Origin of the sequence: Azospirillum humicireducens (assembly GCF_001639105.2) — a bacterium.
GTDB lineage: Bacteria > Pseudomonadota > Alphaproteobacteria > Azospirillales > Azospirillaceae > Azospirillum > Azospirillum humicireducens.
In genome coordinates this window covers 153065-268407 of record NZ_CP028902.1, presented here as the reverse complement: position 1 = coordinate 268407, position 115343 = coordinate 153065, and the positions used below count along the sequence as shown (strand labels likewise).

89 protein-coding genes and 4 pseudogenes (2 of these 93 running past the window's edge) are annotated in these 115343 nt (G+C 68.5%); 45 read left to right on the top strand and 48 right to left on the bottom strand.

From position 1 onward, the window contains the following. Together A6A40_RS15790 and A6A40_RS15785 are read right to left on the bottom strand one after the other, a co-directional pair. A protein-coding gene (locus tag A6A40_RS15790; protein ID WP_236783823.1) for a sensor histidine kinase crosses the window boundary here: on the bottom strand, positions 1-1043 show its 5' portion. Its footprint begins 547 nt before the window's first position; the window shows 1043 of its 1590 coding nt (coding positions 1-1043); its start codon is at positions 1041-1043; its stop codon lies off the left edge, out of view. 204 nt (positions 1044-1247) lie between these two features. Further along, a complete protein-coding gene (locus tag A6A40_RS15785) occupies positions 1248-2237 on the bottom strand; it encodes a BMP family ABC transporter substrate-binding protein (protein ID WP_108546880.1) in 990 nt (329 codons plus the stop codon). An 838-nt stretch (positions 2238-3075) separates the two neighbouring features. Here A6A40_RS15785 and A6A40_RS15775 point away from each other — a divergent pair. The 6 genes from A6A40_RS15775 (at position 3076) to A6A40_RS15750 (ending at position 10933) form a co-directional block, all read left to right on the top strand. Then, entirely contained in the window at positions 3076-3726 is a 651-nt protein-coding gene (locus A6A40_RS15775) for a DedA family protein (RefSeq protein WP_108546879.1), read from the top strand. Between the two features lie 157 nt (positions 3727-3883). Beyond that, on the top strand, positions 3884-6136 hold the full coding sequence (locus A6A40_RS15770) for a TonB-dependent siderophore receptor (protein ID WP_108546878.1): 2253 nt from the start codon (positions 3884-3886) through the stop codon (positions 6134-6136). Between the two features lie 19 nt (positions 6137-6155). After that, positions 6156-7079: an ABC transporter substrate-binding protein gene (locus tag A6A40_RS15765; RefSeq protein WP_108546877.1), complete on the top strand. Its 924-nt coding sequence runs from the start codon at positions 6156-6158 to the stop codon at positions 7077-7079. After that, positions 7072-9066, top strand: a complete 1995-nt coding sequence (gene fhuB / locus A6A40_RS15760; protein WP_108546876.1) for a Fe(3+)-hydroxamate ABC transporter permease FhuB — start codon at positions 7072-7074, stop codon at positions 9064-9066. Before A6A40_RS15765 ends, fhuB begins: the two co-directional genes overlap by 8 nt. Further along, complete coding sequence (locus A6A40_RS15755; RefSeq protein WP_108546875.1) at positions 9066-10148, top strand: siderophore-interacting protein; 1083 nt, start codon at positions 9066-9068, stop codon at positions 10146-10148. The genes fhuB and A6A40_RS15755 overlap by 1 nt, the downstream gene beginning before the upstream one ends. After that, positions 10145-10933: an ATP-binding cassette domain-containing protein gene (locus tag A6A40_RS15750; RefSeq protein ID WP_108546874.1), complete on the top strand. Its 789-nt coding sequence runs from the start codon at positions 10145-10147 to the stop codon at positions 10931-10933. Before A6A40_RS15755 ends, A6A40_RS15750 begins: the two co-directional genes overlap by 4 nt. A gap of 51 nt (positions 10934-10984) precedes the next feature. Here the strand turns inward: A6A40_RS15750 and A6A40_RS15745 are convergent, their stop codons facing one another. Continuing rightward, a complete protein-coding gene (locus A6A40_RS15745) occupies positions 10985-12640 on the bottom strand; it encodes a cyclic peptide export ABC transporter (protein ID WP_108546873.1) in 1656 nt (551 codons plus the stop codon). A 205-nt stretch (positions 12641-12845) separates the two neighbouring features. On the opposite strand from A6A40_RS15745, the gene A6A40_RS15740 reads away from it, so the two are divergent. Continuing rightward, the gene (locus tag A6A40_RS15740; RefSeq protein WP_108546872.1) at positions 12846-13859 is read left to right on the top strand and encodes a FecR family protein; all 1014 of its coding nucleotides are present in this window, start codon (positions 12846-12848) and stop codon (positions 13857-13859) included. Positions 13860-13882: 23 nt separating this feature from the next. Here A6A40_RS15740 and A6A40_RS15735 read toward each other — a convergent pair whose 3' ends face one another. Continuing rightward, positions 13883-16282 (bottom strand): TonB-dependent siderophore receptor, encoded by a 2400-nt coding sequence (locus A6A40_RS15735; protein WP_236783822.1) that lies wholly within the window; start codon positions 16280-16282, stop codon positions 13883-13885. 308 nt (positions 16283-16590) lie between these two features. On the opposite strand from A6A40_RS15735, the gene A6A40_RS15730 reads away from it, so the two are divergent. Further along, positions 16591-17124 (top strand): RNA polymerase factor sigma-70, encoded by a 534-nt coding sequence (locus A6A40_RS15730; RefSeq protein WP_108546870.1) that lies wholly within the window; start codon positions 16591-16593, stop codon positions 17122-17124. A gap of 141 nt (positions 17125-17265) precedes the next feature. On the opposite strand, the gene A6A40_RS15725 is transcribed toward A6A40_RS15730, so the two are convergent. After that, positions 17266-18270: a LysR family transcriptional regulator gene (locus tag A6A40_RS15725; RefSeq protein WP_108546869.1), complete on the bottom strand. Its 1005-nt coding sequence runs from the start codon at positions 18268-18270 to the stop codon at positions 17266-17268. Positions 18271-18395: 125 nt separating this feature from the next. Here A6A40_RS15725 and A6A40_RS31380 point away from each other — a divergent pair. The 5 genes and pseudogenes from A6A40_RS31380 to rhmD all read left to right on the top strand — a co-directional run. After that, positions 18396-18789 (top strand): annotated as a pseudogene (locus A6A40_RS31380) (fumarylacetoacetate hydrolase family protein); the annotation flags it as partial. 1 nt (position 18790) lies between these two features. Next, positions 18791-19175: fumarylacetoacetate hydrolase family protein (locus tag A6A40_RS31375; RefSeq protein ID WP_236783821.1), on the top strand; the 385-nt coding region annotated here is incomplete at its 5' end. Positions 19176-19212: 37 nt separating this feature from the next. Then, positions 19213-19965 (top strand): SDR family NAD(P)-dependent oxidoreductase, encoded by a 753-nt coding sequence (locus A6A40_RS15715; RefSeq protein ID WP_108546867.1) that lies wholly within the window; start codon positions 19213-19215, stop codon positions 19963-19965. A 61-nt stretch (positions 19966-20026) separates the two neighbouring features. Then, entirely contained in the window at positions 20027-21388 is a 1362-nt protein-coding gene (locus tag A6A40_RS15710) for an MFS transporter (RefSeq protein WP_108546866.1), read from the top strand. A 15-nt stretch (positions 21389-21403) separates the two neighbouring features. Continuing rightward, positions 21404-22594 (top strand): L-rhamnonate dehydratase, encoded by a 1191-nt coding sequence (gene rhmD, locus A6A40_RS15705; protein WP_108546865.1) that lies wholly within the window; start codon positions 21404-21406, stop codon positions 22592-22594. Between the two features lie 136 nt (positions 22595-22730). Here the strand turns inward: rhmD and A6A40_RS15700 are convergent, their stop codons facing one another. From A6A40_RS15700 to qhpG, 8 genes are all read right to left on the bottom strand, one after another. Beyond that, entirely contained in the window at positions 22731-24434 is a 1704-nt protein-coding gene (locus A6A40_RS15700) for an AMP-binding protein (RefSeq protein WP_108546864.1), read from the bottom strand. A 169-nt stretch (positions 24435-24603) separates the two neighbouring features. Further along, the gene (gene qhpE / locus A6A40_RS15695) at positions 24604-25254 is read right to left on the bottom strand and encodes a subtilisin-like serine protease QhpE (protein ID WP_108546863.1); all 651 of its coding nucleotides are present in this window, start codon (positions 25252-25254) and stop codon (positions 24604-24606) included. Beyond that, the gene (locus A6A40_RS15690) at positions 25239-26945 is read right to left on the bottom strand and encodes an ABC transporter ATP-binding protein (protein WP_108546862.1); all 1707 of its coding nucleotides are present in this window, start codon (positions 26943-26945) and stop codon (positions 25239-25241) included. Before A6A40_RS15690 ends, qhpE begins: the two co-directional genes overlap by 16 nt. Before the next feature lie 60 nt (positions 26946-27005). Continuing rightward, positions 27006-28115 carry a quinohemoprotein amine dehydrogenase subunit beta gene (gene peaD / locus A6A40_RS15685; RefSeq protein ID WP_108547254.1) on the bottom strand — a complete coding sequence of 370 codons (1110 nt, stop codon included), beginning with the start codon at positions 28113-28115 and terminating at the stop codon, positions 27006-27008. 35 nt (positions 28116-28150) lie between these two features. Next, entirely contained in the window at positions 28151-28471 is a 321-nt protein-coding gene (qhpC, locus tag A6A40_RS15680; RefSeq protein ID WP_108546861.1) for a quinohemoprotein amine dehydrogenase subunit gamma, read from the bottom strand. Further along, on the bottom strand, positions 28468-29901 hold the full coding sequence (peaB, locus tag A6A40_RS15675; RefSeq protein ID WP_108546860.1) for a quinohemoprotein amine dehydrogenase maturation protein: 1434 nt from the start codon (positions 29899-29901) through the stop codon (positions 28468-28470). The genes qhpC and peaB overlap by 4 nt, the downstream gene beginning before the upstream one ends. 11 nt (positions 29902-29912) lie before the next feature. Next, positions 29913-31502 carry a quinohemoprotein amine dehydrogenase subunit alpha gene (gene peaA / locus A6A40_RS15670; protein ID WP_158279294.1) on the bottom strand — a complete coding sequence of 530 codons (1590 nt, stop codon included), beginning with the start codon at positions 31500-31502 and terminating at the stop codon, positions 29913-29915. A gap of 74 nt (positions 31503-31576) precedes the next feature. Further along, the gene (gene qhpG, locus A6A40_RS15665; RefSeq protein ID WP_158279293.1) at positions 31577-32896 is read right to left on the bottom strand and encodes a flavin-dependent monooxygenase QhpG; all 1320 of its coding nucleotides are present in this window, start codon (positions 32894-32896) and stop codon (positions 31577-31579) included. A gap of 744 nt (positions 32897-33640) precedes the next feature. On the opposite strand from qhpG, the gene A6A40_RS15660 reads away from it, so the two are divergent. Then, positions 33641-34579 carry a helix-turn-helix domain-containing protein gene (locus A6A40_RS15660; RefSeq protein ID WP_108546857.1) on the top strand — a complete coding sequence of 313 codons (939 nt, stop codon included), beginning with the start codon at positions 33641-33643 and terminating at the stop codon, positions 34577-34579. Positions 34580-34782: 203 nt separating this feature from the next. Here the strand turns inward: A6A40_RS15660 and A6A40_RS15655 are convergent, their stop codons facing one another. The 8 genes from A6A40_RS15655 to A6A40_RS15620 all read right to left on the bottom strand — a co-directional run bounded on the left by A6A40_RS15655 (position 34783) and on the right by A6A40_RS15620 (position 45597). Continuing rightward, complete coding sequence (locus A6A40_RS15655) at positions 34783-35649, bottom strand: sugar phosphate isomerase/epimerase family protein (RefSeq protein ID WP_108546856.1); 867 nt, start codon at positions 35647-35649, stop codon at positions 34783-34785. Continuing rightward, complete coding sequence (locus A6A40_RS15650; RefSeq protein ID WP_236783820.1) at positions 35649-36968, bottom strand: DUF6005 family protein; 1320 nt, start codon at positions 36966-36968, stop codon at positions 35649-35651. Before A6A40_RS15650 ends, A6A40_RS15655 begins: the two co-directional genes overlap by 1 nt. Then, positions 36965-38212, bottom strand: coding sequence for an AMP-binding protein (locus tag A6A40_RS15645; protein ID WP_108546855.1), 1248 nt, complete (start codon positions 38210-38212; stop codon positions 36965-36967). Before A6A40_RS15645 ends, A6A40_RS15650 begins: the two co-directional genes overlap by 4 nt. After that, on the bottom strand, positions 38209-39954 hold the full coding sequence (locus A6A40_RS15640; protein ID WP_167562479.1) for an IucA/IucC family protein: 1746 nt from the start codon (positions 39952-39954) through the stop codon (positions 38209-38211). Before A6A40_RS15640 ends, A6A40_RS15645 begins: the two co-directional genes overlap by 4 nt. Next, positions 39938-41758, bottom strand: a complete 1821-nt coding sequence (locus tag A6A40_RS15635; RefSeq protein WP_108546854.1) for an IucA/IucC family protein — start codon at positions 41756-41758, stop codon at positions 39938-39940. Before A6A40_RS15635 ends, A6A40_RS15640 begins: the two co-directional genes overlap by 17 nt. A 50-nt stretch (positions 41759-41808) precedes the next feature. Further along, entirely contained in the window at positions 41809-42093 is a 285-nt protein-coding gene (locus tag A6A40_RS15630; protein WP_108546853.1) for a DUF2218 domain-containing protein, read from the bottom strand. 30 nt (positions 42094-42123) lie between these two features. Further along, the gene (locus tag A6A40_RS15625; protein WP_108546852.1) at positions 42124-44340 is read right to left on the bottom strand and encodes a TonB-dependent receptor; all 2217 of its coding nucleotides are present in this window, start codon (positions 44338-44340) and stop codon (positions 42124-42126) included. Between the two features lie 231 nt (positions 44341-44571). Next, positions 44572-45597 carry a FecR family protein gene (locus tag A6A40_RS15620; protein WP_108546851.1) on the bottom strand — a complete coding sequence of 342 codons (1026 nt, stop codon included), beginning with the start codon at positions 45595-45597 and terminating at the stop codon, positions 44572-44574. A 202-nt stretch (positions 45598-45799) separates the two neighbouring features. Between A6A40_RS15620 and A6A40_RS15615 the strand changes: the two genes are divergently transcribed. The 5 genes from A6A40_RS15615 to A6A40_RS15595 all read left to right on the top strand — a co-directional run bounded on the left by A6A40_RS15615 (position 45800) and on the right by A6A40_RS15595 (position 54164). Then, positions 45800-46315 (top strand): RNA polymerase sigma factor, encoded by a 516-nt coding sequence (locus A6A40_RS15615; RefSeq protein ID WP_108546850.1) that lies wholly within the window; start codon positions 45800-45802, stop codon positions 46313-46315. Between the two features lie 161 nt (positions 46316-46476). Further along, positions 46477-46851: a response regulator transcription factor gene (locus A6A40_RS15610; protein WP_162363820.1), complete on the top strand. Its 375-nt coding sequence runs from the start codon at positions 46477-46479 to the stop codon at positions 46849-46851. Between the two features lie 115 nt (positions 46852-46966). Further along, positions 46967-52015, top strand: coding sequence for an AAA family ATPase (locus tag A6A40_RS15605; protein WP_108546848.1), 5049 nt, complete (start codon positions 46967-46969; stop codon positions 52013-52015). Then, positions 52012-53523, top strand: coding sequence for an ATP-binding response regulator (locus A6A40_RS15600; protein ID WP_108546847.1), 1512 nt, complete (start codon positions 52012-52014; stop codon positions 53521-53523). The genes A6A40_RS15605 and A6A40_RS15600 overlap by 4 nt, the downstream gene beginning before the upstream one ends. Then, positions 53523-54164: a response regulator transcription factor gene (locus A6A40_RS15595; RefSeq protein WP_108546846.1), complete on the top strand. Its 642-nt coding sequence runs from the start codon at positions 53523-53525 to the stop codon at positions 54162-54164. Before A6A40_RS15600 ends, A6A40_RS15595 begins: the two co-directional genes overlap by 1 nt. A 21-nt stretch (positions 54165-54185) precedes the next feature. Here the strand turns inward: A6A40_RS15595 and A6A40_RS15590 are convergent, their stop codons facing one another. The 10 genes from A6A40_RS15590 to A6A40_RS15545 all read right to left on the bottom strand — a co-directional run bounded on the left by A6A40_RS15590 (position 54186) and on the right by A6A40_RS15545 (position 64943). Next, entirely contained in the window at positions 54186-54617 is a 432-nt protein-coding gene (locus A6A40_RS15590) for a DoxX family protein (RefSeq protein WP_108546845.1), read from the bottom strand. A 54-nt stretch (positions 54618-54671) separates the two neighbouring features. Next, on the bottom strand, positions 54672-56561 hold the full coding sequence (locus A6A40_RS15585; RefSeq protein ID WP_236783865.1) for an amidohydrolase: 1890 nt from the start codon (positions 56559-56561) through the stop codon (positions 54672-54674). A 116-nt stretch (positions 56562-56677) separates the two neighbouring features. Beyond that, a complete protein-coding gene (locus tag A6A40_RS15580) occupies positions 56678-56953 on the bottom strand; it encodes a XapX domain-containing protein (protein ID WP_108546844.1) in 276 nt (91 codons plus the stop codon). A 79-nt stretch (positions 56954-57032) separates the two neighbouring features. Continuing rightward, the gene (locus tag A6A40_RS15575) at positions 57033-57719 is read right to left on the bottom strand and encodes a hydrolase (RefSeq protein ID WP_108546843.1); all 687 of its coding nucleotides are present in this window, start codon (positions 57717-57719) and stop codon (positions 57033-57035) included. Positions 57720-57878: 159 nt separating this feature from the next. After that, positions 57879-58862, bottom strand: coding sequence for an alpha/beta fold hydrolase (locus A6A40_RS15570; RefSeq protein WP_108546842.1), 984 nt, complete (start codon positions 58860-58862; stop codon positions 57879-57881). Positions 58863-59076: 214 nt separating this feature from the next. Beyond that, positions 59077-60249, bottom strand: a complete 1173-nt coding sequence (locus tag A6A40_RS15565) for a Gfo/Idh/MocA family protein (protein ID WP_108546841.1) — start codon at positions 60247-60249, stop codon at positions 59077-59079. Continuing rightward, positions 60246-61313 (bottom strand): sugar phosphate isomerase/epimerase family protein, encoded by a 1068-nt coding sequence (locus A6A40_RS15560; RefSeq protein WP_108546840.1) that lies wholly within the window; start codon positions 61311-61313, stop codon positions 60246-60248. The genes A6A40_RS15565 and A6A40_RS15560 overlap by 4 nt, the downstream gene beginning before the upstream one ends. A 98-nt stretch (positions 61314-61411) precedes the next feature. Beyond that, the gene (locus A6A40_RS15555) at positions 61412-62350 is read right to left on the bottom strand and encodes a substrate-binding domain-containing protein (RefSeq protein WP_174718530.1); all 939 of its coding nucleotides are present in this window, start codon (positions 62348-62350) and stop codon (positions 61412-61414) included. Between the two features lie 78 nt (positions 62351-62428). Beyond that, the gene (locus A6A40_RS15550; protein WP_108546838.1) at positions 62429-63454 is read right to left on the bottom strand and encodes an ABC transporter permease; all 1026 of its coding nucleotides are present in this window, start codon (positions 63452-63454) and stop codon (positions 62429-62431) included. Next, positions 63420-64943: a sugar ABC transporter ATP-binding protein gene (locus tag A6A40_RS15545; RefSeq protein ID WP_108546837.1), complete on the bottom strand. Its 1524-nt coding sequence runs from the start codon at positions 64941-64943 to the stop codon at positions 63420-63422. Before A6A40_RS15545 ends, A6A40_RS15550 begins: the two co-directional genes overlap by 35 nt. Positions 64944-65196: 253 nt before the next feature. On the opposite strand from A6A40_RS15545, the gene A6A40_RS15540 reads away from it, so the two are divergent. Further along, positions 65197-66408, top strand: a complete 1212-nt coding sequence (locus tag A6A40_RS15540) for an ROK family protein (protein WP_108546836.1) — start codon at positions 65197-65199, stop codon at positions 66406-66408. 193 nt (positions 66409-66601) lie between these two features. Here A6A40_RS15540 and A6A40_RS31370 read toward each other — a convergent pair. From A6A40_RS31370 to A6A40_RS15525, 3 genes are all read right to left on the bottom strand, one after another. After that, on the bottom strand, positions 66602-67292 hold a 691-nt coding region (locus tag A6A40_RS31370; protein WP_261344797.1), incomplete at its 3' end, for a HAMP domain-containing protein. A gap of 1428 nt (positions 67293-68720) precedes the next feature. Continuing rightward, on the bottom strand, positions 68721-70124 hold the full coding sequence (locus tag A6A40_RS32200) for a DUF5666 domain-containing protein (protein ID WP_108546834.1): 1404 nt from the start codon (positions 70122-70124) through the stop codon (positions 68721-68723). After that, positions 70121-71035 carry a DUF6502 family protein gene (locus A6A40_RS15525; RefSeq protein ID WP_108546833.1) on the bottom strand — a complete coding sequence of 305 codons (915 nt, stop codon included), beginning with the start codon at positions 71033-71035 and terminating at the stop codon, positions 70121-70123. Before A6A40_RS15525 ends, A6A40_RS32200 begins: the two co-directional genes overlap by 4 nt. A 326-nt stretch (positions 71036-71361) precedes the next feature. Here A6A40_RS15525 and A6A40_RS15520 point away from each other — a divergent pair, with 326 nt between their 5' ends. Then, complete coding sequence (locus A6A40_RS15520; RefSeq protein WP_108546832.1) at positions 71362-72063, top strand: hypothetical protein; 702 nt, start codon at positions 71362-71364, stop codon at positions 72061-72063. Positions 72064-72166: 103 nt separating this feature from the next. On the opposite strand, the gene ptsP is transcribed toward A6A40_RS15520, so the two are convergent. After that, positions 72167-74749 (bottom strand): phosphoenolpyruvate--protein phosphotransferase, encoded by a 2583-nt coding sequence (gene ptsP, locus A6A40_RS15515; protein WP_108546831.1) that lies wholly within the window; start codon positions 74747-74749, stop codon positions 72167-72169. A 333-nt stretch (positions 74750-75082) separates the two neighbouring features. Here ptsP and ptsG point away from each other — a divergent pair, with 333 nt between their 5' ends. The 3 genes and pseudogenes from ptsG to nagA all read left to right on the top strand — a co-directional run. Further along, the gene (ptsG, locus tag A6A40_RS15510) at positions 75083-76873 is read left to right on the top strand and encodes a PTS glucose transporter subunit IIBC (RefSeq protein WP_108546830.1); all 1791 of its coding nucleotides are present in this window, start codon (positions 75083-75085) and stop codon (positions 76871-76873) included. Positions 76874-77051: 178 nt separating this feature from the next. Next, positions 77052-78098 carry an SIS domain-containing protein gene (locus tag A6A40_RS15505; protein ID WP_108546829.1) on the top strand — a complete coding sequence of 349 codons (1047 nt, stop codon included), beginning with the start codon at positions 77052-77054 and terminating at the stop codon, positions 78096-78098. Beyond that, positions 78098-79243 (top strand): annotated as a pseudogene (nagA, locus tag A6A40_RS15500) (N-acetylglucosamine-6-phosphate deacetylase); the annotation flags it as partial. The gene A6A40_RS15505 and the pseudogene nagA, both read left to right, overlap by 1 nt. A 55-nt stretch (positions 79244-79298) precedes the next feature. Here nagA and A6A40_RS15495 read toward each other — a convergent pair. Then, positions 79299-79967 (bottom strand): HAD family hydrolase, encoded by a 669-nt coding sequence (locus tag A6A40_RS15495; protein ID WP_108546828.1) that lies wholly within the window; start codon positions 79965-79967, stop codon positions 79299-79301. Positions 79968-80017: 50 nt separating this feature from the next. Beyond that, on the bottom strand, positions 80018-80773 hold the full coding sequence (locus A6A40_RS15490; RefSeq protein ID WP_108547249.1) for a GntR family transcriptional regulator: 756 nt from the start codon (positions 80771-80773) through the stop codon (positions 80018-80020). Positions 80774-81005: 232 nt separating this feature from the next. Between A6A40_RS15490 and A6A40_RS15485 the strand changes: the two genes are divergently transcribed. Both A6A40_RS15485 and nagE read left to right on the top strand, forming a co-directional pair. Further along, complete coding sequence (locus A6A40_RS15485; RefSeq protein ID WP_108546827.1) at positions 81006-81911, top strand: N-acetylmuramic acid 6-phosphate etherase; 906 nt, start codon at positions 81006-81008, stop codon at positions 81909-81911. A 65-nt stretch (positions 81912-81976) separates the two neighbouring features. Further along, positions 81977-83440, top strand: coding sequence for an N-acetylglucosamine-specific PTS transporter subunit IIBC (gene nagE / locus A6A40_RS15480; protein ID WP_108546826.1), 1464 nt, complete (start codon positions 81977-81979; stop codon positions 83438-83440). Between the two features lie 74 nt (positions 83441-83514). Here nagE and A6A40_RS15475 read toward each other — a convergent pair whose 3' ends face one another. Then, complete coding sequence (locus A6A40_RS15475; protein WP_108546825.1) at positions 83515-84267, bottom strand: GntR family transcriptional regulator; 753 nt, start codon at positions 84265-84267, stop codon at positions 83515-83517. 291 nt (positions 84268-84558) lie between these two features. Between A6A40_RS15475 and A6A40_RS15470 the strand changes: the two genes are divergently transcribed. The 5 genes and pseudogenes from A6A40_RS15470 to A6A40_RS15455 all read left to right on the top strand — a co-directional run bounded on the left by A6A40_RS15470 (position 84559) and on the right by A6A40_RS15455 (position 89452). Beyond that, entirely contained in the window at positions 84559-85578 is a 1020-nt protein-coding gene (locus A6A40_RS15470) for an ABC transporter ATP-binding protein (protein WP_108546824.1), read from the top strand. A 59-nt stretch (positions 85579-85637) separates the two neighbouring features. Then, positions 85638-86919, top strand: a pseudogene (locus A6A40_RS30915) (ABC transporter substrate-binding protein); the annotation flags it as partial. Between the two features lie 65 nt (positions 86920-86984). Continuing rightward, positions 86985-87902, top strand: a complete 918-nt coding sequence (locus A6A40_RS30910) for an ABC transporter permease (RefSeq protein WP_162363823.1) — start codon at positions 86985-86987, stop codon at positions 87900-87902. A gap of 3 nt (positions 87903-87905) precedes the next feature. Further along, complete coding sequence (locus A6A40_RS15460) at positions 87906-88733, top strand: ABC transporter permease (protein ID WP_108546822.1); 828 nt, start codon at positions 87906-87908, stop codon at positions 88731-88733. Positions 88734-88747: 14 nt separating this feature from the next. Continuing rightward, positions 88748-89452, top strand: coding sequence for an aspartate/glutamate racemase family protein (locus tag A6A40_RS15455; RefSeq protein WP_108546821.1), 705 nt, complete (start codon positions 88748-88750; stop codon positions 89450-89452). A 28-nt stretch (positions 89453-89480) separates the two neighbouring features. Here the strand turns inward: A6A40_RS15455 and A6A40_RS15450 are convergent, their stop codons facing one another. Continuing rightward, positions 89481-91019, bottom strand: a complete 1539-nt coding sequence (locus A6A40_RS15450; RefSeq protein ID WP_108546820.1) for an FAD/NAD(P)-binding protein — start codon at positions 91017-91019, stop codon at positions 89481-89483. Positions 91020-91418: 399 nt separating this feature from the next. Between A6A40_RS15450 and A6A40_RS15445 the strand changes: the two genes are divergently transcribed. Continuing rightward, complete coding sequence (locus A6A40_RS15445; RefSeq protein WP_236783817.1) at positions 91419-92732, top strand: amidase; 1314 nt, start codon at positions 91419-91421, stop codon at positions 92730-92732. Positions 92733-92759: 27 nt separating this feature from the next. Here the strand turns inward: A6A40_RS15445 and A6A40_RS15440 are convergent, their stop codons facing one another. Next, entirely contained in the window at positions 92760-93140 is a 381-nt protein-coding gene (locus A6A40_RS15440) for a hypothetical protein (protein WP_108546818.1), read from the bottom strand. Between the two features lie 260 nt (positions 93141-93400). Here A6A40_RS15440 and A6A40_RS15435 point away from each other — a divergent pair, with 260 nt between their 5' ends. Further along, positions 93401-93784, top strand: a complete 384-nt coding sequence (locus tag A6A40_RS15435) for a nuclear transport factor 2 family protein (protein WP_108546817.1) — start codon at positions 93401-93403, stop codon at positions 93782-93784. Positions 93785-93801: 17 nt separating this feature from the next. On the opposite strand, the gene A6A40_RS15430 is transcribed toward A6A40_RS15435, so the two are convergent. After that, positions 93802-94266 (bottom strand): Lrp/AsnC family transcriptional regulator, encoded by a 465-nt coding sequence (locus A6A40_RS15430; RefSeq protein ID WP_108546816.1) that lies wholly within the window; start codon positions 94264-94266, stop codon positions 93802-93804. Between the two features lie 157 nt (positions 94267-94423). On the opposite strand from A6A40_RS15430, the gene A6A40_RS15425 reads away from it, so the two are divergent. Together A6A40_RS15425 and otnI are read left to right on the top strand one after the other, a co-directional pair. Continuing rightward, positions 94424-95440, top strand: a complete 1017-nt coding sequence (locus A6A40_RS15425) for a 1-aminocyclopropane-1-carboxylate deaminase (protein ID WP_108546815.1) — start codon at positions 94424-94426, stop codon at positions 95438-95440. Between the two features lie 141 nt (positions 95441-95581). Next, positions 95582-96355: a 2-oxo-tetronate isomerase gene (gene otnI / locus A6A40_RS15420; RefSeq protein ID WP_108546814.1), complete on the top strand. Its 774-nt coding sequence runs from the start codon at positions 95582-95584 to the stop codon at positions 96353-96355. Positions 96356-96362: 7 nt separating this feature from the next. Here otnI and A6A40_RS15415 read toward each other — a convergent pair whose 3' ends face one another. Further along, entirely contained in the window at positions 96363-97721 is a 1359-nt protein-coding gene (locus tag A6A40_RS15415) for an Nramp family divalent metal transporter (RefSeq protein WP_108546813.1), read from the bottom strand. 252 nt (positions 97722-97973) lie between these two features. Here A6A40_RS15415 and mntR point away from each other — a divergent pair, with 252 nt between their 5' ends. Next, entirely contained in the window at positions 97974-98453 is a 480-nt protein-coding gene (mntR, locus tag A6A40_RS15410) for a manganese-binding transcriptional regulator MntR (RefSeq protein WP_108546812.1), read from the top strand. 27 nt (positions 98454-98480) lie between these two features. On the opposite strand, the gene A6A40_RS15405 is transcribed toward mntR, so the two are convergent. Genes A6A40_RS15405 through A6A40_RS15395 form a run of 3 tightly spaced genes read right to left on the bottom strand, consistent with a single transcriptional unit; the run spans position 98481 to position 101006 of the window. After that, the gene (locus A6A40_RS15405) at positions 98481-98702 is read right to left on the bottom strand and encodes a hypothetical protein (protein ID WP_108546811.1); all 222 of its coding nucleotides are present in this window, start codon (positions 98700-98702) and stop codon (positions 98481-98483) included. 3 nt (positions 98703-98705) lie between these two features. Continuing rightward, positions 98706-100616: a ferrous iron transporter B gene (gene feoB, locus A6A40_RS15400; protein WP_108546810.1), complete on the bottom strand. Its 1911-nt coding sequence runs from the start codon at positions 100614-100616 to the stop codon at positions 98706-98708. Positions 100617-100652: 36 nt separating this feature from the next. Continuing rightward, complete coding sequence (locus A6A40_RS15395) at positions 100653-101006, bottom strand: FeoA family protein (protein ID WP_174718524.1); 354 nt, start codon at positions 101004-101006, stop codon at positions 100653-100655. 771 nt (positions 101007-101777) lie between these two features. Between A6A40_RS15395 and A6A40_RS15390 the strand changes: the two genes are divergently transcribed. From A6A40_RS15390 to kduD, 8 genes and pseudogenes are all read left to right on the top strand, one after another. Beyond that, the gene (locus A6A40_RS15390) at positions 101778-103295 is read left to right on the top strand and encodes an MFS transporter (protein WP_108546809.1); all 1518 of its coding nucleotides are present in this window, start codon (positions 101778-101780) and stop codon (positions 103293-103295) included. 71 nt (positions 103296-103366) lie between these two features. After that, complete coding sequence (locus A6A40_RS15385; protein WP_108546808.1) at positions 103367-104524, top strand: alpha/beta fold hydrolase; 1158 nt, start codon at positions 103367-103369, stop codon at positions 104522-104524. Positions 104525-104535: 11 nt separating this feature from the next. Beyond that, the gene (locus A6A40_RS15380) at positions 104536-105138 is read left to right on the top strand and encodes a histidine phosphatase family protein (protein ID WP_108546807.1); all 603 of its coding nucleotides are present in this window, start codon (positions 104536-104538) and stop codon (positions 105136-105138) included. A 42-nt stretch (positions 105139-105180) separates the two neighbouring features. After that, positions 105181-106377 (top strand): annotated as a pseudogene (locus A6A40_RS32195) (cache domain-containing protein); the annotation flags it as partial. Between the two features lie 528 nt (positions 106378-106905). After that, entirely contained in the window at positions 106906-108033 is a 1128-nt protein-coding gene (locus A6A40_RS15370; RefSeq protein ID WP_236783816.1) for a malate/lactate/ureidoglycolate dehydrogenase, read from the top strand. A 301-nt stretch (positions 108034-108334) separates the two neighbouring features. After that, positions 108335-109351, top strand: a complete 1017-nt coding sequence (kdgT, locus tag A6A40_RS15365; protein ID WP_108546806.1) for a 2-keto-3-deoxygluconate transporter — start codon at positions 108335-108337, stop codon at positions 109349-109351. An 81-nt stretch (positions 109352-109432) separates the two neighbouring features. Next, the gene (gene kduI / locus A6A40_RS15360; RefSeq protein ID WP_108546805.1) at positions 109433-110269 is read left to right on the top strand and encodes a 5-dehydro-4-deoxy-D-glucuronate isomerase; all 837 of its coding nucleotides are present in this window, start codon (positions 109433-109435) and stop codon (positions 110267-110269) included. A gap of 14 nt (positions 110270-110283) precedes the next feature. Next, positions 110284-111042, top strand: a complete 759-nt coding sequence (gene kduD / locus A6A40_RS15355; RefSeq protein ID WP_108546804.1) for a 2-dehydro-3-deoxy-D-gluconate 5-dehydrogenase KduD — start codon at positions 110284-110286, stop codon at positions 111040-111042. Positions 111043-111091: 49 nt separating this feature from the next. Here the strand turns inward: kduD and A6A40_RS15350 are convergent, their stop codons facing one another. Next, positions 111092-112255, bottom strand: coding sequence for a hypothetical protein (locus A6A40_RS15350; RefSeq protein ID WP_108546803.1), 1164 nt, complete (start codon positions 112253-112255; stop codon positions 111092-111094). An 8-nt stretch (positions 112256-112263) separates the two neighbouring features. After that, positions 112264-113505: a polysaccharide pyruvyl transferase family protein gene (locus tag A6A40_RS15345; protein ID WP_108546802.1), complete on the bottom strand. Its 1242-nt coding sequence runs from the start codon at positions 113503-113505 to the stop codon at positions 112264-112266. A 739-nt stretch (positions 113506-114244) separates the two neighbouring features. On the opposite strand from A6A40_RS15345, the gene rpoH reads away from it, so the two are divergent. Beyond that, the gene (rpoH, locus tag A6A40_RS15340; RefSeq protein ID WP_257792289.1) at positions 114245-115189 is read left to right on the top strand and encodes an RNA polymerase sigma factor RpoH; all 945 of its coding nucleotides are present in this window, start codon (positions 114245-114247) and stop codon (positions 115187-115189) included. Positions 115190-115276: 87 nt separating this feature from the next. Here rpoH and hypA read toward each other — a convergent pair whose 3' ends face one another. Then, on the bottom strand, positions 115277-115343 hold the final stretch of the coding sequence (gene hypA / locus A6A40_RS15335; RefSeq protein ID WP_108546800.1) for a hydrogenase maturation nickel metallochaperone HypA. The gene runs 275 nt beyond the window's last position; the window shows 67 of its 342 coding nt (coding positions 276-342); its start codon lies beyond the right edge, outside the window; it ends in the stop codon at positions 115277-115279.

Here is a 115343-nt window from a genome sequence, read left to right as displayed (position 1 = left end):
CGCTTGAACCGGCCGATCAGCTCGGATGCGCGCAGCAGATTGCCGACCAGAAGCTGGCTGGCCGTGCCGAAGCTGCCGGAATAGGCCCGGATGACCGACCGACGCAGCTCCTTTCCCTCCAGAATTGCCTGGAACTCCGTGACCTTTTCGGAAAGCGTCGTCGCGACCGTCAGACCGCTTCCAATCGGCGTGTTGATCTCGTGCGCGATGGCGGCGACCATGCCGCCGAGCGCCGCCAGCTTCTCGGAGCGGATCAGTTCGTTCTGCGCACGCTTCAGGGTTTCCAGAGCAGCGCTCAGCTCCTCGGTGCGTTTGGCGACGATCTCTTCGATCACCTCCATATGGCGGGCCTGACGCTCGATGAACTCCAACCGCTCCGCCGCATGCTGCTTCAAGGTGCCGAGCGCCGCCGCCATCCGTCCGACCTCGTCCCGGCGGTCGATCCGCGGAATCTCCAGATCGACCCGTCCGGCCGCCAGCATCGCCATACAGTCGGTCATCCGATGGATGGGCAGGGTGACGCCACGGACGATGGCCGCCAGCAGGCAGCACACCGCAGCCAGCAGGCCCAATCCGCTCCAGGCGATCGCCCAGGCCCGGCTGTTGATGATCTGCTCCGCACGCGCGGTCGTCAGGTAGAGCTGCAACTGCCCGATCCGCTGCCCCGCGCCCGGCTCCCCTGCCTGTCCCGCTGCCTGTCCCCCCGCCGCGGGTCTGATCAGGGAAACCTGTTCCACGATCAGCCCATGGCGCGACGGGCCGGCATCCCCCAGCCTGAGGAAGACCGAACCGCCGCTTTCGACGATGATCGCGCCGACGAAATCAGGGTCATCGGACAGAGGACGCAGCATCGCCTGTGCCGCAAGCCGGTCGACGTTCCACAGCGCGTCACCGACCCCGCCCGCCAGAAGAGCGACCGTTTGCCGGGCCCTGGCCTCCAGCGCAGTCCGGGCGTCCCGACTGGAATAGCTGATCGCAACCACCACCGCCAGGCCGACCGCCAGCAGCAGGGGAAGGCAGATCATCCCGACGGTCCGCATCATCAGGCTTTCCGAGAATGCGGCGCCGATCCGCGCAAAAGCGCCGGAAACCGCCGAAGCGCCCCGAGCGGATGAACCCTGCATGGTCACAGCCAGGACTTTCGGTACTGGACTGCGAGATCATCCGCAGGCGATGGCATGGCTTACCTCGATGGTTGCTTGGAACCGGTTGCGGAAGGGATTGCCGGCAAACATGCGGCATTCGATTCAGCGGCAGGCCTCGACCAGTTCGGCCGGCTGCACGGCCAGCCTTCCGCCGGCGATTTCCGCCGCCGCCGTTTCGAGCCGGGGCGCCAGGCCAGCGACCAGGCTGGCGTTGGCCTCGTCTCTCGCCCAATCCACGCCTCGCTCCGCCAGCCCGAGATGCTGCACGCCGGCGGTCCATGTGCCCTCATGCGCATCCCGCAAGGCAAGATAGGCGGCGACGTCGACCCGCTTCAGCGCCGATGTCAGGACATGGCCGGGAAACAGGACATTCTGGTTCGTGTCCACGCCGATTCCCAAATGCCCGGCTGCCGCCATCCTCTCCAACACGGCGGTCCCGGCATAACCGGCGGCGGCGAAAGCGACATCGGCGCCCTCGGCGATCAGCTGATCCGTCATGCTGTGCGCGGCGTCCTTGTCGCGGAATGCGTTCGCATCGCTGCCGAGGAAGCGGCGTAGCAACCGGGCCGATGGACGGGTCGCCATCACGCCCTGGACGAAGCCGCATTCGAAGCGCTTGATCGGTGGAATCGGCACTGCGCCGATGAAGCCGACCGTACCGCTGCCGCTCGCCAATCCCGCCGCCATGCCGACCAGATAAGCGGCCTCGTCCTCGCGGAAGAGGATGGAGCGCACGTTCGGCAGATCGACCCGGCCGTCGATCAGGGTGAAATGCACGTCCGGAAACTCCTGCGCCACGGTCGAAACCGCGCCTTCATTGACGAAGCCGATCAGCAGGATGTTGCGGATTCCATAGTGCGCGAAATTCCGCATCGACCGGACGCTCTCTTCCTCGGTGCGGATGATGTTCTCGCGCGCATCGATGCCGGTTTCGGTCTTGAAGCGCTGCAGGCCGCGCAGGGCCAGTTCGTTGAATCCGCCGTCCGTCTTGGTGTTGTTGAAGATGATGGCGAACTGGCGGTCGGCAGGAGTTTCGGCCCGGCCGGGTGAAGCCATCGCCACGACAAACAGCATGATCAGCAGGAAGGGCATCGGGCTTCACCTCGTCAGGACCGACTTGGCTGCACTGTCGCAGAGCTGCTTTGCGACAGAATGACTATTGAATGACGGTTTGGTGGCCTCTGAAATGAAATTGATAGCTAACCTTCAATCGTCGCCGCATGCATGTGAAAAGAATATCAACGATGTTTTTCTCTGAAAATAATCAGTATGCTTATATTGGCAATGGGCAGTCAATCATGCGGCAATCGACATTGCCACAGCGCATTTCACGAAGTGTCTCTCCGCCTTTCTGTCCAGTGCCGGAGCCGGGATCTGGCCGCCCAAGACGTATTGTCGGCACCAGCCCCACCGGCCTTGCCCCGCCTGAAGCCGGGCGTGGTCGATGGCTATGTGAATGCCAAGCCGGTGGGCGACGCCATTGCGGCAAACAGTCTGAAGCCGGAAGCGGTTGTCGGGGATACCGCCAACTGAGCTGATGTGGTGGAAGGGCCGTCCACCACATCACCTCAACTCCGAAATTTTCGAACGCGCCCTGCTCTGGTTGTTGGGTACGAATGCCCGATACGAGCGTAAGCGAAGCGCTCAGCGGATGCCGACGCGATAAATTGCGCGCGGCGGACTTGAATGATCGTGGGGGCGCGTCCAGCTGTGGTTCGCCTGGACCTCGGCTATTCCGCCGACGCAGACGTGGCAGGGAAGCCGGTTCCCGCCATCTGCGCTCACGCTGAAGGGCGTGATCGGGCTTTGAGAAATTCGACGGCTTCACCGACCTGGAAAAGGACTTGACGCTTCCCATGACCGACCTGCATCGACCGCTCACCGTCAGTCAGCGTCCTGCAAGGCTCGAGACGACGCGGGCGCAAAAGCCGTGCTGACGGGACTGCCGGACTTCGCAGCCCAGGGGGCCGCTCTCGCCGCCTTCATCGAAGCGCATGCGGAGTGGGCGGAAGCCATCATCTTCCTGATGGCCTTTGCCGAGGGGCTGACACTCGTCGGGCTTCTCATTCCCGGTGTCGTCATGCTGATCGCGACCGGTGCGCTTGTGGGCGCGGGCGTTCTCGATTTCTGGTCGGTCTATCTGGCGATCGCCGGCGGCGCCATCCTGGGGGACGCCACCTCCTACTGGCTGGGCCGCCGTTATGGCGAGCGCCTGTTCCGGATATGGCCGTTGAGCCGGCAGCCCGACCTGCGCCGCCGTGGCGAAGCCTTCTTCCTGCGGCATGGAAGCAAGAGCGTGTTCCTGGCGCGCTTCATCGGGCCGCTGCGCGCGGTGGTTCCGACCACCGCCGGCATGTTGGCGATGCCCCATCGGAAATTTCAGGTCTTCAACGTCCTGTCGGCCGTGATCTGGGCTCCGCTGCTGCTGTCGCCGGGCCATCTTGCCTGGACCGGCTACGATATTAGCGGAATGGGTGGCCGCACCGCACCGGCGGCAGAGGGCAATGCGGGACAAGGCGCGGCAAAATCCTGTGCGCCCGCTCCGCCGGTTGCCGGGCTGCCGGAAAGACCGGGCTGCTGACCCCCCATTGGCAGCCTCGAGGGCGGCGTCGGGAGAAAAATCCGTGCGCATGAAGAATTCCCCTTAATATTTGCCTACCCCCTTCGTCTTAGAGCCGGGAGACGGGTTTCGCAGGCAGCGGAGCCCGCCCGATGGAGCTTCGACTGGGGGAATAGAGATGGAGATCGAGGTTGGGTCGGCCGCAACGGCCGTCCGTCCGGCGACGGGCAAGCGCGGGCGTCTGAAGCCCTTCCTGCTGGCGACAGCGATGGCCGGACTTGCGCTGCTGGCGAACCAGTCGGCCGGTCTGGCACAGCAGGCGACGGATGGCGGCCAAGCCGGCAACACCCAGGCGACCGGCGGCGGCATGGTGCTTGCGCCGATTTCCGTTCAGGGCGTCGTCGGCGGCACCGAGGGTTATGTCGCGACCCGCAGCGCCGTCGGCACCAAGGTCGAGACGCCGCTTGTCGAAATCCCACAGACCATCTCCGTCGTCACCCGCAAGGAGCTGGACCAGCGCGCGGTGCAGGATTTCGCCGGTGCGGTCGCCTATTCGCCCGGCATCGCGGTGGTCGATTACCCCGGCGGTCCCGGCGCCCCGGATTTCTCGATGCGCGGCTTCCGCGACTTCAACCTGTTCGGCATCTATCGTGACGGCCTGCGGGCCGGCTTCAACAACTACGACACCAATTTCGAGCCCTACGGGCTGGAGCGCGTCGATGTGGTGAAGGGGCCGTCGTCGGTCCTGTTCGGCCAGACCTCGCCCGGCGGCGTTGTGAACCTGACCACGAAGCGGCCGACCGACAAGCCGCTGCACGAGATCCAGCTGCAGACCGGCAGCTTCGACCGCCGTCAGGCCGCCTTCGATTTCGGCGGGCCGGTGGACGGCGACGGCAAGGTGCTGTACCGCCTGACCGGTCTCGGCCGCATGTCCGACAGCCAGGTCGACCATGCGCCGGACGACCGCGTCTACATCGCGCCGGCCGTGACCTTCAAGCCGACCGACAAGACCAAGATGACCCTGCTCGCCAGCTATCAGAAGCTGAAGATGAGCGGTTCGGAGCAGAGCATTCCGCGCAGCTCGATGGATCTGATCGGCACCGATCTCTATTTCGGTGTCCCCGGATATTCCGACTGGAAGGTGCAGAACACCACCATCGGTTACGAGCTGGAGCATGAGATCAGCCCGGACTGGACCTTCCACCAGAATGCCCGCTACATGCATTCGCGGGTCAACTTCGTCAGCGCCTTCAGCACCGCGTGGCCGGTCGAGCTGGTGAACGGGCGATTCTATCCGGTCGGGGTGCAGGACCGTCCGAAGACCACCGAGACCTATCTGCTCGACAGCAACGTCCAGGGCAAGGTATCGACCGGGCCGGTGTCGCACACCATTCTGGCCGGCGTCGACTATGCCTATTACATCGGGCGGGAGACGCGGCGCAATTCGCTGAACGCGCTGGTGATCGACGTTCTCAACCCGAGCTATCCGGGGACCGATTTCCTCTATGGCGATCCCTGGGTGGACGGCAAGAGCAACCTGACCCAGATCGGCGCCTACCTGCAGGACCAGCTGCGCTACGAGAACTGGATACTGACGCTCAGCGGCCGTCAGGACTGGGTGGTCGGCAAGGAGACGAACAACCTGTCCAGCAGCTTCCAGACCGCGCGCGACCATCACTTCACCGGACGCGTCGGCCTGGGCTATGTCTTCGACAACGGCATCGCGCCCTATGCCAGCTACGCGACCTCGTTCCAGCCGACCACCGGCACCTATGCACCGCAGCGTGGCGGCGGCACCTTCAAGCCGACCACCGGCACCCAGTACGAAGTGGGCGTGAAGTATCAGCCGAACGGCTGGAACAGCTTCATCTCCGCCTCGCTCTACCACATCACCCAGCAGAATGTCGTCACCAACGACCCGGTGTTCAGCGGCTTTTCGGTGCAGGACGGCGAGATCCGCAGCCGCGGCATCGAGCTGGAAGGCAAGATGGAGCTGACGGAGGAGTTCAGCCTGATCGCCTCCTACGCCTTCGTCGATGCCGAGATCACCAAGGACAACCCCGCCGTCGGTTCCACCGCCAGCTCGGTCGGGCTGCGTCCGAAGGGGATTCCGCGCCACATGGCGTCGGCCTGGGGCGACTACACCGTCAAGTCGGGTCCGCTGACCGGGCTTGGCCTCGGCGTCGGCGCGCGCTATGTCGGCTCGGCCAAGAACACGGCCAACACCGAGACCATCCCCGACTACACGCTGGTCGATGCCGCCGTCCGTTACGATCTGGGCGCGCTGCGGTCCGAACTGCAGGGCGCCAGCGTCGCGCTCAACGTCAGCAACCTGACCGACAAGAAGTATCATTCGGCGGGCTTCTACGACAACACCGTGCTGTACGGCAACCGCCGCCAGGTCCTGGCGACGCTGAAGTACAGCTGGTAAGGCGCGACGGTTGCGGCCGATGCCCGACATTGCCGGCGACCTCGACCGCCGCCGGTTCCTCCGCATGGCCTCCGCGCTGCCGTTCGGTCTCCTGGCCGGCGGCGTGAGGCCGGTGCGGGCCAAGGATGCAGGCGGGGTCTGTGCGCTCGACTGGACGAGCGCGCAGGCCCTGCTGTCGCTGGGCATCGTTCCGCGTGGTCTGCCGGAGATCGACCGCTACCGCCGTTCGGTGATCGAGCCGGCGGTGCCGGACGGCGTTCCGGACATCGGCGCGCGGGCGGAGCCGAATCTGGAACTGCTCGACCGGCTGGCTCCCGCCCGTTTCGTCAGCGACGGCATGCTGTCGGCGGTGCGCGGGCGGCTGGAGCGGATCGCTCCGCTGACCCTCTACCAGCCCTTCGACACCCGGTCTGCGGAAGGCGGCGGGTGGAGCGGCCAACTCGCCTTCGCCATCGCCTCCCTGCGCGGGCTGGCAGGCGATCTGGGCGTGCCGGAGGCGGCCGACCGCGCGGTCGGCCGGCTCGACCATGCGCTGGAGGAGGCGCGCGACCGCCTGTCCGGCACGGCGCGGCGACCGCTCTATGTCCTCAGCGTCCTCGACGGGCGCCGCGTCCTGATCCATGGGCGCAACAGCCTGTATCAGGAGATTCTCGACCGGCTGGGGATCGGGAATGCCTGGACCGGTCCCAGCGGACCCTATGGTCATGCCACCGTGACCATGGACCGGCTGACCGGGCGGCCCGATGCCGGGCTGGTCAACATCGGCAGCGAAGGCCAACGGGCGCTGGAGGCGCTGGCCGGCCTGCCGCTGTTCGCCGGGCTGCCCTTCCTGCGCGAAGGCCGCGTCACCATCCTGCCGCCCATCCTGTTCTATGGCGGCGTCCCGACGGCCGAGCGGTTCGTCCGCCTGCTCGGCGAAAGGCTTCCGCAGAGCCATGGCTGACACCGCGATGCCGCCCGCCGCCCGCCGCTTCGGCCCCGCATGGCCGGTGACCGGCCTCATCCTGCTGGCCGGGCTGGCCTCCCTTCTCGTGCTGGACCGCCAATTGCCGCCCGATCTGTGGTGGCGGGCGCTGGTCGATCCCGATCCGGCCAGCCTCGACCAGCTGGCCGCCCATTATGTGCTGTTCCCGCGCTTTGTGGTCGCCCTGCTGGTCGGGGCGGCGCTGGGGCTTGCCGGAGCGATCCTGCAGCAGGTGCTGCGCAACCCGCTGGCGGAGCCCGCCACCCTCGGCATTTCCGCCGGCGCGCATCTGTCGCTGGCGGTCGCCACCCTGTGGGTTCCCGACGCGCTGGCGCTGGGGCGGGAATGGGTGGCGCTGGCCGGGGCGGGGCTGTCGGCGGCGGCGCTGCTGGCGCTGTCCTGGCGCAAGGGGCTGTCGCCGGTGACCGTCGTCCTCGCCGGCCTCGTCCTCAGCCTTTATGCCGGCTCGGTCAGCGGCGTGATGGTGCTGTTCAACCACGATCTGCTGATCGGCCTGTTCCTGTGGGGCGCCGGCTTCCTCGACCAGCAGGATTGGGGCATGGCCGCCTTCCTGGCGCCGCGGCTGGCCGTGCTGGCGGCTGCCGCCCTGCTGGTGCTGCGCCCGCTGGTCCTGCTCGGTCTCGGGGAGGGTGGGGCGCGCAGCCTTGGCCTGTCGGTGGTGGGCGCCCGTCTGGCCGGGCTGCTGATCGCGGTGATGCTGGCCGCGCTGACCGTCGCCGCGGTCGGCGTGGTCAGCTTCGTCGGGTTGGCCGCCCCGACCATCGTCGGCATGGCCGGCGCCCGCCGGCTGGGTCAGCGGATGCTGTGGGCGCCCCTGTGCGGCGCCGCCCTGCTGTGGGCGACCGACGCCCTGGTGCTGTTGGCGCCGATCACCTACCGTGAACTGCCGACGGGCGCCGTCACCGCGGTTCTCGGCGTGCCGATGCTGCTGTGGCTGCTGCCGCGGCTGCGAACGTCCGCGCCGCCGGTCATGTCCGCCGCTCCCCAGCCGCCACGGGCGACCCGGCCTGTCCTGGTGCTCGCCGGCACCGCCCTGCTGCTGCCGCTGGCCCTGTGGGCGGCTGTCGCCTTCGGCACCGGACCGGACGGCTGGGAGTGGAGCGTCGGCGGCGAGCTTGCCGCGCTGGAGCCCTGGCGCCTGCCGCGGGCGCTGGCGGCGCTGTCGGGCGGGGCCATGCTGGCGATGGCGGGTGCGATGCTGCAGCGGATGACCGGCAACCCGCTGGCGGCGCCGGAGATCCTCGGCGTCTCCTCCGGCGCGATCCTCGGCGTGGTCGTGCTGATGTTCTCGGCCGACGCGCCTGGGCGTGGCGCGCAGATCGCGGCCGGCGGAGCGGGAGCGGTCGCCGTCCTTGCGGCAATGTTGGCACTCGGCCGCAAGGACGGCTTCTCGCCCGACCGGCTGCTGCTGGCCGGCATCGCCACCAGCTCCATCTCCGGGGTCGTCGTCGCCCTATTGATGGCCGGACAGGATCCGCGCCTGCAGACGCTCGTCACCTGGCTGTCGGGGTCCACCTACATGGTGGGATGGACCGACGGGCTGGTGGCACTGGCGCTGGCCCTGCTCGGCGTCGGCGCAATTCCTTTCGTCGCCCGCTGGCTCGACCTGCTGCCGCTCGGCGGCGGGGTGGCCGCCGCCCTTGGGGTCGGCCCGTCGCTCAGCCGTGCCGTGCTGTTCAGCCTGTCGGCCCTGCTGACCGCGGCGGCGACGCTGATCGTCGGGCCGTTGAGCTTCGTCGGGCTGATGGGGCCGCATCTGGCCCGGATGATCGGCCTGCAACGCGCAGCGGCCCATCTCGCCGGCTCCGCCATGCTCGGCGGTCTGGTCATGCTGTTGGCCGACTGGCTCGGGCGCAGTGTGATCTTTCCCTATCAGGTGCCGGCCGGGCTGCTCGCCTCGGTGATCGGCGGACCCTTTCTTCTCTGGCTGCTGGGACGGCGCTGATGCCCCGCTTCTCCTGCGACACGACGGTTCCCCACGACCATCCGTCCGCCGCCGCCGGCCGGCTGGTCGCCGCCGCCGAGCCTTATGGACTGTCCTTCACCCGTGAGGGCGACACGCTGGCGGCGGGAGGCGGGTTCGGCCGTCTTGTGCTGACCATCGGCACCGATGCCCTGCATCTGCGGGCCGAAGCGGATGACCGCGGCCTTTTGGAGCGGTTGCGCGCCTCCGTCGGCGAACAGCTGGTCGCCCTGCTCGGGGAGGATGCCGCCATCGCCTGGACCGGCGATGTGGAGACCGGACCGCTGTTCGCCGACTTCCGCGAGATCCGTGTCACCGCCGTCCGGGACCTGACGCCGCGCCTGCGCCGCATCACCTTCCGCGGCACCGACCTCGCCCGCTTCGCCACCCCGGACAACCTGCATGTCCGGCTCTACCTGCCGCCGCCGGGGGGCGAGGTGCCGTCCTGGCCGCGCCCCGGACCGGACGGGAGGCCGCTCTGGCCCGAACCGGACCGACGCCCCGCGGTCCGCTATTACACCCTTCGGCGCATCGACGCCGATGCGGGCGAACTGGACATCGATTTCCTCCTCCATGCCGACGGGGGGCCCGGCACCTCCTTCGCCATGGGGGCCCGGCCCGGCGACCTCTGCGGCATGTCCGGCCCCTGCGGGCTCGGCCTCCGTCCGGCCCCTTGGCATCTGCTGGCCGGCGACGAGACGGCGCTTCCCGCCATCGCCCGCATTCTGGAGGAACTGCCGCCTGCCGCCCGCGGCACCGCCCTGATCGAGGTGGAGGATGCGGCGGACGAACTGCCGCTCCGGGCTCCCGCCGGTTTCATCGTCCGCTGGCTGCACCGTGGAGAGGGCGGAACCACGGCGCCGCTGGTTGAGGCGGTGCGCACCCTGACGCTGCCGTCCGGCCCCGCCGACCTGTTCGCCTGGATCGCCTGCGAGTTCGACGACCTCGCCCGTCTGCGCGAGCATCTGCGCGGACGCGGCATCGACCGCGACCGCATTCTGGCGGTCGCCTACTGGCGGCGCAGCCCGCCTGTATCCTCATCGGACCGCAGGATTTCCCCATGACGTCTTCATCTGCGCCGCTGTTCCGGCTGGACGGGGTGAGCTTCGCCCTGCCGGACCGCCTCCTGCTCGACCTGCCGTCCTGCGACCTGTTTCCCCGCCGGGTGACGGCGCTGATCGGCCACAACGGCTCCGGCAAATCGACCCTGTTGAAGATCCTCGCCCGTCAGCAGCATCCCAGCGGCGGCCGGGTGCTGTTCGACGGCCAGCCGCTGGAGCGATGGAAACAGCGGGACCTGGCTCGCCGGATCGGCTATCTGCCGCAGCACATGCCGCCCGCCTCGGGTCTGCTGGTGCGGGAACTGGTGGCGCTCGGCCGGTATCCCTGGCATGGCGCGCTCGGCATCTTCCGGGCCGAGGATGCCCGCAAGGTCGAGGAGGCGCTGGCGCTGACCGACACCGCACGCTTCGCCCACCGCCTGGTGGACAGCCTGTCGGGCGGCGAGCGGCAGCGGGTGTGGCTGGCAATGCTGATCGCACAGGATGCCGGCTGCCTTCTTCTGGACGAGCCGATCTCGGCGCTCGATGTCGCTCATCAGGTGGAGGTGCTGGCCCTGGTCCGCCGCCTGTCGCGGGAGCGCGGCATCGGCGTGATCGCGGTGCTGCACGACGTGAACATGGCCGCCCGCTTCTGCGACGAGATCGTCGCCCTGCATGGCGGGCGGTTGATAGACCGCGGCACGCCGGCCGAGATCATGACGCCCGCCCGGCTCGGCGCCATCTACGGACTGCCGATGGCTGTGATCCCTCATCCGGTGTCCGGAGAGCCGGTCGGGCTGGTCCGCTGACGTCGCGCTCTCCTTCTTGCCGGCACCGGGCGTGTTCCAACCGAGGCTGCATCACAGCGCCGGCTGGCGATCCTCCACGACCTTGCCGCCGGTCAGCCGGAGCAGATGGTCCGCCGCATCGAAATAGCGGTCGTCGTGCGAGATGACGATGATGGTCTTGCCCAGCGCCTTCAGGCTCGGCAGCAGGTCGGTGTAGAAGATCCGGCGGAAGGTCGGATCCTGGTCGGCGGCCCATTCGTCGAACACCAGCACCGGCCGCTTCTCCGTCCAGGCCTGGAGCAGGGCCAGCCGCTTGCGCTGGCCGGTGGACAGGTCGGTGGTGCTGAACACCCCGTCCACCACGCTGACCTTGTGGGCGATCTCCAGCCGTTCAAGATAGGGCCGGGCGTCCTCCGGCACGCTGCCGCTCGCCGGGATCAGGTCGTCGAACAGGAAATAATCGGAGAAGATCGTGGTGAAGAGCTGACGGTAGTCGTCCCGCGTCTCCGGCGTCACCGGACGGCCATCGAGCAGGATTTCCCCCTCATGCGGGGGATAGAGACCGAGCAGCATCTTGATCAGCGTGGTCTTGCCGCAGCCGTTCTCTCCGACGATGAACAGGATCTCGCCGCGGCCGATCCTCAGCGAGACGGGACCGAGCACGAAGGGCTCCACCTCCGGGCCGGCCGGCGGGTAGACGTACCGGGCGTTCCGCAGTTCCAGCGAGCCGATCGTCGCAGGCGGACCGGCCCCATCCTCCATCAGCAGATGCGGTTCCGGCGAGGCGAACTCCGCCGACAGGTCCGAGATGCGCCGGAAGGCGACCTGGGCGCGGCTGACGATGGGCAGCGTGCCGATCAGATGCTCCAGCGGTCCCTTCATGTAGAGCAGGACCAGGACGAAGCCGCTCAGCGTCCCGCGGTCGGTGCTGGGCCACAGCATGTCGATGCCGAGCGCCACACCGATGACGATGAAGAACAGAGTCGATCCGAACCCCTTGGCGACGACGAAGAGGGTGATCGACCGGATCTGGATGTCGCAGATGCGGTCGATGGTCCTGCGCAGGGTGTCGCTTTGCAGCCGCAGCCGCCGAGGCCGGTTGATGCGCAGCTCCTTCGCTCCCTCCGCCAGCGAGCGGTAATGCTTCTGCAGGTCGTCCTCGTGGGTGCGGGCCTCCTGGAAGCCTTCGATGCCGCGGACTCGCGCCGCATATTGCACGGCGCTGCCGATCAGGATGGCCGCGGCCGTCGCCAGGAACATCGGCGAGGACAGCACCGCTAGGTAGCATAGGCTGCCCAGTGTGACGCTGAGGGATACCGCCAGCGGCGCGAGGGCGAAGGCGAAGTCGCTGATGGTGTCGACGTCATGGGTCAGCACCGGGATCAGGCGGTGGCTGCGATAGCGCTCCAGCTGGTCGATGGGTGCCGTCAGGATGCGGTCGCCCAGCTCCTTGCGCAGCCGCGCGATGACCGTCTGCCCGATCCGGTTGGTGCCGATGTCGGACAGGACCGAACCCGTGAGCGTCAGCGCGCACAGGCCGGCGAAGGCGAGCAGGAGTCCGGCGCCCGGACTCTCATCGGCATGCAGGATGCGGTTGATGGTGGCCAGCAGTCCGGTCACGCCGAGGCCGCCCAGCACGCCCAGCAGGGTGGCGGCGGTCAGCAGCGGCCAGAAGGGGCGGAGGAGCTGGAGCGGAGCGCTGAAGCTGGTAGGGGGGGGGGTCGGCATTGGGGAACCTGCGGGATGGGAGCGAAATCGGCCGTCCTGACTAGGACGAACCAGCGGGACGAAACTGAAGCCGTTTTCTTGTGGAAGCCGTCATGCCGGCCCATGTCTGCCCTGCCCATCCGCCGCGCAGGGTCACTTCACCTTGCGATCCGGCCCCCGCTTACCCTATAGCTGGCGGACGCCTTCCGGAGTCGAGCGCGCCCGTATGCCTCCGTCACATCCCTCCGACGACGACCGCGTGACCGAAGAGGCGGCGGACTGGTGCCTGCGTCTGCAATCGTCCGACGTCAGCGACGCCGACCGCGCCGCTTTCGAGCGCTGGTGCCTGGCGGATCCGCGCCACCTGGCGGAATTCGATGCGATGCGCGAGATCTGGGGCCTGTCCGCCGGCCTGCGCCCGCGCGTGACCGCAGTTCCCGCGACAGCTCCCATCGAAATCCCGGTGGCTGCTGCCGCAGCGGTGGCGCCGTCCGCCGCCGTCCGGGGGCCGGCGCGGCGGCGCTGGGCGATGGCGGCTTGCGTCGCGGCGGCGCTGGCCGTCTGCTGGACGGTGGGCTGGTCCTTCGGCGTGCTGCCGGGGCGGGTCGATGCCTTCCTCGGCGGCGGCCGGCACCGCGTGGTTCAGCTGCCCGACGGCTCGACGGTGGAGCTGAACCTGCACACCAACCTGTTCTATGCCCAGTTCCGCGACCGGCGCAGCGTCCTGATGGACCATGGCGAGGCCTATTTCGCCGTCACGCCGGATGCGGGGCGACCCTTCACCGTCTTCACCGCCGGCCACCAGGTCCGGGTGACGGGGACGAAGTTCAACGTCTGGGCCAATGACGGCGATCTTGCGGTGACGCTGACCGAAGGCTCGGTCACCGTGGCGTCGTCCGCCGCAGGCGGGGGAGAGCCTTTGCGGCTGACGCCCGGCATGCAGGGCCGCTTCGCCCGAGACAGCCGGTTCGGCAGCGCGGCGCGCGTCGATCCGCAGCGGGTGCTGTCCTGGCGCGAGGGCAAGCTGATGTTCGACGACATCACGCTTGCCGAGGCGATTCCGCTGCTCAATCCCTATCTGTCGCAGCCGCTGCGGCTGGCGGACCGCAAGGTCAGTGCGATGCGCATCGGCGGCGTGTACGACATCGCCGACCTCGACCGCGTGGCGGCCTCGCTTCCGCGGGTACTGCCGGTGACGCTCGTGCCGAAGGACGGCGAACTTCTCATTTCCGCCCGCTGACGGGACTTGCCGGCCGACGGCCGTCACCAGCTGTAGGACAGCGTCGCCAGCACCGCCCTTCGGTTGCCGAAAAAGACCGAGTTCTCGTAGAATCCCGGCGAGAAGTAGCGGCGGTCGAACAGGTTGGTCGCGGTCATGGTGAGACTGGCGCCGTCGAGCGCCGGGCCGAGCCGTCCCAGATCGTAGCCCAGGCTGACATCGGTCAGCAGGTAGGAGGGGACGCGTATGCTGTTCGTGGCATTGTAGGCCGCACCGACATAGCGCAGGCCGACGCCGGCGGTCAGACCGCTAGCCGCTCCCGTCTCGAACCGCTGCCGCAGCCAGACCGCGGCGGCATGGCGCGGCACCGAGGCCACCCGCTTCCCGGTCCTGTCGGTTCCGCCGGGGGTGGGGTTGTCGCGGGTGATCCGCGCGTCGGTGTAGCTGTAGGCCGCCGTCAGCTCAGCGGTGGGGCTGAGCGCCGCCTTTGCCTCCAGCTCGACGCCGCGCGACCGCATCTCCCCGGTTTGGACCGAATAGCCGGGATTGTCCGGGTCGGCGGTGGTGAGATTGCGCTGGACGGCCCGGAACAGCGACAAGGTGAAGAGGCCGTCGAACCCCTTGGGCCGGTAGCGCAGCCCGGCTTCCACCTGTGTCCCCCGGCTCGGCGAAAAGGGCCGGCCCTGCACGTCGCTGTCGCTGTTCGGCTGGAAGGAGGTCGACGTGCCGGCATAAGGCGTCAGACCGTTTTCGAACCTGTAGGCCAGCCCGATGCGTTTGGTGAAGGCGCGATCGAACTGCGCCGTTTCCACCGGAGGCCCCCCGGACAGGCGGCCTGTGCTGCCGCTGCGGCTCCAGTCCAGCCGTCCGCCGAGCGTCAGCCGCCAGTTGCCGGCGGCGATCTCGTCCTGGGCGTAGAGGCCGGTCTGGCGGAGGCGTTCGGTCAGGTCGCGGGCAAGCGTCGCGTCCCAGCCATAGGGGCCGCCATAGACCGGAGCGAAGACGTCGAGCCCATCGGCCACCGTGCCGTTCCGCCGCGTCTCGTGCGCCCGGTGGCGGCCATGGTCGATGCCGATCAGCAGGCCGTGGCGCAGCGGACCGGTGGCTGCCTCGCCTTGCAGGTTGGTGTCCACCAGCAGGGTCGAACTGGTCTTGGGCCGGTCCTGCAGCCCGAAACGGTAGATGCGGTCCGCATCCAGCAGGCCCGACGACGCCCAGCTCGACAGATAGCCGACGCGGCTGCTGCTGTAGCGCAGGGTCTGGTTCAGCGTCCAATTCCCGGCCAGGGCATGCCGGATGTCGTAGCCGGCCGACAAGGTGCGCGACCGGTATGAACTCAGCCCCGGATAGCCGAGGAACAGGTTCGACCCCAGACGGCCGTAAGGGTTGTCCAGCACCGTTCCCGATGCCGGAAAGCTCTGCTCCGCCCCCATCTTGCGGAAATCGAGATAGCTGGCGAGCAGTGTGATGTCGGTTCGATCGCCAGCGGACCAGGACAGGGCGGGCGCGACATAGAGGCGGTCGTCCGGCGTATGGTCGATCTGCGTGCCGCTTCGCCGCGACAGCATCGTCAGTCGGAAGCGAAGCGTCCCGTCGGCGTCTATCCTGTCGCCGAGGTCGGCCGTGACCTGCCGGCGGTCGTGGCTGCCGCCCTGCAGCTGGAGCCGGTGGAACGGGGCGGCGGTCGGGCGCTTGCTGGTCAGGGCGATGGCTCCGCCGGGCGGCATCGCCCCGTAGAGTGTGGAGGCCGGTCCCTTCAGCACCTCCACCCGCTCCACGCCGAAAGGCTCGTACTCCAGCCCATAGGGGTTGTAGCCGCTGCGCAGCCCGTCGATCATCACCGATTCCGAACTCTGGCGGAAGCCGCGGACGAAGACGTCGATGGCGCCCTGGCCGCCGGGATAGTCGATGGGGCGGACCCCGGCGCTGTAGGCGAGGGCGCCATTGATGTCCTGAACGTCGCGCTGGTCCAGGTCTTCCCGTGTGACGATGGACAGCCCTTGCGGCAGATCCTCCACCGGGGTGGCGCTTTTGCCGCCGCTGCGGCTATGGCTGGGGATCGGTGCCGTCCGGGTGGCCGAGGCCAGGCGTCCTTCCACCGTCAGGCCCGGAAGGAAGCCGGGATTTTCCTGCAGCCGGCCGATGGTCACCATCCCGCCCTTCATCTCGAAGGCGAGGTCGGTTCCGCTCAGCAGGATGGACAGGGCCGCAGCCGGGTCCATTCGTCCCGACAGGGCCCGCGACCGGCGGTCGGGCAGGATATCGGGCCGGTAGAGAATCTGCAGGCCGGTCCGGCGGCCGAAGCTGGTCAGCGCCTCGCCAAGGGGGAGGGCCGGGATCTCCAGCAGCATCTCCTGCAGGACCGGCGGTTCGATATCTGTCGGGGCGGCGGCGTTGGCGGCGGCGGCCGGATCGAAGGAGGCCGAAAGGGCAGGGGCCGGCAAGCCCAGCAACAGCGTCCAGCCGACCGCAATCCGCCAGAGCCCCAGTCTCCAAACCCTCGGCCGGCAAACCCTCGGCCAATCGGGCGCAGCCGCCCCGCGCCCGCCATCCTGGCGTCGTGTGGTCGGGCGGAACCCTGCGAGACGACCGGTCATCCAATGCCCCCACCAACGCACGCCGAAAGCCACGGAGGGAGCAGCTGGCCGCTTCCCCCTTTGCAAGTGATTGGCAGTTGCATTAGGTTGCGACAGCTTGTCAAGCCGTTGGGACCGCTCCCCGCCACGGCTTCACTCTGCACAAGGAGCTCTCCATGCGGCCGGTGGAATCCGTCGAAAGCCAGACTCTCTGCGACGTCTTCACCACGCATCGGCGCTCGTTGATCGGGGTCGCCGAGCGGATCACCGGTTGCCGTCACCATGCCGAAGATGTCGTCCAGGATGCCTTCCTGAAGCTGCTGGGGGCGGAATCCACCAGCACCATCCGGGCCAAGGCGGGCTACCTGATGATGGTCGTCCGCAATCTGGCCATCGATCATTACCGTCGGAAGGGCAAGGAATCGCGCCTGCTCGCAGCGGAGGAGGAAGGGCAGTCGGTGAGCACGCCGGACGCGGCGTCGCCGGAAAGCGTGAACGTAAACCGCCAGCTTCTGCAGACGCTCGAAGCCGCCTTGGCCGACCTGCCGGAGCGGACCCGCTATGCCTTCGAGATGCACCGCATCCATGGCCACAGCCAGAAGGACATCGCGGCGGTGCTCGGCGTGTCGCCGACGCTGGTCAACATGATGATCCGCGACGCGCTGATCCATTGCCGCAAGACGATGAAGCGGATCGACCCCACGTCCTGAACGTCCCTCATCCTGAACGCTCTTCATCCTGAATGGCCTGCTGAACCGTTTGGCTCCCGCATTTGCCGGACAAGTCGAAAAGGCACGGCTTGTTCAGAACCCGATGAGGCGGGGACCATGCGATGAGGCTGCGTTGGCCGCCTATACCGACGGGTGAAGCCCGTGGGCGATGTCACCGCGACGGTGCCCTCCTAGGCGCTCCGCCGAAGGCACCGTCCGGGCATAGAGGCGCAGCGCCTGCACGAAATCCCGCGCGGCGCCGCTCAAGCCCTCCCCCTTGCGCGTCAGAATGCCGAAGCCGGTCAGGTTCTTGCCGATCGTCATCGGCAGGCAGCACAGAAGGCCGGCGCGCAGATGGTCGCGCACCACCGATTCCGGAAGCATGGCCACCGCGTCGCTCGTCTGCAGCAACTGCAAGGTCGCGAAGATCGAACTTGCCTCCACCATGTCGGCAGGGGTCGGCATCAGGGCGCTGGCGAACTCCTGCTCCAGAAGCTGGCGGGCCGGGCTGGTCAGCGGCTGCATCACCCAGGGCGTAGCACCCAGGTCCGTCAGGGCCAGGTCGGATCGCTCCTGCAACGGATGGCCGGTCCGTGCCACCACGTAGAGCGTTTCGTTGGCCAAGGGTTCGAAGTCGAACTCGTTGTGCTGCAGCGGCCCGCTGAATCGGCCGACCGCGAGATCGAGTTTGCGGGCTGCCAGCAGGTCCAGGATTTCGTCGCTGGTTTCTCCCAGCAGCCGGACGACCAGCAGCGGCCGCGCCGCCTTCAGGTCGGCAACCGCCCGTGCCACGATGTCCGGTGCGGCCCCCATGATGGCGCCGACCACGAGCTGTCCGAAGCCGCCGCGGCGCTTGCCTTCCAAATCCTGGGCGAAGCGGTCGAAGTCGGCAAGCAGCCGCGTCGCGAAGCGCACCACCTCCTCCCCCAGTTCCGTCGGCTGCATGCCGCGCGGCAACCGTTCGAACAGCGGAAATCCGAAGACCAGTTCCACATCGTGCAGCATCTTGGTCGCCGTCGGCTGGGTCACATGGACCGCCTCGGCGGCGCGATGCAGGTTTCTTTGCTGCCCCAATGCCGCGACCAGCGCCAGTTGCTTCAGACGCAGGCGGTTCATCAGCAGGGGCAGCAACGGGGCGGGCGTCATGTCCAGTCCGATCGAGGTTGGTGCGATAGAAAAGTTCGATCGCAACCGTCCGTGTTTCGATTGGATCGCTATCGGGTGAGTTTCTACACTGCTGACAGTCAGTGTTGCAAACCAAAGGAAACGTTATGAAGCTGCTGCGCGTCGGCCGGCCCGGCCAGGAGAAGCCTGCGCTGTTGGACCGCGATGGAACACTGCGCGACCTGTCGGCCCATGTGGCGGACATCGCCGGTGCCACGCTGCTGCCGGACAGCCTGGACCGGCTGCGCCGCATCGACCCCGCCACTCTGCCGGAGCTGCCGGCGGCCTTGCGCGTCGGCGCCTGCGTCGGCGCCGTCGGCAAGATCATCTGCGTCGGGCTGAACTACTCCGACCATGCCGCCGAATCCGGGATGGCCGTGCCGACGGAGCCGGTGCTGTTCATGAAGCCGTCCAGTTCCATCTGCGGCCCCTTCGACGATGTCGAAATCCCGCGCGGCGCCGAGAAGACCGACTGGGAGGTCGAGTTGGGCGTCGTCATCGNCAACGACGTCTCCGAGCGCGCCTTCCAGCTGGAGCGCGGCGGCCAGTGGGACAAGGGCAAGGGCCACGACACCTTCGCACCGCTCGGCCCCTGGCTGGTCACCGCCGACGAGGTGGAGGACCCGCAGGCGCTCGACATGTGGCTGGAGGTGGACGGCCGCCGGTTCCAGGACGGCTCCACCCGCACGATGATCTTCGGCGTAGCCCATCTGGTCTCCTACATCAGCCGCTTCATGACGCTGCAGCCGGGCGACATCATTTCCACCGGCACCCCGCCCGGCGTCGGTCTGGGCCAGAAGCCGCCGCTCTACCTGCGCGCCGGCCAGACCATGCGGCTCGGCATCGCCGGGCTGGGCGAACAGCGCCAGCGCACCGTCGACGCCTGACCGTCCGTCACCGCCCACACACCAGGAGTACGCCACCATGAACCGTCTCGACCTCGACGGGCGCGTCGCCATCGTCACCGGCGGCGCCCGCGGCATCGGCTATGCCGCCGCGGAGCGCATGCTGCGCTCCGGCGCCGCCGTCTCGCTGTGGGACGTCGATGCCGCCGCCCTTGAGGACGCCGCCCGCCGTCTGGCCGCATTCGGCAACGTCGCCGCCGCGGCGGTGGAACTGACCGATGCCGACAGCGTGGCGGCCGCCACCGCCGCGACGCTGGAGCGCTTCGGCAGGATCGACATCCTGGTCAACAATGCCGGCATCACCGGCGGCAACGCCCCCACCTGGGAGCTGTCGCCCGATGTCTGGCGCCGGGTGCTCGACGTCAATCTGGTCGGCCCCTTCCTGACCTGCCGCGCAGTGGTCCCGCACATGATCGGGCGCGGCTATGGCCGCATCGTCAACGTGGCATCCATCGCCGGGAAGGAGGGCAACCCGACCGCCTCCCATTACAGCGCGTCGAAGGCCGGGCTGATCGCGCTCACCAAGTCGCTGGGCAAGGAACTGGCGACCAGGGGCGTGCTGGTCAACTGCCTGACGCCGGCCGCCGCGAAGACCGACATCTTCGCCCAGATGAAGCAGGAACACATCGACTACATGCTGTCGAAGATCCCGATGAACCGCTTCGTCGAGGTCGGCGAGGTGGCGGCGATGATCGCCTGGCTGGCGACGGAGGACTGTTCCTTCACCACCGGCGGGGTCTTCGACATCTCCGGCGGACGCGCGGTCTACTGACCCCATCCTTATCCGGGCAACCAATCGAACAAGAACAGCCCGCTCCTCTGAGGAAACGCTCATGGCCCAAACCGCTTCTTCCGCAGCGGCGCCGCCGGCGCTGCTCGACCGCACCGTCGCCAAGGTTCAGGCCCGGCTGCTGCCCTTCCTGCTGCTGATGTATGTGCTGGCCTTCCTCGACCGCGCCAACATCGGGTTCGCCAAGAAGGCGTTCCAGGCCGACACCGGCATCGGCGACGCCGCCTTCGCGCTCGGCGCCGGCATCTTCTTCATCGGCTATGCCCTGTTCGAGGTTCCGAGCAACCTGATCATGCACCGCGTCGGCGCGCGGGCCTGGATGTGCCGGATCATGGTGACCTGGGGCATCCTGTCGGCGGCGATGGCGTTCGCCCATGACGAGGCGACCTTCTACGTCCTGCGTTTCCTGCTGGGCGTCGCGGAGGCCGGCTTCTTCCCCGGCGTCATCCTGTATCTGACCTATTGGTTCCCGGCGAATGCGCGGGCGCGGGTCATGGGCATGTTCTATTTCGGCGCTCCCATCGCCTTCATCCTCGGCAGTCCGGCGTCAGGCCTGCTGCTCGACCTGCACGGCGCCGGCGGCCTGCTCGGCTGGCAGTGGATGTTCCTGGTGGAAGGGCTGGCGGCCTCGGCGGTTGGCGTCTGGGCCTACTGGTATCTCGACAACCGCCCCGGCGAGGCCCGCTGGCTGTCGGCGGAGGAGAAGACGGTCATCTCCGGCGCCGTCGCCGCGGAGGAGGCGCACAAGCACGCCCATGGTCCGCGTGGTGTTCTGGCCGCCCTGTCCAACCCGCGGCTGCTCTATCTCTGCGCCATCTATTTCCTGATCCAGATGAGCGTCTACGGCGTGGTCTTCTACCTGCCGACCCAGGTGGCCGGGCTGCTGGGCAAGAAGGTCGGCTTCGAGGTCGGTCTGGTCACCGCCATTCCCTGGATCTGCGCGCTGGCCGCCGCCTATCTGATCCCGCGCCATTCCGACCGCACCGGAGAGCGCCGGGTGACCGCCGCCCTCACGCTGGCGGCGGCCGGGGCGGGCATCGCGGTTTCCGCCGGTGTCGCCTCTCCCCTGGTCGCCCTGATGGCGCTCTGCGTCGCCGCCGCCGGTTTCATCGCCGTGCAGCCGCTGTTCTGGACCTTCCCCACCGGCTTCCTCGGCGGCGTCGCTGCCGCCGGCGGCATCGCCATGGTCAATTCGCTGGGGGCGCTCGGCGGCTTCGTCGCTCCGAACGTGAAGACCTGGGCGGAAAGCGCCTTCGCCTCGCCCGCCGCCGGACTCTACCTGCTGGCCGGCACCACCCTGCTGGGCGCGCTGCTGATCCTCGGCCTGAAGGGCCTGGGGCTGGTCGAAGCGTCGGCAGGCGGCAAGCGGCCGTCCGGCGCCGTCCTCCCGCAACACCAATCCTGATCGGACATCCCCTCCATGAGCGCATTCACCAACACGCCCACCATCCGTCAGGTCCGCGCCTACACCGTGCGCGGCGGCGGCGCCGACTATCACGACCAGAGCGGCGGCCACTGGATCGACGACCACATCGCCACGCCGATGAGCAAGTACCCCGAATACCGCCAGAGCCGCCAGACCTTCGGCCTGAACGTGCTCGGCACGCTGGTGGTGGAGGTCGAGGCGTCGGACGGCACCGTCGGCTTCGCCGTCACCACCGGCGGCGAGATCGGCGCCTGGATCGTCGAAAAGCATCTTGCCCGTTTCGTCGAAGGCCGGCGGGCGACCGATATCGAGAAGATGTGGGACCAGATGTTCAACGGCACGCTGTTCTACGGCCGCAAGGGCATCGTTCTGAACGCCATCTCCGGTGTCGATCTGGCCCTGTGGGACCTGCTGGGCAAGCTGCGCGGCGAGCCGGTCTATCACCTGCTGGGCGGCCCGGTGCGTAACGAGCTGCAGTTCTACGCCACCGGCGCCCGCCCCGATCTGGCCAAGCAGATGGGCTTCATCGGCGGCAAGCTGCCGTTGCATCACGGCCCGGCTGAGGGCGAGGAAGGGCTTCGCAGGAACATCGCGCTTCTCGCCGACATGCGCGAGCGGGTCGGCGACGATTTCTGGCTGATGTATGATTGTTGGATGAGCCTGGACGTCAACTACGCCACCCGACTGGCGCAGGCTGCGCACAATCTTGGCCTGAAATGGATCGAGGAGGCGCTGCCGCCCGACGATTACTGGGGCTATGCCGAGCTTCGCCGCAATGTGCCGAAGGGTATGATGGTGACCACCGGCGAGCATGAGGCCACCCGCTGGGGCTTCCGCATGCTGCTGGAGATGGGCTGCTGCGACATCGTCCAGCCCGATGTCGGCTGGTGCGGCGGCATCACCGAACTGATCAAGATTTCGGCGCTGGCCGATGCGCACAACGTGCTGGTGGTTCCGCACGGGTCAAGCGTCTACAGCTACCACTTCGTCGTGACGCGCCACAACAGCCCGTTCGCCGAATTCCTGATGATGGCGCCGAAGGCCGACACCGTGGTGCCGATGTTCAACCCGCTGCTCCTTGACGAGCCGGTCCCGGTCAACGGCCGGCTGAAGGTTCCGGACCGGCCCGGTTTCGGTGTCCGCCTGAACCCGGATTGCGCGCTCTCCCGCCCGCATACCCATTGAGAACGGTCGCACGCGTGTAGCGCAGCGGCTGGAGTGTTGGGGCGATCGCGCGGACTGGGGTTGATCCATCCCGCGCGAGGCCGCCGCCGTGCCGGCCGGCATGGATATCAGCGGTTATCGTCAATCACCGCTGGGTTCATGCCGTCCTGTCCTGGGAGAGGGCGAGGTCCTCGATCATGGTCTGGCGCATGACGAATTTCTGGATCTTGCCGGTCACCGTCATCGGGAATTCGTCGACGAAGCGGATGTATTTCGGGATCTTGTAGTGGGCGATGACGCCCTGGCAGAAGGCGGTGACCTGCTGTTCGGTCAGTGCCGCCCCAGGCTTCACCCGGATCCAGGCGCAGAGCTGCTCGCCGAACTGCTGGTCCGGCACGCCGAACACCTGCACGTCGGCGATGTCGGGGTGGGTGTAGAGGAACTCCTCCACCTCGCGGGGGTAGATGTTCTCGCCGCCGCGGATCACCATGTCCTTCAACCGGCCGACGATGTTGCAATAGCCCTCGGCGTCGATGGTGGCGAGGTCGCCGGTGTGCATCCAGCCGGCCTCGTCGATTGCCCGCGCCGTCTGCTCCGCGTCGCCCCAATAGCCGCGCATCACCGAATAGCCGCGGGTCAGCAGCTCGCCCGGCGTGCCCGGCGGGACGATGCGGCCCTCGGCATCGACGATCTTCACCTCCAGATGTGGCTGGATGCGGCCGACGGTGGACACGCGCCGTTCAAGCGGGTCGCCGGTGGAGCTTTGGAAGCTGACCGGGCTGGTTTCGGTCATGCCGTAGGCGATGGTGATCTCCCGCTGGTTCATTTCGGAAACCACGCGCTTCATCACCTCGATCGGGCAGGGCGAGCCGGCCATGATGCCGGTGCGCAGGCTCGACAGGTCGTAGCGGGCGAAATCGGGGTGGTCGAGCAGCGCGATGAACATGGTCGGCACGCCGTGCAGGCCGGTGCAGCGTTCCTCCTGCACCGCCGACAGCACGGCGACGGGATCGAATCCCTCGCCAGGAATCACCATGCAGGCGCGGTGGGTGACGCAGGCGAGATTGCCCAGAACCATGCCGAAGCAGTGATAGAAGGGCACCGGGATGCACAGCCGGTCCTCCTCGGTCAGGCGCATCGCCTCGCCGACGAAGAAGCCATTGTTGAGGATGTTGTGGTGGGTCAGCGTGGCGCCCTTCGGGCTGCCGGTGGTGCCGCTGGTGAACTGGATGTTCACGGGATCGTCGAATTGCAGGATGCCGGCCAACCGACCCAGCTCCGCCACGTCGGCCGGGCGGGCCAGACCCGGCAGATCGTCGAAATTCAGCATGCCCGGCGTTCTTTCCGCCCCCAGGCGGATCAGGTGGCGCAACGTCGGCAGCCGTTGCAGCGACAGGGGCCGGTCGGAGAACGACCGGTCGAGTTCCGGCGCCAGCCTGGCGATCATGCCGAGATAGTCGCTGGACTTGAAGGACGGCGACAGGATCAGGGCGGCGCAGCCCACCTTGTTGATGGCGTATTCCAACTCGTGCAGACGATAGGCCGGGTTGATGTTGACCAGGATCAGGCCGGCCTTGGCGGTGGCGAACTGCGTCACCACCCATTCGGCATTGTTCTGTGACCAGATGCCGATGCGCTCGCCGGGCTTCAGCCCCAGCGCCACCAGTCCCGCCGCTGTCCGGTCGACGCTGTGCTTGAACGCCGCATAGGTCCAGCGGACATTCTGGTGCCGGACGACCAGGGCGGGCCGGTCTGGGGACAGCGCCGCCATGCGGTCGAGATGGGCGCCGATGGTCTCGCCCAGCAGCGGGGTGCGGCTCGCCCCGTGGACATAGCTCTGGGTCAGCGACGTGGTGTCCATATTCAAGGCTGCTTTCCTTCCCCGGATGAATTATGGACCGTCGGTCCTTATGGGCGCCGCCATGGCCGCGGCGCGGTGCGTTCCTCTACTGAACCCATATCGCGTCGGTCTGTCGATCCCCCGTTCGGCCAATGGAGCCTGCCGATAGGGAGCGGTCGCTTGGGTTCCGTCACATCCATCGCCGCTCCGGCCCATGCCAGCGGGCTGCGCCGTGCAGATGGGCGAGTGCGGCCTCGTACGACGGCGGAGCGGCGGCGGCGAGCAGGCCGGCGAGATGGCCGACGGCGAGGCTGGCGCCGCCGGCGCGGGGATCGCCGTCCGGCCGGCGCGGGCAGGCGCCGAAGGCGGCCGGCAGGACGGAGACCTCGCCGGGACCGCATCGGGCGTCGCCGGTGGCGGCGATGACGCCGGGATAGGCGGCGGGCCACACCGGACCGCCGCGGGCCGGACTGGCGGCAACCAGCAGCAGGCCGTGCGACAGCGCCTCTTCCACTGCGGTGCGCAGCACCGGGCGGTCGGCGGACAGGCCGAGGCTGAGCGTCGCCAGCCGGGCGCCATGCCCGACGGCCCAACGCAGCGCCGCCGCCACCGCGGCGGGGGATGCGGTGATGCGGTCGTGGAAGATCTGGGCATCGATCAGCTCCGCTGTCGGAGCCTGAACCATGATGGCGGCGGCGACGGCGCTGCCATGGCCGATGCGGTCGGGTTGGGACGGGACCTGTTCGATGTCCAGGGCGTCCGCGTTCAGCAGGAACGCGGCGCGCTCGGCGACCGGAACGCCGGGCAGGGTGATTCCGCTGTCGATCACCGCGATGCGCATGCAACCTCCGCCATCGTGTCGGCGACCGGCTCGAGACGGCCTCGCTCCAGACGGTAAACCGCGTCGCAGCCGGCCAGCGCCTCGGCGCGGTGGCTGATGACCAGCCGGGTGCGGCCGGCGAACAGGCGGTCGACATCGGCGGTCAGCCGTTCCGCCGCCGCCGGGTCGAGTGCCGAAACCGGCTCGTCCAGGATCAGCAGGTCCGGTTTGCGCAGCAGGCAGCGGGCGAGCGCGATCCGCTGCCGCTGCCCGCCGGACAGGGCCGAGGCCCAGGCCCCGACCGGCGTGTCCAGTCCGCGCGGCAGGCCGGCGATCCAGCCGTCGAGCTGGGCGGCGGCGACCGCCTCGGTCAGCGTGTCCTTGTCGAGGGCCCCGGCCTCCGCAGGGGAGAGGCCGAAGCGCAGATTGTCGGCGATGGTGCCCGGCAGCAGCGGGGCGTCCTGGCCCAGAACCGCCACCCGGCGGCGCAGCAGGGCGGGGTCGAGGTCGCGCAGGTCGACGCCGTCCAGCGCGATGCGGCCGCGTTCCGGGTCGTAGTGGCGGTGCAGCAGGTCGGTCAGGGTCGATTTCCCCACGCCGGACGGCCCGTGCAAACCGACCTTGGCCCCCGCCGGAATGGTGAGCGAAAGCCCATCGAGCACCGGCGCGCCGGCCTCATGGCCGAACACCAGGCTCTCGACCGACAGCGCACCGCCTCGGCCGGTCGGGGAAAGCGGGCGGGCAGGCGGGCGGACGGCAGGGGATTCGGACAGAAGCTCGCCCAGCCGGTCCAGCGAGACGCGGGCGCGCTGCGCCCCGACGATCAGGCCGAGCAGCCCCTGCACCGGACCGGCGGCGCGGCCGAGATAGGCGGAGAAGGCGATCAGCGCGCCCAGCGACAGCTCGCCGTCGATCACCCGCAGGCCGCCCCACAGGAACACCGCGGCCGTCCCGGCGGAGCCGAGCAGTCCCGGCACGCCGCCGGTGACGATGCCGACCGTCTGCTGGCGCAGGAGCCGCCGCAGGCAGTCGCGGTCGAGGGCGGCGAGGCGCTCGGCCTCCTGGCGCTCGGCGCCCAGCGACTGGATCAGCTTCATGGCGGACAGGCGCTGCACGAAGAAGCCGGTCAGCGCCGCCATGGAGTCGCGCAGCGCGCGGGTGCTGCGCTCCACCCAGGGGCGGGTGCCGCGCAGGAACAGCGCCTGCGCCGGCAGCACCAGGAAGGCGATCAGGGTCAGCGCCGGATCGATCAGCAGCATCAGCGCCACCGCTCCGGCCAGCGTCAGCAGCGCGTTGAGCGCCGACAGCGGGGCGTCCACGGCGAAGCGCTGCACCTCCGCCAGATCGCCGTCGAGCCGGCCCAGCACGTCGCCCGCCGACCAGCGGGCGTAGAAGCGCGGCGGCAGGGTCTGGAGATGGGCGTAGACATGCTCCCGCATCGCGAACAGCACGCCGGCCGACGCGCGGGTGTAGACCAGCCGGTTCGCCCCCGACAGCAGGGTGGAGACCAGCCCCGCCCCCAGCATCCCCAGCGTCAGCACAACCAGCAGCCGGGCATCGCCGGCCGCCAGCCCGTCATCGACGATGCGCTTGGTCAGCCAGGGCTGCGCCAGCCCGACGCCGGTCCCGGCCAGCGACAGGGCGACGCAGACCGCCAGACGGCTCCGGTGCGGCCGGACGAAGCCGCCGGCCCAGCGCAGGGAATGGGGCATGGGGACTCTCAGCCAGAGTCGCGGGAATCCCCTCTCCCCAGGGGAGAGAGGGGGATTTTCTCAACGCCGGATCACCCGCAGGGAGGCGATGCCCTGGTCGGGGCAGCCGGCGATCTCCACCTGGCCGACGCGATCGAGCGTGTCGGTGCTGTAGACGCCGATGTCGCAGCCCGTGCCACCGACATAGACCTCCTTGCCGTCGCTGGAGACGTTGATCGAATAGTAGGTGTGCGGCAGGTCCACCCGCTTGACCAGCTTGCCGCCGTCGGCGTCGATCTTCGACAGCTGGGTGTAGACGGAATAGGCCTCCGTCCGCTTCACCGGGCTGACGACGGACGAGAAGATGACGGCGCTGGTGTCCTCGAAATCCCGCATGTCCATCCGGCCGCTGGCGAGGTCGAGCGTCATCAGCCCGGTGCGGAAGGCGCCGGGATCGGTCGCCGCCAGATCGGTGCGGGCGGTGAAATAGGGGGCGGACAGCGTCGCCGCCTGCTCGAACTGCGGCCAGATGTCGAGCACGTCGGGAGGGCTGTGGTTGGCGAGCGTCCGGTTCAGCACCTTGTGCGTCTCCTTCACCGCTCCGGTCTTCGGATCGAGCCCGTAGATGTCCCAGCCGAGTGCCCACAGCGTCCCGCCATCCCTGGAGAAGGCGAGCACGGCGATGCGGCGCGGCGCCGGCAGCAGGCGCACCGGCTTGGCGCCGACGCCGTCGGCGGTGCTGTAGACGGCGATGCGCGTGTCCTCCACCCGGTACTCGCCGGGCAGCAGGCGCACCGGCGCCTGGAAGACGTACAGTTCCTTGCCGTCGGGACTGACATCCATGCCGAACAGGGCGCGGACGCGCAGATCCCCACTGGAGAAATCGGCGCGGAAGACCTGTTTGCCGCTGTCGAGATCGATGCCGGAAACGCTGCCCATATGGTTGTTGATGACATAGGCGACGCGGCCGTCGGGCGAGGGCACGATGGTGCCGGGCGCCACCCCGCCGCCGGGAATGGTCAGCACCCGTTCCACCTTGCGGGCGGCGGCATCGACCAGCACCAGCTTGTCGGGCTTGGCGCCGGTCAGCAGATAGTCCTTCGCCGCGGCGGGAGAGGCGGTGAGCAGCAGGGCGGCGAGCAGGCCGCCGAGACGCGCGGCGGTTCTGGCTGATGGGCGTCGGCTTCTCATCGGACGGACTCCGTTTGCATGGGTCTTCATGGCGGTCAGTCCTTCGGGAACACCGACTGGAGCGCGCGCCAGTCGTTCTGGGCCGAGGCCGCCTTGGCGTTCCAGTCCGGGTAGCTGTTGATGGTGTCGGGCACCTGCGCCGGCCACCAGCAGGGGTCGGAGCAGCCGTAGAGATCCGCCTCCATCGGCGCGCACAGCGCGGCGACGCTGCCGAAGGGATCGACCTCCCAGCCGGGATCCATGGTGGCGGCACAGCCGACCACCACCTGCATCGCCACCACCTCGTCCAAATGGCCGTCCTCGACAGCCTGATCGACCAGCCGGGCCTTCTTGTTGATGGGCGTCAGATGCTTCATTTCATCCCCCTGCGCGGCGCGACGTGGCGTTCGATGAATTGCGGGTTGGCGACCATGATCTCGGCATAGGCGCGGATGCCGAAGTCGATCCAGTCGCGCATCAGGTTGCAGTAGTGATAGGTCGGGTGCGCCGGATCGGCGTAGCGGGCATAGGATTCGTGATAGCAGCCGCCGGCGCACAGCTTGCGGATCCAGCAGGTCTCGCAATCGGTGCCGGTCCGGTTCGCCATCCCTTCCAGGAAGCTGCCCAGGCTGTCCTTGGCGATGCCGTGATCGACATTGCCGTAGGTCGGCTGCGACGATCCGGTGAAGCGGTGGCAGAGATGCAGGTCGCCCTCCTTGTCCACCGCCAGCATGCCGAGCCCGGCGCCGCAGGGCAGCGACTTGGTCGTTCCCTCCGTCAGATCGGTCATCAGCTGGTGCATGTTGGAAAAGCCGGTGTTGACGCCGCGCTTCGCCGCCTCGACATAGGCCAGTCCAAGCGTCTTCATGTTGTCGAAGACGGTCGCCAGCTCGTCGCCGGTCAGGTTGAAGGCCGACATCGCACCGGAGGTGACGGGGGAGAATCCGACCTCGAAGAAGCCCAGATCGGACTTCAGATGGTCGTGGATCGCCACCACGTCGGTGACGCCGGCGGTCAGCGTCACCCGCGCCCCCACCGGGCGGGAACGGTAGCGGGACAGCAGCATCCGCGCCTTCGCCGCCACGACGTCGTAGGAGCCCTTGCCGCCGACGGTGCGGCGGTTGCGGTCGTGCAGCGGCTTCGGCCCGTCCATGCTGATGGTGATGCCGAAGCGGTGGGCGTCGAGCCAGTCGACGATCTCTTCGGTCAGCAGCACGCCGTTGGTGGTCAGCGAGAAGTCCGTGCGGATCCCGGCTTCGCGGCCGCGCTGCTCTGCATAGGCCACCACCTGACGGATCAGCGGCAGGTTGGTCAGCGGTTCCCCGCCGAAGAAGACGACGTTGACGCTGTCGCGGCCCTTGGCCTCCTGCAGCAGCAGGTCGACGCTGCGGGCGGCGGTGTCGAACTCCATCCGCTCGCCCTTGGCGGGGGTGGTCAGATCCTCCTTGTAGCAGTAGGTGCAGCTGAGATTGCAGCCGGTGTTGACGTTCAGCACGACGGTGCTAAGCGGAAATTCGCTGATGGTCACCGGCGGCTTCGTCCGCTTGACGGCCGGGCCGCTTTCGACGACGCGCAGCGTGATCAGCTCGCGCAGGCTGTCGATCACCTCGGCCGGATCGGCGACGCCGTCGAAGCGGCGGCGGACATCCTCCTCGCTGACCTCGCCCAGCTCGGCGAACAGGTCGATCAGGGCTCCGCCGACGCGGTCCAGCTCGAACAGGCCGCTGGTGGGGACGTGGAACAGGACACGCCGGTCGCCGACCGTCACGTCGCGCATATCGTCGCGAACCAGATGAAGGGTTGCCATGGCTCTGCTCCTCAATGGATGGGCGGGTCGTTCCAGCGCTGGACCGTGCTGATGAGGCGGCCGGTGCCGGTCAGCGTCGCCGTGCCATCCGCCACCGATCCGATCACCTTCATGTCGCCGATGTTGTTGGTGCCGAACTGTCGCTGCGGGTTGGGGCCGGCACCGGCAGGGGTGAACAGGCCGTTGGCGCCCATGGCGCCGGCGAACTTCACGTCTTCCATCTGCGCCGCGGCGTCGTTGAAGGGCTCAAGGGTCCAGCTTGCCGGCATCGGGCCGACGCGCACGTCGTCCTCGGTGCCGGGTTTGCCGTCCGGGCCGTTCAGATAGCCGACCGCTTCGAACTGGGCGGTCATCGGCGGCACCGGCCCGCCATTGCCGCCGACGCGGGCGATGGTGAATTCCGGTTCCACCCGGATGCCGTCGAGCTTGGCGTAGACCGCGAAGCCGCCGGCCTTGGCGCTGCCCACCGTCAGGCTGCGCGCACCGGGGGCGGCATCCGCGGCGGCCGTCGCTTCCACGGTCAGGGAGGTCGGGCCGCGTGACAGGATCTTCGCCGAAACGCCTGGGCCGAAGCCGACCTCGCCGCGGTCCAGCCCGCTGCCCCACAGGGTGATGCGGGCGCTGCTCCCGACCTTCAGGAAGCTCTGGCTGGTGCCGAGGATCATGCTGTCGGCACCGCCGACGCGCACCGCATGCAGGCTGCCGCCGACCTCGTCCTGCTGGGTGAGGAACCAGCGGCCGTCCAGGCGGCTGCCGTCGCGCGACGCGGCGAGCACCTCGCGCACCGGCTTGCCGTCCAGCGTGCCGGTGCCGCGCCATTCATAGCCTGTGAACACCGTCGATTTGCCTTCGCCGGTCAGCGGCTTGCCGGTGGCGTCGGTCAGGTCGTAGGCGATGCGATAGCCGTCTCCATCCTTGGTTACGGTCGCGGTGCCGCCATAGGAACCGATCCCGGCCCGGTGCCCGGCGACCGCCCAGCGTCCGGACAGGTCGGGCTTGGGTGCCGTCTGCCAGCTGGTCCAGGCGTCGGTCCTGAAGGGGAACTTGCCGCCCAGCGTCTGCGGGACTTCGGTGGAGGCGATCTCCCACCATTTGCGGTCGCGGCCCTGGGCGGAGTATTCGATGGTCGGCCATTGGCCGAGGTGGAAATTGACCAGACGCCGCCATTCGTCCTCATCGCGGCGCTGAAGCCCGACGCGGGCGACGCTGTGGCAGCGGGCGCACATCACCGACAGGTCGCCGTCGGTCACCGGCTCCTCCACCACCGCCGGGCGGCGTTCGAGGACGTAGCGGTAGGGGGCCGCCTCCTCCGGCGCCAGACCCTGGCGGTCGGCGAAATAGCGGACCAATGTGCGCTGCTCCTCGTCCGACAGAGTGACGCCGTGGAACTGGCGCATGCGGAACAGCGTCATCGTCCAGCCTTCAGGCGTCTTGCGCACATGGTCGATCCGGTGCAGCGACCCGTCGGCTTCCTTCTGGTGGCAGGCGGCGCAACGCTCCTCGACCAGGGCGCGGCCGTCGGCGGCCAGTGCAGTCTGCGCGGTCGCCAGCGCGCCGCCGAACACCACGCCGCCCGCAACCGCACCCAGCAGAAGGCTCAAGGGCCTGTTGGGCCGGCGGCTACCGTCTCTTCGCGTCTGTCCCATCGGTACTCCCCCGTTCTTGATCGTTGTCGTCATGGGCCGGGGCGGCTTTGTCCGCCCGGCAGGAATCCGTTTTCCACCAGCCAGGAAAGAGCGGCCGCCACCCGTCCCGGCGGCTGGACCAGGCTGCGGCCACAGCGCTCGGCCAGATCGCCGCCGCGGCTCGGACCGGCATTCATGCTTTCCAGCAGCGGGTACAGCTCGACCCCGCCGATCGCCAGCACGCCGCGCGGCAAGGCGGGCGTGACCAGGACCGGGCGTTCCTCGATCCGGTCGTTCACCACCACGGCGCGGCGGCGGATGCCGTGCTCGGCCGTCGGCAGCGGGGCGGGGGGCCATGCGGCGCGGCGGCGCCAGAAGGGGCGGTCGCGCCAGCGTTCCTCGGCGCGGTAGAACTGGTTGCCGGCATCGGCGGCATGGGCGAACAGCTCGGCACAGCGCTCCTCGACGAAGCGTTCGACCGCCGGCCAAGCGGTTGGATCGGTCGCCAGCGTGTTGACGGCGGCAGCGGCGGCGAAGGCCCAGGCCACCGCGGCATAGACGCCGTGACCGGACAGCGGATCGACCGCGAAGGCGGCATCGCCGATCCGCAGACGGTCGGCTGTAACGCCGGGCGAGCGCCTGACCGCCGTAGCGTCGCGCACCTCTGCCTCGCCCATGGGTGTGCAGCCGGCGACCCAGCCTGCCGCCTCCGGCAGCGCCGCGACCACCGCTTCATGCCAGTCGGTCAGATTGGCCCGGGCGGGGCTGTCGGCGCCGTCGATGACCAGTTGCACGACCCGCCGGCCGTCGGGCAGGGCGGCAAGCCAGGCCCAGCCATCGGCAAAGGACAGGGCGGCACTGCCCAACTCTCCGGCTGGACCGTGGTAGACCCGGCCGACTGCCAGCGTGCGCGGCCCCGTCTCCCGCGCCGGGGCGTTCGGCGCCCGGCGGCCGCGGGCCTCCACCAGGAAGCGGCCGGAGCCCAGCACCGCACCGGTCGCATCGACCGCCCGCCACCCGTTCTTCCCCTGTTCGAGCGCCGCCACCGTGCCGCGGGTCAGGACGGCGCCGCCGGCCGCGGCGTCGCGCAGCAGCGCGGCGTCGAGGCTGTTGCGGTCGACCAGATGTTCGCCATTCAGCGCGGTGCGCCGTCCGTTCCAATCGACCCGGCGCGATGCCGGCCTGCCGGCCGCTGCGACCGCCTCCGTGCAGCCGGCGCGGCGCAGTCCTTCGACGGCCCGCAGGGACAGCCCCTCCATCGCCGCACGGCGGGCGCAGGTCACCAGCGTCACGCCATACCCCAGCGCCGTCAGCCGCCGGGCGAGCACCGTACCCGCCGGGCCGCCGCCCAGGATCAGCACATCCGCCATGCCGTGCCCTCCCCGCCGCTCTTGATGGTCCATGGGTGACGCCCCGGCCCGCCGGCATCCATCGGCGCCGCTGTGACTGCCAGGGATCGTGCAATGGGCCCAGGGCTTCGATCTATCCGATTTGCGAAAACACAGGTGATGCCGCCGTTTTATTCGGTCGAACAGGAGTTAATATGTGGCGGTGCAGGGTAATTATAGGGATCAGTTACCTATCGATTATAATGAGTATTTTTAATTACCCATGATCGGCTCGTCATGTATTGAAGATCATGGAAATTTTATGTCTGCTGTCCCGGCGGTTACGGATTTACTCGCAATGACTATGAGTAATGACGATGGTTTGTTCGTATTCCATATTGTTTTGGATGTGTGGCAGTGGCTGTTTCCTGAAACCATTCCAGAGGCTTCAAGATGGTAAATGCACGGGTGGCTGTTTCAAAATAAACGGCAACGTTAAAAATTTTTAACCAGGAGAATTTTTTGATTATCCCGCACCATTATTCGTATTTTCTGTGTGGATTGGTAAGACTGCCCGTATAATTGGCATGAAATATTTTTAAAGTGCAGTGGAATGTTCAAAAAATAGGCCTATCCGTTTTGCGAAATGCCAGAGATTATCCTTCTCTGTGTTTGACATCTTCTTGAAAGCGGGGAACATGGTCGTCCAGGCATGCCACTTGCCTGGAAAATGCCGCCATAGCCACACGAACCGGCACCTACGTGCCGTGCCTGGAGCAAAAGCGGATGGTGGAGCCCAAGGCCCTCCGGCTGGAGACCGACCTGACCGAGGATGTGTGGGAGCAGGAGAAGGCCCTCGCCGGCTGGACCCAGCATTACCGCCAACTGCAGCCCGGACGTTTCCTTGGCCGGCTGAGGGAGGCGGCGGCCCCCGGCATCAGCGTCTTCCAGGAGGACACCAACCTCCGCCTGCATCAGCACACAGCGCCGCCGCCCGATGCGCTGGTGGTCGCCGTCCCGCTGCCGGGCTCGGCACCGGCCCGGTTGGATGGGCGTCAGGTGGGCGAGAACGACGTCCTGCTGCTGCGCGGCGGGACCCTGTCCGAATTCCTGTGCAATGGACCGATGTCGGTGCTGGCGTTCGCCATCGACCGCTGGCGTGCCGATCAGCTCCGCGTGATGCTGCCGGATGCCGCGGAGGCACCGTCCAGCGCCGTCACCTACGCACGCAGCGGCGAGTTGCGTACCGTTCTGCAATGCCTGCTCGCCGCGTCGCCGGCCTTGCTGGAGCAGAGCGCCGTCATCCTTCCCCTGCTGGACCAATGCGTGTCGGTGGTCGAGGCCGGCATCCTGCAGGCTGTCCGTCCCTCCACGGTCGGCCATTCGCAGCGGCAGAAATTCGTCCGCCGGTTCCGCGACTATGTGGAGGCCCATCCCGAGGACCGGCTGTCGGTGGCGCAGGTCGCCCAGGCGATCGGGGTGACGACGCGGATGCTCGAATACAGCTTTGCCGACGTCATGGGCATTTCACCCAAAGATTACCTGAAGATGGTCCGGCTGAACGCGGCGCGGCGGGCATTGCGCGTTGCCGACCCTCGGACCACGACGGTGGCCGAGATCGCGATGGACCACGGCTTTTGGCATCTCGGCCGGTTCTCCGCCTATTACGGCGAGATGTTCGGGGAAAAGCCGTCGGATACCTTGCGCGCAAGTGGAGCGATCTGAGCCGGCCGCAACGGCGATGCATGCGGCGTCGCCCATGTTGGCAAGGCTTATGGCGCACGAACTTATCGGGCCGCGTGCCTGGGCGTGGGGCCGGGGATGTGTCGGGGACGGCGCGGGCGCAGTTCGCCCGCTTCCGTCACGAATCCTGCCCATCCCCAGGACTATGGTCGAGCGCCCGACGCGATCACGGGGCCGCGGGCGCGCTACACCGCACCGTGCCGGCTTCCGGCGACACGGCGGGGCGGTATGTCCGCCATCGGGGCCAGGGCCGCCTCGACGGCGTCGCGATCGCCGCGCAGAACCGCATAGCAATCGTCGCCGAACCACTCCAGCGAGCCTTCCGCCGCCGGATCGTCCGCCAGTTCGGCGAGAAAGCGGCGATAGTCCACCACCCCGTCGAACAGCGGCACCATGCCGTCGCGCCGCCCGGCCGCGGCATAGACATTGGCCGGCTCGAACACCGAGAGGTCATCGCGGTCGCGGATGTTCTTCAGGTGATAATGGCCGATGTGCGGACGCAGCGCCCGGCGGGCCGCAACCGGATCGTCGCCGCCCTCCCAGACATGCAGCACGTCGAAATTGACCTTCAGCGCCGGGTGGCCGACCGCGGCGATCAGCGCGCGGGTGGCGGTCAGAGTGTCGGCCAGCGTGCCGGGATGGGTCTCCACCAGAAGCGACAGCCCATGGTCGGCGGCCAGCCCGCACAGCGTGCGCAGCCGCTCCGCGATGAAGATCCGGCGCTCCGGCGAGGTCTCGGCACTGCCGGTGCTGCCGGCGAAGGTCCGGATCTTGCCGGCCCCCCAGCGCTGTGCCAGCCGGCAGAGGTCCAGCGTCTTGCGCACCAGCGCGTCGGGGTCGCCGTCGAGCGGCAGATAGTCGCTGACCATCGGCACCGACAGGCCGAACTGCGCCAGCCAGTCGCCGCCGCGGTCGGACATCGCCGCCATGTTGCGGGCGTGCGCCCCCCACAGCTCGATCCCCTGAAAGCCGTTGCCGGACGCCCAGACGGCCAGATCCTCCAGCGACACCAGATGGTGCCGGAAGCTGATGGTGCAGAGCGACAGTCTCATCACGCCACCTCGGCGGAAAGGGGGGCGGAAAGGGGGGCGGAAAGGGGAGGTGTAACGGCGGCGGCACGCCATTGCCGGAAGACGGCGGCAAGCTCACCCTTCAAGGCGGTCTCCTGCCGGTCCAGCAGGTCGAGCCGCGCGAACAGGTCGGGGGCGAGCGCCGTGTCGCCGGTCTGGGCGAGGCGGAGGATCGCGTATTGCAAGGACTTGAAACCCTGGAACAGCTCCTCGATCTCGTCGCAGCGGGCGAGGAAGCTCTCGTCGGGCAGACGCAGCGCCCGCCAGAAGAAGGCGAAGCCGTGCTCGTAGGCGTATTTGCGGATGGCGAACACCGGCAGTTCGCGCAGCGCATGCGAAAGGCCGGCCGGCGACAGCCCGTCGGTTCCGTCCAGATGCGCCGTCAGGATGCCGCGCACCGCGGCGGTCAGCGGGTTGGCGTCGGGTACGAAGCAGGCTTCGAAATAGGCGGCGATGTCGGCGGGCCGGGCGGGGCGCAGGTCGCGGCGGTCGAACAGATAGCCGCCGGCGACGCTGGGCTGGAGGAAGGCGGTGGCGATCCGCTCCCGCGCGATCTCGCCTTCCCAACGGAAATCGGGGTCGCGGACCATGAAGACCGCCGGGTCGCTGCCGGTCTCCAGCATCAGGTAATGCGGGAAGGGGTTCTGGTTGAACTTGTTCTCCCGCTCCGGCAGGTGGAACAGATCGACCATCGCCATGATCGAAAGGCTGTCCGACCGCCGCTCCACCAGATCGAGCAGCAGGGCGAGGTTCTCCTCCTTGCTCCGGCCATGGTCGTACCATTGCCGCACCTCCGCCCCGTAGAGGCGGCGGTACCAGTCGCGGAAGGAATCGTGGCTGACGGTCGGCCCGTGATAGCGCAGCACCCGGTCGGCCCCGACCTCGAACCCGGCGTCCCACACCCCGAAATAGAAGGGGCGATGGTCGATCCCCGCCCGCTTCAGCGCGTCGCAGACGCAGCTGACGAAGCAGTGGATCTTGAGGTCCTGATACTCCTCGCCATGGACGCTGCCGGGGGGAAGCTCCTCCGCGGCGGCGGCCGGGCGGGTGCCGGCGAACAGGCCGGCCACGTCGGCCACCGTCGCCAGATCGCGCGAGGTGATCAGCTCGTCCGGCGCCTCCAGCCCGAAGGACAGCTCCAGCTGCAGGAACAGCTCCATCATCAGCACGGAGTCGAGGTAGAGATCCTCGTTCAGCCGGGCGTCCGGGCCGAAGCGGTCGAGATGCCGGTTCTGCAGATGGTCGCGCAGGACGGTGTGGATCGCTTCCACAACCTCATGCTCGGTCATGGCCGATGTCATTCCGCAGCCTCCGCATAGCGGGCGGCGACCTCGCGCCGGCTGATCTTGCCGTTGGCCATGCGGGGCAGGGCGTCGGCGCGGATCAGTTCGCCCGGCTGCTGGTGGGCGGCCAGATTCTCCCGGCACCAGTCGCGCAGCGCGTTGTCGGTCACCTCGGCGGCGGCGGAGAACAGCAGGGCGACCCGTTCGCCGGCGAAGCGGTCGGTGCGGCGGAAGGCCACGGCGTCGGTGACGCCGGGCATCGCCATCGCCACGTCCTCCACCTCCTGCGGATAGACGTTGAGGCCGGCGACGTTGATGGTGTCGTCCAGCCGCGACATGAACATCAGCATGCCGTCGTCGCGCAGATAGCCCAGGTCGCGGGTGCGGATCTCGCCGTCCGGAACGGACAGCACGATTTCCGCCGGGGCGTCCGCGGTGCCGGTTGACAGGCGATGGTGGGGCAGCACGCGGCCCAGTTCGGCGCTGCCCGCCATGTCCGGGTTGATCGCGATGCAGCCGGCTTCCGAGCAGCCGTATTGCTGGAACATGTGGGTGGTCTTGCCGCGGATCCGCTCGAACCAGGGTTCCGGCAGCAGTGTGCCGGAGGTCATCGCCGCATGGATGCGCTCGCCCTCCGGCATCAGCCGGGCCAGCGTGTGCAGGATGACGGGGGAGGAGTAGAGCAGCGGCCGTTCGATCTGCCGCAGTGCCTTCAGCAGGAATTTCGGGTTGGTGGTGTCGAGGATCACCGGCTCCGCCCCGCGCCGCAGCCCGACCAGCAGGCCGCAGATCAGCCCGTAGGAATGGGTGGTCGGGCAGGCGATCACCGGGGTCATCCCGGCCGGCTCGGTGAAGAAGCCGACATAGCTCTCGATCTCGCGGTCGATTTCCGACCAGCTCCGGGCGATGCGCTTGGGCGCGCCGGTGGTGCCGGAACTCATCTGCAGGAGCTGGCCTGGGCCGGGATCCGCCGGCAGGGGGGCGATCTCCTCCGCCGTCAGACTGTTGTGGTAGAGCGCATGGCAGCCGGCCTCGCGCGCCAGCCGCCGAGCCGCCTCCAGCGGGGTGGAGGGGTGCAGCGGCAACAGGCTGCCGCCCGACGCTCGGATGGCGAAGAACAGGGCCAGCCAGTCGATGGTGTCGGTGAAGCAGACGGCGAAGCGGGCGCCGGGCCGGTCGGACAGGCGGGCCTGCTCGGCATGGGCGGCGGTCAGCGCCTCCACCTCGGCTTGCGAATAGGTTCGGTCGTCGATGCGGATCATCGGGAGCCCTCAGGCGCGAAGCGCGCGAAGATGTTGGGAACGGTGTGGTGAATCTCCTCCCGCGCGCGCAGCAGCTTTCCGCGCAGCAGGGATTCGGTGAGGATCTCGGGTGCGGCGTGGCCGACGCGGCGGTGCCGCTCCTCCAGCCCGTGGCGGCGGGCATGGGCCTCCAGCAGATCGTGGACCCGGCGCCAGAACTCCGGCTCGGGCAGCCCGTGCTTCAGGGCCAGCAGGTCGGACACGTCGGTCAAATTGAAGACGAACAGCGTGTCCATCGCCAGTTCGCGCAGCGCGTCGACCCCGCCGGCCCAGTAATAGCGGTCGGGCGGCGCGTCGCGGTAGGCCGGGTGCAGGTTGGGGAAATCGGGCAGCAGGCCGGGGTCGGCCACGAAGTCGGGGGCGTACTCCACGCTGTCGTGGAAATCGCGCAGGATCAGCCGCACCGGCCAGCCGTCGCGGTGAACCAGCACCATGTTCTGGCCGTGCGCCTCCACCGCGATGCCGTGGCGGACCAGCAGATGCCAGACCGGCAGCACCGCCACCTCCAGCAGCCGGTCCAGCCAGGGCAGCAGCCCGTACCGCTCGATCCAGGGCGCGGCGAAGGCGGAGCCGTCGGCCTCCGTCACCATCAGCATGTTGAAGGGGATGGCGGACTCGCCCTCGCCCAGGGTGGACTGCACGCTGCGCCGCCACAGCGCCGCCATCTGTCCGGCCAGCGGGCCGTGGCGGTCGGCGATGATCCCCGCATATTCCGGCAGCAGGGTCAGCGGATAGCGGTCGCGGAAATCGGCATCGTCCGCCACCACCGCCGTCAGCCATTCGGAGATGGCCGGGCCGGTGCAGACCGAATGCGGGTCGATGATGCGGCGCGAGGCGGTGTTGACGATGTTCAGCGCCAGCTTCACGTCGGCCTTGCGCGGGTCGTCGGCGTTCATCACCGTGCGGACGGACTGGCTCGCCCGGTAATGGTCGCCCAGCGGTCCCAGCCAGACGGCGCGGCCGTCGGACAGCCAGGGCAGCAGCCAGGGCGCTCCCTCCCCCTCGCGCAGGTCCCACCATTGCCAGGGGTGCAGCGGCAGCAGGCAATAGTCGGTCGCGGGCAGGTTCAGCTCCTCCCGGCGCCGTTCGATCTCCGCCCAGGCGGCGGGGCCGAGTTCCGACTGCCAGAATTCCTCCTCCTCACCGGGGATCGCCAGATGCAGGCAGGAGCGGGCGACCAGCAGCCAGACCAGCTGGAAGCGCCGACCGACCTCCGGCCCGAAGGCGGCATGGTCGGCCTCGTCGAAGCCCAGCCGCGCCTTGAAGCAGGGATGATAGGGATGCCCCTCCTCCAGCCGGCATTCCAGGTCGGGAAAGGGCAGGCCGCGGCGCGGGGTGGCCGGCAGGTTGGCGGCGTTCCAGCGGCAGAGCGACACCGTGCGCTCCAGCTCGGCCAGCAGGCCGGACAGGTGCGGTTCCGGGGCGTCCAGCCCGGCGACCATCCGGTCGAGGGTGGCGGCACGCCAGGCGCCGTCCTCGTCCCGCATCTCGACCGATCCCGGCCGGAGGCGCGGGCGCCCGAACGGCCCGGCGGAGGCGAGGCAGCGGAATTCCCGCCCGCCGGACCGCCAGACGAGCCGGCGGTCTCCACCATCCACCCCGACGGCCGCCGGTTCGACGATCCCCTCGAACAGCAGGGCGGCGGCAAGCTGGCGCACCACCCGTTCCTCCGGGCGGCCGGGCAGGTCACGCGGAAAGGGCATGGCGTCCCCGATCGGCTGCCGCGGCGCCGGTCCGGCACAGCGGGTTTGGCCATTGGGCGTAAAGATCGGCCTCGTTGGCGGCCTGGAGTTCGTCGATGTTCAGCAGGCGGGTCGTCAGGTTCAGCTTGGCCCCGATGGTGGGGCTGTCCAGCACCCCTTCGGCGAAGCGCCGTCCGGCCTGGGTCAGCGACAGGGCCAGCCGCTCCAGCCGGGCGCGGAGGATGCGCAGCAGGTCCTCCTCCGCCGCCAGCCGGTCCTTGCCCATGCGGGCGATCACCGAGAAGATCTGGTTGACGATGACGTAGTAGGAGAAGCGGCGGTTGATCTCCCCCTCCTCGTAATAGAGGGAGCGGATGTTGTCGGCCTCCGGGATCAGCCGGCGCAGCCGGTCGCGATAGGCGGCCGACAGGTAGAAGCCCTGGTTGTCGCGGTAGAGGAAACGGGCAGGCATCCCGTCGCGCAGTTCGAGCAGCCCGTTCTGCTGGTGCGCCTCCAGCGCCACGCCATGCGTGTCGTACAGGCGCAGCACGGGATCGAGCGCGCAGTCGAGATAGGCGTCGAACCAGCGCCGTGCCGCCTCCGCCACGCCGCCCGTCCGTTCCATCGCGACGCGGCGGACGATCCGCTCCAGCCGGGATGGACGGCCGGGAAGCGGATCGGCGGCCAGCGCCGCGATGGTGGCGACGCCGCGCTGACCGCCTCCGGCGAAGGGGTTCTCGCGCAGGATGACCTCGAACCCGCTCTCGCCACCGTCGGGAGACTCCAGCGTGATGTAGGCGGGATCGAGCACGAAGCCGAAGCGAGGGCCCATATCGCGGCCCGACTCCCTGCCGATGGCGCCGATCAGCTTGGCCATGATGACGCCGGCGTCCAGTTCGTGCCGGCGGTTGACACGGATGGAATTGGTGATGCGCACCGGCAGAGAGAATTTCAGCATCCACGGGCTGTCCGGGCTGTAGACCGTCCGCACCGACGAGGTGGCGGTGAATTCCGGTCCGGCGTCGCCCAGCGCCCGAAGGGTGCCGCGTTCCAGCATCGCCTGCACCGCCGGGTCGAGCGCCAGCGCCTCGGCCTGGAGCGGGTGCATCGGGATCAGCAGCTCGTCCTCCCGCGGGGCGAGCCGGGAGAGGGAACCGCCGAGAATGGCAGCGATCATTTCCGGCGCCGACTGGCGGACGGCGGAGCGGTGGCTGACCCGCGCCGCCGGGGCGGCGAACCAGCGCAGCCGGAACCGCCCGCCCAGTTCCGGCGCATAGACCGGCTGCTGCCACGGGGTCATGCCCTGGAGGCTCTTGGGCGTGGGGTGCAGCCAATGGCCGAAGACCAGCGACTGTTCGGCGGCGATGAACTCGTCCTCGTCGTCCGCTTCCTGGGCGGGCTCCGGTGCGGCCTCCAGATAGCGCTGGACCGACTGGTAGCTTTGCAGGACGCGCAGCAGCAGTTCCAGTTCGCTTCCGCGCAGGTCGGCACCGCCGCCTTTTCCCTCCATTCGGCGATAGCTCTCGCCGGCCAGACAGCAGAGAGCGGTGAAGGGCTCGGTCGGTTGCCAGGAGGTATCGGCGGAGCCGTCCGGAAGGGGGCGCTTCCAGATGCGTCCGAAGCCGCAGGGGCCGCAGAGCGAGCGCGAGACGATCTCCGCCCGCAATGCGGCCCGCTGCGACGGCAGCAGCCATTCGACGCACTCGACGCCGGGCTCGGCCTCCGTGCCGTGCCGGGTGGTCCGGCCGGCGTCGATCTCCCGCCAATAGCAGTTGGCGAAATTCTGGAAGGTCGCGTGCTCGGCGATCTGTTGGGTGGAAGGCATGGTTTGCCGATCCTGAAGGGCTTCGGGCAAGGCGTGGGCTGGCGGGGGCGTCACGCCGCCCAGTCGAGCGGCCGGTCGCCCTCGCGGAAGGCGAAGCGCAGCAGGTGCCTCTCCACCACCGACTGAAGCTCGGCCAGTTCCTCCGCGGTGGGGGCGCTGGCCTCGATGATCAGGCGGTCGGGCGCCGCCCGCAGCCGGGCGGTGCCGATGGAAAACCGGCACTCCCCGCCCTCTTCGGTCTCCACCGTTTCGATCTTGTGGGCGAAGTGGCGGCAGAGCTGGCTGGCGTAGCGTTTGCCATGCTCCGTCTCGAAATGGGCGGTCGAATGCGGCATGCGGGGAGGCTCCCGGTTGCGGTGCGGAGGTCAGAAGGTCGCCGAGGCGGTCAGCAGGAAGGTCCGGCCCGGCTGGTAGAGCGGGGTGACGGTGCCGAACTCCTGCCCGTAGGTGGCGCGGTCGGCATAGGTCTCGTCGAACAGGTTGCGGACGTCGGCGCGCAGGGTCAGGTTGGAGTATTGCGGGATCTTGTGCTCGACGAAGAGGTTGACGGTCTCATACCCCTTCAGCGGGCGCTGGCCGGCCTGGACCTTGTTGTAGTCCAGCACGATCTCGACATCGGCGCCGAAGGTCAGCTCCCATTTCGGGATCGTGTGGGCGCCGCCGATGGTGTAGACGCGGCCCATCGGGGTGGCGATGTAGGTGCCGCTGTCGGAATCGGCGGGCAGCCCGTCGATGGTCACGTCGATGTCGGCGTATTTGGCGCGGACGAAGCCGGTGTCCCAGGCATAGCCGACGCCGAGTTCGTAGCCCTTCGACCGCACGTCGCGGGTCAGCGTGCCGCTGCCGGCGGCGAAGCGCGCGGCGCGGACGTCGTCCAGGTCGGTGCGGAAGACGCGGCCTTCGGCGGTGAAGCCCTGGTAGCGGCCGACCAGCCCGGCGGTCAGGTTGCGGGCGGTCACCGGCTGCGGACCGGCGCCATAGCGCCAAACCGGATTCATGATGAAGTTCTCGGCCAGCTGGACGCCGCCCCAGCTGCGCGACCAGCCGGCCTTGGCGGTCAGATGTTCGGGCAGGATGTCGAACTCGCCCGAAACATTGTGGCTGACGCCGCCGTTCGTCCAATCCTCGCCGGTGGTGCCTTCGAACCATTGCCGGTCGGCGCGCATGCCGAAGGACAGGCGGACCCGTTCCACCGGGGACAGCCGGGCCTGTCCATAGACGCCGATGTTGCGGGCCCTCTCGAGCGCCGTCATCGTCTGGTCTTCATAATGGGCACGGTCGACGTAGAAGTCGCTGCCGGCGGTGACGGTGCCCATGCCGACGTTGAAGACGTTCTCCAGCTTGCCGTTCAGCGAGCTGGTGGCTCCCTTGCCGGGATAGCTGCCGGGGACCGTGCTGCTCCCCACCGGACGGGTGTAGATCGGGGTCTCCACGTCGGTGCGGCCGTAGGCGAGCACCAGCTTGGGGTTCCACAGGTCGGTCGGCAGGCTGTCGGTGTAGGTGAAGACGATGTTCTGGCGGTCCAGCGTATAGTCGCGCACCCGCGGCTCCCAGGACGGTCGGCCGGAAATGAAGCCGACATTGGCGCGGAACGGGCGCGGGGCGTCGTCATAGACCCGCTCGTAGCTGACCTGGAAGCGGTGGCCGGCGTCGGTCTCATAGGCGACCTTGCCGAGCCCGCTCTTCAGGTCGGTCTTGGTCCCTTCCACCTTGTTGCCGTCGCCGGATTCGAAGCGGGCGCCCTTGCCGTAGGTGAAATAGCCCAGCCCCTCCAGCCCCTTGTGACGGCCGTAGCCGGCGACGCTGTTGGTGAAGACGGAGCCGTTGGTGCCGAAGCTGGACTTGACGAAGGCGCCGATGCCGTCGCCGCTCAGGAAGTCGCGGGCATCCTTGGTCTCGTAGGCGATGGAGCCGGCCAGCGCCCCCGGCCCGGCATCGGCGGGCGCCACGCCGGCATCGACGCGGGCGGTCTTCAGGAAGACGGGGTCGATCAGGGTGGTGCCGTTGTGGTGGAAGACCTTGTTGTTCTGCCGGCTGCCGTCGATGCTGACGGACAGGTTGGTCTCCTCCACGCCGTTGACGTAGACCTTCTGCGACATCGGCACCGAACTGCCGACGCGCACGCCCGGCTCACCGGCGAAGACGTCGCGGATGTCGCTGGGGTTCTTGCGCTCCAGCTCCTCCTTGCCGATCACGATCTGCGCCGGGCCGCCCGGCGCCGGGGCGGCGGCGGAGACCGAAACCGGACCCAGCGCCATCGTGTCGCCGGACGAGGCGACGGGGGCCGGGGCCAGCGTGGCGGTGGCCGGGCCGGTCAGGCGATAGGTGACGCCGGTGCCGGCCAGCAGGGCTTCGAGCGCCTTGGCCGGCGGCATGGAGCCGCTGACGGGGCGGGAGGTGCGGCCGTCGGTCAGCGTACCGGGATAGCCGATCTGCCAGCCGGTCTGCCGGCTGAAGGCGTCGAGCGCGCTGCGCAGCGGCTGCGCCGGCAGCGAGAAGGTCGCAGGCGCATCGGCCGGCGCCGTCTGCTGCGCCGCGGCGGGAAGCGCCGCCAAGGTTGCGCCGAGCGCCGTCGAGGTCATCAATGCGGCAAACAAATGCCCGGCGATCCGGGATCGGCTGAAATTCGCAATATTGGCTATCGATGCCGTGCGGCGGACCATTTCCTGCAACTCCCGTCTCAAGCTGGCGCGGGGGGCTCAATCGCAGGCAGACAAGCCTAACCCCCTGTTCGCCAGACGTACGGGATCGCGGACCCTCACAAAAAAAGTTGCGAGCGATTCTCATGCCTGCCCTGTCAGGGCCTGCCCGCCTCAGCGCAGGACGAGGATCCCGCCAGGCAGGCTGGTCATGCGGGCACCGACCATCTCGGCCAGCGCCGCCAGTGTCCCAGCCGGATCGTCCAGCCGGTAGTTGCCGCTGACGCGCGTCATGGCGATGCGGTCGTTCAGCAGCAGGATCGGCGCGGCGTGGTAGCGCCGCAGGGTCTCCACCACGGTGTCGAAGCGCTCGTTGTGGAAGGCATAGCGGCCGTCGCGCCAGGACAGCGCCTCGGCCGGATCGGGGCGGGGCTCCAGGGTCAGGCCGCGCGCGGTCGCGGTCAGCCGGTCGCCGGGGGAAAGCGTCACGGGTCGGCCGGGATCGTCCAGCCGGCTGACGGTCACCCGTCCGCGCTCAAGGAAGACGGAATCCCCATGGTCGTCCGACTGCACGCTGAAGGCGGTGCCCGTCACCTCGACCGTGCTGAAGCCTGCCACGACCCGGAAGGGGCGGGCGGTGTCCCTTACCACGTCGAACCAGGCCCGGCCGCGCAACAGCGCCACCCGGCGCTCCTCCCCGCCGAAGGCCAGCGCCACCGCGCTGCCGCTGTCCAGGATCACGCGCGATCCGTCCGGCAGCGCCACCTCCCGCCGTTCGCCGACGGCGGTGCGGTGGTCTGCGCTCCAGCGGGTCTTCAGATCGGGATAGAGCTGCGTCCCGACCACGGCCAGCATCCCCGTGGCCGCGATCGCTCCCATCCAGGCCCGCCGCGAGTGTGCCCCCGGCCGTCCCGCCGGTCGGCTCGGCAGGGGCAGCGGGTTCGCCGGCAGATGGGCCGCCGGCAGATGCGCCAGGGTGGCTCTGTGCAGTTCCGCCATGCCGCCGACCTCCGCCAGCCGGTCGAACGCCTGGGCATGGCGCGGATCGCTCTGCCGCCACGTCCGATAGGCGGCCAGTGTTGCCGGATCGGCCGGGGTGTCGAGCAGCCGGACGAACCAGTCGAGCGCCGCATCGGTCACCGGATCGGCATGGCGGTAGCCGGATTCCGCCTTTTCTCCGTTGGAGCTGTCCTGCCTCACCCGCGCGTCCGTCCTCTGTCAGCATGGCCCTGCATCTTAGACGTTCGACGCGGGGGAAGCCCACAATTAGAAGCGGGAGGAATCCGCCGCGGGGCGAGTCCGCTCCCGGATGGGCTGCGGCCCGGCTTGACAGCAGAGACTGCGAATCATTATCAATCTCTGACGACCCTGGAGAAGCGCCCATGCGACGGATAGACCGACCATGCCCGCAAGTCTGACCGCCATCTATCTGGATCACCGCCAGTCCCTGCTTGGCCGGGCCCTGCGCATCGTTCGCGATGTGCCGACGGCGGAGGACGTGATCCAGGAAAGCTATCTCAGGGCCTGCAACGCGGTGCAGAAGGGCCCGATCGACAACATCGGCGCCTTCCTTCACCGCACCGTCCACAACCTCGCCCTCGACCAGATCCGTCGCCGCCGCACCCAGGAGCGGTTCGAAGCGCCGGCCTCGGACACCGACGATCCGCTGGAGGTCGCCTGCGGCACGCCGTCGGTGGAGGACAGGCTTCTGCACCGCGAAAGGCTGGCCCAATTCATGGGTGCGATGGAAGCTCTGCCGGATCGCGCCCGCCGGGTCTGGGTGCTGAACCGGGTCGAGGGGATGTCCTACCCGCAGATCGCCGCCCATCTCGGCGTGTCCCAGGGAACGGTCTTCAACGACATGAAGCTGGCGATGGGCCATTTCGTGGACGCCCTGTCGCGCGCCGACCGCGGTTGAGAGGCCAGGATCGCCGGGCGACAGTGCATTGTTCGTCCGCCACGCTTGCCGACCCCGGCGATCCTCTAGACCTAGGTGTGGTATCCCGCGTCCACCCCGTCCGGCTAGGATGCGCGCGGCGCCAAGGACCGGCGCCCTCCATTCGGTCGAGGCATCACGACGTGTCCAATGCACCCCTGATAGCGGTGGTCGACGACGACGAGGCGATCCGCGAGGCGTTGGACGGCTTGCTGCGGTCCGTCGGCTTGCGCTGCCGGCCCTTCGTCTCGGCCGAGGATTTCCTGGCCCATGCGGACCGCGCGGACATCGCCTGCATCATCCTGGATGTGCGCATGCCCGGCCTGTCGGGGTTGGACCTGCAGGAGCGGCTGAACGCCGACGGCGGCGGGCATCCGCCGATCCTCTTCATGACCTCCTATGCCGACGACAACACACGGATGCGGGCGCTGGGCGGCGGCGCCCGCGACGTGCTCGGCAAGCCGGTCGACGACCATGTTCTGATCGCATCCCTCAACAGCGCCATCGCGGCGGGGTAAAGGCAGGAGAGCCGCCATCGCCGGCCGATGGGACTCCCCGGCGGCCGGCAGCGGAGTCACCATCCGTGGCGAAATGCCGCTACCATGGGCGTGAAAGCGCGGGAGAGGCCGTTCCATGGATCTCAGTTTCGATCAGCTGACGGCGACCGGTTCCGGCGGCCATATCCTGGGCAGCGATGGGGAAAGCCGGCTGCTGCGGGTGATGCGGCCGGGCCAGCCCTTTCCGATCCTGGTCCGGATGGCGCTGACGCTTACGAAGGATCCGGGCGGTCGATCCGACGCTGCGCTCGACCGGCTGCGGCGGGAGCATGACCTGGCCCGCCGGCTGGACCCGGCCTGGGCGGTCAAGCCGCTCGACCTGCTGCAGCATGGCATGGTTCCGGTGCTGACCCTCGCCGATCCGGGCGGGCAACCGCTTTCGGCGCTGCCGGTGCGGGCGATGCCGTTCCGCCAGCGGCTCCTGCTGGCGATCCGCATCGCCGGCGCAGTGGCGCAGCTTCATCGCCGCGGCCTGCTGCATGGCGACCTGCGGCCCTTCAACCTGCTGGTCGGCGATGACGGATCGGTGCGCCTGACCGGCTTCGGCCGGGCCAGCCCCTTGCCGGTTCGTCCCCTCGATACGTCTGCCGGGCGACCGGACGCGCTGCTGCCCTACATGGCGCCGGAACAGTCGGGGCGGATGAGCCGTCCGGTCGACCGCCGCAGCGACCTCTATGCCCTGGGCGTCACGCTGTACGAGCTGTTCACCGGCCAGCTGCCCTTCGCCGCGCGCGACGCGATGGAGTGGGTACACAGCCATCTCGCGCGCGCGCCGATCCCGCCGGCCCACCATGGGCCCGACCTGCCGGCGGCCATCGCCGACATCCTGCTGCGCCTGCTGGCCAAGACGGCGGAGGAGCGGTACCAGACCGCCGACGGCCTCGCGCGCGACCTCACCCAGGCTCTCCGGTCCTGGGACGTCGAAGGCCGCATCCCCGCTTTTCCGGTCGGCCGGCGCGACATGCCGGAGGGGTTGGTCATGCCGCCGGCCCTCTATGGGCGGGACGAGCCGGTCGCCGTCCTTCGGGCCGCCTTCGATCGGGTCGCCGCCCGCGGCCGGATGGGCATCGTCCTGATCGCCGGCCGGTCCGGTGTCGGCAAATCGGCGGTCGTCCGGTCGCTGGAGGACCAGCTGGTGCCGCCGTCCGGCCTGTTCGCCGCCGGCAAGTTCGACCAGGGCAAGCGCGATCTGCCCTATGCCAGTCTGGCGGAGGCCTTCCGCGGGCTGATCACCCGCGTCCTGGCCCTGCCGGTCCTCCATCGAGACCAGTGGCGCCGCTCGCTGGCGGAGGCGGTGGGCGACTGCGGCGCACTCATGACCGCGCTGATCCCGAATCTGGCTCTGCTGATCGGCGAACAGCCCGCCGTTCCATCCCTGCCGCCGCGCGAGGCGCAGAACCGTTTCGACCTGCTGTTCCGGCGCGTTCTGCAGAGCTTCGCCCGTCCCGACCACCCGCTGGTCCTGTTTCTGGACGATTTGCAATGGCTGGATCGCGCGACGCTGGATCTGCTGGACCGGCTGGTCGCCGACGGCGGCATCGGTCATCTGCTGGTGGTCGGCGCCTATCGCAGCGACGAGGTCGGTGCCGGCCATCCGCTGGAGGCGTTGATGGGCCACATCCGGGCCGCGCACGACGGTGCTGCCGGCGAAGCGATCGACTGCGAGGAGATCGCGCTGGAACCGCTGTCCCCGGACGATCTGCGCCGCATGATTGCCGACAGCCTGGACCGCAAGCCGGAGGAGGTGGCGGCGTTCGCCGCCCTGCTGCAGGAGCGAACCGGCGGCAACGCGTTCTTTGCAGTGCAGCTGCTGACCGCGCTGGAACGCTCCGGCCGCCTGTGGTTCGACCGTGACGCCAGATGCTGGGACTGGGACTTGGCGGCGGTGGAGCAGGCGCCGTCAGGCGCCGGCATCGCCACGCTGATGACGGAGCGGCTGGGCCGCTTCCCGGTGCGGACGCGCGACCTGCTGTCGCGTCATGCCGCGCTCGGTGCCACCGTCCGGCTGTCCACCCTGGCCTTCGCCGCCGGCCTGACGGAGGAGGAGGCGGAGCGCCATCTGGAGCCGGCACTGGCCGAGGGGCTGATCCTGCGCAGCGAGGACGGTTTCCGCTTCCTCCACGACCGCGTGCAGGAAGGGGCCTATGCCCTGGTGCCGGCGGAATCGCGCGGGGTGTTCCACCTCGACATCGCCCGCGCCCTGCACCGGCGCCTCAAGGCCGACCTGACGGGGGAGCGGCTGTTCGCGCTGGTCGGCCAATATGACCGCTGCCTTCCCCTGATCCAGGACGGGCGGGAGCGGGCGGAGGTGGCAACGCTCCATCTTGCGGCCGGCCATCAGGCCAAGGCCGCCAGCGCCCATGGCTCGGCGCTGGCCTACGCGCTGGGCGGCCTGCGTCTGCTGGAAGGCGGCGGGATCGAGCGGCGGCACCGGCTGGCCTTCGCGCTGGAGCATCTCCAGGCCGAATGCGAGTTTCTCTGCGGCGACCTGCAGCAGGCGGAGCGGCGCCTGCTCGGCCTCGCCGGACGGGCCGAATGCCCGGCGGACCGCGCCGCCATCACCGCACTGCTCGTCACCGTCTACACCGCCATCGACCGCAGCGACCGCGCCATCGATGCCTGTCTCGCCTATCTGCGCGGCGTCGGCGTCGATTGGGCGGCCCATCCGCCGGCGGCAATGGCGCATGAGGAGTATGGGCGGCTGCGGGCGGCCATCGGCGACCGGCCCATCGCGTCGCTGGCATCGATGTCCGCCGTCGCCGACCCAGACAGCCGGGCGACGCTGGACGTGCTGGCCGCGGCATTGCCGCCGGCCTTCTTCAGCGACCGCAACCTCGTCTGTCTGATCCTGTGCCGGATGGCGACCCTGACCCTGCGGAACGGGCGCAGCGACGCGTCCGCCCTGGGCTTCGCCTATCTCGGCATGATGGCCGGCCCCTATTTCGGCGACTATCCCGCCGGCTACGAGTTCGGCAGGCTCGGCCACGATCTGGCGGAGCGGCAGGGGCCGACGCGCTACCGGGCGCGGGTGCTGATGACCTTCGCCTATCACGTCGTCCCCTGGACCCGCGACATCCGCAGCGAACGCGCCCTGCTGCTGCGCGCCTTCGAGGAGGCGCGGGAGGCCGGCGACGTCACCTATGTCGGCTTCACCAGCGTCACGCTCGTCACCAGCATGCTGGCCTCGGGCGATGCGCTGGCGACGGTGCAGCGCACGGCGGAGGCGCGGCTGGCCTATGTCCGGCAGGTGAAGTTCGGGCTGTGCGCCGACATCCTGACGACCCAGTTGCAGCTGCTGCGCGCCCTGCGCGGGCAGACCGACGCCATCGGCTGCTTCGATGGGCAGGGCTTCGACAATGCCGCCTTCGAGGCGCGGCTGCTGGCCAATCCCAGCCTGGACATCGCCACCTGCTGGCACTGGATCCGCACCCTCCAGCTCCGCTGCATCGCCGGCGAGATGGCGGCGGCGGTCGAGGCGGCGGAGCGGGCGGAGGGGCTGCTGTGGACCACCTCCGGCCATTGGGAGATGGCGGAGTTCCATTTCCACGCCGCCCTGGCGCGGGCCGGGGCGATGGACGATGGCCGGCCCGACCACAGCGTCCGCCATGCCGAGGCACTTGCCCGCCATCTCGGCCAGCTGCGTGACTGGGCGGGCCACAGCCCCGACGGCTTCGATGCCCGCTTCGCCCTGGCCGAGGCGGAGGCGGCCCGGACTCAGGGACGGACGGAGGATGCCATGCGCGGCTACGACCGCGCGGTTCAGGCGGCCCGGCGCACCGTTCTGCCGCATGTCGAGGCGCTGGCCCATGAATGCGCCGCCAGCCTCTATCGCCGGCTGGGCGTGCCGACGCTGGAGCTCGCCTGCATCCGCGACGCTGCCGGCTGCTATGCCCGCTGGGGGGCCACCGCCAAGGTCGCGCAGCTCGCCCGGCGCCATCCCTCCCTCGGCCTGGATGCAGCGGAGCCGGTCGTGCCGGAGGCGCCGCGTGGCTTCGACGGCATCGATCTGGCGGCCCTTCTCGGCACGCTGCGCACGGTCTCCGACCAGGCGAGCGTGGAGCAACTCACCACCACGCTGCTGACCCTGGTGCTGGAACATGCCGGCGCCAGCCGCGGCATGCTGATCCTCGCCCGCGGCGAACGGCTGCGGGTCGAAGCGGAGGCGACGACCGGGCTCTACGGCGTGTCGGTCCGGCTGGTGCAGGAGGATGCCGACCGCATCCCGCTGCCCCATGCCGTCGTCCATGGCGCGATCCGCGACCAGGAGGCGGTGATCGTCGACGATACCCGTGCCCCCGGCCCCTTTTCCGCCGATCCCTATCTGCGCGAGACGGAGGCGCGCTCCATCCTGTGCATGCCGCTGGTCCGCCGCCGCCGCGTCGTCGGGCTTCTGCATCTTGAGAATGCGCTGGCGACCCACGCCTTCACGCCGCAGCGGGTCGGCATCCTGACGCTGCTCGGCGCCCAGGCGGCGGCGTCGCTGGAGACCGCGACGTTGGAGGAGAAAGAGGCGCTTCTCAAGGAAATCCACCACCGGGTGAAGAACAACCTGCAACTGGTCACCAGCCTCCTCAACCTCCAGGCCCGCCGCATCGAGGACGAGGCGGTCGCCGCCCTGTTCGCCGACAGCCGCGACCGGGTGCGGTCGATGGCGCTGGTGCACGAGAACCTCTACCGGCTCGGCAACTTCGCCCGCGTGCCGATGCGCGAGCATCTGGGCTCGGTGTGCGCCCACCTGTTGCGCGCCTATTCCCGGCAGTCCGGCGCAGTCCGGTTGGACACCGACATGGACGACCTGAAACTCGACCTCGACCGGGCGGTGCCCTGCGGCCTGATCGTCAACGAGCTGGTATCCAATGCACTGAAACATGCCTTTCCGGGCGGGCGCGGCGGGGTGCTGGGCGTGGGGTTGGCGGCGGACGGGCGGGATTGCCGGCTATCCGTTCGTGATAACGGCGTGGGCTTGCCGGGCGGATACGATCCCGATAGACTGGACACGGTGGGCTTTCAGCTGATCGCCGACCTGACCAGTCAGTTGCACGGACATTTGAAATACAGTTCCAGCGCCGGGACGGAATTCATCGTCACCTTTCCTTTGAAGGGGCGCATTCGGGGAAGTGAATGATCGCGGCACGGATCCTGATCGTCGAAGACGACCGTATCGTCGCCCGCGATATTCAGCATCAACTATCCCGGATGGGGCATGTCGTCGTCGGTATGTCGGCCAGCGGCGAGGAGGCGGTGCGGCTGGCCGGAAGCCATCGGCCCGATCTGGTTTTGATGGATATCCGGCTGGAAGGGGAGATGGACGGAATCGAGGCAGCGCGCCTGATCCGCGACTCCCAGGGGATCCCCGTCGTCTTCCTCACCGCATACGCCAATGACGAGGTGGTGCAGCGCGCCAGCCTGACGGAGCCCTTCGGCTATCTGCTGAAGCCCTTCGAAGAGCCGCAGATGCGCACCGTCATCCAGATGGCGCTTTACAAGCATGCCAGCGACACCCGGCTGCGGATGAGCGAGCGGCGCTATGCGGCGACGCTCGCCAGCATCCGCGACGGCGTCATCCTGTGCGATCCCCAGGGCCGTGTCGATTTCATGAACCGGGTGGCGGAGACGATGACCGGCTGGACGGCGGCGGAGGCGGCCGGGCGACCGCTCGGCTCCGTCTTCGCCGCGGTGGACGAGGAGACTCACGAGCCGCTGGAGGATTTCTCCGCCCTCGTCCTGCGCAGCGGCGCCTTCGCCCCGCCGGAACGTCTGTCGCGGCTGCGGCCGCGCGGCAAGCCCGCTGACGCTGGGATCGTGGTGGAGGAGCGCTGTTCGGCCATCATCGACGACCGCGGGGAATTGGTCGGCTCCATTCTGGTGTTCAGCGATCTGACCCAGCGCCGCCAGATCGCCGAGGCCCTGCGCAAGGCTCAGGCCGACCTTGCCCATATCGGGCGCCTCACCGTGATGGGAGAACTGGCCGCCGCCGTCGCGCATGAGGTCAACCAGCCTCTGATGGCCATCATCACCAATGCCGGCACCTGTCTCCAGCACCTGTCGCAGCCGAATCCGGACCTCGGCAAGACGCGCGTCGTGGTGGAACGGATCGTGCGCGACGCCCAGCGGGCCGGCGACGTGGTGCGCAGCATCCATGCGCTGGCGCGACGGACTCCGGCCGATCCGGGGTGGGTCGACATGAGCGCGCTGATCGCCGACACGCTTGCTCTGGTGCGGGCGGAGATGCGCCGTGCCCGCATCATGGTGGAAACCGATCTTCAGGCCGCTTCCCCCTGGGTCCATGGCGACCGGGTACAGTTGCAGCAGCTCATCCTCAATCTGGTGATGAACGCGGTCGAGGCGATGGCGGCTCCCGACCTGCCGGAGCGGCGCCTGCGCATCGTCACCGCCGGGGAAGAGGGTTGGCTCCGTGTCCGGGTGGAGGATAGCGGACCGGGACTCGCCGGGTCCGATGTCGATGCGATTTTTCGGGCCCTGTATACCACCAAGCCGGACGGGCTGGGCATGGGCCTGTCGATCAGCCGCTCCATCGTCGAACTGCATGGCGGACGGCTGACCGCGACACTGGGGACGCCTTGCGGCAGCGTGTTCGAATTCGTGTTGCCGGTATCGTCCGGAGGGGTGTGATGAGAGGCAAGGCCGAATCCGCGGCGGCGGCCGTGACCGTGGTGGTCATCGACGATGACGAGGCTGTCCGCGAAGCGTTGGAAGGGCTGCTCGAGTCCGTCGGGCTGCAGGTGAAGAGCTTCGGTTCGGTGCAGCAATACATCGACCAGCGCCCGGCCATCGATGTCGGCTGCATGGTGCTGGACGTGCGGCTGCCGGGACGCAGCGGGCTGGATTTCCAGGCGGAACTGGCGCGCTGCGGCAACAGCCTGCCCGTGATCTTCATCAGCGGGCATGCCGACGTGCCGATGTCGGTCCGCGCGATGAAGGCCGGGGCCTTCGAATTCCTGACCAAGCCGGTCCATCACCAGGAATTGCTGGACGCCATCCACGCCGCCATCGCCCGGCATGGCGAGCTGCGCGACCAGGAGCGCGGGCTCGTCGGCCAGCGCGCCCGCTTCGACACCCTGACGGCGCGCGAGCGCGAGATCACGATGATGGTGGTGTCCGGCCTGCGCAACAAGCAGATCGCCGATGATCTCGGCCTCAGCGAGGCGACGGTGAAGCTGCACCGCGGTCAGGCCATGCGCAAGATGGAGGCGCGGTCGGTGGTGGACCTGGTGCGCATCGTCGATGGCCTTGTGCCCGGCCGCGTCCACTGATCGGGGGGCGGGCCGGTCCTCTCAGAAGCGTCGGGAGCGTCGGCGCAGCCGCGACAGCATGGCGGCCAGCGCGAAGCCGCCGGCCAGCCCGAGATGTTCGAAGAAGGCGTTGGTCGCCATGAAGCGCTCCTGACCGGCCATCGTCCAGAAATCGTTGGCGATCAGTGCGGCGAGCACGGTGAACACGCCGAGCGCTCCGGCCCCCAGCCACAACGCCCGGTCCAGCAGGATCAGCAGCGGCCCGACCAGTTCGACCAGGATGGTCAGGGCCGCCCACAGCGCCGGCGGATGCAGGCCGAAATGCGCCTGTTCCGCCAGCGCACCCGGCCAGTCGTCCAGCTTCGCCAACCCACCCAGCAGATAGGCCCCGACCAGCGCCAGCCGGGCCAGAAACCATGTGCCGTCCCAGTCGAGGATGCGGTCGATCGGGCGTTCCAGATCGCGGAAGGTCATGGCGGGGCCGGCTCGTGTTGAGGGGAGAAGGGAGCAGCTTCAGGGTCGAGGGGGTCACACCGCCCAGCAGCCGCAGCCGAGCGCGCCCCAGAAGGACTGCACGTCGGCGGCCGGAACGTCGGCGGCATAGGCGGCGGCATGGTCGTGTCCGTGCACGCCGCAGCCGCTGGCGCAGCCGCAGGCGGATGCCAGAGCCTTGCGCCGATCGCCCGCACCGCCGTCGGCCGCCTTGTAATAACCGCCGAAGGTGCGCACCGGCGACCAGTCCGGCATCGGTTTGGGCAATTGCGGCGCCAGCGGGCCGTAATCGCCCTCGCCATGCACCACCGCGCCGCCGAGCATGGTCAGGACGGAGCCGAGATGGGCGATGCGGTCCTCCGGCACCGAGAAGAAGTCGTCGGACAGCACGGCGAGGTCGGCCAGCTGCCCGGCCTTGATCTGGCCCTTCTTGCCCTGCTCGTTGGAGAACCAGGTGTTGGCCTCTGTCCACAGCCTCAGCGCGGTTTCGCGGTCCATCCGGTTGGCCGGGGGATAGAGGCCGAGACCACCCACCGTCCGGCCGGTGACCAGCCAGGACAGCGAGACCCACGGGTTGTAGCTGGCGACGCGGGTGGCGTCGGTCCCGGCGCCGACCGGCAGGCCGGCGGCCATCATCCTGGCGATGGGCGGGGTCCGTTCCGCCGCCTTCGTGCCATAGCGCTCGACGAAGTACTCGCCCTGATAGGCCATGCGGTGCTGGATTGCGATGCCGCCGCCGAGTGCGGCGATGCGGTCGATGTTGCGGTCGCTGATCGTCTCCGCATGGTCGAAGAACCAGTGCAGCCCGTCGAAGGGGATGTCGCGGTTGACCTTTTCGAACACGTCCAACGCCCGGCTGATGGTCTGATCGTAGGTGGCGTGCAGGCGCCAGGGCCAACGATTTTCGGCCAGCAGGCGGATCACCGGCTCCAGATCGCCTTCCATATTGGGCGGCATGTCGGGCCGGGCGACGCGGAAATCCTCGAAATCGGCGGCGGAATAGACCAGCATCTCGCCAGCGCCGTTGTGGCGGTAGCTGTCGTCGCCGTCGCCCGGCTTGACCTTGGACGCCCAGCCGGCGAAGTCGGCAAGCTCCTCCTTCGGCTTCTGGGTGAACAGGTTGTAGCTGATGCGCAAGGTCAGCTCGCCGTTGGCATGCAGTTTTTCGATGATGGCGTAATCGTCGGGATAGTTTTGGAAGCCGCCGCCGGCGTCGATCACCCCGGTCACGCCCAGCCGGTTCATCTCGCGCATGAAATGGCGGGTGGAGTTCAGCTGGTACTCGGGCGGCAGCTTCGGCCCTTTCGCCAGTGTCGAATAGAGGATCGTCGCGTTGGGCTGGGCCAGCAGCAGGCCGGTCGGATTGCCGGCGGCGTCGCGCACGATCTCGCCGCCCGGCGGGTTGGGTGTGTCCTTGCCATAGCCGACGGCGCGCAGGGCCGCGGCGTTCAGCAGGGCGCGGTCGTAGAGGTGCAGGATGAAGACCGGCGTGTCGGGGGCCGCGGCGTTCAGCTCCTCGATGGTCGGCAGGCGCTTTTCGGCGAACTGGTGCTCGGTGAAGCCGCCGACCACCCGGACCCATTGCGGCGGCGGGGTGATGGCAGCCTGCTGCTTCAGCATTGCCATGGCGTCGGCAAGGCTCGGCACGCCATCCCAGCGCAGCTCCATGTTGTAGTTCAGGCCGCCCCGGATGATGTGCATGTGGCTGTCGATCAGACCGGGGATCACCCGCCGGCCCTTGGCGTCGATCACAGTCGCTTGCGGCGCTGCGGTGCGCACCTCGGCCTCGGTGCCGACGGCGAGGAAGCGGCCGTCGCGGATGGCGATGGCGCTGGCCTGGGGGTTGGTGCGATCCAGCGTCGTGACCTTGGCGTTGACGAGGATGACGTCACCGGCGGTTGCGGTCTGGGCGGTGGTGTTGGGCATGGCGGCATTCCCGGTTCTGGACGCGAGGGTGGACATCAGCGGCGAGGCGAGCAGGGTCGCGGCGGCGCTTCCCGCCAACGCCTTGCGGCGGCCGATCGCGGGAGGGGCGGGGGGTGTCACGCCTTCCCTCCGTCCGGTGTCGTAACGGCTGGCGGCTGGTCGGCTCCGGCCTGCGGACCCAGCACATGGCGGGCGCAGTCGGTCTGGATGAAGGCGACGACCGGTTCGCCGGCGATCAGCCGCTTGACGACCGGCACCACCTGTTCGCCGACCAGCATGCCGAGCAGTCCGATCAGGGCGATGGTCGGCGGCGCCGGCGAACGGACGCCGATCAGCGCATAGATGACACCGACCAGGATGCCGGCGCCGGCCGATAGGAGATAGGGCATCATGGGTCCGGGCTCCCGGTCTGGATGCTGGTCCGCACAGGACGGCCTGCGCCCGGTCGGTGCCGGGCGCAGGGACGCAGGGTCAGGCGTGCTCGTGCTTGGCGGCGCCGATCACCTTGTGGGCGTATTCGCCGCGCTGCGGGGCCTTGTGGACCATGGTGTAGGCGTAATCGACACCCATGCCGTAGGCGCCGAAATGCTCGCGGACGATGGCCATCACGCCGTCATAGGTGCCGCGCTTGGCCCAGTCGCGCTGCAGTTCCAGGAGGACGTTGACCGAGGTGATGGAATGGGCGCCTGCCTGCTCCATGCGGCGGATGGCGGCGTCGTGCGATTCCTGCGAAGTGCCGCCCGAGGCGTCGGTGACGATATAGACCTCGAAGCCCTCCTCGATGGCGCACAGGGTCGGGAACAGCAGGCAGGCCTCGGTCCACAGGGCGGCGATCACCAGCTTCTTCTTGCCGGTCGCCTTGACGGCGGCCACCAGCTCTTCCGAATCCCAGCTGTTCATCGAGGTGCGCTCGATGGGATCCTGCTGCAGCACGTCCATCAGTTCCGGCCAGATGTAGCCGGAGAAGCTCTCGGTCTCCACCGCCGTCACGATGGTCGAGGCGCCGAACAGCTTGGCGGTCTTCGCCAGCGCGACCGTGTTGTTCTTCAGCTGCTGGCGGTCGATGTTGACGACGCCGAAGGACATCTGCGGTTGATGATCGATGAAGATGAAGACGGTGTCGTCGGCGTTGATGAGCGACTTGGCCGGGAAGGTCATGATCGTTTCCTATGATCTATATGGATTTTCAGGAGGTTGGCTGCCGTTTTCCTTGGCGCCGCCGTCTGAAAGGACAATGGCACGCGGCCTATGGACGGAACAATCGTGCTGATCAGAACATTATTGTTGCATTAATCAGGACGAATGCCCGTTGTCCGCTCAGGCGCGGATGAAGGCCAGCAGTTCTTCGTTCACGATGTCCTTGTGCGTGGTGCAGATGCCGTGCGGCGCACCTGGGACGACCTTGAGCGTGCCCTTCGGCAGGAGGGCGACGGCGGCCTTGGCGGAGGTGGCGATCGGGACGATCTGGTCGTCGTCGCCATGCATCACCAGCGTCGGGACGATCATCTTCTTCAGATCTTCGCGCTGGTCGGTCTCGGAGAAGGCCTTGATGCACTCGTACTCGGCCAGCAGGCCGCCCATCATGCCCTGCATCCAGAAGCTGTCGATGACGCCCTGCGAAACCTTGGCGCCCGGACGGTTGTAGCCGTAGAAGGGGATGGTCAGATCCTTGAAGAACTGCGACCGGTCGGCCTTCACCCCGGCGCGGATGCCGTCGAACACCTCCATCGGCACACCGTCGGGATTCCAGTCGGTCTTCACCATGATCGGCGGGATGGCGCCGATCAGCACCGCCTTGGCAACGCGCGACACGCCATGGCGGCCGATGTAGCGGGCGACTTCGCCGCCGCCGGTGGAATGGCCGACATGGACGGCGTTCTTCAACTCCAGCGCCTCGGTCACCGCGGCCAGATCGTCGGCGTAATGGTCGAGATCGTTTCCGAAGCCCGGCTGCGACGACCGGCCATGGCCGCGGCGGTCATGGGCGATGGTGCGGTAGCCGTGCCGCGCCAGGAACATCATCTGGTCTTCGAAAGCGTCGCCGGTCAGCGGCCAGCCATGGCTGAAGACAACCGGCTGGCCGGTCTGCGGTCCCCACTGCTTGACGTAGATCTGGACACCGTCCTTGGTGGTGACATAGCTGCCCTGGAGCATCGGTTTCGTTCCTTTGGTCGGAGTGGCCGTCTTTTCGGCGGCGGCGGGGCCGGCGACCGCGGTCAGCAGGCCGCTGCCCGCGACGGCAAGGGCGGCGCTGCCGGACAGAACCGTCCGGCGCGAGGGGGTGAAGTCGTGGGTGGTCATGCGAGGTCCGTTCGGGGCCGTGCCGGGCGGCTGGACCGGCTCCGGCTGTCTTGATGAACGGATGGTACGGAAAGGGCCGGGAGGGTGATTGCCTCTTCGGAACGGCTTTTGCCGGTTTTGCGCATTGTGCTGTCGCATACGCAAAAAAGCCGGCCCTCCCAGGAGAGGACCGGCTTTTTTACATCGGTCACCCCCCTTACCGGGGGGGAGGGAACTAGCCAGCCAATGACACCCACGCGGCATTGCGTCGGCTTGACTCCACCGCGCCGTGGATGAAGCGTACGCCGCGCACCCCATCCTCCACCGTTGGCAAGGGTACGTCGGCGGGGGCCGGACGGCCGTCCAGGCGGGCGGCGATGAGATCGGCGGCATCGCGGTAGATCTGGGCGAAGCCTTCCAGATAGCCTTCAGGATGGCCGGCTGGGGTGCGCGAGATGGCGCTGGCCGCCGGCAGGCTTCCCGCACCGGCGCGCAGCAGGCTGCGGGTCGGCTCGCCCAGCGGGGTGAAGCGCAGCTCGTTGGGCTGTTCCTGCTGCCATTCCAATCCGCCGGCCTCGCCGAAGACACGCAGGCGCAGGCCGTTGGTGGTGCCGGGGCTGACCTGACTGGCCCACAGCATGCCGCGGGCGCCGCCGTCGAAGCGCATCATGATGTGGGCGTTGTCGTCCAGCCGCCGGTTGGGCACGAAGGCGGTCAGGTCGGCGGCGAGATCGCTGCAGCGCAGACCGGTCACGAACTCGGCAAGATGGAAGGCGTGGGTGCCGATGTCGCCGAGGCAGCCGGCGATGCCGCTCTGTGCCGGGTCGGTGCGCCAGGAGGCCTGCTTGTTGCCGTTGGCCTCCAGGTCGGTCGCCAGCCAGTCCTGGGCATATTCGGCCTGAACCACCCTGATCCGGCCCAGCATGCCCGAGTCCACCATGGCACGGGCCTGCCGGATCATCGGATAGCCGCTGTAATTGTGGGTCAGCACGAAGACGAGGTCACGGCTGCGCACCAGGGCGGCAAGGTCCTCCGCCTCCTCGACCGTATGGACCAGCGGCTTGTCGCAGATGACATGGATGCCGGCCTGGAGGAAGGCTTTCGCGGCCGGGTAATGCAGGTGGTTGGGGGTCACGATGGCGACCGCATCGATGCCGTCCGGGCGTGCCGCCTCCGCTTTCGCCATCGTCTGGAAGTCGTCGTAACAGCGGTCGGGCGCCAGGAACAGCTCAGCCCCGCTGGCCCGCGCCCGTTCCGGGTTGGAGGACAGGGCGCCGGCGACCAGTTCATAGCGGTCGTCGATGCGGGCGGCGATGCGGTGGACGGCGCCGATGAAGGCGCCTTGGCCACCGCCGACCATGCCCAGCCGCAAGCGTCTCGACGACGCCGGTGCTTGATCCGCGCTCATGATGCTCCTTTCCCCAGACCGAGGATCCGGCGGTTGGCCGCCTCGTCGGTTCCGGCATCGGCGAAATCGTCGAAGGCGCGGTCGGTGACGCGGATGATGTGGTCCTGGATGAAGCGGGCGCCCTCTGCGGCTCCCTGTTCGGGATGCTTGATGCAGCATTCCCATTCCAGCACCGCCCAGCCGTCGAAGCCGTACTGGGTCAGCTTGGAGAAGATGCCGCGGAAATCGACCTGCCCGTCGCCGAGCGAGCGGAAGCGCCCGGCCCGGTCCTTCCACGGAGCATAGCCGGAATAGACGCCCTGCCACGGGGTCGGATTGAACTCGGCATCCTTGACGTGGACCATGCGGATGCGGTCGCGGAACACGTCGATGTAGCCGAGATAGTCCAGCTGTTGCAGGACGAAGTGGCTGGGGTCGAACAGGATGTTGCAGCGCTTATGCCCGCCCACCCGGTCGAGGAACATCTGGAAGGTGGTTCCGTCGAACAGGTCCTCGCCGGGGTGGATCTCGTAGCAGAGGTCGCAGCCGGCCTCGTCGAAGGCGTCGAGGATCGGGCGCCAGCGCTTCGCCAACTCGTCGAAGGCGGTCTCGATCAATCCGGGCGGACGCTGCGGCCACGGGTAGAGATAGGGCCAGGCCAGCGCGCCCGAGAAGGTGGCGTGCGCGGTCAGGCCGAGATTCGCCGACGCCTTGGCGGCGAGGTGCAGCTGTTCCACCGCCCAGGCTTGCCGGGCGTCGGGGCGGCCATGGACTTCCGCCGGGGCGAAGCCGTCGTAGAGCGCGTCATAGGCGGGGTGGACGGCGACGAGTTGGCCCTGCAGGTGGGTCGACAGCTCGGTCATCTCGACGCCGGCATCGGCCAGCGTGCCCTTGACCTCGTCGCAATAGGTGCGGCTGGTCGCCGCCTTGTGCAGGTCGAACAGGCGGTGGTCCCAGCTGGGGATCTGCACGCCCTTGAAGCCGAGGCCGGCGGCCCAGCGGGCGATGGCGTCCAGCGAGTTGAAGGGGGCTGCGTCACCCGCGAACTGGGCGAGGAAGATCGCCGGGCCTTTGATGGTCTTCATGGGTCTGGCTCCCTGATGGGGGGAGGTGTCGGCTGGCGGTTGTCCCCCTGACCCTCCCACGCGGGGAGAGGGAGCGTCAGGGGGGGACGAACCAGGGATCAGTACGGCGAATCCGGGAAATAGAACTCCTTGGCGTTCTCCTTGGTGATCAGCGCCGACGGGATGATGTGGGTCGCCGGCAGCTTGTCGCCCTTCAGGCGCGCCTCGGCGGTCATCTTGATGGCGTCGTAGATGAACTTCGGCGAATAGGACACGTCGGCGTGGATCAGCGGGTTGGAGCCGTCCATGATGGTCTTCACCATCGTCTTGGACCCGGCGCCGCCGAACACCTCCTTGATGTCGGTGCGCTTGGCCTGCTCGATGGCCTTCAGCACACCGAAGGCCATGTCGTCGTCGGCGGCCCAGACGACGTCGATGTCCTTGAAGCGGGTCAGGAAGTCCTGCGTCACCTTGAAGGCGTCGTCACGGTTCCAGTTGGCGTATTTGCCATCGAGGATCTTGATGTCCGGATACTGTTTCAGCACGCCGGTGAAGGCCTCCCAGCGCTCGTTGTCGAGCGTGGTCGGGATGCCGCGGAGCGCCACGATGTTGGCCTTGCCGTTGTATTTCTTGGCGATGTATTCGGCCGGGATGCGGCCGAAGGCGGTGTTGTCGCCGGCGATATAGGCGTCCTGCGCGCTGGGATCGGTCAGGCCGCGGTCGACGACGGTGACATAGACGTTCTTCTTCTTCGCCTGCAGCACCGGCTGGGTCAGGGCGGCGGATTCGAAGGGGAAGATGACCAGCGAGTCGATCTTGGTCACCGTCACCAGATCCTGAAGCTGGTTCGCCTGTTCCGGCGCGCCGCTGGCGGTCTTGACGGTGATCTTCAGGTTGGGGTGGGCCTTCTCCAGCTCCGCCTTCGCCTGATTGGCCCACCAGACGATGCCGCCGGTGAAGCCGTGGGTGGCGGCCGGGATGCTGACGCCCAGCTTTACCGTGTCCGCCGCGAAGGCGACGCCGCCCAGTGCGCAACCGAGGGCGACCGTCGCGGCCATCGCCAAGCCGGTGCCCAGCACCATGCGACGAGTGTAACGCGCAACTTCCGACATGACGTTTCTCCTCCACTTCGTTTTTTAGGGACGCCGGCGCTGCAGGAAGGCGACGGCGATGATGACGCAGCCCTGGACCGCCGCGTTCAGATAGACGCTGATGATGCTGGTCAGGTTCAGGATGTTGCTGATGACCGACAGCAGAACCGCACCGATCACCGTGCCGGCGATCCGCCCCTCGCCCCCCTTGAAGGAGGTGCCGCCGACGATCACCGCGGCGATGGCCTCCAGCTCCCACAGCAGGCCGGTGGTGGGGGAGGCGGAGCCCAGGCGCGGCACATACAGAACCGTGGCGATGCCGACGCAGACGCCGAGCAGCCCGTAGGTCAGCAGCTTCACCCGGTCGACATCCACCGCGGCGAAGCGGGCGACCTGTTCGTTGGAGCCGATGGCCTGGACATAGCGGCCGAAGGCGGTGCGGTTCAGCAGGACGGCACCGGCGACCGACACCACCAGGAAGACCCAGACCGGCACCGGGATGCCCAGCAGGCTGCCGTAATAGACCGGGCCGTAGGCGTCCGACAGGTCGTTGTCCAGCGTGATGGCGCCGCCGTCGGCCAGCCAGGTCAGCACGGCGCGGAAGATGCCGAGTGTGCCCAGCGTGACGATGAAGGGCTCGATCCGCCCGCGCGTGACCAGATAGCCGTGTGCCAGCCCGAAGCCGCCGCCCAGCAGCAGCGCGAACAGCATGCCGAGCCCCACCACCGCGACCGGCGAAGCGACCGATCCGGCCAGCGCGTTCATCAGCAGGATCATCGCGCCGGCGATCAGCGCCGCCATCGATCCCACCGACAGGTCGATCCCACCGGAGATGATGACGAAGCACATGCCGATGGAGATGATGCCGATGAAGGCCGTGCGGGTCAGCACGTTCATCAGGTTGTCCCAGGTGGCGAAATCCGGGTTCAGCGCCGTGCCGGCGATCAGCAGCAGCACCAGCCCGATGACCGGGCCGAAGCGGTGCGGGTCGAAGCGGCGGGCCGGCTTGCGCGGTGCCGCACCGTCGCGCCGGACCTCAGTGGCTGGGGTTGGGGCGGGTGCCGATGGCATGGGCAATCAACTCCTCTTCGCTGAGCCGGTCGGCGGGCACGGTCGCGGTCACCCGGCGCCCGCGCATCACGATCACCCGGTGGCAGAGCCCGATCAGTTCGATCAGTTCCGATGAAATGACGATCACGCCGCGCCCTTCGGCGGCCAGCCGCGCGATCAGGAAATAGATGTCCCGCTTGGCGCCGACATCGACGCCGCGCGTCGGCTCGTCCAGCACGAAGACGCGCGGGTCGGGTTCCAGGAACTTGGCGATGGCCAGCTTCTGCTGGTTGCCGCCGGACAGGGACGACGCAGTTCCCCGCGGATCGCCGCGAATGCCGAAGCTGGCGACGGCATGCTCCAGCGCCCGCTCCTCCGAGGCCGGCGACAACAGCGGCTGGGCGTGGTGGCGAAGCGTCATCAGGGTCAAATTGTCGCTGAGCCCCATGGTGACGTGCAGACCCTTGCCCTTGCGATCCTCGCTGAGATAGGTCAGCCCGTTGCGCATCGCCTCGCGCGGGTTGCGCAAGGTGACCGGGCGGCCTTCGATCTCGACGGTGCCGCCGCTGCGCGGGCGCAGGCCCAGGATGCCTTCGAACAGTTCGGTGCGGCCGGCGCCGACCAGACCGGCGAAGCCCAGGATCTCACCAGGGTGGAGGTCGAAGCTGACATCCTCCGCCCAGCCGGGCACGGTCAGGCCGCGCACCGCCATCAGCGGCCTGCCGAGGGCCGGGCCCAGGATCGGGATTCGCTTGTCCGGGAACATGTCGGTCAGCTCGCGCCCGACCATCAGCGTCGCCATGCGCTGGCGTGGCGTCTCGGCGGTGGGAGCACGGGCGACGAAGCGGCCGTCGCGCATCACGATCACCTCGTCGGTGATGCGTTCCACTTCGTCCAGCTTGTGGGAGATGTAGACGATGGTGACGCCGTCCCGCCGCAGCCGGTCGATCAGCCCGAACAGCCGGTCGCATTCGGACGGGGTCAGGCTGGCCGTCGGCTCGTCCATGATCAGCAGGCGGGCGTTGCGCAACTGCGCCTTGGCGATTTCCACCAGCTGCTTTTCGGCGACGATCAGGTCGCGCACCTTGGTGTCGGGATCGCGGTCGAAGCCGACCTGACGCAGGGCTTCGGCCGCCTGTGTTCGCATCGCACGGTCGTCCAGCAGCCAGCCGCGCCTGATCTCGTGCCCGAGGAACATGTTCTGCGCGACGGTCAGGTCGTCGGCGAGGCTGAGTTCCTGGTGGATCAGCACGATCCCCTGCTTCTCGGCGTCGCGGGAGCTTTTGAACGTCACCGCCTCGCCGTCGATGCGGAGCGTGCCGGAGGTCGGCGCGTGATAGCCGGCGAGGATCTTCATCAGCGTCGATTTGCCGGCGCCATTCTCACCCAGCAGCCCATGCACCCGGCCCGGATGCAGGTCGAAGCCGACGCCGTGCAGAACCCGCACGGCCCCCGATCCTTTTGGCCCGAATTCCTTGATGATGCCGTCGAAGGCGACATGCAGGCTCATCGCTCCGCACCCCCTGACGGTCCGTCCACCGGCCACAAGCCTGCGGCGGGGCGGATACCGTCCATGACGTTTCTCCCATCGCGGAGCGTGTCGTCCCGAAGGGCGCCGCTTCGTCTGTTAAGCGGATGGTAAGCTCGACGCTTTGGACAGACAATGGCCAACTTCGAACATAATTTGGCAAAAGTGGAGAGGTGTGGTAGGGGTGGGTTGGGGTGGGGGTCTGACCCCGCAAGGATCGGAAGGGCACACGTCGATGGTTGACTGGCAACGTCTGTCCGACGGTGAGCGCGCCATGCTGGAGCGGCTGTTCTGGTCGGGCGGGCTGTCGCGCGGCGAACTGGCCACGTCGGTCGACTTCTCCAAGAGCAAGGCGAATCTCGCGATATCGAGCCTGATCGCGCGCGAGCTGATCGAGGAGGGTGGGGTGCAGCCCTCGTCCGGTGGGCGGCGGCCGGAGGTGCTGCGGCTGAGCCACCGCATGGGGGTGCTGGCGGGGATCGACATCGGCGCCACCAGCCTGGACGTCGCTCTGCTGGCGCCGGACATGACGGTGCTGGATCACCGGTCGGAAGCGGCCGAGGTCCGCGACGGTCCGGCCGCCCTGTTCGCACGCGTGCGAGATCTGCTGCGCGAGGCGCGGGAGCGTTGCGGGATCGGCGCTGCACAGGTGTTGGGGATCGGGGTCGGCGTACCGGGGCCGGTCGCCTTCGACAGCGGCATGCTGGTCAACCCGCCGCTGCTGCCGGGATGGGAGAGCTTCTCGATCCGCGATTGTCTGGCCGAAGAGTATGCCGCACCGGTCTTCGTCGACAACGACGTGAACATCATGGCGCTGGGAACCCATTGGCGCCTGCGCGGCCAGCTTCAGAACTTTCTGGTCATCAAGATCGGCACCGGCATCGGCTGCGGCATCATCTGCCACGGCATTGTCTATCGCGGACGGGACGGTTCAGCCGGCGACGTCGGGCATATCTGTGTCGATCCGCAGGGACCGGTCTGCCATTGCGGCAATGCCGGCTGCGTCGAGGCGATGGCGGCCGGTCCGGCCATCGCCCGCATGGCGGAACAGGCGGCACGCGCCGGCGAAAGCCCGCGGTTGATGGAGTTGCTGGAGCGCAACGGCGCTCTGACCACCGTCGATCTCGGCAATGCCAGCCGTGCGGGCGACGCAGCCGCCAATGCCATCGTCCAGCAGGCCGGCGCCCATATCGGCCGGATGCTGGCGGCGGTGGTCAATTTCTTCAACCCGTCGCACATCTTCATCGGCGGCGGCGTCGCCCGGATCGGGCCGCTGCTGCTGGCCTCGATCCGGCAGAGCGTCTATCAGCGCTCGCTTGCCCTCTCCACCCGGCATCTCGACATCCAGTATGTGCCGGAGGTGGAGAGCGCCGGGGTGATCGGGGCGGCGGTGATGGCGGTGCAGGAAACCATGCTGGCGGGGGCGGGCGGGCAGCTGCGGACCTGACCCGCTTCGGCGGAGGATGGTTACGCCGCGCGCACCGCGGTGATGAAGCATGTGACCTCGCCGCGCAGGGTTTCCGCCTCGCGGGCGAGGCTGCTGGCGGCGTCCAGAACCTCGGTGGCGGCGCAGCCGGTTTCCAGCACCGCCCGGTTGACGCCGACGATGGTGGAGGAGACCTCCGTCGTGCCGCGCGCGNCGATGGAGTTGATCATCTCCACCACATGGCCGATCTGGTCGGCAGCTTCCACCAGGACGCGCATGGTGGCGTCGGTCTGTTCGGCCTGGCTTACCGCTTCGTCCGAGATGCGGGTGGAGGCGGCGATCTGACGGCCGATTTCCAGGATGGAGGCTGACAGCTCCTCCGTCGCCGAGGCCACCGTCTGGACGTTGGCGGAGGCCTGTTCGGATGCCGCGGCGACGGCGGTCGCCTGCTCGCTGGCCTGGGACGCGGTGGTGGACATCGCCCCGGCGGTGCCCTGCATCTCGGTGGCGGCGGAGGCGACCGTCTCGACGATGTGCATCGCCTTGGCGTCGAAGTCGCGCATCAGCGCTTCCAGATGGGCCGCGCGCTTCTCCTTGGCGGCCTGTTCGCGCGCCTGTTCGGCGGCGAGCCGGTCGGCGGTGATCATGCTGTCGCGGAACACTGTGACCGCCGCGGCCATGCCGCCGATCTCGTCGCTGCGGTCCAGTCCGGGGATCGCCACCGCCATGTCACGGTCGGCCAGACGGCGCATCGCGTCTGTCATGGAACGGATTGGGTCGCTCACCCGGCGCTTGGCGACGATCAGGCCGATGACGGTCAGGGCGATGGCGGCCACCACCAGCAGGCCGGCAACGGCCGCGTCGCGCGTGGCGTGTGCCGCCTGCGCATCGGCACGGGCGACCATCAGGTCCACCGCGGCCAGTGCGGCATCGACGATATAGCCCTGGCTGAGGGTGTCCTGCTGGCGCATCGTGCCGATCTCCACCGGCGATTTGCGTCCTTCGGTGAGCGCGGCGAGGACCGCCTTGCGCTGTTCGACCAGCGGGCCTTCGAAATTCACCTTCGCCTTTTCGACCGCATCACGGATGGCGTCCGGCGTGTCGGGACGGCTGGCGGATTCCGTCACCAGGGTCCAGGCATGGGTGGTGCGGCCGATCGCTTCCGCCACCGCCTGCGCATCGGCCGGAGTCCAGGCTTGGCCGGTCGCGACCGCGGTCTGGATGCGCAGCGCCATGCCGCCGGCATTCAGCCGGGTGTTCCAGGCGGCGCGCTTGATGCCCAGCAGGTGATCGACCATCGGGTCGGCCAGCTTCAGCGAGGCATCCAGCAGGTCGGTGGCGGCGGTCAGCGCGTCGAGATAGGCGACCGGGGCCGTCGCCCACGCTGCGGCCACCGCCGGATCGCGTGCCAATCTGCCCTGCCGGAGCGCGTCGTCGGCCTGCCGGCGCAGGGCGGCGAGCGTGTCGTGTGCGCTGCGCAGCTTCTCCGTTGCAGCCGGCAGGCCGGGAAGGTCGAGCCCGCCCAGCTTCGCGGCGATGGCGGCGTAGCCGGCCTCGGCCACCTCGCGGTTCGCCGCAATCTGGCGGAGTTCGGCGTCGCCGACCGCCCCTTCGGCCCCCAGCGCCGGCCCGACCAGCCCACGCTCCAACCGGATTGCCAGCAGCGTGCGCAGCAGCTCGCGGCTTGTCTCGCTGAGCGTGGCGACCCTGTTGGCGGTGCGCGTGCGGTTCACGACATCGATCATCGTGTAGGTGCTGGTGGCGATCAGCAGCAGGCCCAGCGCGGCGACGACAAGGCCAAGCGTGGCGCGGATCGACAGCCGCGAAAGGAGCGTGATCATGGTAAGGTCCCGTCTGTGCGAAGAGTTCCGGCCCGTGCGGAAGGGGCGACAGTGACGCCGGTCGGCATGAGCCCGGGAGATGTCCGGGGTCGTGCGGCAGGGGGCTTTCGTCATGGCCCATGGTCTGAACCGGAGGCGATAAAGGATTCCGGGCGGTCTGCCGGGCTCTTCCCATATCGACAACTGGACATGTCCTTCCGCGGGGGCATTCCTTCGATGTTGATATACTAGTATTTTAATGTAGATCGCTTTGAGAATGCAGGCATATTGAAAACCTGGATCAAAATGCCGCAGGAGAACCAACCCCGTCAGTGAAAAATATTTTCAACAATATCGAATAAAATGATGGATATGGGGCCTGGGTATCGTGCGATGGCAAGAGTTGTCGAAGCATTTCGATCAAAGTTTGTGCGGCTTCCGGTTCTTTCCAAGATGGGGCACCTCACAGCGCTGCCCGCACAACGATAATTTGTCGGATTGCGCCGCAAGGCCTTAATGAATGTCACCACCACGGCCGCCCGGTCCGCCGCCCGGTCCTCCCCCCGGTCCATTCCCCGGTCCGCGTGGCCCCCTGCCAGAACCTGGGCCGCGGCCGAAGCCGCTGCCGGGCGCCCCGACCGATCCACTGTGCGCCCCGCCGAATCTGCCATCCACCGGCGAGGATGCGCCGGGAGAGGGGGGACTGGCGGCGCGCGCAAGGCCGGATCTTGTGTCTTCGTCAGCGGCGGAGCGGCCAGGTCCCGGCGTCCAACCGGGAGCGGCATATCCGGGATGGCCGCGTATGGCGTCGTTGGGGCTTTCCTGTCCCTCTGGTGGCGAACCGTCGGGGCGCGGGCCATCCGGACGCGGGCCATCCGGACGCTGGCCGTCGCGCGTCAGCCCGGCGGCGCGTGCCGCGGGATCGGCGCCGGACAGCGACCGTCCGCCCAGGCGCTGGGCGCCGTAGGCGCGGCTGCTGCCGAGTCCGCCGCCTGAGGTCACCATGCTGTCGATCACCACCCGTGCCGGCGCAGTTCCGCGATCCGACATGTCCAGCCGGGGGCCGCCGGGGATCGCCGTCTGTCCCGACGGATCCACATAGGTTTCGACCGACAGCGCGCCGACGGTCGTACCGAAGGGATTGAAGGGATCGGATTCGACCGACAGCGCCGAACTGCCGGAGGCACCTGCCGCAGCCCGATCTCCGGCGACACGCACGAGACTTCCGACCTGCGGCATGGCAAGGTTCAGCCCGCGCTGGAGCGTCACCCCGGAAACGGTCAGGGTTGTGGGCGTGACCGCATCCAGACGGCCGCGCAGAACCCAACCCTGGGCGGGATTCCAGGGATCGACGCGGCTGGCGTCCACGACGCCGTCCGGACGGCGCAGGCCGGAAACGGCGACCCAGCGGCCGGGGGTGAGCGCGGTGGTTCCCTCCGCATCGGCGAGGTCGATGCGTTGCCCCATCACCAGACCGCTGCTTCCCTCCGCCCGCTCGACCGGACCGGCCACGGCGTACCGGACCTCCAACGTGCGTGCGGTAAGGCCGGTCGGCCCGCCGGGACCAGCGGTCATGGCGACCGTCTGGCCGAGCTTGACCTTACCAGGCTCCGCCGGCTGCCCTTCGATCCGCACCGCGGTGGTCGGCGGCAGATCGACCCGCAGTCCGTTGACCCAGACGCTGCCGAAGGCGGTCACGGTGCCGACTATTCCTGTGCCGCCGATTCCGCGGTCGGTGACTGCAATGCCGGTTCCTCCGATCCCTCGGTCCGCCATGCTTCCATCGCGGGAGAAGCCGTCGTACAGGGGCGCGCAGCCGGCGGCGGCCAGCATCAGCGTTGCCACAATGTTGCGGGTCAGCCTGCCGGCCGGAATGCCGACCGGGCGGCGAGGCGGGGGGCTGGCGGAAGCGGTCACGGCGGGGCCGTTTCCCCGCCGGAATCGGCGGCTTTCAGCGCAGGAGCGGGCGGTTCCGCCTCGTCATAGAGGTATAGGCCGGCGGTGAAGCGGTGGTTGGCGTCCTCGCGGTCGGCATCGCCGTCGGCAAGGTCGGCGGCCATCCGGTTCAGTTCCACCAGCATCGCCATGCCCAGCCGGTCCGCCTCCCGGCGCAGGGCGGCGATGGAGTCGGGGCACAGCCGGTCGTATGCCAGTGCCCGTTCCAGGAAAGGCGGCATGCCGCCGGCCAGATTGTGCCCGGATGCCGCCAGATGGTCGGCAAGGTTGCGGCCGTAATAATAGGCGAGCTTGTCCAGATCGCCCCGCGGCACATGCGCCGCGGTGTCGAGTTCGAGCAGACCGTCCGGCCGCTCCACCACCAGCCCGGCATGCAGCAATTCGTCCAGCAGGGCGCGAGGGCGGATGTCCTTGCTGATACCGGTCACCAGCGTCTCGAAGCTGGCCCCGCCATCGGAGGGAGCATTGCGGGGCAGGGGGCGCGGCCGGCCGTCGGCATCCCGAAAGGCGGCTTCGGTCAGCCAACGGCTCAACACCTGCGATCCGAACGAAGGCGCGGCGGCGGCGGCGGCCTCCGCCGGCGGCGGAGCGTTGCGGATCTGGCTGACGTCCTTGCGGTGGACGCCGGTCAGCAGGGTGATGCGGCTGTCGGTCATCGGCTTCCCGGGCAGCGCGAAGCCTCGCTCCGCCACCTCGACATACACCGACTTCAGCAGGTTCGCCAGCATCGGCCAGGATATCCCGAAGCCGATCAGCGTCCGCACCAGCGGAACCAGGACCCGGCGCACCGCCGTCAGCACGGCCGGAGGGGGAGTCGCCCCGGATGAGCCGCCCCCCTTCGGGCTGTCGGATTCGGGGTTGCGGGTCGGCACGCGCCGGAAACTCCAACAAAGCTGGCCAATGACAAGGGCGACCATGCCCCACGACAGAACTGACAATAGCGCGGGGCGGCGGAAAGGGAATCACCTTTTCGCTTGATGTGGGAAATTTTCCCACGCATCATGCCCACGATGCACCGGTCTCCGGCCCGGCGCACAGTTCCAGCGCCCCGTGGTGAAGGAGCGGCTGTCCGGCCGTAACCCGCATGAGACTTGTATCGTTCGAGCAGTCCGCCCATCGGGACCCACCGGCTCCAAGCCCGGGCTTCGGGGGCCGTTCCACGTCTCCGGTCCTTCCTTTCCGAACGCGAGCGTCCGCCATGGCGTCGTCCACCGCCCGTCACGCGGCCATCAACCGATCCGCCCTGGTCCGCAGCGGTCTGTTCGGAGCGTTGGCGAATCTGCTGGTGGCCGGCAGCGCGCTTTATGCCACTCCGCTCCAGTCGGCCCTGTGGGACGGCGGGGGGAATGGCGCCCTGCTCGCTCTTGTCGCCGTCGCGCTGGGGCTTTTCGCCCTCCACGCTCTGCTGGACTTCGCCCAGGCGCGGGAACTGGCGCGGCTGATGCCGTCTGCAGGAGCCGTGGCGTGGCTGGAGCGCGTGTGGCTGCTGGATGCCGTATGGGCGCCGATCCATCTGGCGATCCTGGCCATGCTGCATCCGCTGCTGGGCGCGCTGGCGTTGGCCGGTGTCGCGGCGCTGGCGGCGATGATCGCGCTTGGCGCCACCGGACCGGCGAGCCCGATGACCGGGCCGTCGCAGTTCGGACGGCTTGCCGGCGGCGAGGGTTTCGGCGGTGCCGACGCCTTCCTGGCTGGGCTGCGCTATTGCGAGACGGTCTACCGGGTGCTGGTTGTCGGCATGGCCGCTGCGCTGTTGACGCGGGGAGACCTGCAAACCGGCCTGTTCGTCGCTGCGTCGCTGATCGGCATCGCCGCGATGCGCACCGCCACCCGCGGCGCCGCCCGCTGGTATGGCGGGCGGCGGGCGGTGGCCGCCTTGCCGATGACCGGACGGGTCTGATCCGGGCCGGTAGGCTTTCGCCCGGTCGGAAGGAAAAGGCCGGTCCGCCCGGGAATGGGCGGCCGGCCTTTCATTTGTGTGCCTCTGCTCTGCAAGCCCGGCGTCAGATCGCCGGCCACGCCTGCGCCACCAGCCGGCGGACCTCGTCGGCGCTGTCGGTGGCCAGCGCCGCTTCGGCGACGCGGCGGCAGTCCTCCATGCGCAGGGTACGGATGAAGGCCTTCAGGTCGGCGATCACCGCCGGGGTGGCCGACAGTTCCGTCACGCCGAGCCCGATCAGCAGCGGCGCCGCCATCGGGTCCGAGGCGGAGCCGCCGCAGACCGCGACCGTCCGGTCATGGGTCTTGGCCCCCGTCACGGCAAGGCGGATCAGCCGCAGCACACCCGGATGCAGCGCGTCGAGCTGGGCCGCCACATGCGGGTTGCCGCGGTCCATCGCCAGCACATACTGGGTCAGGTCGTTGGTGCCGATGGACAGGAAATCGGCCACGGCGCCGATGCGGTCGGCGATCAGCGCCGCGGACGGCACCTCGATCATCGCACCCAGCTCGATCGGTTCGGCGCGGCCGAGCTTTGCACGCTCCTCGTCCACCATTCCCCGCACCGCCAGCAGTTCCGACGGCGAGGCGATCATCGGCACCATGATGCGGCAGGCGCCCGCCGGCTTCACCCGCAGGATGGCGCGGATCTGCGCACGCAGAAGCTCGGGTTCGCGCAAGCCGACGCGGACACCGCGCAGACCCAGCACCGGGTTCTCCTCCTTCGGCAGCGGCAGATAGGACAGCGGCTTGTCGCCGCCGACATCCAGTGTGCGGATCACCAGCGGGCGGCCTTCAAGGGCGTCGGCGATCTGCTGGTACTGCCGGTGCTGCTCGTCCTCCGTGGGGGCGGACTGGCGTTCCAGGAACAGGAATTCGGTGCGCAGCAGGCCGCAGCCTTCCGCCCCCTCCACCACGGCGCCGGGGGCGTCGCTGACCCGGCCCAGGTTGGCGAACACCTCGATGCGCGTGCCGTCAGCCATCCGGCACTCCTCGCCGGCGCTGCGGCGGTTCTCCTCGCGCCGCGCGGCACGGGCGGCGACGGCGGTGCGCGTGGTCGCCAGCATGTCCTCCGGCGGGAAGACCAGCAGTTCGCCGCGGTTGCCGTCGATCACGACGGGGGCGCCGTCCGGCACCCGCTCCGCCTGCCGGCCGAGCGCCACCACCGTCGGCACGCCGAGTGCCGCCGCCAGGATGACGGCGTGGGAGGTCGGGCCGCCATGCGCCATGCCGATGCCGGCCAGCCGCCCCGCCGGGACGCCGGCAAGGTCGGAGGGGAGGATTTCGTCTGCCAGCACGATGCTGCCGGCCGGCAGGTCCGCCAGACCGATGCTCGGCGCCTTGCCGGACAGCGCGGCCAGCACCTGCTGTTCCAGGTCGCGCAGGTCGGCCGCCCGTTCCGCCATGCGCGGATCGGCCAGCGCCGCCAGCGCATCGGCCTGCAGCCGCGCCGTCCGCTGCCAGGCCCATTCCGCGCTCTTTCCGGCGCGGATGTCGGCGAGCGCGCCGTCCAGCAGTTCCGGGTCGTCCAGCAATTCGCGGTGGGCCTGGAAGATGGCGGCGTGTTCCGGCATCCGCTCGGCCGAGCGGCCCAGCTCCGCGATCACGCTGTCCAGCGCCCGATGCAGCCGCGGCTCCTCCACCGCCGGTCCGGCGCCCTCCTCCGCCACGCGCACGGTGCTGCGGAAGCGGCGGACGACGGATCCCACCGCCTGCCCCGGCACGGCGATGGTGCCTTTCAGCAGAACCTCCTCGCCGGGGGCGAAGGGCGGGCCGATCTCCTCCGCCGGTTGGGCCGAGGGGCCGGTTGCAGGCGAGGCCGGGGTGGCGACAACCGGCGCGGCAGCGGTCGCGGCCGGTGCCGAGGCAGTGTCCACGACCGGATCGCCCAGCCCGCCTTCGATCAGAACGGCGATGCTCACCGCCATGTCCTGGGCACCGGGACCCGCGGCGCGCACGGTCAGCCGGTCGCCCAGCACGGTGCCGAGCCCCATCAGGGCGACGACGCTCTTGGCATTCGCGCTGCGGTCGCGGCAGTGGATGGTGACGGTTCCGGGATAGGCCTTGGTGGCGGCGACCAGGGCGGCGGCCGGCCGGGCATGCAGCCCGTTGGCGATGGGCAGGACAACGCTGCGCTCGCCGGTCTCGTCCGAGTCGGGAGTGGCGGGGGGAGCGGCGGCATCGGCGCCGCTGCCGCCATGGACGGTCATCGCCGGCTCGCCGACGGCGATCTCGCGGTTGACGGACTGGCCGTCGACGGTGAAGCCGTCATTCACGACGACCATCATGCTGACCAGGCTCTGCGCCCGGCTTCCCACCAGATCCATGTCGAAGCCGATCAGGAGATCGCCGGTCTTCACCGCCTGCCCGTCGCGGACATGGGCGGTGAAGCCGTCGCCGTTCAGCCCGACGGTGTCGACGCCCAGGTGCAGCAGCACCTCCGCCCCGCTGGCGGCCTGCAGGGTGCAGGCATGGCGCGCGCGGTGAACCGACAGCACGACGCCGTCGCAGGGGCTGCGCAACTCGTTTACGGTCGGGTCGATGGCCATGCCGGTCCCGACGAGCCCTTGGGCGAAGGCGGGGTCGGGAACTTCGGCCAGCGGCATGGCCCATCCGGCCAGCGGTGCTGCAAGCGTGATCGCGGTCATGATTGGTTGGTCCTCATTCTTAACGCATCGACCCCGGCGGGCGCCTTCGCGTCGGACGGCTGCGATCCTGGCACGTTAGCCGGATCGTTTGTATGCGCGCAGACGCCGCATGGCCCAGGCGCAATTCCCGCTATAGAGTATCGAAACTTTCTGTCCGGAAAAGGCGGAAGCCTGCGGCCAATCCGCGCCGGATCATGCGCATCCGGGATAAGCCTCAAGCCTTGCCTGACAAACTATGTCGCCTATGTCGTGAGACCTGATCCCTTTACGGGTTGTATCCCCGTCCGGGGATGACGATCTTGCCGCCGCCGGACAAATTGCGGGAGAGCCGCCATGGCATTGAACCCCTTTGCGTTTCTACAGAAAATCGGCAAATCGCTGATGTTGCCGGTGGCGGTTCTTCCCGTCGCCGGCCTGCTGCTTGGCATCGGTGCGGCGAACTTCGAATGGATGCCGCCGCTGCTGTCGATGCTGATGAAGAATTCGGGCGATGTGATTTTCGGGAACCTCCCGCTGATCTTCGCCATCGGCGTCGCGTTGGGCTATACCGAGAATGACGGTGTGTCGGCCATCGCCGCCACCATCGGCTACATCGTGATGCTGGCCACGCTGGGCGTGATGACCGGTGTCTGGGGGATGGAACCCAAGACCATCATGGGCATCAAGTCCATGGAAACCGGCGTGTTCGGCGGCATCCTGGCCGGCGGTCTTGCGGCGGCGATGTTCAACCGCTTCTACAAGATCGCACTCCCGGCCTATCTCGGCTTCTTCGCCGGCAAGCGTTTCGTGCCGATCATCACCGCGCTGGCCGCCATCGTTCTGGGCGTCGTGCTGTCGGTGATCTGGCCGCCGATCCAGGGCGGCATCAACAGCTTCTCGCACTGGGCGGCGGTGAACGACCCGCGTCTGGCGGCGACCATCTACGGCTTCGTCGAACGCCTGCTGATCCCCTTCGGCCTGCACCACATCTGGAACGTGCCCTTCTTCTTCGAGATCGGATCCTTCCAGAATGCGGCGGGACAGGTGGTCCATGGCGACATCGCCCGCTATTTCGCCGGCGACCCCACCGCCGGCATCCTGTCCGGCGCCTTCCTGTTCAAGATGTTCGGCCTGCCGGCCGCGGCCATCGCCATGTGGCATGCCGCCAAGCCGGAGAACCGGGTCCGTGTCGGCGGCATCATGATCTCCGCCGCGCTCACCTCCTTCCTGACCGGCATCACGGAACCGATCGAATTCTCGTTCCTGTTCCTGGCGCCGGTGCTGTACCTGATCCACGCCGTGCTGGCGGCGACCTCGCAGTTCATCATGAACTCGCTGGGCGCCCATATGGGCTTCACCTTCTCCCAGGGCGGCATCGACTTCGTGCTGTTCAACGTACTCAGCCCCTATTCGCAGAAATGGTGGCTGGTGCTGATCCTGGGGCCGGCCTATGCGGCGATCTACTACGTCGTGTTCCGCTACACCATCCAGGCGCTGAACCTGAAGACCCCCGGTCGCGAGGATGCGACGGAGGGCGGCGCCATGTCCGCCACCGGCAGCGAGCGGGCGCGCGACCTCGTGCTGGCCTTCGGCGGGCGCGGAAACATCGCCAACCTGGACGCCTGCATCACCCGCCTGCGCGTGGTGGTCCGGGACCCGGCCCGCGTCGACGAGGGCAAGCTGCGCAGCATGGGGGCCTCCGGCATCCTGCGGGTGCGCGACAGCGTGCAGGCGGTGTTCGGCACCCTGTCGGAGAACCTGAAGACCGAGATGCAGGAGTATCTGCGCTCCGCCGGCGCGGAAGCCGACGGTCCGGCCGCCGTTGCGGTGCCTGTCCCCGTCAAGCCGGTCTCTGCTCCGGCCGCAGCGGGGGCACCGCTGCCGACCGACCGCGCCGCCCGAATCGCCGAGGCGCTGGGCGGGGTCGGCAACATCAAGACGCTTGCCGCCTTCGCCACCACCCGTCTGCGGATCGAACTGGCCGATGCCGGAAAGGCGAGCGCAGACGCGCTGAAGGGTGCCGGCGTGCGTGCGGTGATGGAGATGCCACCCAACGGCCTCGACCTTATCGTCGGCAACGACGCCGACGCACTCGCCGGGGCGCTGACCGGCCTGCTGCCGGGTGGGCGTCGCGCCGCCGAGTAGCGCGCATTCCGTTTGGTATTCGACTGGTTTTATCATGCGGCGCGGCCCTTCCAGGTTGCGCCGCTTTTCTTTTGCGTGGTGAGTGCAGGGTTGCGATGCGATTCCACCAATGGACGCTGGCCTCCGGCGCAAGAAGGTCTTACATTGGTATCTATACCAGTCAATCGCGAGCGCCGCCATGACAGAGCAGAAGCCGCCCCGAAATCTTCCCCTGATGGCCACCGAAGCCGCAGAGGCGCCCGCCGCGGTGGCCCGGCAGATCGAGCGTTGCGGCGCCGGCTTCGCCGAATTGGGGGAGCAGCTGCGCCGCAATCCGCCTCGCTTCGTCGTCACCTGCGCGCGCGGCAGTTCCGACCATGCGTCGGCCTACGGCAAATACCTGATCGAAACGCGCATGGGCCGGGCGGTGGCCTCCATCGGGCCGTCCATTGCCTCGGTCTATGGCGGGCGGCTGAGCCTGGAGGGCGCGCTGTTCGTCGCCGTCTCGCAGTCCGGCCGCAGCCCGGACCTGCTCCGGCTGGTGGAGGCGGCGAAGGCCGGCGGGGCGCTGGTGGTCGGTTTCGTCAATGCGGAGGATTCGCCGCTGGCGGGCCTGTGCGACCATTGCCTGCCGCTGTCGGCCGGGCCGGAGCGCAGCGTCGCCGCGACCAAATCCTGCATCGCCTCGCTCGCCGCCTATCTGCAGCTGGTCGCCCATTGGCAGGACGACCCGGCGCTGAAATCCACCTTGGCCGCCCTGCCGGAGACTCTGGAGGCGGCGAAGACGCTGGACTGGAAGCCGGCGCTGATGCCGCTGGCCGGCGCACGGAACCTCTATGTGCTGGGGCGCGGGGTCGGCTTCGGAGCGGCGCTGGAGATGGCGCTGAAGTTCAAGGAGACCTGCCGCCTGCATGCGGAAGCCTTCAGCGCGGCGGAGGTCGTCCACGGGCCGCTGGCGCTGGTCGGTCCCGGATTCCCCGTGCTGGCCCTGACCCAGGCCGACGCGGCGGAACCGCACACCCGCGCGGTGGTGGAGCGCATCGTCGGGCTGGGGGCCGCCGTTGCCACGACGGAAAGCGGCCTTGCCGGCACCACGCTGCTGCCGAGCTTGCCGGATCTGGCGCCGGAAGCCGCGCCGTTGGCGGCGTTGCAGAGCTTCTACGGCGCGGTCTATGAACTGGCGCTGGCCCGCGGCATCGATCCCGACAGCCCGCCCAACCTCGCCAAAGTGACGAAGACCGTCTGATGCGACATCTCCTGACCGGCGCCCGGATTTTCACGGGCGAGACCATCCTCGACGGCCGCAGCCTGCTGGTTGGGGATGGCCGCATCCTCGACATCGTCGCCCCCGGCCGCACACCGCCGGACGCCGACCGGACGGTGGCGCTGGAGGAGGGCGACCTGCTGGCTCCCGGCTTCATCGACATCCAGGTCAATGGCGGCGGCGGTGTGCTGTTCAACGAGCAGCCGACGGCGGAGGCGGCGCTCGCCATCGCCGCCGCGCACCGGCGCTTCGGCACCACCGGCCTGCTGCCGACCATCATCACCGACACGCCCGAGTGCCACCGCGCCGCCGCCGAGGCGGCGGTCATCGCGGTGGCGCAACCCGGCAGCGGCGTTCTTGGCATCCATTTCGAAGGCCCCTTCATCAGCCCGCAGCGGGTGGGCGCGCATGATCCGCGTTTCGTCCGCGCGCCGGACGGGACCGACCTGGACTTCATCGGCGGCCTGCCGGGGCGGATGCCGGGCGGGCGGGTGCTGCTGACGCTGGCGCCGGAATGCGTGGAGGATGCCGCCCTGTCGCGGTTGATGGCAGCCGGGGTCATCCTGTCGGTCGGCCACACGATGGCGAGCGCCGAACGGGTGGTGGAGGCCTTCGACCTTGGCGTGCGCGGGGTGACGCACCTCTTCAATGCCATGCCCGGCATCGCCAACCGCCAGCCCGGTCCGGCCGGCGCGGCGTTGGGCGACGGGCGGCCCTGGTGCGGGCTGATCGCCGACGGGCATCACGTCCATCCGTTGATGATGCGGGCGGCTCTGGCCGCCCGGCCGCGCGGACGGATGATGCTGGTGACCGACGCCATGCCGCCGACGGGCACCGACGCCGACAGCTTCGAACTGAACGGCCGCACGATCTACCGGCGGGACGGCCGGCTGGTGCTGGCCGACGGGACGTTGGCGGGGGCCGATCTCGACATGGCGACGGCGGTGCGCAACGCGGGGACGCTGATCGGCCTGCCGCTGGAGGAGTCGCTGCGCATGGCGTCGCTCTATCCGGCGGAGTTCCTGGGGATGGACGGTGAGCGCGGGCGGATCGCGCCGGGCTGGCGGGCGGATCTGGTGCTGCTGCGGCCGGACCTGACGGTGAAGGGCACCTGGGTGGAAGGGGAGNGAAGCGGGGGAGGGTTGGGGAGGGGGCAATCAAAGCCTGGACATCAAGAACCCGTCATCCACCCACCGCCACGATCTCCAACCCATCCTCGTCCACCCGCACCTGCAGCGCCGTCAGATCGGGCAGGCACAGATTATCGCCCAGCTTATGTGCCGGCAGCGTCGTGGTCAGTCCTATCACCAGCGCGCCGGCGGCGTGGCCGGCCTTCAGGCCCGCCGGGGCATCCTCGAACACAACGGTTTCGCGCGGGTCGAAGCCGAGCTTCTCGGCGGCTGTGCGGTAGCCTTCGGGGTGGGGCTTGCCATGGGTGACGTTGTCGGCGCCGATCAGCAGGTCGGGCAGGGGCAGGCCGGCCTGGGCGATCCGCTTGCGCGCCATGTCCTGCGGCGCGGATGTCACCACCGCCCAGCGATGGCGCGGCAGCGATTGCAGAAGCTCCAGGGCGCCGGGAACGGCACGCACGCCTTCGGTGTCATTGGTGTAGCACTCCTCCACCAGACGCACCTCGTTGTCGATGTCGGCACCGGCGGGGGCGAAGCGGCGGACGGTCTCGATGCTGCGGACACCGTGGCAGACGGCCAGGATGGCGTTGGGATCCAGATCGTGCCGGGCAGCCCAGCTGCGCCAGGAGCGTTCCACGGGGCCCGTGGTGTCGATCAGTGTGCCGTCCATGTCGAACAGGATGGCGCGGACACGGAACGGGGTATCAAGGGCAGGCTTCATCGCGCGCTCTCGTGGGGAAATTTCTCATGGGAGGGAATGACCCGCAGGGATCAGGCCAGCGACAGCTCCACGACGAAGTCATAGGCGTCGCCGCGGTAGTGGGAACGGACGAACTCCAGAGGGGTTCCGTTCTCCAGGAAGGTGCGGCGCTCAATGTAAAGGGCGGGGGCGCCGTCGGGAACCCCCAGAAGTGCGGCCTGATCCGCCGGCAGGCGAATGGCAGACAAGCGTTGCAGGGCACGGAAGGGCGGATGGCCCCGCCCGCGCAAGGTCTCGTACAGGGAGCCCTGCACCAGTTCCGGATCGGGCAGGAAGCTGGCGGGCAGGGCGCTGAGTTCGATGGCGAGCGGCGTGCCGTCGGCCAGACGCAGCCGGTGCAGCCGCACCACCTCCGCCCCCGGACGCAACCCCAGCGCCATCGCCTCCTCCGGCGTCGCGGTGCCGGCGGACCGGCCGAGCCAGCGCGAGTCGGGCTTCAGCCCGCGCCCGCCGATATCCTCGGTGAAGCTGGTCAGCGCCGACAGACGCTGTTCCACATGGGGGCTGCGGTTGATGAAGGTGCCGGCCCCCTGGCGTTGGTGCAGCAGCCCTTCCGCGATCAGCTCCCGCAATGCCTTGCGCACGGTGACACGGGAAACGGCGAAGGTTTCCGCCAGTTCGCGCTCGCCGGGCAGGGCGTCCTGGTCGGTCAGCCGCCCCTCGACGATCAGCGCCCGCAGATGCCGCGCCAGCTGCAGATAGAGCGGCAGCGGCAGGGCATCCGACAGGGCGGTCGGGTCGAACGGGGCCGCGGCGGCGGTGGACATCGGCAGCCACTCCAGTGCTTTGGGATGGGTATAATACCACTGAAAGGCCAATGGGCAACAGCCGCCGGGGCCTTTCCTTACAGAGGGAAAGACAAACAATCAGATTGCGATTGCGGACGGCCCGGTTTTTGGTATGCTGCACATACAGTCCAATCTAATACCACCCATGACTGGCGGGCGGTCGGGGATGGGTCGCCCGCCAAGGGCGGCAAGCAGCGCGGGAGCGGCGGGAATGGCGGGCGGCACGGAGGATGCGGCGCACCGGTACAGCCGGCTGGACCTCTGGCCGGCTGGTGAGCTGATGACGGCCCTTTGGGAGGGGCAGACGCGGGCGCTCGCCGCCTGCGCGCCCGCCCTTCCGGCCGTCGCCGCCGCCGTGGAGGCAGCCGCGCACCGGTTGGCCGGCGGTCGGGGGCGGCTGGTCTATGCCGGCGCCGGATCCTCGGCCATGGTGGCGGCGCTGGACGGGCTCGATCTGGGGCCGACCTTCGACTGGCCGGCCGAGCGGCTGGTCCTGCTGATCGCGGGCGGGCTCGACCTGTCGCGCGGGCTGACCGGCGCAGCGGAGGATGACGAGGCGTCCGGCCGCGCTGAAGCGGCCCGCGTCGGCATCGCCGCGGATGATGTGGTCGTCGGCCTGTCGGCCAGCGGGGCCAGCGCCTACACAGTCGGCGTTCTCCGCGCCGCGCGGGAGGCGGGAGCCCTGACCATGGGGATCGCCAGCAGCGCCGGGTCCCCGCTCTTGGAGGCCGTCGAACATCCCATTCTGACCCTGACCGGGCCGGAGGTGATCGCCGGTTCCACCCGCCTTGGCGCCGGCACCGCGCAGAAGGTGGTGCTGAACCTGTTCTCGACCGGCGTGATGACCGCGCTCGGCAATGTCTACGACAACCTGATGGTCAATGTCCGGCCGGAGAACGCCAAGCTCCGCCGCCGCTGCGCCGCAATGGTCGCGCGCATCGCCGGGGTGGACGAGGCGTCGGCCGGGGCGGCGCTGGAGCGGCATGGCGACGTCCGCCGTGCCGTGCTGGGGCTTGCCGGCTTGGACGGTCCCGACATCGACCGCCTGCTGATCGAGACCGGCGGCAACCTGCGCCGGGCGATGGAACGCGCCGCCGGGCTCCGCTCCGTCGCCTGATACCCGAAATCCAATCCTGATGCCTGGCCCGGTGAGGCCCGGCCTGTTGTAGGGGAGACGTCCGAATGTCTGCTGATCGTTTTTCGGGCGACCGTTTTTCGGGCGTCCAGAGGCTCGGGCGGGCGTTGATGCTGCCGATCGCTGTGCTGCCCATCGCCGGGCTGCTGCTGCGCATTGGCCAGCCCGACCTGCTGAACATCGCCTTCATCGCCGCGGCGGGCGACGCCGTCTTCTCCAACCTGGGCGTCCTGTTCGCCGTCGGCATCGCCATCGGCTTCGCCCGCGAGAATCATGGTGCGGCCGGGTTGGCCGGTGCGGTGGGCTATTTCGTGGCGGTGAAGGGCGCCGTCGTGCTCAGCGGCGTGGCGCCTGAGCTGGTGGCGAAGATGTCCAGCCGCATCAGCATTCCGGTCGGCATCCTGATCGGCATCATCGCCGGCCAGCTCTATAACCGGTACAAGGACATCAAGCTGCCGGACTATCTCGCCTTCTTCGGCGGCCGGCGCTTCGTGCCCATCGTCACCGGTCTGGCGGCGCTGGGGATCGCGGTGATCTTCGGCTATGGCTGGCCCATCGTCGATGCCGGATTGAGCGCACTGACCACCGGCGTGCTGGGGCTGGGCAAGCTGGGGCTGTTCCTCTACGGCGTGTTGAACCGGGTGCTGATCATCACCGGCCTGCACCACATCATCAACAACATCGCCTGGTTCCTGCTGGGCGATTACCAGGGCGTCACCGGCGACCTCAACCGCTTCTTCAAGGGCGATCCCGCGGCCGGCGCCTTCATGGCCGGCTTCTTCCCGGTGATGATGTTCGGCCTGCCCGCCGCCTGCCTCGCCATGTACCACACGGCCAAGCCGGAGAACCGCGCGGCGGTCGGCGGCGTGCTGCTGTCGATGGCGCTGACCGCCTTCCTGACCGGCGTGACGGAACCGGTGGAATTCGCCTTCATGTTCCTGGCGCCTGTGCTGTTCGCCGTCCATGCCGTGCTGACCGGCCTTTCGATGGTGCTGATGGATGTGCTGAACGTGAAGCTGGGCTTCGGCTTCTCGGCGGGCCTGTTCGACTATGTGCTGAATTACGGCAAGGCGACCAACCCCATCCTGCTTCTGCCGGTGGGTGCTGCCTATTTTGTGATCTATTACACGCTGTTCCGCTTCGTCATCCGGCGCTTCGACCTGAAGACGCTGGGCCGCGACGATGTCGCCATCCCCGCCGGGCAGGCGGCGACGCCTGTGGCGGCCGGGCCTGCGCCGGCATCCGCGGCGGCGAGCGACCGGGCCGGCGCCTATGTCGCGGCATTGGGCGGGGCTGGCAATCTGCGCTCCGTCGAGGCCTGCACGACCCGCCTGCGCCTGGCCGTCGCCGATGCCGCGCGCATCGACGAGTCCGAACTGAAGCGGCTGGGTGCCCGCGGCGTGGTGAAGCCGTCGGCCAACTCCGTCCAGGTGATCGTCGGCCCAATCGCCGACCAGTTGGCCGGTGAGATCCAGGACACGCTGAACCTGTCGGCCGGCATGCGGGTCTGACCCCTCAAGAAACGCGAAGAGCCCCGGCCTCGTCGGAGGCCGGGGCTCTTCGCGTTTTAAGGGGCCCTGTCGCGTCAGACCGCTTCCGTCTCTTCGGCGAAGATCGCCTTCAGGTCGATGCGGGTCTCCGTCTTGGTCTCCAGATCCAACTGGCGCTCGACCTCGTCGAGATGCTCGATCATCAGCGTCGTCGCCTCGCCGGGACGGTTGCCGATCAGGGCGGCGATCAGGCGGCGATGATCGTCGGCCGAGCAGGTGTGAGACGACCGCCGCTCGAAGGCGGCGATGGCGAGGCTGGAGCGGTCGATCAGGTCGGCCAGGATCCCCGTCAGCGTCGCGTTGCCGGCAAATTCCGCCAGAAGCAGGTGGAACTGGCCGGACAGCCGGATCATCGCCTTGCGGTCGGCCGCGCGTTCCGCCGCATCCTCCAGCGCGCCATGGCCGCGCAGCTTCTCCAGCACATCGTCGGGCAAGGGGCGCGGCATCCGCTCCAGCCGGTCCATGATCGCGCGTTCGATCACCCGGCGGGCCTCGAACACCTCGCGCGCCTCCTTCGGCGTCGGCTTGGCGACGAAGGCGCCGCGGTTGGGGATCAGCGTCACCACGCGCCGTTGCGCCAGCAGAAGCAGGACCTTGCGCACCCGTTCCCGGCTGACTCCGAAGGCTTCCGCCAGACTTTCCTCGGTCAGCTTGGTGCCGGGCGGCAGGCGGCGGTCGGCGATCGCCTCGCCGATGCTGCGGACGATGCGGGATTCGGCGCTGGCGCGGGCACCGGTGCGGGCGCGGGGCGTGCGGCGGGCTGGCTTGGCGGGCGCGGCGGTCGTCATGGGCTGGCAGGGTGCTTTTAACGGTGTGCGGGAAGCATGCTGCATATTGTGCACAAACCGGGCCAGCGAGGAAACAGCAATCGCCGGAGTGGTGCGGCGGCGACCTCCCGAAGCAGAGCTGCCCAAAATGACGTCACGGCGCCGAAACCCTGCACAATTGCCGATCCGTTGCGCAACAGAACATCGGAAAAGCGGTTGATTTCCAGGATTCCGCCGCTGGCACGCGACATGCACAAGGCGAACCGGTCACAAACGACCGCGCAAATTGTGCACAATGTTGGAGGCCATCCGATGACGGCGGGTTCGACGGTCGAACTGGTGAAGCTGCGCAAGGCCTATGGCGCGACCGTGGCGGTGGACGGCATCGATCTGCGGATCGCTGCCGGCTCCTACTGCTGCCTGCTGGGGCCGAGCGGGTGCGGCAAGACCTCCACCCTGCGGATGATCGCCGGGCATGAGGACATCACCGACGGCGACCTGCTGATCGGCGACAGCGTGGTCAACGACGACCCGCCGGCCAAGCGCGGCACGGCGATGATGTTCCAGAGCTACGCCCTGTTCCCGCATCTGGACTGCACCGACAATGTCGCCTTCAGCCTGAAGATGAAGGGGGAGGGCAAGGAGGAGCGGCGCCGCCGGGCGCGCGAGATGCTCGACCTCGTCGACATGGGCAGATATGCCGGCCGCCTGCCGTCGCAGCTGTCGGGCGGACAGCAGCAGCGCGTGGCGCTGGCCCGCGCGCTGATCACCCGGCCGGGCGTGCTTCTGCTGGATGAGCCGCTGTCGGCGCTCGACCCCTTCCTGCGCGTGCGCATGCGCGAGGAACTGAAGCGCCTGCACCGCGACATCGGCATCACCTTCATCCACGTCACCCACAGCCAGACGGAAGCGATGGCGCTGGCCGACCTCGCCGTGGTGATGAACCAGGGCCGCATCGAACAGGCCGGGCCGCCGCGCGAGCTGTTCAACCGGCCGCGCACCGCCTTCGTCGCCCGCTTCATCGGCGGACACAACGTCATCGATGCCGGTGCAATTGGGGGCGGTGTGGTCGGCGATGCCGGCCGCTGCGCCGTGCGGGCCGACCGCATCCTGCTGGGCGGTGCCGAGCTGCCGACCGAAATCCAGGTGGAGGGCACGGTGCGCTCGCTGGAGTATCACGGCGCTTCCGTCCATCTCAGCCTCGACATTCCCGGCGCGGACGAATTCGCCGTCGTGCTGGAGGAGGCCCGCTATTTCGACGCGCCGGTCGGCGTGGGCGACCGTGTGCGCGCCGGCTGGAGCCGGCGGGACGTCCACCCGCTGGCGTCCTGACTCGCCTTTCAAAAGCGCTACCCAAAAAACAACACGACGAACAGACTGGAGGCTCAGCGATGACCGACACCCGTACACCTTCGAAGCTCTCCACCGGCGTCAGCCGCCGCACCCTGCTGAAGGGCACCGCCGCCGTGGCCGGCGCTGCCGTCGGCTCGGGCGCCATCACCGGCTTTCCGACCATCTGGGCGCAGAACATCAAGAACGTCACGCTGCGCCAGTTCGGCACCGGCGTGTCGAACCTGAACGCCGTCGCCGACAAGGTGAAGGAGGATCTGGGCTTCACCCTCCAGATGACGGCGCTGGATTCGGACGCGGTGACCCAGCGTGCCGTGACCCAGCCGAAATCCTACGACATCGCCGACATCGAATATTGGATCTGCAAGAAGGTGTTCCCGGCGGGCGTCATGCAGCCGATGGACGTGAAGAAGATCAAGAACTTCGACAAGATCGTCCCGATCTTCGTCACCGGCAAGCTGACGCCGGACAGCGCCATTGCCCAGGGCACCGCCCCCCACACCGTCGGCTTCGTCGAGGGCAAGGACAGCACCAAGTTCGCCAAGGCGCAGACCGAATGGATGACGCTGATCCCGACCATCTACAACGCCGACACGCTGGGCATACGCCCCGATCTGGTCGGCCGGCCGATCTCCAGCTGGAAGGATTTGCTCGACCCTGCCTTCAAGGGCAAGGCGTCGCTGCTGAACATCCCGTCCATCGGCATCATGGACGCCGCCATGGTCTGCGAGGCGATGGGCGAGGTCAAATACGGCGACAAGGGCAACATGACCAAGGAGGAGATCGACAAGACCCTCAAGATCATGACCGACGCCAAGAAGGCCGGCCAGTTCCGCGCCTTCTGGAAGACCTTCGACGAGAGCGTCAACCTGATGTCGTCGGGCGAGGTCATCATCCAGTCGATGTGGTCGCCGGCCGTCGCCGCCGTCCGCGCCAAGGGCATCCAGTGTGTCTACCAGCCGCTGAAGGAGGGCTATCGCGCCTGGGGCGGCGGTCTCGGCATCGCCAAGCATCTGAGCGGGCTGGAGCTGGAGGCGGCCTATGAATACATCAACTGGTATCTGTCGGGCTGGGTCGGCGCCTATCTGAACCGCCAGGGCTATTATTCGGCCGTGCTCGACACCGCCAAGCAGCACATGACGCCGGAGGAATGGGCCTTCTGGATGGAGGGCCAGCCGGCCAAGGCCGACATCCTCAGCCCCGAAGGCAAGGTGATGGAAAAGGCCGGCGCGGTGCGCGACGGCGGCTCGTTCCAGGACCGCATGGGCCGCGTCGCCTGCTGGAACGCGGTGATGGACGAGGACCGCTACATGGTCCGCAAGTNACCCGCGAAGCGGGAGGGAGGGGGCACAGCACTGATCCAACCTTCAACCCGCAGGACCCCGCCGATGACCCTGACCGCCGAAACGTCCCGACCGTCCGTCACGGCCGCCGCCGGCAGGGCGCGGCGTCCCCGTCCGCTGCCACGCATCGCTCCGTATCTTCAGGCCGCGCCGCTGACCGTCGCGCTGCTGCTGTTCCTGTTGGTTCCGATCCTGACCATCGTCGCGGTCAGCTTCTGGGATTACGACAGCGTGCGCATCTACCCGGACTTCGTGCTGACCAACTATACCGAGCTGCTGACCTCGCCGGTCACCTGGAAGACCTATCTGAACACGCTGAAATATGCGGCGCTGACCTGGGCGATCACGCTCGGCATCGGTTTCACGGTGGCCTATTTCCTGGCCTTCCATGTGCGCTCGACCACATGGCAGATGGTGCTGTTCCTGGTCTGCACCATCCCGTTCTGGACCTCGAACATCATCCGCATGATCTCGTGGATTCCGTTCCTGGGGCGCAACGGGCTGCTGAATTCCGGCCTGATCTCCGCCGGGATCATCGACCAGCCGCTGGAGTTCCTGCTGTTCTCCGACTTCTCGGTCGTGCTGGCCTTCGTCCACCTCTATGCGCTGTTCATGGTGGTGCCGATCTTCAATTCGATGATGCGCATCGACCGTGCGCTGATCGAGGCGGCGCGCGACGGCGGCGCCAGCGCGGCGCAGACCTTGTGGAACGTCATCCTGCCGCTGACCAAGCCCGGCATCGCCATCGGCTCCATCTTCGTCGTCACGCTGGTGATGGGGGATTTCATCACCGTGCGGTTGATGAGCGGCGGGCAGAGCGCCTCCATCGGGCTGATGATCGCCAACGAGATCTCGCTGCTGCAATACCCGGCCGCCGCCGCCAACGCCGTGGTTCTGCTGGCCGTCGTCCTGATCATGGTGGTGGCGATGCTGCGCGTCGTCGACATCCGCAAGGAGCTGTGAGAGATGAACACCTCCCGCCGCGGCCTGTCCTTCTATCTGCTGGGCGCCTTCTTCGCACTGTTCGTGCTGTTCCTCTACGGCCCGACCGCGACCATCCTGATCCTGTCCTTCCAGGGGCCGGAGGGCGGGCTGACCTTCCCGATGAACGGCGTCTCGCTGCACTGGTTCCGCAACCTGTTCGAACAGCAGGCGGTGGGCGATTTCGGCGGATCCTTCCGCCGCTCCATCGCGCTGGGGCTGATGGTGATGGTGCTGACCGTGCTGTTCTCGGTGCTGGCCGGCTTCGCCTTCCGCCGCCGTTTCCGGGGCAGCGGGGCGCTGTTCTATCTCGCCGTCGCCAGCCTGATCGTGCCGTCGATCCTGGTCAGCCTGGGCATCGGACTGTTCTTCAACATCCTGGGGCTGGAGCCGGCCTGGTACAGCTCGGCGCTGGGCGCGCATCTGACCTGGACGCTGCCCTTCGGGTTGCTGATCGTCTTCGCCATCTTCAACCGCTTCAACCCGGCCTATGAGGAGGCGGCGCGCGACCTCGGCGCCACGCCCTGGCAGACGGTGCGCCATGTCGTGCTGCCGATCCTGCTGCCCAGCCTGATCGGCGTCGGCCTGTTCGGCTTCACCCTGTCCTATGACGAGTTCGCCCGCACGCTGATGACCGCCGGCAGCTTCAACACGCTGCCGCTGGAGATCTACGGCATGACCACCAACGTCACCACGCCGGTGCTCTATGCGCTGGGATCGCTGACGACGGTCTTCTCCTTCAGCGTGATCGGCCTGGCCCTGCTGGGTCTGATCCTGCTGCGCCGCCACCGCCTGCGCCGAAGCGGCATTTGAGGAACCCCATCGCCATGCGCATCCTGGTCGTCAACCCAAACAGCACCGCCTCCATGACCGGGCGGATCGGCGCCGCGGCCAGCAAGGTCGCCGCACCCGGCACCGAGATCGTCGCGACCAACCCGCCGACCGGACCCGCCAGCATCGAGGGCTATTATGACGAGGCTCTGGCCGTCCCCGGCCTGCTGGCGGAGATCGACCGGCACCAGCGCGGCGGCGGCATCGCCGGCACTGTGATCGCCTGTTTCGACGATGTCGGGCTGGATGCCGCGCGCAGCCTCGCCACCGCACCGGTGATCGGCATCTGCGAGGCGGCGATGCAGACCGCTGCGCTGCTCGGCGGGCGGTTCAGCGTGGTGACGACGCTGCCCCGCTCGATCCCGGCTTTGGAGCGGTTGGCCCAGCGTTACGGCATGGCCGGCCGCTGCACCATCCGCGCGGCGGGTGTGCCCGTCCTGGCGCTGGAGGACCCGGCCTCCGGCGCCGTCGAGCGCGTGCGCGCCGAAATCCGCCGGGCCATGGAGCAGGACGGCGCCGAGACCATCGTGCTGGGCTGCGCCGGCATGGCCGATCTCGCCCGCGCGCTGAGCGAGGAGATGGGCCTGCCGGTGATCGACGGCGTCACCGCCGCCGTGAAGCTGGTGGAGGGGTTGGCGGCGCTCGGCCTGCGCACCAGCAAGGCCGGCGGTTATGCGCCGCCGCTGCCCAAGACGCGGTGACGCTTCCGCCATTTCATAGCCTTTTTCGTCAAACCCGCGGCGGATCGGGGCACTCCAGCGTCGGAATCGCCGGCAGCGCCCCATGTCCGGCTGTTGGGCCGCCGCTCAGGTCATCCAGCATCCGCCGGGCCGCGTCCGCGCATTGGCTGCGCAGTTCGGGCACGGCGGTCATTTCCCAGAAGGGTGCCTTGGCGACCGGGCCGAAGGCCAGCAGGCGCGGCGCCGGGGTGCCGTCGGCGGCGATCACCGCACCGCCGTCCGTCACGTCCAGCCCCAGCCGCAGCGGGTCCGGCCGCGCGAGGCCGCGGTCGAGCAGCGAGCGCACCAGCGGATGACGGATGCGGGTATAGTCGCAGTTGGTGCCGGTGGCGTTGATCAGCGCACCCGCCGTCAACACCCGCACGGCTCCACCGCCGCGTTCGACGATGTGCAGATCCAGCCCGCCGCCGGTCAGTGCCGCGTCCTTCAGCCGGCCCGGCAGGATGGTCAACTGGCGGTCGGAGTGGGCGGCGGCGATGCGGTCGGCCACCTGGGGGGCCATGCGGTGGCGGTGCACCTCCCAGAAGGGGCGGGCGTGGCGCAGGAAGCGGCGGCGCTCCTCCATCGGCAGATGCGACCAGATGCGGTGATGGTGCGGACGCAACGCGTCGAAGGCCGACCGCCAGTCATAGCCTGCCGCCGCCGCCCGGCGCGCATCGGCCTTCAGCGCGATCAGCACGTCCAGCACCGTGCTTGGCAGCACGTCGGGATGCAGGAAGGAGCTGTAGGGCCGCGTCTCCTCATGGCGCAGCGGCAGCAGGCCGCGGCGCGACACTGCGGTGATCGGTCCGCGATGCCCCTGATCCAGCAGCGACAGCACCGTGTCCACCATGGTCAGGCCGGTGCCGAGAATGGCGACGGCGGCGTCACGGTCGATGCGGCCGATGGCGGCGGCATCCCACGGGTCGCCGATGAAGCGGTCGGACGCGAAGGCCTCCGCCGCGGTCGCCGAGGCGAGACAGGGCGCCGATGGCGGGAAGTTGCCGATGCAGAGGGCGGCCGTGTCTGCGCTGACCACGCGGCCGTCGCCGAGGCGCACATGCACGGCGCGTCTGCCGTCGGCCGGATGCTCGGTGCGGACGTCCACCGCCTCGCCGCGGATCAGGTTGAGGCGCGCATGGGCGGGAGCCTCCGCCTGCGCCTCCGCAAGAACGTCCTGGATGTAGGTGCCGTACAGGGCGCGCGACACGAAGGCATGGCCGCTCGGCGGTACCGGCTGTTCCGCTGTCGGTCCCTCCGCCCGGCTCCATAGCCAGCGCAGGAAATGGCGCGGGTCGTCCGGATAGGCGCTCATGTTATAGGCGCGGACGTTCAGCACATGGGCGCCGTTGGGGGTGGAGTAGGCGACGCCGGTTCCCGGTCTGCTGCCATATTCGATCAGATGGACCACCAGAGGCGCCCGTGCGCCGCGCAACAGGTGGGCCGCCAGCAGGCTGCCGGTGAACCCCGCGCCGATGACGGCGATGTGGCGCTCGATCGGTCCCAGGGGAGTGCCGCCGGGCGGATGGAGGTGAGGCGTTGCAGGCATCGGAGTCCGTCCTTCCGTGAGTCATTCCGGAAAAGGCCGGCCGTTGGCGATCAAGTCCCCTGGCTTCGGAACTGCAATGGCCGTGCTGGGGGGCGGGCACTCGCGTCGGCCGTGTGTCTGCTCGGTCCGCTTCGTTCTCTCCTGCTTATCACAGGCATTCTGCACGCGCCATCGGCCGAACGGCAAATACCCTGACAAAAGTAGAGATCAGGATGATTCCACAAGAAAAAATGCATAAATGGGAAAGGTGTTGTCGATTGCGAGCGGCGCCCGCATCTCACGCCACTGCCCGTTCCCTGGTCCGCATGATCCCGGTCGCCAAGCCGGCGCCGATGTGGCACATGCGATGGGACGTCCCGCTATCGTCCGGTCCGCCCCATGACCTGCCAGGAATCCGCCATGCCCCTGCCCGCCGCCCCCCGTCCGTCCGCGTCCGACCGGCTTGAGGCGGCGCTTGCCCGCATCGCCGACCCGGAGCGGCAGGGCGCGCTGGTCTTCACCGAACTCTATGCCGACGAGGCACGGGAGGCCGCCGCCGCCAGCGACCGCCGGGCGGCGGCGGGCCGGCCGCTGGGGCCGCTCGACGGCCGGATCGTCTCGGTCAAGGCGCTGTTCGACGTGGCGGGGGACACCACCGCCGCAGGCTCCGCCATCCTGCGCGGCCGGCCCGCCGCCCGGCGGGATGCGCGCGCCGTGGCGCGGCTGCGTGCCGCCGGTGCCGTGATCGTCGGGCGCACCCACATGACGGAATTCGCCTTCTCCGCCGTCGGCATCAATCCCCATTACGGCAACCCCGGCAATCCGCGCGACCGGTCGCGGGTGCCGGGTGGGTCCTCCTCCGGTGCGGCGATCTCGGTGGTGGACGGCATGGCGGAGATCGCGCTCGGCAGCGACACCGGCGGTTCGCTGCGCATTCCCGCGGCGCTGTCCGGCGCGGTGGGGTTCAAGCCGACCTCCGGCCGCCTGTCGGCCGAGGGCGCCTTCCCGCTGTCGGCCTCGCTGGATGTGATCGGCCCCATCGCCGCGACCGTCGCGGACGCGGCCTTGCTCGATTCGATTCTGGGCGATGGCGATCCCGCGTCGTTCAGCCCGCTGCCGGTTGCCGGCCAGTCCTTCCTGGTGCCGCGGTGGCGGCTGTTCGACGGGATCGAGCCGGCGGTCGCAGCGGCGTTCGAGGCGGCGCTTGACCGCCTGCGGGCCGCCGGTGCCCAGATCATCGAAAGCTCCATCGACGCCGAACTGGACGCCCTGGCCGATCTGGACCGCATCGGCGTCTTCACCGCCATCGAGCTTGCGGCGACGCTGGCGGAACTCGGCATCACGGCGCTCGACGGCATCGATCCCAAGACCCGCGCCCGCATCGAGGCCGGCGGCCGGACGCCCGCCGCCGATTACGTCCGCATGCAGCGCCGCCGCTCCGACCTGATCCGCCTGATGGATGAGCGGCTGGCCCGGCACCCCGTCCTGCTGCTGCCCACCGTTCCGCTGACCGCCCCCGCCATCGCCGATGTGCTGGAGGATGCCGCCTTCCATCGGGTCAATCTGCTGCTGCTGCGCAACACCCGCATCGCCAATCTGTTCGACCTGCCGGCGATCTCGCTGCCGGTTCCGTCGGCCGGGCTTCCGGTCGGGCTGATGGCGATGGGCCGCCGGGGCAGCGACCGCAGCCTGCTGGGCATCGCCGCCGGGCTGGAGGCCGTCTTGGCGGCCTGAGCCTCGGTTGCTCCGCGCTTCTGTCCTTCAGGCGACCGGGGAGCGCCAGAGCCAGACCAGCCCCGCAACCGCGCCGGCCACGAGAAGCAGCAGCACCAGGACGATGGCGAAGGCGGTGCGGCGGTCCTTCGCCTCGCGCTGCTCCGCCTCGCGCCGCTTCTTCAGCAGATATTGCTGTTCGGGGCTGAGGAAACGTCCGGCGGCGGCATCGGGCGTTGCGGCGAAGCTCGGCCTGCGCCCCTTGGTGGCGGTCTGAGCCGTGGTCCTGGCTGCCGTTCCCCTCACCGCGGTGGTGAGGCCGCCGGGCGACGGCCGTCCCGTGTTCATCATGTCCGCCGCCGTTCCGCGGGCGGCCGTCACCTGCCTGCCCTTGCGCTTGCGCGGTAGCTTGCGCCGTCTGGTCGCCATTCCCGTCCCCTCGCTGTCCGTCCCTGGAGTCGCGGCGGGGAGCATACCCGTCCCGGCCGTCCGGCGCAGCCGATCACAAGAGGATCTGCGGAAAGTTACATAGGACGGCCCGCATGCCGTCATCCGGCCCGGCTTCACTCCCTGCGGCGAACCGGCGCACACCCGCAAGCGGTTCTGGAACCAAGATGCATACTAGTATACCAATTTATGACCCGTTCCGCTTCGGGCGGGCATGACAGCAATCGATTGGGAGGGTCACCATGCTCAGGAACGACGACGACCATCAGCTGGTGGCGAAGGCGGTGGCTGCGCTGCGCGATGCCATGCTGGCCGGCGATGGCGCCACGCTGCAGGCGATGACGATGGACCAGCTGACCTACGGCCATTCCAACAGCAGGTTGGAAGACAAGGCGGACTTCGTCGGCAGCCTGGACGGCAAGAACGCCTTCAAGGCGCTGGACCTCAGCGACCATGCGATCCAGGTGGTCGGCGACGTCGCCATTGCCCGCCACACCTTCGATTGCGTCAACAATCTGGCGGACGGCACGACCAGCACCGCCCACATCAAGGTGCTGCAGGTCTGGACGAAAGCCGACGGCGCTTGGAAGCTGCTGGCACGTCAGGCTTCGCCGCTGCCGGCCTGAGCGGATCGGCGCCTTGCTCAGAAATCCAGCAGGGCGTTGTCGATCACCTCCTTCATGACGAAGAAGGTCCGCGTCTGCCGCACGCCGGGCAGGGCGATCAGCTGGTGCCCGTGCAGCTCGTTGAAGTCGGCGATGTCGCTGACGCGGATCTTCAGGAAAAAGTCGAAGTCGCCGGCGACCAGATGGCAGTCCAGCACGAAGGGCAGCTTGCGGATCGCCTTTTCGAAATCGCCGAAGCTTTCCGGTGTCGAGCGGTCCAGCACCACCCCGACGATCACCAGCGTTCCGCGGTCCACCTTCGCTGGCGCGATTTCCGCCCGCACGGACCGGATGTAGCCGTCCTCGAACAGGCGTTGCGTGCGCCGGTGGCAGGTCGCCGGGCTGACATGGACCGCGGCGGCGACATCCGCGTTGGTCATCCGGCCATCTCTTTGAAGATGCTGCAGAATCCGACGATCCACCGCGTCCAGCTTTTCAACCATGAGAGAGTCTTCCGTTTATCAGCCTAAATTGAGGCTATTCGTCTCGCAGAAGGCCGGCAATAGCCGAATAGCGGCGAATTTCTGGCCGAACTATGGAAGCACCTTTCAAAAAGGTGGTGATACCGTGTGCTCCACCTCACCATTGGAGCATGCCACGATGCGCCTCGACCGTTTCGAACGCTATCCGCTCACCTTCGGCCCGACTCCGATCGAGCATCTGCCGCGCCTGACCGCCGCGCTGGGCGGCAAGGTCGAGATTTACGCCAAGCGTGACGATTGCAATTCCGGTCTCGCCATGGGCGGCAACAAGCTGCGCAAGCTGGAATACATCGTCCCGGACGCCATCGCGTCGGGCGCGGACACACTGGTGTCCATCGGCGGCGTGCAGTCCAACCACACCCGCATGGTGGCGGCGACGGCGGCGAAGATCGGCATGAAATGCGTCGTGGTGCAGGAAAGCTGGGTCCCGCACGAGGATGCCGTCTATGACCGTGTCGGCAACATCCTGCTGACCCGCCTGATGGGGGCGGACAGCCGCATCGTTCCGGACGGCTTCGACATCGGCATCCGCAAGAGCTGGGAAGAGGCGATCCAGTCGGTCAAGGATGCCGGCGGCAAGCCCTATGGCATTCCGGCCGGCGCCTCGGTCCACAAATATGGCGGGCTCGGCTATGTCGGCTTCGCCGAGGAAGTGCGCAAGCAGGAGGCCGAACTCGGCTTCAAGTTCGACTACATCGTCGTCTGCGTGGTGACCGGCTCGACCCAGGCCGGCATGATCGTCGGCTTCGCCGCCGACGGCCGGGGCGACCGCGTGATCGGAATCGACGCCTCCGGCACGCCGGAACAGACCCGCAGCCAGGTCCGCCAGATCGTCGACAGCACGGCCGAACTGGTCGAACTCGGCCGCGAGGTCCGCGACGACGAGATCGTCATCCTGGAAGACTACGCCTATCCCGCCTATGGCGTGCCGAGCGCCGAGACCAACGAGGCCATCCGCCTCGCCGCCCGCACCGAGGCGATGATCACCGACCCGGTGTATGAGGGCAAGTCGATGCAGGGCATGATCGACCTCGTCAGGAAGGGCTGGTTCCCGGAGGGCTCCAAGGTGCTCTACGCCCATCTCGGCGGCGCACCGGCGATCAACGGCTACAGCTACACCTATCGCAACGGTTGAGTCCGGCCGGCGGGGCTGTGCAGGCGGTCTTGACCATTCGGGACGACTTGTCTTGAATCCCGCGCGTGCCGCGGCCGGACGTCCGGCCGCATCCGCCGGGGCTGACCCCGGTCCTTCCCCTCGCCAAGGCCGGTCCGCGCCATGCCCCGTTTCGCCGCAAACCTGACGATGATGTTCACGGAGCGGCCGTTCCTCGATCGCTTCGACGCGGCGGCGGACGCCGGATTCCGTGCCGTGGAGTTTCTGTTCCCCTACGACCATGCGCCGGACGAGATCGCCGTGCGCCTTCAGCGCAATGGCCTGACCCAGGCCCTGTTCAACATGCCGCCCGGCAACTGGGCGGCGGGGGAGCGCGGGCTGGCCGCTCTGCCCGGCCGCTTCGATGAGCTGAAGGCCGGCATCGCCACCGCGCTGCGCTATGCCGAGGCGACGGGGTGCCGCCGGCTGCACCTGATGGCCGGGCTGGCCGATCCCGCCGATCCGGCAGCCGCCGCGAGCTATCGCGATGCGGTGCTGTATGCCGCCGATGCGCTGGGCGAGCGCGGCATCGAGCTGATGCTGGAGCCGATCAACGGACGCGACATGCCCGGCTATTTCCTGAACGGCTTCGCCGCCGTGGAAGGCCTGATCGCCGGCATCGGCCGGCCGAATGTGCGGCTGCAGTTCGACATCTACCACCGGCAGATCCTGCATGGCGACGTCACCATGGCGCTGCGCCGGCTGATGCCGACGATCGGCCATATCCAGATCGCCTCCGTCCCCTCCCGCCAGGAACCGGACGGGGAGGAGCTGAACTGGCCCTTCCTGTTCGCCGAACTGGACAGGCTGGGCTATGGCGGCTTCGTCGGCTGCGAATACCGTCCGCGGGGCCGGACCGAGGACGGGCTCGGCTGGTTCGGCCCCTACTGCGGCTGAACGGCAATCAGCCTAGGACGGTGTCGTACAGCAGCTTCAGGTTCAGCACGACGATCACCGTGGCGACGATCCAGGACAGGGTGGCGACCCAGCCGGGGACGACGAAGTTGCCCATCTTGCTGCGGTCGGTGACGAAGCGGACCAGCGGGATCACCGCGAAGGGCAGCTGCATCGACAGCACCACCTGACTGAACACCAGAAGCTGCGCCGTGCCGCGTTCGCCATAGATCGCCGTCACCACCACCACTGGGATGATGGCGAGCCCGCGGGTCAGCAGCCGGCGCGCCCAGTGGGGCAGGCGCAGCCGCAGGAAACCCTCCATCACGATCTGCCCTGCCAGCGTCGCCGTCACCGTGGAATTGAGGCCGGAGGCCAGCAATGCCACCGCGAACAGCGTCGATGCGATGCCGAGGCCGAGCAGGGGTGACAGCAGCTCGAACGCCTGTCCGATCTCCGCCACCTCGGTATGGCCGCTGCCGTGGAAGACGCTGGCCGCCAGGATCAGGATGGCCGCATTGACGAACAGGGCCAGCATCAGCGCGATGGTGCTGTCGGCGGTGGCCCAGGTGATGGCGTCGCGCCGCCCCTCCTCCGTTCGCGGATAGGCCCGCGTCTGCACGATGGACGAATGGAGATACAGGTTGTGCGGCATCACCGTCGCCCCCAGGATGCCGATGGCGATGTAGAGCATCGCGGGGTTGGTGACGATCTCCGCCGACGGCACGAAGCCGTGCAGGACGGCGGCCACCGGCGGGGCCGCGGCTACGATCTGCACGATGAAGCAGCCGGCGATGACCACCAGCAGCGCGATCACGAAGGCTTCCAGATAGCGGAACCCCCGCTGCATCAGCAGCAGGACCAGGAAGGCGTCCAGCGCGGTGATCAGCGCGCCGCCGATCAGCGGGATGCCGAACAGCAGGTTCAGCGCGATGGCGGTGCCGATCACCTCGGCAAGGTCGCAGGCGATGATCGCCGCCTCGCACGCCACCCACAGCACCAGATTGACCGGTCGCGGGTAATGGTCGCGGCAGGCCTGCGCCAGATCGCGCCCGGTGACGATGCCGAGCCTTGCGGCCAGCGACTGCAGCAGGATCGCCATCAGGTTCGACAGCATGATGACGGCCAGCAGCGTATAGCCGAACTGCGACCCGCCGGCGAGGTCGGTCGCCCAGTTGCCGGGGTCCATATAGCCGACCGACACCATGTAGCCCGGTCCGGCGAAGGCCAGCATGCGGCGCAGCCACAGGCCGCCCTGTGGCACCGCGACGGATGCATGGACCTCCGGCAGGCTGAGTCGCGCCTCGCCGTCCGGGCTGGAGTATCTCCAGGCCTTCGGGGATGGCAGGGCGGCTTCGGCTTCCGACATCGGCGAGACTCCTGGCCGAGTTGCGAATTGGTATCAATCAAGTATGTACCAGGACAACGAGTATGCAAGGTGCTATACTTTCCGAACCGCAACTTTTTGCCGGAATCGCCACTCACCCCCGAAGGAGGCGCGTCCCGAAGGGTGGGACCGGCCGGATCGATGGTGGGCTTGACTGCCGGCGGTTGGCGTCGGNGTTTCATATTAAACGCACGACGCTGGAGGGCATGACTTTCAGAGGAGTCGACGCGCGCGATGGCCGAATCCCGGAAGTCGCCTGAGTGGGAAGAGGGGGGCGCCGCGCCGGGCGAAACCCTATTGCCCGATGCGGAACTCCATGCCGAGGGGTTCCGCCGCTCGCGGGAGGCGCAGCGCTCCGCCCTGGCTGAGGATTATGTGGAGCTGATCGCCGACCTGATCGAAAGCGGGCAGGAGGCGCGGCAAGTCGACATCGCCGCAAGGCTGGGGGTGGCGCAGCCCACCGTCGCCCGCATGCTCGACCGGCTGGCGGCGGAGGGGCTGGTCACCCGCAAGCCCTACCGGGCGGTGTTCCTGACCGAGGCCGGCCGCCGGATCGCCGAGGAAAGCCGGGAACGCCACCAGACCGTTGAGGCCTTCCTGCGCTCCCTCGGCGTCAGCGCCGATACCGCGCGCATCGACGCCGAAGGCATCGAACACCATGTCAGCGCCGAGACGCTGGACGCCTTCCGCCGGGCCCTGGCGCGGGGCGGCTGATCGTCCTCGCCGCCGCCTTCGACTCCGTCAATGGCTGCCGCAGGAGCCGCCGTGGTGTCGCGCCGTGTTCGGTCCCGCCGCCGTGCAGCCGCAGCAGCCCCCGCCGCAACCGCCCGCCGGTGAGGGCGGGGCGGTGCGTCCGGCCAGCCGGCGCAGGCGGTCGCGGGCGGCGGATGGCAGCAGGATGGTCCAGGCGACCCAGGCGAAGGCCAGGGCGACGATCAAGCCGACGACGAGTGTTTCCATCATCGCTCACCCTCCCAGCAGGGCGCTGGACAGCCGGAAGGTGACGAAGGCGGCACCGTAGGCGAGCAGCGTCATGTAGGCGATCATCACCAGCATCCAGAACCAGGAGTTGGTCTCCCGCTTCACCACCGACAGGGTGGAGACGCATTGCGGAGCGAACACGAACCAGGCCAGCAGCGACAGGGCGGTCGGCAGGCTCCAGTCCGCCGCCAGCACGCCGGACAGTGAACCCGACAGCGCGTCCCCCGTCTCGCTCAGCGCATAGACGGTGCCGAGCGCCGCCACCGCCACCTCGCGCGCCGCCATGCCCGGCACCAGCGCGATGGCGATCTGCCAGGTGAAGCCGATGGGCGCCAGCAGCGGCGCCAGCGCATGCCCCAGCATCCCGGCGAAGCTGTAGTCGATGGCCGGACCGGTGGCGCCATCGGGCGCTCCCGGAAAGGTGCCGAGGAACCACAGCAGGATCATGATGGCGAAGATCACCGTGCCGGCGCGGGCCAGGAAGATGCGGGCGCGCTCCAGCAGTCCGATCAGGATGTCGCGCGGGCTGGGCAGCCGGTAGGCCGGCAGCTCCATCAGCAGCGGCTCGCGGGCGCCCTTGAAGATCGTGCGCTTCAGCACGAAGGCGACCGCCAGCGCCGACAGGATGCCCGCGGCATAGAGCGTGAACATCACCAGCCCCTGCAGCCCGATCATGCCGCCGGCCACCGTCCGTTCTGGGACGAAGGCGGCGATGATCAGGGTATAGACCGGCAGCCGGGCCGAGCAGGTCATCAGCGGCGCGATCATGATGGTGGCCAGCCGGTCTGCGCGGTTCTCGATGGTGCGGGCCGCCATGATGCCGGGCACGGCGCAGGCGAAGCTGGACAGCAGCGGGATGAAGGCCCGGCCATGCAGGCCGACCCCGCCCATCAACCGGTCGAGCAGGAAGGCCGCCCGCGCCATGTAGCCGGTGGATTCCAGGATCAGGATGAAGAGGAACAGCACCAGGATCTGCGGAAGGAAGATCACCACGCTGCCCACCCCGGCGATGATGCCGTCGGTGATCAGGCTCTTCAGCATGCCGTCGGGCAGAGCGGCACCGGCCGCCGCCTGCACCCAGCCCAGGGCGCCGTCGATCATGTCCATCGGCAGCGCCGCCCAGGCGAACACCGCCTGGAACATCAGGAACAGCACCAGGAACAGGAAGGGCAGGCCGATGGCCGGATGCAGCAGGGCCGCATCGATGCGCTGCGTGGCGAGCGACGGTTTCCCGGCATCGCGGAGCGCTGCCGCCAGGACGGCTTCGACCTCCTGGTGGTAGGCACGCAGGTCCCGTGCCGACGGCTCGCTCCAGCCGCAGGGCGCCGGGGGGCCGTCGCCCGCCATCACCATCATGCTGCGGTCGATCTGGTCGAGCAGGCCGACGACACCGGTGCGCTTGATCGCCACCGTCGGCACCACGGGCACGCCGAGCGCCGCCGACAGGGCCGAGGCATCGACGCGGCAGCCGCGCGCCTCGGCGACATCCATCATATTGAGCGCCAGGATGATGGGACGGCCGAGCTTCTTCAACTCCAGCACCAGCCGCAGATGCAGGCGCAGGTTGGTGGCGTCGGCGACGCAGACCATCACGTCCGGCGGACTTTCATGCTCGAACCGGCCGAGCACGACGTCGCGCGTCACCTCCTCGTCGGGAGAACGGGCGCGCAGGCTGTAGGTGCCGGGCAGGTCGATCAGCTGGACGCGGGCGCCGGCGGGGCTGAGGAGCTCGCCCACCTTGCGCTCCACCGTGACGCCGGGATAGTTGGCGACCTTCTGGCGGGCGCCGGTCAGGGCGTTGAACAGGGCGGTCTTGCCGCAGTTCGGGTTGCCGACCAGCGCGATGCGCGGCACTGGGCCTGAAATGGGGGCGGCCAAAACGGCAGAATCAGACATCGCGGAAATCCTTTCCGCAGGAAGGGGAGGTGACGCTCAGCCGAGCGCCACCAGAACGGCGTGCGCCTCGGCCCGGCGCAGGGCCAGGGTGTGGTCGTCGATGCGCACGGCAAGCGGATCGGAGCCCGGGAATCCTTCATGAAGGATTTCCACGCGGGCGCCTTCGATCAGGCCCATCTCGATCATGCGGCGTTCCAGTTCGCCGGGGGGCAGCGGGGTGGCGACCGCACTCTCGTCGAGACCCGTCACCACCGCGCGCTGGCCCTTGCGCAACGTGCCGAGACGGCAGCCCTCGAAACGGGGCGGCGGGTCGGCGGAGGTGCCGGGCGCCGGACCGGGCGTCATGCGGGCAACGGGGGAGGAAACGGATCCGGAGAGCGGGGCAGTCATGGAGGATCACCTTTCGGCTGCACGGCACCGACAGGGCGTGCAATTCGGCGGCAAGGGGCCGCGGGGCCATGATGATGCGAATCACTCTCAACAGCGATGTGGCGAAGCGTCGCAAAGCCCTGCTATGGGTTTGGCGAAGAGAGATTAGGCGCCTGCAGCAAGGTCATAGGCCATTTTTCTTGCTACAATTTCGGTATGCAGATGTGGTGTGAACCGCCCTGTACGAACGGGCATGGAACCCACCCTGCGTAGAATCACAAATCATAACCCAATCTGAAATAGCGCCTGGCAGTTATGCTGCACTGCAACCGGAATTTGTTAACGCGGGATGGAGATCGCGGTTGCTTTGGTATGCGCTGAGAATCAGACAAAAAAGTGGCCGTTATCCATACGATAAGGAATTTTCCCCCTATCTTTGCGAGTATCTGTCAGCATTTTATCAAAGATAGTCAGTATCCGTGATATCAGCAGAATGCATACATGAATATGTAACAATTCAGAAAGAACTTTTATTTCCAATGCAATTTCAGTTTACCAATTCTTTGGAGTTACGATCTAGCCTCCAATGCACCCCTTAAAGCGGTTGTGTGTCTGGAGCTGCCTATGCAACCAAGTTCGGTCGCACGTCCGCGCGTGACTCTGACTGTCATCACGATAATAAGCCTCTTCATCTCTTCCTTTTTGTTTTGCGCCAAATTTTATGCAAGCTATGACTCGATAATTGAGTCATATGCCGTACAGGTTGTGGTTGGTACGGTTCGTGATCGTGTTGTGACGATTGCCGCCGCGGTTTCGGCTGCTGTGGCGCTGTCCGCCCTGTTGGCGCCTGCTCTGCTGATCGCAGCCGGTGCCACGCCATTGCGCGCCGTTGCGCTGGTGGCGGCGGCGCTGCTGGCCTTTGCGGCCGGGACGATGCCGCAACTGATGTCCGTGCTGCCGCAGGAGGCGTTGCGCGGCTTCCTCCTTGATGGCGGCGTTCTGCTGATCGTCCTGCTTCTGCTGGTGTTCGAGGCTCTGCTTCTGCTTGCAGCGGCACCACGCCGCTCGGTGGCGGAACCCGCATCGGCGGTGGCGGGAATGCGCGCCACGCTGTTCCTGTTCATGCTGGCGGAGGAGTTGTCGCGCTCCTTCCTGCCGCTGTATACGCGCGAGCTCTACACGCCGGTGCCCGGTCTTTCGGAAACCCTGATGATGGGTCTGCCGATCGGGCTGTTCATGGCCTTGGTGGCCGTCTTCACCCCCTTCGCCGGCCTCTGGGCCGACCGGTTCGGCAGCCGCCGCACCCTGCTGCTGGGCACCCTGCCGGCGGTTGCCGGATTCGCCGGGACGGCGCTGGCCGGCTCGCTGGCCGAACTGCTGCTGTGGCGCAGCGCCTGCGCGCTCGGCTATGCGGTGATGTTCATCGGCGCGCAGGGCTTCATCGCCCGCCACACCCCGGCCGGACAGCGGGCGCGCGGCATGGCGCAGTTCGTCGCCGCCGTGATCGTCGCTGGCCTGTGCGGCGTGCCGCTGGGCGGCATCCTGGCCGACCTCCTCGGCTACCGCACCACCTTCGCGGCCTCGGCCCTGCTGGCGTTGGCCGCCGCCGTCGCCGCCGCGACCCTGCTGCCGGCCGACCGGGCGGAGCGGGCACAGAATCGCGGTTTCCGCCTGGGCGAGGCCAAAGGCCTGCTCGCCAACCCGCGCTTCGTCGCCCTGCTGCTGTTCTCGTCGGTGCCCACGAAGCTGATGCTCACCGGCTACCTCTTCTATCTGGTTCCGGTTTCCCTCCATGCGGCGGGCGAGACTCCGGCGGGCATCGGCCGGCTGATGATGACCTATGGGTTGATCATCGTACTGCTCGGTCCCTGGGTGTCGCGGCTGGCCGACCGCACCGGCCGCCATGCCCTGTTCGCCGGGATCGGCGGGCTGGTCGGCGGGGCCGGCACGCTGGCGATCCTTCAGGAACCGGGCGTTCCCGGCATCCTGGTCGGCATCGCCGCACTGGGCGTCGCCCATGCCTTCAACAACGCCACCCAACTCGCCCTGGTGCCGGAGGTCTGCCGTGCGGAATGCGCCCGCATGGGCGAGTCCAGCGTCTTCGCCGTCTACCGCCTGCTGGAGCGGGGCGGATCGGTGGCCGGCCCGCTGCTGGCCGCCGCCGCCGCCGACCGTTTCGGGACTCACGCGGCGCTGGTGGCGCTGGGCGTGCTGGGCATGCTGTGCGGCACGGCCTTCTGCGCGGCGTTCCTGCTGGCCCCGGCCGCAGGCCCCGCGTCACGGACGGCCGGGGAGGGCGCTGCCCCATGACCACCGCACGCCCCCTGACATTGCCGCATTCATCAATCCCCCACCCATCGATCACGGAGGCGAAGACGCCCATGCCTGACCAGATGCTCGTGGAACCGCTTTGCACCATGCCGCCCCCGTTGCCCGGCGGCAGCCAGCCCCTTCCCGCCGATGGCCGCCATGGCCGCGCGATGGAGGCGCTGCGCGCCACGCTCGACGCGCTCGGCGTCGGATCTGTCGAAGAGATCAACTGGAAGACCTACGACACGATCATGCGGGTGATCGAGCCGCTGATCGGCGCCGGCCACACGCTGCGCCATTTCGACTACACCCACAGCGCCACGCTGCAGCCCGGCACGGTGGAGCGGCTGCGCAGCGACTACAGCATCCGCCTCGCCTATACGGAATGGGGCAGCCCGCAGAATCCGGCGCTGATCTGCCTTGGCGGCATCGCCAACTCGGCCCGGCGCTTCGACTATGTCGCCCGCACCCTGTCGCGCCATTATCATGTCCTGTGCCTGGACTGGGCGGGACGCGGCCGCAGCGGCTGGCTGGCGGACCAGTCCGACTACAGTTTCGACGCCAATGTCGCCCAGGTGCTGGCGCTGATCCGGCACAAGCGGCTGGGGTCGGTCACGCTGCTCGGCTCCTCGCTCGGCGGCAATGTCGCCATGCGGGTGGCGGCCGAGGCGCCGGAGCTGGTCGACAGGCTGATCCTCAACGACATCGGCCCCTTCATCCCGAACGAGCGCCGCCGCCGCCGCGCCGAATCGGTCGCCCGCCACTATGTCTTCCGCCATCCGGCCCAGCTGTTCCACCGCACCGGCGCCGCCCAGAAGAACGACGGGCCGGTGGACGACACCGTGCTTCTGCACAACAGCTTCCACCAGACCCGCTGGTCGGAGGAGAATGGCGGCCGCGTCTACCGCCACGACATCCGCGCGCTGCAATGCTACCGCGACGGTGCCGCCCAGGACCATGACCAGTGGGACGACTGGCAGCACGTCGCCTGCCCGGTGCTGCTGGTCCACGGCATGATGAGCGACGCTCTGCAGGAGGCGACCATCGCGCGGATGGTGGAGAAGCCGCAGGTCAGCGTCGTCCATGTGCCGGACGTCGGCCATACCCCGACGCTGAGCGATCCGCTGCACATCGACGCCCTGCACCGCTGGATCGAGACTCCCCATGGTTTGCCGGCGGAAAGCACCATCGGCTGGACCGCGGGCGCCGACCGCATCCTGTTCCGCTGAGGGGCCCGGCGATGACCGACCGCTTCCATTTCGTGCGCCACGGCCAGACCGAGGACAACCGCCGCGGCGTGCGCTGCGGTGGCGACCGCGACATCGCGCTGACCGAAACGGGTGTCGAGCAGGCCCGCCGGGCGGCGGAGCGCTTCTGTGCCCAGGGGCACGACTGCGGCCTGGTGATCGCCGGGCCGCTGCTGCGCACCGCGGTCACCGGCGCCCTGTTCGCCGAGGCGCTGGGCGTCCCGCTTCTCTCCCGCGACTGGTTGCGCGAGCGCCGGCTGGGGGAGTGGAACGGGCTGCCGGTCGACCTGACCCGCCCCTGGTTCGCCGCCGGCCAGACCCCGCCGGGCGGGGAGAGCGAGGGCATGTTCGCCGCACGCGTCCTCGACGGTGTGGAGGACCTCGCCAACCCCGCCGCCGGCCTGCTGGCCCGCCGGCCGCTGCTGGTCGGCAGCAAAGGGATCGGCCGCATCCTGCTGCACCGTCTGGCCGGCCGGCCGGGGGTGGAGCTGGAGAATTGCGAAGTCGTAGCCTTCAGCCGCCTGTCCGCACCGCCGGGCGGGCCGGGGCAGTGGCGCTGCGACCAACTGGAGAGGCTGGCCGGATGCGCGGCCTGACCGAAGACGACCAGCCGACCAACCGAATCGAACGATGCATGGATGCCATGCGATCCCGCGTGGATCGGGACTGAGGAGAAGGGCGTGATGAAGCTCAAGATTGGAACACGGCTGATGCTGCTGGTGTTCGGTGTGGCGTTGCTCAGCACGCTCGCCGCCGCCTCCGTCCACCTGACGGGAATGCGCACGAACCTGATCGAACAGCGCAAGGCCAAGGTCAAGGAGATGGTCGACGCCGCCTCCTCGGTGGTCGCGCTGTATGGGGAACAGGAGAAGGCCGGCAAGCTGAAGCGTGCGGAAGCGCAGGAGCTTGCCCGCAACGCCGTGCGCGCCATGCGCTATGGCAACGGCGAGTATTTCTTCGTCTATGACTATTCCGGCGTCAGTCTGGTCCACGGCCTGCGCCCGCAGGTCGAGGGCAAGAACCTGCTGAATCTGAAGGACCCCGACGGCGTTCCCTTCAACCTGCAGATGACGGACGCGGCCAAGGCCGGCGGCGGCTTCGTCGCCTTCCGCCACAAGCGCACCGACACCGCCGATCCGTCGCCGAAGATCGCCTATGCCACCGGCTACCAGCCCTGGCAGTGGATGATCGGCACCGGTCTCTACACCGACGACGTCGATGCGGAGTTCCAGGCCCGCGCCCTGCGTGAACTGGGCGTCACTCTGCTGCTGCTGGCGATCAGCGTCGGCATCGGCATCTGGGTCTCGCGTGGCATGTCGCGTCCGCTGCTGGCGATCCGCGACGTGCTGGGCCGTATCGGCGCCGGCGACCTGACCGTCACCGTTCCCCATGCCGACCGTCCGGACGAGATCGGCGACATGGCCCGCGCCGTGGCCGGCCTCGCCACCACCCTGCAGGCCGCCCGCGACGAGAGCCAGCGTGCCGAACTGGACCGTGCCGCCCGCGATATCCAGCGCGAGCGGCTGTCCGCCCGTGCCGCCGAATTCGCCCGCGCAATGGACGAGGTCGTTGCGACGCTCAGCACCACCACCGTCGCCCTGCACGAGCGCACCGCCGCCCTGACCGGTGACGCCGCCAGCACCACCGACCAGGCGCATGCGGCCGCCGGCGCCGCCCGTGGCGCATCCGACAGCGTCGAGTCGGCCGCCCAGGCCAGCGAGGAGCTGCGCGGGTCGATCGCCGCAATCAGCCGTCAGGTGGAAAGCGCCGCCCAGACCGCGTCGCGTGCGGTGACCGAGACCTCCAACACCACCGGCATCGTCACCGGCCTCGCGNCACCCAGACCGCCAAGGCGACCGAGGACATCCAGTCGCAGGTGGGGGCGATCCGCGCGGCGACCGCCAACGCCATCGGCGCCATCGAGGGCATTGCCAGCCTGATCACCAACCTCAGCGCCCTGAACGGCGAGGTGGCGTCCGCCGTGCAGCAGCAGGAGGCGGCGACCCACCAGATCTTCGCCAACGCCCGTGCCGCCGCCGACAACTCCCGTCAGGTCACCAGCAGCGTCGGTTCGCTGTCCTCGACCATGACCACCACCAGCGAGCGGATGCGTCTGGTGGCCACCAGTGTGGAGAGCGTGTCGGAGCAGTCGGAACGTCTGAAGGACGAGGTCCGCCGTTTCGTGGCCGAAGTCAACGCGGCCTGACCGGAAGGGGATGCGCTCCCCGGCGGTGCAGGTCGCCGGGAGCCGTCCATGCTCGATTCCTGCCATCCCATTTCCGCCCTTGTTCCGGTTGTGCGGCCGGGACCAAATAGGGACCTGAAATGGGGCCGGGGCCAGGTGGCGCCGGTCGGGAAGGCAGATGATGACCGAGATTCACAAGGACCCCTTCGCCGCGGCGGCATCCTTCAATGCCGGCGTCTATGGCGCCAGTGTCCGGCCGGTGCAGGCCGACAGGCTGGCGGAGGCCGTGCGCCGCCTGCTGCGTGCGGCCGGCAGCGACGAGGAGGAGGCGCGGGTGGTGGCCGACCATCTGGTCGAGGCGAATCTCCGCGGGCATGACAGCCACGGCGTCGGCATGCTCTCCATGTATATGCCGGCCATCGCCGCCGGATTGCTGCGCCCCAACCGGCATGCGACCGTGATCGGCGAGTCGGGTCCCTTCCTCTCGGTCGCCGGCGGCAGCGGCTATGGACAGGTGATCGCGCGGGAGGCGACCGATCTCGCCATCGCGCGGGCGAGGCGGGATGGGCTGGCGGTGCTGTCCTTGCGCGACAGCCATCACATCGGCCGCGTCGGCTCCTATGGCGAGCAGTGCAGCGATGCGGGCCTTGTCGCCCTGGTCTTCGTCAATGTCGTCACCCGCCCGGCGGTTGCGCCGCACGATGGCACCCGTCCGCGGTTGGGCACCAACCCGATCTGCATCGCGGTTCCGGCCACGCAGGCGACTCCGGCCCTGATCCTGGATTTCGCCACGAGCGCCGTCGCCGTCGGCAAATGCCGTGTCGCCATGGGCAAGGGGCAGGAGATGGCGCCCGGTCTGTTGCTCGACCAACAGGGCAACTCCACGCGCGATCCCGGCGTGATGTTCCAGGACCCCTCGGGTGCTCTGCTGCCGCTGGGCGGCCACAAGGGCTTCGGCCTGTCGCTGATGTGCGACGTGCTGGCCGGCGCGCTGGCGTCGGCGATGCCCGGCACGCCGGCGCACCAGGACTCCGGCCGGGTGATGAACAACATGTTCGCCATCGTCTTCGACCCGGCACGCGGCGGCAATGCCCAGTGGGCCGCGGATCTCGACGATCTGGTCGCCTATATCCGCGACACTCCCACCGCACCCGGCGCCGACTCCATCCAGATGCCGGGCGAGCCGGAAAGCCGCACCCGCCGGCTACGGCTGGCCGACGGCATCCCGCTCGACGGCGCCACCCTGGCAATGCTGGACAGCCTGGGCCGGGAGCGCGGGGTGGATTTGGCCGACCTGCTGGCGTGAGTGTCTGTACGTTGCTGCTAACCGCTTTCCGCCGCCATTCCCGCTTTTGCGGGGATGGCGGCCGATAAGAGCCTCAAAAAGCTGTTGGACTTCGACCGCTTGCGACGCCTGAGGGGCGCGGCGGCAAGCGCTTCCGCGTCTATGCCGCCCCCCGACCGCCTGCGAAATTTCTGAATTGATCCACATCAAAGCCTTTCGCAGCGCTGTGTACTAGTATACTAGTACACACGAACACAACGCGGCCAGCGGGCCGCGCGCTCCCGGCGCAAACCCAGAGCGGGCATTTCAGGAGCCTGGCGTCATGAACATCAAGAAGCGCATAGACAGCATCCCCGGCGGAATGATGATCGTTCCCCTGTTCCTGGGTGCCTGCCTGAACACCTTCGCCCCGAACACCGGCAAGTTCTTCGGTTCCTTCACCAACGGGCTGATCACCGGCACGCTGCCGATCCTGTCGGTCTGGTTCTTCTGCATCGGCGCCAGCATCAGCCTGAAGGCCACCCCGCTGGTCCTGCGCAAGAGCGGCGTCCTGGTTTCGGTGAAGATCATCACCGCGGCGCTGGCCGGCGTCGTCGCCTCCTGGTTCATCCCGACCGAAGGCATCACCTCGGGCTTCCTGACCGGCCTGTCGGTTCTGGCGATCATCGCCGCGATGAACGACACCAATGGCGGCATGTACATGGCGCTGATGCAGCAGTACGGCACCAAGGAGGAAGCCGGCGCCTTCTGCCTGATGTGCCTGGAATCCGGTCCCTTCATGACGATGGTCACGCTGGGCATCGCCGGTCTGGCCGTCTTCCCGTGGCAGACCATGGTCGGCGCCCTGCTGCCCTTCGTCATCGGCTTCGCGTTGGGCAACCTGGACAAGGATCTGCGTGCCTTCTTCACCCAGGGCGTGGGCGTGATGGTTCCCTTCTTCGCCTTTGCGCTGGGCAACAACCTGAACTTCACGACGATCCTGAACACCGGCCTGCTGGGCATCGTCCTGGGTCTCGCCGTGATCGTCGTCACCGGCACGACGCTGGTCCTGGCCGACATCTTCCTGGCCAAGGGCAACGGCACGGCCGGCATCGGTGCCGCCTCCACCGCCGGTGCGGCCGTCACCGTCCCGCCGATCATCGCCTCGATCGAGCCGTCCTTCGCCCCGTCCGCTCCGGCCGCCACGGCCCTGGTCGCCACCAGCGTGGTCGTCACCGCCCTGCTGACGCCGCCGCTGACCGCCTGGTGGGCCCGCCGCTTCGGCGTGCTGTCGCCCCGCTACCAGGCTGCCGAAGCCGCCAAGTCCGTCCAGACGGCGCAGGTCGCCGCCGCCGAGTAAAGCCTCGATGCAGTCCCGGCAGCGCTCCGCCGCTGCCGGGGCCGCTTGCCACCGAAGGCCAGTTTCCAGAGGAACGCCATCATGAAGATCACCACCCGGTACGACACCCATCCCGCCGACGCGCGCGGCTACGACACCCAGACCCTGCGCGACCGCTACCTGATCGACGGGATCTTCCAGGCCGACGACATCGTCCTGACCTACAGCCACGTCGACCGCGTCATCGCCGGCGGCGCCATGCCGGTCTCCGCCCCGCTTGCCCTGGTGGCGACCAAGGAGATCGGGTCCGACACCTTCCTGGAGCGTCGCGAGCTCGGCCTGTTCAACGTCGGCGGCGCCGGGCGCGTGACGGTCGACGGGACCGTCTACGATCTGGAGACCCGCGACGCCCTCTATGTCGCGATGGGCAGCGTCGACATCCGCTTCGAAAGCCAGGACAGCGGCAATCCGGCCAAGTTCTATCTGGTCAGCACCCCGGCCCATGCCCGGTTCGAGACCATGAAGATCTCCGCCGCCCAGGCCAAGCAGCGCCCGCTGGGCGAGACCGCCACCGGGAACAAGCGGGTCATCTACCAGATGATCCACCCCGACGTGGTGCGCACGGCGCAGCTGGTCATGGGCCTGACCGTGCTGGAAAACGGCAACATGTGGAACAGCATGCCCTGCCACACCCACGAGCGCCGCTGTGAGTTCTACTTCTACTTCGACCTGCCGGACAGCGCGCGGCTGTTCCACTTCATGGGCGAGCCGACCGAGACGCGCCACATCGTGGTCGCCAACGAGCAGGCGGTGATCTCGCCCTCCTGGTCGATCCATTGCGGCGTCGGCACCCACAGCTACTCGTTCATCTGGGCGATGGGCGGCGACAACCAGACCTTCGACGACATGGACCAGGTTTCCCTGGCCTCGATGCGCTAACGGAGACGCGACACATGACCAAGCCTTTCGATCTGACCGGCAAGGTGGCCCTCGTTACCGGAGCCAACACCGGCATCGGCCAGGGCATCGCCCTGGCCCTGGCCCAGGCAGGCGCCGACATCGCCGCCGTCGATGTCGTCTCGCTGGACGAGACCAAGAGCCTCGTCGAGGCCGCCGGCCGCAAGTTCCACGGCATCCATGCCGATCTGACCAGCATCGCCCCGGTCCAGGGGCTGGTGGAGGAGACGGTCGGCACTTTCGGCAAGCTGGACATCCTGGTGAACAACGCCGGCCTGATCCGCCGCGCCGACGCGGTGGACTTCACCGAGGCCGACTGGGATCTGGTGATGAACATCAACATCAAGACGGTGTTCTTCCTCTGCCAGGCCTTCGGCCGCTATGCGATCGAGAACGGGCGCAAGGGCAAGATCGTCAACATCGCGTCCATGCTGTCCTTCCAGGGCGGCATCCGCGTGCCCTCCTACACCGCGTCGAAGAGCGGCGTCGCCGGCATTACCAAGCTGCTGGCCTGCGAATGGGCGGGCAAGGGCATCAACGTGAACGCCATCGCGCCGGGCTACGTCGCCACCAACAACACCGCCGCCCTGCGCGCCGACGAGAAGCGGAACGCAGAGATCCTCGGCCGCATCCCGGCCGGCCGCTGGAGCGTGCCGTCCGACATCGGCGGCCCGGCGGTGTTCCTGGCATCCGACGCGGCCGACTACATCCACGGCACCATCCTGCCGGTCGACGGCGGCTGGCTGGCGCGCTGATCGGGTCTTCCACGGCCCGCATTCCGGGAGTTCCCCGGCATGCGGGCCGTCAGCGTTTATGGAGAGCGATCTCCACCGGCATGCGGACGAGGTCGCGGTTCCAGGTGATCTTGCACCGGTCCAGGTTCAGCCGGGTCATATAGAGGTAGGCGGTTCCGCCGACATCCTCGAAATTGCGGCTCTGGCTGCCGGGGTCGAGAAGGGCGGGATAGTCGAAGGCGGCGGCATCGCCGCAGCCGTAGCGGAACAGCAGCGGCGCAGCCCACAGCAATTGCGGCTTCGACCAGTCGAGCAGGTCCGGCGATGTCGTCGTCCACATGCCGGTCTGTCCGTCTCGGGTCATCGCCAGCGTGGCGATGAACCGGCCGCTCGCCCGGTGGCGGACGATGCTGCGCACTGTGCCCTGCAGCACGTCGGGCGCCACCGGGGCGCAGAGATGGGCATCCTGCGCATCCGTGGCTTGTCCGTCGCGGACGAAGCGGACCGCGAAGGACCTCCCGTCCCAGCCGCGCCAGGATTGCGGATCGGCGAGGTTGTCGGTCCGCATCAGGCAGGCGCCGCGCTTCTGCGCGCCGAAGCGCTCGGCCCACAGGAAGGCGTACCAGTATTCGCCATGGCGGACGATGTTGCTGGGCGCGAAATAGCCGGTGCGCCGGCCGGCGTCGCCGCTGTAGGGATAGGGCAGGGTTGCGACGGTGTGGCCGGGGGGCTCGGCGCTCAGCCGGAAGCTCGCCCCGCCGTTGGTGGAGACCGCCGCGGTGATGCTGTTGCGCCAGCAGCGCATGTAGTCGCCGGACGGGCAGAGCGCCCGCCGCTTCTGGGCATGGAACTCGTTGCTGACCAGCGCGAACACCGTGCTGCCGTCCAGCGTGTAGAAGGACGAGATCCAGCTGCGGTCGTCGTGCAGGCGCGGATCGTCCTGGCCATGGCCCTGGAAGATGACGGTGCAGTTGGGGCGTACGTCATTCAGCGACGGACCGGTGAGGGCCCGCGCGGTGGAGTGCGAGGCGATCAGATGCACCGTGCCGCCCGCATCGCGGAAGGCGCGCGCCGGGGTGTCCGGCGCGTCGCTCTGTGCGCAGGCGTCGCGCTGCCAGGAGGTGACCGTTTCCGGCTCCCCGGCCTTTCTGACCGTCAGCGCCTGCGCTCCCGCCGTCCCGGACACCAGGACGATGCCCAGGGACAGCGCGAGCGCCGCGGTCCGACTGCGCATGGCCGGCGTCACTTGCCGGCGGCGATGGACTTCAGGAAGTGGGCCGGCTGCAGCCGGTTGGCGACCAGGAAGTCCAGGTAGCGGGTGGCCGATTCCGCGCGGTGGCGGTCGTAGGCGTCGGGATCGAAGGCGATCAATGACTTTAGCCGGTTGCGGGTCAGTGGCGCCGTCAGGTCGGCGGCGTCGGCATAGGGAACGCCGGTGTTCTCGCACAACTCGCGCGTGCGGGAATCGATGGTCACCGTCAGCCCCATCCGTTCGGCCTGGATCGCCAGGGCGACGCCGTGATAACGGCAGCCGATGGTCAGGTCCTGCTGGCGCAGGGTGTCCATCCAGGCCGGCACGTCATAGTAGGAGCGCATGTAATTGCGGCACCAGGCCTTGAACTCCTCGAAGGAGTAATGCGGCACGGTGTGGCGGTGGATCTCCTTCAGCGCATGGGGGTCGATGCCGTCGAACAGGCCGCGCGAGGCCTTGATCATCTCGCCCATCGACTGGACGATGTACTGGCCCGGCGCGATGGGGTCCATCATCAGGGCGATCAGCTGATGTTCGATCTCCCGCGTCTTGACCCAGGCCTGATGGCCGCCGGCCACCGTGATCGAGCGCGGCAGGTCGAGAGCCGACCAGTTCGCGTGGATCTTCCGCCCCAGCCCCGGCGCCTGGTTCAGGAAATGCGACGGGCAGCCGCCCGGCAGGGAGCCGGTGATGCCGAGCTTGTCCAACTGCGCGGTGGTGTAGGCGCCGCGGGTGTAGATGTTGGGCGACGCCGCCGAGGACGGGTTCGACGCCGCGATCACCTGGGCCCAGCGCAGCGTGCCGGGGCTGAGTTCGATGTCGTGGTCATAGCTGTTCGCCTGGGCGCCGAGGCCGATGGCGACGATCGGCAGGCCCGACTTCTCCAGATTCTCCGCCATCTGCCCGTAATCGGTGTGGCGGCCCAGCTGGTTGGCGCAGGGGATGACGATGATGTCGGCGTTGTTCCGCAGCGTCTCGGCCGAGGATCCCCAGCTGAAATGCTTCACCGGATTGGTGATGTGGCTGCAGATCGAATGCACGAAGGCGAGATTGCCGTTGTTGTGGCCGATGCCGGTGTACAGGTCGTCGAATGCGGCGTTCGAATACAGGCCGAGATTCGGCGTCTTCCACAACACCGCGACGCGCAGAGGCTGGGACGACGCACGCCCGGAACCTTGGCCGGAGGAGTGCGGCCGGTCGACAGGTGTATCGATGACGATGTCTTCAAGCATGTCGGCTCTAGCCTCGGGTCGGTGGATGCTGGAAACATACCGACGGTATGCGCAGAAGAGTTATGACTGCAAGTGACATCCTAAAAATAACACAAAGAAAAAAATCGCAGACTATACATTTAATTTCTATGCAAAATGGGGCGTGTGTGGATTTTTGGCCGGAATGATGCGGGATATTTTGTGATGAATCATGAAAATGATTCGAAATTCGAAAGAAGGTCCTGTGGCGCCATGTGGAGGCGTGGTGCCAGAGCGATGGGCTTGAAACCGGCGAAGCGTCGTCCTATTTCAGGCGAAGTTCCCGCCAAATCAGACGCGGGGCCAAGCGTAAGCTAAGGTGCCAGGAAAATTCGCCTGGGCGCCCCTTTAATCTTTTGTCAAAATTCCTATATAGAGTTCGTTGCGCCGTTGAAAGCGCCGACCCCTACAGGATGGCTTCCTCTTTTGTGATCGATCTGTTCCCTTCGGTTCGGCTGCGCTGAACGGCGTGGCCATGCCTCTCCTCTCCGGCCCGGTGGCGTGCCGGCTGCCGCGATCCTTCCCCGGTCGCGGCGCTGCCCGCGGGGCTGGAGAGGACCCCTTCACGATCCGGCACCTCCCCGGTGCACGCCGTCCGGCAGCGTCGAATGCCGGCAACGCAATAAACAAACAAACCCAACGTCAACAGGACCGACCCGGACGGCGCGGGGGGCAATCCCCTGTGGCGCCGTTTCCGTCGGCTGGGAGAGACAGAGACACCATGCAGCGAGACGCCGAGACCCATACCGTTCAACCCCGCGCCGCCCAACCCCGAGCAGCTGAACCCCGTACCGCCGAACCGATGCAGCTCTATCTGCAGGATGCCCGCAAGTACCAGTACCTGACGCCCGAGCGGGAGCATGAGCTGACCGTCCGCTGGCACGACCATCAGGACCCGGCGGCACTCGACCAGCTGGTCGGCAGCCATCTGCGGCTCGTCGTCAAGATGGCCCGCGGCTATCTCGGCTATGGCCTCCCGCTGGCCGATCTGGTGGCTGAAGGCAATGTGGGGGTGATGCAGGCGGCGCAGAAGTTCGATCCCTCCAAGGGCTTCCGCTTCGCCACCTATGCGTCATGGTGGGTGCGTGCGGCGATCCAGGAATATGTCCTGCACAACTGGTCGCTGGTGAAGATCGGCACCACGGCCGGCCAGAAGAAGCTGTTCTTCAGCCTGCGCCGCTTGAAGGCGCGGATGCAGGAACTGGAGAGCGGCGACCTGTCGCCGGCGGCGGTGGATAGCATCGCCACCGAACTGAACGTGTCGAAGGCAGAGGTGGTGGAGATGAACCGCCGCCTGGGCAACGACCGCTCGCTGAATGTCGGGCTGTCGGAAGATGGCGACGCCGAATGGCTGGATCTGCTGGCGGACGATCGTCCCGACCAGGAGACGACGCTTGCCGACTCCGAGGAACGCCGTCGGCGCCAGCAGTTCCTGAAGCTGGGGCTGGGCGTGCTGGATGACCGCGAGCGCCGGATCCTGATCGCCCGCCGCCTGCGTGACGAGCCGCTGACGCTGGAGGAGCTGAGCCAGACCTTCCATGTCTCGCGCGAGCGCGTCCGGCAGCTGGAGGTGCGTGCCTTCGAGAAGCTCCAGAAGGCGGTGATGGCCAACGCCCGGACTGAGCAGGTGGCGATGGAGAAGAACCGTCTGTTGTCACGAGCCTGATCGCGCGGGTTCGCGTCTCTCGTCTTGAGATTGAGTGTCTTTGGGCGCGGCTTTCAAAAGGCCGCGTCTTTTTCTTGTCCGGATTTCTCACTCTCCCTCGAACGACACCACCCGCATGTCGCGTCCGGCCAGCAGGCTGCGGTCATGGCCGCCG

Coding starts and splice junctions, on each gene's coding strand:
- A6A40_RS15785 (WP_108546880.1), bottom strand. CDS start 2,237: ATGCCCTTCCTGCTGATCATGCTGTTTGTCGTGGCGATGGCTTCACCC.
- A6A40_RS15770 (WP_108546878.1), top strand. CDS start 3,884: ATGGAGATCGAGGTTGGGTCGGCCGCAACGGCCGTCCGTCCGGCGACG.
- A6A40_RS15765 (WP_108546877.1), top strand. CDS start 6,156: ATGCCCGACATTGCCGGCGACCTCGACCGCCGCCGGTTCCTCCGCATG.
- fhuB (WP_108546876.1), top strand. CDS start 7,072: ATGGCTGACACCGCGATGCCGCCCGCCGCCCGCCGCTTCGGCCCCGCA.
- A6A40_RS15755 (WP_108546875.1), top strand. CDS start 9,066: ATGCCCCGCTTCTCCTGCGACACGACGGTTCCCCACGACCATCCGTCC.
- A6A40_RS15750 (WP_108546874.1), top strand. CDS start 10,145: ATGACGTCTTCATCTGCGCCGCTGTTCCGGCTGGACGGGGTGAGCTTC.
- A6A40_RS15745 (WP_108546873.1), bottom strand. CDS start 12,640: ATGCCGACCCCCCCCCCTACCAGCTTCAGCGCTCCGCTCCAGCTCCTC.
- A6A40_RS15740 (WP_108546872.1), top strand. CDS start 12,846: ATGCCTCCGTCACATCCCTCCGACGACGACCGCGTGACCGAAGAGGCG.
- A6A40_RS15730 (WP_108546870.1), top strand. CDS start 16,591: ATGCGGCCGGTGGAATCCGTCGAAAGCCAGACTCTCTGCGACGTCTTC.
- A6A40_RS15725 (WP_108546869.1), bottom strand. CDS start 18,270: ATGACGCCCGCCCCGTTGCTGCCCCTGCTGATGAACCGCCTGCGTCTG.
- A6A40_RS15715 (WP_108546867.1), top strand. CDS start 19,213: ATGAACCGTCTCGACCTCGACGGGCGCGTCGCCATCGTCACCGGCGGC.
- A6A40_RS15710 (WP_108546866.1), top strand. CDS start 20,027: ATGGCCCAAACCGCTTCTTCCGCAGCGGCGCCGCCGGCGCTGCTCGAC.
- rhmD (WP_108546865.1), top strand. CDS start 21,404: ATGAGCGCATTCACCAACACGCCCACCATCCGTCAGGTCCGCGCCTAC.
- A6A40_RS15700 (WP_108546864.1), bottom strand. CDS start 24,434: ATGGACACCACGTCGCTGACCCAGAGCTATGTCCACGGGGCGAGCCGC.
- qhpE (WP_108546863.1), bottom strand. CDS start 25,254: ATGCGCATCGCGGTGATCGACAGCGGAATCACCCTGCCCGGCGTTCCG.
- A6A40_RS15690 (WP_108546862.1), bottom strand. CDS start 26,945: ATGCCCCATTCCCTGCGCTGGGCCGGCGGCTTCGTCCGGCCGCACCGG.
- peaD (WP_108547254.1), bottom strand. CDS start 28,115: ATGAGAAGCCGACGCCCATCAGCCAGAACCGCCGCGCGTCTCGGCGGC.
- qhpC (WP_108546861.1), bottom strand. CDS start 28,471: ATGAAGCATCTGACGCCCATCAACAAGAAGGCCCGGCTGGTCGATCAG.
- peaB (WP_108546860.1), bottom strand. CDS start 29,901: ATGGCAACCCTTCATCTGGTTCGCGACGATATGCGCGACGTGACGGTC.
- qhpG (WP_158279293.1), bottom strand. CDS start 32,896: ATGGCGGATGTGCTGATCCTGGGCGGCGGCCCGGCGGGTACGGTGCTC.
- A6A40_RS15660 (WP_108546857.1), top strand. CDS start 33,641: ATGGTGGAGCCCAAGGCCCTCCGGCTGGAGACCGACCTGACCGAGGAT.
- A6A40_RS15655 (WP_108546856.1), bottom strand. CDS start 35,649: ATGAGACTGTCGCTCTGCACCATCAGCTTCCGGCACCATCTGGTGTCG.
- A6A40_RS15650 (WP_236783820.1), bottom strand. CDS start 36,968: ATGACATCGGCCATGACCGAGCATGAGGTTGTGGAAGCGATCCACACC.
- A6A40_RS15645 (WP_108546855.1), bottom strand. CDS start 38,212: ATGATCCGCATCGACGACCGAACCTATTCGCAAGCCGAGGTGGAGGCG.
- A6A40_RS15640 (WP_167562479.1), bottom strand. CDS start 39,954: ATGCCCTTTCCGCGTGACCTGCCCGGCCGCCCGGAGGAACGGGTGGTG.
- A6A40_RS15635 (WP_108546854.1), bottom strand. CDS start 41,758: ATGCCTTCCACCCAACAGATCGCCGAGCACGCGACCTTCCAGAATTTC.
- A6A40_RS15630 (WP_108546853.1), bottom strand. CDS start 42,093: ATGCCGCATTCGACCGCCCATTTCGAGACGGAGCATGGCAAACGCTAC.
- A6A40_RS15625 (WP_108546852.1), bottom strand. CDS start 44,340: ATGACCTCGACGGCGCTCGGCGCAACCTTGGCGGCGCTTCCCGCCGCG.
- A6A40_RS15615 (WP_108546850.1), top strand. CDS start 45,800: ATGCCCGCAAGTCTGACCGCCATCTATCTGGATCACCGCCAGTCCCTG.
- A6A40_RS15605 (WP_108546848.1), top strand. CDS start 46,967: ATGGATCTCAGTTTCGATCAGCTGACGGCGACCGGTTCCGGCGGCCAT.
- A6A40_RS15600 (WP_108546847.1), top strand. CDS start 52,012: ATGATCGCGGCACGGATCCTGATCGTCGAAGACGACCGTATCGTCGCC.
- A6A40_RS15595 (WP_108546846.1), top strand. CDS start 53,523: ATGAGAGGCAAGGCCGAATCCGCGGCGGCGGCCGTGACCGTGGTGGTC.
- A6A40_RS15590 (WP_108546845.1), bottom strand. CDS start 54,617: ATGACCTTCCGCGATCTGGAACGCCCGATCGACCGCATCCTCGACTGG.
- A6A40_RS15585 (WP_236783865.1), bottom strand. CDS start 56,561: ATGCCCAACACCACCGCCCAGACCGCAACCGCCGGTGACGTCATCCTC.
- A6A40_RS15580 (WP_108546844.1), bottom strand. CDS start 56,953: ATGATGCCCTATCTCCTATCGGCCGGCGCCGGCATCCTGGTCGGTGTC.
- A6A40_RS15575 (WP_108546843.1), bottom strand. CDS start 57,719: ATGACCTTCCCGGCCAAGTCGCTCATCAACGCCGACGACACCGTCTTC.
- A6A40_RS15570 (WP_108546842.1), bottom strand. CDS start 58,862: ATGACCACCCACGACTTCACCCCCTCGCGCCGGACGGTTCTGTCCGGC.
- A6A40_RS15565 (WP_108546841.1), bottom strand. CDS start 60,249: ATGAGCGCGGATCAAGCACCGGCGTCGTCGAGACGCTTGCGGCTGGGC.
- A6A40_RS15560 (WP_108546840.1), bottom strand. CDS start 61,313: ATGAAGACCATCAAAGGCCCGGCGATCTTCCTCGCCCAGTTCGCGGGT.
- A6A40_RS15555 (WP_174718530.1), bottom strand. CDS start 62,350: ATGGCCGCGACGGTCGCCCTCGGTTGCGCACTGGGCGGCGTCGCCTTC.
- A6A40_RS15550 (WP_108546838.1), bottom strand. CDS start 63,454: ATGCCATCGGCACCCGCCCCAACCCCAGCCACTGAGGTCCGGCGCGAC.
- A6A40_RS15545 (WP_108546837.1), bottom strand. CDS start 64,943: ATGAGCCTGCATGTCGCCTTCGACGGCATCATCAAGGAATTCGGGCCA.
- A6A40_RS15540 (WP_108546836.1), top strand. CDS start 65,197: ATGGTTGACTGGCAACGTCTGTCCGACGGTGAGCGCGCCATGCTGGAG.
- A6A40_RS15520 (WP_108546832.1), top strand. CDS start 71,362: ATGGCGTCGTCCACCGCCCGTCACGCGGCCATCAACCGATCCGCCCTG.
- ptsP (WP_108546831.1), bottom strand. CDS start 74,749: ATGACCGCGATCACGCTTGCAGCACCGCTGGCCGGATGGGCCATGCCG.
- ptsG (WP_108546830.1), top strand. CDS start 75,083: ATGGCATTGAACCCCTTTGCGTTTCTACAGAAAATCGGCAAATCGCTG.
- A6A40_RS15505 (WP_108546829.1), top strand. CDS start 77,052: ATGACAGAGCAGAAGCCGCCCCGAAATCTTCCCCTGATGGCCACCGAA.
- A6A40_RS15495 (WP_108546828.1), bottom strand. CDS start 79,967: ATGAAGCCTGCCCTTGATACCCCGTTCCGTGTCCGCGCCATCCTGTTC.
- A6A40_RS15490 (WP_108547249.1), bottom strand. CDS start 80,773: ATGTCCACCGCCGCCGCGGCCCCGTTCGACCCGACCGCCCTGTCGGAT.
- A6A40_RS15485 (WP_108546827.1), top strand. CDS start 81,006: ATGGCGGGCGGCACGGAGGATGCGGCGCACCGGTACAGCCGGCTGGAC.
- nagE (WP_108546826.1), top strand. CDS start 81,977: ATGTCTGCTGATCGTTTTTCGGGCGACCGTTTTTCGGGCGTCCAGAGG.
- A6A40_RS15475 (WP_108546825.1), bottom strand. CDS start 84,267: ATGACGACCGCCGCGCCCGCCAAGCCAGCCCGCCGCACGCCCCGCGCC.
- A6A40_RS15470 (WP_108546824.1), top strand. CDS start 84,559: ATGACGGCGGGTTCGACGGTCGAACTGGTGAAGCTGCGCAAGGCCTAT.
- A6A40_RS30910 (WP_162363823.1), top strand. CDS start 86,985: ATGACCCTGACCGCCGAAACGTCCCGACCGTCCGTCACGGCCGCCGCC.
- A6A40_RS15460 (WP_108546822.1), top strand. CDS start 87,906: ATGAACACCTCCCGCCGCGGCCTGTCCTTCTATCTGCTGGGCGCCTTC.
- A6A40_RS15455 (WP_108546821.1), top strand. CDS start 88,748: ATGCGCATCCTGGTCGTCAACCCAAACAGCACCGCCTCCATGACCGGG.
- A6A40_RS15450 (WP_108546820.1), bottom strand. CDS start 91,019: ATGCCTGCAACGCCTCACCTCCATCCGCCCGGCGGCACTCCCCTGGGA.
- A6A40_RS15445 (WP_236783817.1), top strand. CDS start 91,419: ATGCCCCTGCCCGCCGCCCCCCGTCCGTCCGCGTCCGACCGGCTTGAG.
- A6A40_RS15440 (WP_108546818.1), bottom strand. CDS start 93,140: ATGGCGACCAGACGGCGCAAGCTACCGCGCAAGCGCAAGGGCAGGCAG.
- A6A40_RS15435 (WP_108546817.1), top strand. CDS start 93,401: ATGCTCAGGAACGACGACGACCATCAGCTGGTGGCGAAGGCGGTGGCT.
- A6A40_RS15430 (WP_108546816.1), bottom strand. CDS start 94,266: ATGGTTGAAAAGCTGGACGCGGTGGATCGTCGGATTCTGCAGCATCTT.
- A6A40_RS15425 (WP_108546815.1), top strand. CDS start 94,424: ATGCGCCTCGACCGTTTCGAACGCTATCCGCTCACCTTCGGCCCGACT.
- otnI (WP_108546814.1), top strand. CDS start 95,582: ATGCCCCGTTTCGCCGCAAACCTGACGATGATGTTCACGGAGCGGCCG.
- A6A40_RS15415 (WP_108546813.1), bottom strand. CDS start 97,721: ATGTCGGAAGCCGAAGCCGCCCTGCCATCCCCGAAGGCCTGGAGATAC.
- mntR (WP_108546812.1), top strand. CDS start 97,974: ATGGCCGAATCCCGGAAGTCGCCTGAGTGGGAAGAGGGGGGCGCCGCG.
- A6A40_RS15405 (WP_108546811.1), bottom strand. CDS start 98,702: ATGATGGAAACACTCGTCGTCGGCTTGATCGTCGCCCTGGCCTTCGCC.
- feoB (WP_108546810.1), bottom strand. CDS start 100,616: ATGTCTGATTCTGCCGTTTTGGCCGCCCCCATTTCAGGCCCAGTGCCG.
- A6A40_RS15395 (WP_174718524.1), bottom strand. CDS start 101,006: ATGACTGCCCCGCTCTCCGGATCCGTTTCCTCCCCCGTTGCCCGCATG.
- A6A40_RS15385 (WP_108546808.1), top strand. CDS start 103,367: ATGCCTGACCAGATGCTCGTGGAACCGCTTTGCACCATGCCGCCCCCG.
- A6A40_RS15380 (WP_108546807.1), top strand. CDS start 104,536: ATGACCGACCGCTTCCATTTCGTGCGCCACGGCCAGACCGAGGACAAC.
- A6A40_RS15370 (WP_236783816.1), top strand. CDS start 106,906: ATGATGACCGAGATTCACAAGGACCCCTTCGCCGCGGCGGCATCCTTC.
- kdgT (WP_108546806.1), top strand. CDS start 108,335: ATGAACATCAAGAAGCGCATAGACAGCATCCCCGGCGGAATGATGATC.
- kduI (WP_108546805.1), top strand. CDS start 109,433: ATGAAGATCACCACCCGGTACGACACCCATCCCGCCGACGCGCGCGGC.
- kduD (WP_108546804.1), top strand. CDS start 110,284: ATGACCAAGCCTTTCGATCTGACCGGCAAGGTGGCCCTCGTTACCGGA.
- A6A40_RS15350 (WP_108546803.1), bottom strand. CDS start 112,255: ATGCGCAGTCGGACCGCGGCGCTCGCGCTGTCCCTGGGCATCGTCCTG.
- A6A40_RS15345 (WP_108546802.1), bottom strand. CDS start 113,505: ATGCTTGAAGACATCGTCATCGATACACCTGTCGACCGGCCGCACTCC.
- rpoH (WP_257792289.1), top strand. CDS start 114,245: ATGCAGCGAGACGCCGAGACCCATACCGTTCAACCCCGCGCCGCCCAA.